The organism is Glycomyces tritici, assembly GCF_030403505.1.
Map to the genome: position 1 here is coordinate 1 of NZ_JAUEMJ010000012.1, position 115,343 is coordinate 115,343.

Annotated in this window: 88 protein-coding genes, 6 tRNA genes, 1 other RNA gene, 1 pseudogene and 1 riboswitch (1 of these 97 running past the window's edge); of the genes and pseudogenes, 37 read left to right on the forward strand and 59 right to left on the reverse strand. The window is 70.0% G+C overall.

Features of this window, described 5'->3' with window-relative positions:
• Nucleotides 1-92: 92 nt before the first annotated feature.
• Complete coding sequence (locus QWI33_RS25975; protein WP_289958085.1) at nucleotides 93-2,105, reverse strand: DNA polymerase III subunit gamma and tau; 2,013 nt, start codon at nucleotides 2,103-2,105, stop codon at nucleotides 93-95.
• A 236-nt stretch (nucleotides 2,106-2,341) separates the two neighbouring features.
• Here QWI33_RS25975 and QWI33_RS25980 point away from each other — a divergent pair, with 236 nt between their 5' ends.
• On the forward strand, nucleotides 2,342-3,814 hold the full coding sequence (locus tag QWI33_RS25980; RefSeq protein ID WP_289958086.1) for an RICIN domain-containing protein: 1,473 nt from the start codon (nucleotides 2,342-2,344) through the stop codon (nucleotides 3,812-3,814).
• A gap of 77 nt (nucleotides 3,815-3,891) precedes the next feature.
• Here the strand turns inward: QWI33_RS25980 and QWI33_RS25985 are convergent, their stop codons facing one another.
• From QWI33_RS25985 to QWI33_RS26000, 4 genes are all read right to left on the reverse strand, one after another.
• A complete protein-coding gene (locus QWI33_RS25985) occupies nucleotides 3,892-5,064 on the reverse strand; it encodes an ABC transporter permease (RefSeq protein ID WP_289958087.1) in 1,173 nt (390 codons plus the stop codon).
• Nucleotides 5,065-5,670: 606 nt separating this feature from the next.
• A complete protein-coding gene (locus tag QWI33_RS25990; protein ID WP_289958088.1) occupies nucleotides 5,671-6,378 on the reverse strand; it encodes an ABC transporter ATP-binding protein in 708 nt (235 codons plus the stop codon).
• A complete protein-coding gene (locus QWI33_RS25995) occupies nucleotides 6,375-7,463 on the reverse strand; it encodes a peptidoglycan-binding protein (protein ID WP_289958089.1) in 1,089 nt (362 codons plus the stop codon). The genes QWI33_RS25990 and QWI33_RS25995 overlap by 4 nt, the downstream gene beginning before the upstream one ends.
• Nucleotides 7,463-8,014 carry a hypothetical protein gene (locus QWI33_RS26000; RefSeq protein WP_289958090.1) on the reverse strand — a complete coding sequence of 184 codons (552 nt, stop codon included), beginning with the start codon at nucleotides 8,012-8,014 and terminating at the stop codon, nucleotides 7,463-7,465. Before QWI33_RS26000 ends, QWI33_RS25995 begins: the two co-directional genes overlap by 1 nt.
• A 125-nt stretch (nucleotides 8,015-8,139) precedes the next feature.
• Here QWI33_RS26000 and QWI33_RS26005 point away from each other — a divergent pair, with 125 nt between their 5' ends.
• Both QWI33_RS26005 and QWI33_RS26010 read left to right on the forward strand, forming a co-directional pair.
• Nucleotides 8,140-8,796: a response regulator transcription factor gene (locus tag QWI33_RS26005; RefSeq protein ID WP_289958091.1), complete on the forward strand. Its 657-nt coding sequence runs from the start codon at nucleotides 8,140-8,142 to the stop codon at nucleotides 8,794-8,796.
• Nucleotides 8,793-9,962 (forward strand): sensor histidine kinase, encoded by a 1,170-nt coding sequence (locus tag QWI33_RS26010; protein WP_289958092.1) that lies wholly within the window; start codon nucleotides 8,793-8,795, stop codon nucleotides 9,960-9,962. Before QWI33_RS26005 ends, QWI33_RS26010 begins: the two co-directional genes overlap by 4 nt.
• 44 nt (nucleotides 9,963-10,006) lie before the next feature.
• Here QWI33_RS26010 and QWI33_RS26015 read toward each other — a convergent pair.
• Together QWI33_RS26015 and ffs are read right to left on the reverse strand one after the other, a co-directional pair.
• Nucleotides 10,007-10,082: transfer RNA gene (locus tag QWI33_RS26015), tRNA-Thr, on the reverse strand.
• Nucleotides 10,080-10,173, reverse strand: an RNA gene (gene ffs, locus QWI33_RS26020) — signal recognition particle sRNA small type. Before ffs ends, QWI33_RS26015 begins: the two co-directional genes overlap by 3 nt.
• Nucleotides 10,174-10,298: 125 nt before the next feature.
• Between ffs and QWI33_RS26025 the strand changes: the two genes are divergently transcribed.
• A tRNA-Ser gene (locus QWI33_RS26025) sits at nucleotides 10,299-10,386 on the forward strand.
• 326 nt (nucleotides 10,387-10,712) lie between these two features.
• Here QWI33_RS26025 and QWI33_RS26030 read toward each other — a convergent pair.
• From QWI33_RS26030 to QWI33_RS26060, 7 genes and pseudogenes are all read right to left on the reverse strand, one after another.
• Nucleotides 10,713-13,223 (reverse strand): annotated as a pseudogene (locus tag QWI33_RS26030) (ATP-dependent Clp protease ATP-binding subunit); the annotation flags it as partial.
• A gap of 394 nt (nucleotides 13,224-13,617) precedes the next feature.
• A complete protein-coding gene (locus QWI33_RS26035; protein ID WP_208498769.1) occupies nucleotides 13,618-13,974 on the reverse strand; it encodes a histone-like nucleoid-structuring protein Lsr2 in 357 nt (118 codons plus the stop codon).
• A 248-nt stretch (nucleotides 13,975-14,222) separates the two neighbouring features.
• A complete protein-coding gene (gene lysS, locus QWI33_RS26040) occupies nucleotides 14,223-15,677 on the reverse strand; it encodes a lysine--tRNA ligase (RefSeq protein ID WP_353895492.1) in 1,455 nt (484 codons plus the stop codon).
• Between the two features lie 464 nt (nucleotides 15,678-16,141).
• Nucleotides 16,142-16,948 (reverse strand): AmmeMemoRadiSam system protein B, encoded by an 807-nt coding sequence (gene amrB / locus QWI33_RS26045; RefSeq protein WP_289958095.1) that lies wholly within the window; start codon nucleotides 16,946-16,948, stop codon nucleotides 16,142-16,144.
• 23 nt (nucleotides 16,949-16,971) lie between these two features.
• Nucleotides 16,972-18,156, reverse strand: a complete 1,185-nt coding sequence (gene amrS / locus QWI33_RS26050; RefSeq protein WP_289958096.1) for an AmmeMemoRadiSam system radical SAM enzyme — start codon at nucleotides 18,154-18,156, stop codon at nucleotides 16,972-16,974.
• A gap of 148 nt (nucleotides 18,157-18,304) precedes the next feature.
• Entirely contained in the window at nucleotides 18,305-19,399 is a 1,095-nt protein-coding gene (locus QWI33_RS26055; protein WP_289958097.1) for an ABC transporter ATP-binding protein, read from the reverse strand.
• A 226-nt stretch (nucleotides 19,400-19,625) separates the two neighbouring features.
• A complete protein-coding gene (locus tag QWI33_RS26060) occupies nucleotides 19,626-20,372 on the reverse strand; it encodes a hypothetical protein (protein ID WP_289958098.1) in 747 nt (248 codons plus the stop codon).
• A 47-nt stretch (nucleotides 20,373-20,419) separates the two neighbouring features.
• Here QWI33_RS26060 and QWI33_RS26065 point away from each other — a divergent pair, with 47 nt between their 5' ends.
• Nucleotides 20,420-21,475, forward strand: coding sequence for a UDP-N-acetylmuramate dehydrogenase (locus QWI33_RS26065; RefSeq protein WP_289958099.1), 1,056 nt, complete (start codon nucleotides 20,420-20,422; stop codon nucleotides 21,473-21,475).
• On the opposite strand, the gene QWI33_RS26070 is transcribed toward QWI33_RS26065, so the two are convergent.
• Complete coding sequence (locus tag QWI33_RS26070) at nucleotides 21,472-23,613, reverse strand: MMPL family transporter (RefSeq protein ID WP_289958100.1); 2,142 nt, start codon at nucleotides 23,611-23,613, stop codon at nucleotides 21,472-21,474. The two genes, QWI33_RS26065 and QWI33_RS26070, sit on opposite strands and share 4 nt — an antisense overlap.
• A 93-nt stretch (nucleotides 23,614-23,706) precedes the next feature.
• Here QWI33_RS26070 and QWI33_RS26075 point away from each other — a divergent pair, with 93 nt between their 5' ends.
• Nucleotides 23,707-24,588, forward strand: coding sequence for a TetR/AcrR family transcriptional regulator (locus QWI33_RS26075; RefSeq protein ID WP_289958101.1), 882 nt, complete (start codon nucleotides 23,707-23,709; stop codon nucleotides 24,586-24,588).
• On the opposite strand, the gene QWI33_RS26080 is transcribed toward QWI33_RS26075, so the two are convergent.
• From QWI33_RS26080 to QWI33_RS26115, 8 genes are all read right to left on the reverse strand, one after another.
• Entirely contained in the window at nucleotides 24,569-24,982 is a 414-nt protein-coding gene (locus QWI33_RS26080) for a type II toxin-antitoxin system VapC family toxin (RefSeq protein WP_289958102.1), read from the reverse strand. The genes QWI33_RS26075 and QWI33_RS26080 overlap by 20 nt on opposite strands.
• A complete protein-coding gene (locus QWI33_RS26085) occupies nucleotides 24,979-25,233 on the reverse strand; it encodes a hypothetical protein (protein WP_289958103.1) in 255 nt (84 codons plus the stop codon). The genes QWI33_RS26080 and QWI33_RS26085 overlap by 4 nt, the downstream gene beginning before the upstream one ends.
• A gap of 40 nt (nucleotides 25,234-25,273) precedes the next feature.
• Complete coding sequence (gene hemB / locus QWI33_RS26090; protein WP_289958104.1) at nucleotides 25,274-26,260, reverse strand: porphobilinogen synthase; 987 nt, start codon at nucleotides 26,258-26,260, stop codon at nucleotides 25,274-25,276.
• Between the two features lie 22 nt (nucleotides 26,261-26,282).
• A complete protein-coding gene (locus QWI33_RS26095) occupies nucleotides 26,283-27,863 on the reverse strand; it encodes a bifunctional uroporphyrinogen-III C-methyltransferase/uroporphyrinogen-III synthase (protein ID WP_289958105.1) in 1,581 nt (526 codons plus the stop codon).
• Entirely contained in the window at nucleotides 27,860-28,840 is a 981-nt protein-coding gene (gene hemC, locus QWI33_RS26100) for a hydroxymethylbilane synthase (RefSeq protein WP_289958106.1), read from the reverse strand. Before hemC ends, QWI33_RS26095 begins: the two co-directional genes overlap by 4 nt.
• 47 nt (nucleotides 28,841-28,887) lie before the next feature.
• Nucleotides 28,888-30,261 (reverse strand): glutamyl-tRNA reductase, encoded by a 1,374-nt coding sequence (locus QWI33_RS26105; protein ID WP_289958107.1) that lies wholly within the window; start codon nucleotides 30,259-30,261, stop codon nucleotides 28,888-28,890.
• Nucleotides 30,262-30,323: 62 nt separating this feature from the next.
• Nucleotides 30,324-31,061: a redox-sensing transcriptional repressor Rex gene (locus QWI33_RS26110; RefSeq protein WP_289958108.1), complete on the reverse strand. Its 738-nt coding sequence runs from the start codon at nucleotides 31,059-31,061 to the stop codon at nucleotides 30,324-30,326.
• Nucleotides 31,062-31,340: 279 nt separating this feature from the next.
• Nucleotides 31,341-31,589 (reverse strand): glutaredoxin family protein, encoded by a 249-nt coding sequence (locus QWI33_RS26115; protein ID WP_289958109.1) that lies wholly within the window; start codon nucleotides 31,587-31,589, stop codon nucleotides 31,341-31,343.
• Nucleotides 31,590-31,935: 346 nt separating this feature from the next.
• Between QWI33_RS26115 and QWI33_RS26120 the strand changes: the two genes are divergently transcribed.
• From QWI33_RS26120 to QWI33_RS26150, 7 genes are all read left to right on the forward strand, one after another.
• Entirely contained in the window at nucleotides 31,936-32,760 is an 825-nt protein-coding gene (locus QWI33_RS26120; protein WP_289958110.1) for an ECF subfamily RNA polymerase sigma factor, BldN family, read from the forward strand.
• Between the two features lie 433 nt (nucleotides 32,761-33,193).
• Nucleotides 33,194-34,270 carry a DUF5667 domain-containing protein gene (locus QWI33_RS26125; RefSeq protein WP_289958111.1) on the forward strand — a complete coding sequence of 359 codons (1,077 nt, stop codon included), beginning with the start codon at nucleotides 33,194-33,196 and terminating at the stop codon, nucleotides 34,268-34,270.
• Between the two features lie 330 nt (nucleotides 34,271-34,600).
• Entirely contained in the window at nucleotides 34,601-35,491 is an 891-nt protein-coding gene (locus QWI33_RS26130) for an HAD family hydrolase (RefSeq protein ID WP_289958112.1), read from the forward strand.
• A gap of 38 nt (nucleotides 35,492-35,529) precedes the next feature.
• A complete protein-coding gene (locus QWI33_RS26135) occupies nucleotides 35,530-36,639 on the forward strand; it encodes a hypothetical protein (protein ID WP_289958113.1) in 1,110 nt (369 codons plus the stop codon).
• Between the two features lie 101 nt (nucleotides 36,640-36,740).
• Nucleotides 36,741-37,538 (forward strand): dihydropteroate synthase, encoded by a 798-nt coding sequence (folP, locus tag QWI33_RS26140; RefSeq protein WP_353895493.1) that lies wholly within the window; start codon nucleotides 36,741-36,743, stop codon nucleotides 37,536-37,538.
• Nucleotides 37,539-37,703: 165 nt separating this feature from the next.
• Nucleotides 37,704-37,821: riboswitch (SAM riboswitch) on the forward strand.
• 14 nt (nucleotides 37,822-37,835) lie between these two features.
• Nucleotides 37,836-39,098, forward strand: a complete 1,263-nt coding sequence (gene thrC, locus QWI33_RS26145; RefSeq protein WP_289958115.1) for a threonine synthase — start codon at nucleotides 37,836-37,838, stop codon at nucleotides 39,096-39,098.
• 381 nt (nucleotides 39,099-39,479) lie between these two features.
• Entirely contained in the window at nucleotides 39,480-40,502 is a 1,023-nt protein-coding gene (locus tag QWI33_RS26150; protein ID WP_289958116.1) for a GNAT family N-acetyltransferase, read from the forward strand.
• Between the two features lie 127 nt (nucleotides 40,503-40,629).
• On the opposite strand, the gene QWI33_RS26155 is transcribed toward QWI33_RS26150, so the two are convergent.
• From QWI33_RS26155 to QWI33_RS26185, 7 genes are all read right to left on the reverse strand, one after another.
• A complete protein-coding gene (locus QWI33_RS26155) occupies nucleotides 40,630-41,685 on the reverse strand; it encodes a glycosyltransferase (protein WP_289958117.1) in 1,056 nt (351 codons plus the stop codon).
• Nucleotides 41,686-41,819: 134 nt separating this feature from the next.
• Nucleotides 41,820-42,665: a potassium channel family protein gene (locus tag QWI33_RS26160; RefSeq protein WP_289958118.1), complete on the reverse strand. Its 846-nt coding sequence runs from the start codon at nucleotides 42,663-42,665 to the stop codon at nucleotides 41,820-41,822.
• Nucleotides 42,666-42,715: 50 nt separating this feature from the next.
• Nucleotides 42,716-45,010 carry an AAA family ATPase gene (locus tag QWI33_RS26165; RefSeq protein WP_289958119.1) on the reverse strand — a complete coding sequence of 765 codons (2,295 nt, stop codon included), beginning with the start codon at nucleotides 45,008-45,010 and terminating at the stop codon, nucleotides 42,716-42,718.
• A 102-nt stretch (nucleotides 45,011-45,112) separates the two neighbouring features.
• Entirely contained in the window at nucleotides 45,113-45,313 is a 201-nt protein-coding gene (locus QWI33_RS26170) for a hypothetical protein (RefSeq protein ID WP_289958120.1), read from the reverse strand.
• Between the two features lie 334 nt (nucleotides 45,314-45,647).
• Nucleotides 45,648-47,555 carry a right-handed parallel beta-helix repeat-containing protein gene (locus tag QWI33_RS26175; RefSeq protein ID WP_289958121.1) on the reverse strand — a complete coding sequence of 636 codons (1,908 nt, stop codon included), beginning with the start codon at nucleotides 47,553-47,555 and terminating at the stop codon, nucleotides 45,648-45,650.
• Nucleotides 47,556-47,933: 378 nt separating this feature from the next.
• Nucleotides 47,934-49,559 (reverse strand): chaperonin GroEL, encoded by a 1,626-nt coding sequence (groL, locus tag QWI33_RS26180; protein ID WP_289958122.1) that lies wholly within the window; start codon nucleotides 49,557-49,559, stop codon nucleotides 47,934-47,936.
• 270 nt (nucleotides 49,560-49,829) lie between these two features.
• Entirely contained in the window at nucleotides 49,830-50,780 is a 951-nt protein-coding gene (locus QWI33_RS26185) for a hypothetical protein (RefSeq protein WP_289958123.1), read from the reverse strand.
• Nucleotides 50,781-50,956: 176 nt separating this feature from the next.
• Here QWI33_RS26185 and QWI33_RS26190 point away from each other — a divergent pair, with 176 nt between their 5' ends.
• Complete coding sequence (locus tag QWI33_RS26190) at nucleotides 50,957-52,519, forward strand: peptide MFS transporter (protein WP_289958124.1); 1,563 nt, start codon at nucleotides 50,957-50,959, stop codon at nucleotides 52,517-52,519.
• On the opposite strand, the gene QWI33_RS26195 is transcribed toward QWI33_RS26190, so the two are convergent.
• Complete coding sequence (locus QWI33_RS26195) at nucleotides 52,516-54,195, reverse strand: metallophosphoesterase (RefSeq protein ID WP_289958125.1); 1,680 nt, start codon at nucleotides 54,193-54,195, stop codon at nucleotides 52,516-52,518. The genes QWI33_RS26190 and QWI33_RS26195 overlap by 4 nt on opposite strands.
• Nucleotides 54,196-54,280: 85 nt before the next feature.
• Here QWI33_RS26195 and QWI33_RS26200 point away from each other — a divergent pair, with 85 nt between their 5' ends.
• Nucleotides 54,281-54,754, forward strand: coding sequence for a GNAT family N-acetyltransferase (locus QWI33_RS26200; protein ID WP_289958126.1), 474 nt, complete (start codon nucleotides 54,281-54,283; stop codon nucleotides 54,752-54,754).
• Between the two features lie 69 nt (nucleotides 54,755-54,823).
• Here QWI33_RS26200 and QWI33_RS26205 read toward each other — a convergent pair whose 3' ends face one another.
• Complete coding sequence (locus QWI33_RS26205; RefSeq protein WP_289958127.1) at nucleotides 54,824-55,318, reverse strand: low temperature requirement protein A; 495 nt, start codon at nucleotides 55,316-55,318, stop codon at nucleotides 54,824-54,826.
• 487 nt (nucleotides 55,319-55,805) lie between these two features.
• On the opposite strand from QWI33_RS26205, the gene QWI33_RS26210 reads away from it, so the two are divergent.
• On the forward strand, nucleotides 55,806-56,297 hold the full coding sequence (locus QWI33_RS26210) for a nucleotidyltransferase domain-containing protein (RefSeq protein WP_435367589.1): 492 nt from the start codon (nucleotides 55,806-55,808) through the stop codon (nucleotides 56,295-56,297).
• 61 nt (nucleotides 56,298-56,358) lie between these two features.
• Here QWI33_RS26210 and QWI33_RS26215 read toward each other — a convergent pair whose 3' ends face one another.
• The gene (locus QWI33_RS26215; RefSeq protein ID WP_289958129.1) at nucleotides 56,359-60,636 is read right to left on the reverse strand and encodes a discoidin domain-containing protein; all 4,278 of its coding nucleotides are present in this window, start codon (nucleotides 60,634-60,636) and stop codon (nucleotides 56,359-56,361) included.
• Nucleotides 60,637-61,072: 436 nt separating this feature from the next.
• Between QWI33_RS26215 and QWI33_RS26220 the strand changes: the two genes are divergently transcribed.
• From QWI33_RS26220 to QWI33_RS26240, 5 genes are all read left to right on the forward strand, one after another.
• Nucleotides 61,073-62,050: a hydroxyacid dehydrogenase gene (locus tag QWI33_RS26220; protein ID WP_353895494.1), complete on the forward strand. Its 978-nt coding sequence runs from the start codon at nucleotides 61,073-61,075 to the stop codon at nucleotides 62,048-62,050.
• A gap of 306 nt (nucleotides 62,051-62,356) precedes the next feature.
• A complete protein-coding gene (locus QWI33_RS26225) occupies nucleotides 62,357-64,024 on the forward strand; it encodes an extracellular solute-binding protein (RefSeq protein ID WP_289958131.1) in 1,668 nt (555 codons plus the stop codon).
• Complete coding sequence (locus QWI33_RS26230) at nucleotides 64,021-65,007, forward strand: ABC transporter permease (protein ID WP_289958132.1); 987 nt, start codon at nucleotides 64,021-64,023, stop codon at nucleotides 65,005-65,007. The genes QWI33_RS26225 and QWI33_RS26230 overlap by 4 nt, the downstream gene beginning before the upstream one ends.
• Nucleotides 65,007-65,900 carry a carbohydrate ABC transporter permease gene (locus tag QWI33_RS26235; protein ID WP_289958133.1) on the forward strand — a complete coding sequence of 298 codons (894 nt, stop codon included), beginning with the start codon at nucleotides 65,007-65,009 and terminating at the stop codon, nucleotides 65,898-65,900. Before QWI33_RS26230 ends, QWI33_RS26235 begins: the two co-directional genes overlap by 1 nt.
• Before the next feature lie 304 nt (nucleotides 65,901-66,204).
• Nucleotides 66,205-66,579, forward strand: coding sequence for an Rv3235 family protein (locus QWI33_RS26240; RefSeq protein ID WP_289958134.1), 375 nt, complete (start codon nucleotides 66,205-66,207; stop codon nucleotides 66,577-66,579).
• A gap of 56 nt (nucleotides 66,580-66,635) precedes the next feature.
• Here QWI33_RS26240 and QWI33_RS26245 read toward each other — a convergent pair whose 3' ends face one another.
• The 3 genes from QWI33_RS26245 to QWI33_RS26255 form a co-directional block, all read right to left on the reverse strand.
• The gene (locus QWI33_RS26245) at nucleotides 66,636-67,877 is read right to left on the reverse strand and encodes a DUF2786 domain-containing protein (protein WP_289958135.1); all 1,242 of its coding nucleotides are present in this window, start codon (nucleotides 67,875-67,877) and stop codon (nucleotides 66,636-66,638) included.
• 151 nt (nucleotides 67,878-68,028) lie between these two features.
• Nucleotides 68,029-69,579, reverse strand: a complete 1,551-nt coding sequence (locus QWI33_RS26250) for a pectate lyase family protein (protein ID WP_289958136.1) — start codon at nucleotides 69,577-69,579, stop codon at nucleotides 68,029-68,031.
• A 251-nt stretch (nucleotides 69,580-69,830) separates the two neighbouring features.
• A complete protein-coding gene (locus QWI33_RS26255; protein ID WP_289958137.1) occupies nucleotides 69,831-71,870 on the reverse strand; it encodes a glycoside hydrolase family 30 protein in 2,040 nt (679 codons plus the stop codon).
• Nucleotides 71,871-72,036: 166 nt separating this feature from the next.
• Here QWI33_RS26255 and QWI33_RS26260 point away from each other — a divergent pair, with 166 nt between their 5' ends.
• Complete coding sequence (locus tag QWI33_RS26260) at nucleotides 72,037-72,375, forward strand: cupin domain-containing protein (protein WP_289958138.1); 339 nt, start codon at nucleotides 72,037-72,039, stop codon at nucleotides 72,373-72,375.
• Between the two features lie 24 nt (nucleotides 72,376-72,399).
• On the opposite strand, the gene QWI33_RS26265 is transcribed toward QWI33_RS26260, so the two are convergent.
• Complete coding sequence (locus QWI33_RS26265) at nucleotides 72,400-73,200, reverse strand: phosphotransferase (protein ID WP_289958139.1); 801 nt, start codon at nucleotides 73,198-73,200, stop codon at nucleotides 72,400-72,402.
• A 228-nt stretch (nucleotides 73,201-73,428) separates the two neighbouring features.
• Here QWI33_RS26265 and QWI33_RS26270 point away from each other — a divergent pair, with 228 nt between their 5' ends.
• From QWI33_RS26270 to QWI33_RS26280, 3 genes are all read left to right on the forward strand, one after another.
• Nucleotides 73,429-74,913: an alkaline phosphatase D family protein gene (locus QWI33_RS26270; RefSeq protein WP_353895495.1), complete on the forward strand. Its 1,485-nt coding sequence runs from the start codon at nucleotides 73,429-73,431 to the stop codon at nucleotides 74,911-74,913.
• Nucleotides 74,914-75,209: 296 nt separating this feature from the next.
• Nucleotides 75,210-76,289 carry a polysaccharide deacetylase family protein gene (locus tag QWI33_RS26275; protein ID WP_289958141.1) on the forward strand — a complete coding sequence of 360 codons (1,080 nt, stop codon included), beginning with the start codon at nucleotides 75,210-75,212 and terminating at the stop codon, nucleotides 76,287-76,289.
• A gap of 134 nt (nucleotides 76,290-76,423) precedes the next feature.
• On the forward strand, nucleotides 76,424-77,746 hold the full coding sequence (locus QWI33_RS26280; protein ID WP_289958142.1) for an extracellular catalytic domain type 1 short-chain-length polyhydroxyalkanoate depolymerase: 1,323 nt from the start codon (nucleotides 76,424-76,426) through the stop codon (nucleotides 77,744-77,746).
• A 131-nt stretch (nucleotides 77,747-77,877) separates the two neighbouring features.
• Here the strand turns inward: QWI33_RS26280 and QWI33_RS26285 are convergent, their stop codons facing one another.
• Nucleotides 77,878-78,576, reverse strand: a complete 699-nt coding sequence (locus QWI33_RS26285; RefSeq protein WP_289958143.1) for a 2,3-bisphosphoglycerate-dependent phosphoglycerate mutase — start codon at nucleotides 78,574-78,576, stop codon at nucleotides 77,878-77,880.
• Between the two features lie 406 nt (nucleotides 78,577-78,982).
• Between QWI33_RS26285 and QWI33_RS26290 the strand changes: the two genes are divergently transcribed.
• Complete coding sequence (locus QWI33_RS26290) at nucleotides 78,983-79,321, forward strand: cupin domain-containing protein (protein ID WP_289958144.1); 339 nt, start codon at nucleotides 78,983-78,985, stop codon at nucleotides 79,319-79,321.
• Nucleotides 79,322-79,533: 212 nt separating this feature from the next.
• On the opposite strand, the gene QWI33_RS26295 is transcribed toward QWI33_RS26290, so the two are convergent.
• From QWI33_RS26295 to QWI33_RS26325, 7 genes are all read right to left on the reverse strand, one after another.
• The gene (locus QWI33_RS26295) at nucleotides 79,534-79,914 is read right to left on the reverse strand and encodes a VOC family protein (protein ID WP_289958145.1); all 381 of its coding nucleotides are present in this window, start codon (nucleotides 79,912-79,914) and stop codon (nucleotides 79,534-79,536) included.
• On the reverse strand, nucleotides 79,911-80,258 hold the full coding sequence (locus tag QWI33_RS26300) for an ArsR/SmtB family transcription factor (RefSeq protein ID WP_289958146.1): 348 nt from the start codon (nucleotides 80,256-80,258) through the stop codon (nucleotides 79,911-79,913). Before QWI33_RS26300 ends, QWI33_RS26295 begins: the two co-directional genes overlap by 4 nt.
• The gene (locus QWI33_RS26305) at nucleotides 80,248-80,679 is read right to left on the reverse strand and encodes an SRPBCC domain-containing protein (RefSeq protein ID WP_289958147.1); all 432 of its coding nucleotides are present in this window, start codon (nucleotides 80,677-80,679) and stop codon (nucleotides 80,248-80,250) included. Before QWI33_RS26305 ends, QWI33_RS26300 begins: the two co-directional genes overlap by 11 nt.
• 303 nt (nucleotides 80,680-80,982) lie before the next feature.
• Nucleotides 80,983-81,750, reverse strand: a complete 768-nt coding sequence (locus QWI33_RS26310) for a hypothetical protein (RefSeq protein ID WP_289958148.1) — start codon at nucleotides 81,748-81,750, stop codon at nucleotides 80,983-80,985.
• 635 nt (nucleotides 81,751-82,385) lie between these two features.
• Nucleotides 82,386-83,657 (reverse strand): PP2C family protein-serine/threonine phosphatase, encoded by a 1,272-nt coding sequence (locus QWI33_RS26315; RefSeq protein WP_353895476.1) that lies wholly within the window; start codon nucleotides 83,655-83,657, stop codon nucleotides 82,386-82,388.
• 298 nt (nucleotides 83,658-83,955) lie between these two features.
• Nucleotides 83,956-84,046, reverse strand: a tRNA-Ser gene (locus tag QWI33_RS26320).
• Between the two features lie 75 nt (nucleotides 84,047-84,121).
• Nucleotides 84,122-84,916 carry a CPBP family intramembrane glutamic endopeptidase gene (locus QWI33_RS26325; RefSeq protein WP_289958149.1) on the reverse strand — a complete coding sequence of 265 codons (795 nt, stop codon included), beginning with the start codon at nucleotides 84,914-84,916 and terminating at the stop codon, nucleotides 84,122-84,124.
• Between the two features lie 288 nt (nucleotides 84,917-85,204).
• Between QWI33_RS26325 and QWI33_RS26330 the strand changes: the two genes are divergently transcribed.
• The 3 genes from QWI33_RS26330 (at nucleotide 85,205) to mshD (ending at nucleotide 87,513) form a co-directional block, all read left to right on the forward strand.
• Complete coding sequence (locus QWI33_RS26330) at nucleotides 85,205-86,086, forward strand: IucA/IucC family C-terminal-domain containing protein (RefSeq protein ID WP_289958150.1); 882 nt, start codon at nucleotides 85,205-85,207, stop codon at nucleotides 86,084-86,086.
• Nucleotides 86,087-86,125: 39 nt separating this feature from the next.
• Nucleotides 86,126-86,214 (forward strand) — tRNA-Ser (locus QWI33_RS26335).
• Between the two features lie 363 nt (nucleotides 86,215-86,577).
• Nucleotides 86,578-87,513 (forward strand): mycothiol synthase, encoded by a 936-nt coding sequence (gene mshD / locus QWI33_RS26340; protein ID WP_289958151.1) that lies wholly within the window; start codon nucleotides 86,578-86,580, stop codon nucleotides 87,511-87,513.
• A 120-nt stretch (nucleotides 87,514-87,633) separates the two neighbouring features.
• Here mshD and QWI33_RS26345 read toward each other — a convergent pair whose 3' ends face one another.
• The 5 genes from QWI33_RS26345 to QWI33_RS26365 all read right to left on the reverse strand — a co-directional run bounded on the left by QWI33_RS26345 (nucleotide 87,634) and on the right by QWI33_RS26365 (nucleotide 93,865).
• The gene (locus tag QWI33_RS26345; protein WP_289958152.1) at nucleotides 87,634-88,386 is read right to left on the reverse strand and encodes an NUDIX hydrolase; all 753 of its coding nucleotides are present in this window, start codon (nucleotides 88,384-88,386) and stop codon (nucleotides 87,634-87,636) included.
• Nucleotides 88,387-88,479: 93 nt separating this feature from the next.
• Nucleotides 88,480-89,481 (reverse strand): inorganic phosphate transporter, encoded by a 1,002-nt coding sequence (locus QWI33_RS26350; protein ID WP_289958153.1) that lies wholly within the window; start codon nucleotides 89,479-89,481, stop codon nucleotides 88,480-88,482.
• A gap of 2 nt (nucleotides 89,482-89,483) precedes the next feature.
• Entirely contained in the window at nucleotides 89,484-90,113 is a 630-nt protein-coding gene (locus QWI33_RS26355) for a DUF47 domain-containing protein (protein WP_289958154.1), read from the reverse strand.
• Between the two features lie 285 nt (nucleotides 90,114-90,398).
• The gene (locus QWI33_RS26360; protein ID WP_289958155.1) at nucleotides 90,399-92,411 is read right to left on the reverse strand and encodes an ATP-dependent DNA helicase; all 2,013 of its coding nucleotides are present in this window, start codon (nucleotides 92,409-92,411) and stop codon (nucleotides 90,399-90,401) included.
• Nucleotides 92,408-93,865, reverse strand: a complete 1,458-nt coding sequence (locus QWI33_RS26365; protein WP_289958156.1) for an AI-2E family transporter — start codon at nucleotides 93,863-93,865, stop codon at nucleotides 92,408-92,410. Before QWI33_RS26365 ends, QWI33_RS26360 begins: the two co-directional genes overlap by 4 nt.
• 446 nt (nucleotides 93,866-94,311) lie before the next feature.
• On the opposite strand from QWI33_RS26365, the gene QWI33_RS26370 reads away from it, so the two are divergent.
• Genes QWI33_RS26370 through QWI33_RS26380 form a run of 3 tightly spaced genes read left to right on the forward strand, consistent with a single transcriptional unit; the run spans nucleotide 94,312 to nucleotide 97,279 of the window.
• Nucleotides 94,312-94,650: a GroES family chaperonin gene (locus QWI33_RS26370; protein ID WP_289958157.1), complete on the forward strand. Its 339-nt coding sequence runs from the start codon at nucleotides 94,312-94,314 to the stop codon at nucleotides 94,648-94,650.
• Complete coding sequence (locus QWI33_RS26375) at nucleotides 94,650-95,585, forward strand: prephenate dehydrogenase (RefSeq protein ID WP_289958158.1); 936 nt, start codon at nucleotides 94,650-94,652, stop codon at nucleotides 95,583-95,585. Before QWI33_RS26370 ends, QWI33_RS26375 begins: the two co-directional genes overlap by 1 nt.
• Nucleotides 95,582-97,279: a DUF885 domain-containing protein gene (locus tag QWI33_RS26380; RefSeq protein WP_289958159.1), complete on the forward strand. Its 1,698-nt coding sequence runs from the start codon at nucleotides 95,582-95,584 to the stop codon at nucleotides 97,277-97,279. The genes QWI33_RS26375 and QWI33_RS26380 overlap by 4 nt, the downstream gene beginning before the upstream one ends.
• Before the next feature lie 223 nt (nucleotides 97,280-97,502).
• Here the strand turns inward: QWI33_RS26380 and QWI33_RS26385 are convergent, their stop codons facing one another.
• The gene (locus QWI33_RS26385; RefSeq protein WP_289958160.1) at nucleotides 97,503-98,645 is read right to left on the reverse strand and encodes a winged helix DNA-binding domain-containing protein; all 1,143 of its coding nucleotides are present in this window, start codon (nucleotides 98,643-98,645) and stop codon (nucleotides 97,503-97,505) included.
• Between the two features lie 143 nt (nucleotides 98,646-98,788).
• Between QWI33_RS26385 and QWI33_RS26390 the strand changes: the two genes are divergently transcribed.
• From QWI33_RS26390 to QWI33_RS26405, 4 genes are all read left to right on the forward strand, one after another.
• The gene (locus tag QWI33_RS26390; protein WP_289958161.1) at nucleotides 98,789-99,478 is read left to right on the forward strand and encodes a hypothetical protein; all 690 of its coding nucleotides are present in this window, start codon (nucleotides 98,789-98,791) and stop codon (nucleotides 99,476-99,478) included.
• Nucleotides 99,473-99,536: transfer RNA gene (locus QWI33_RS26395), tRNA-Arg, on the forward strand. The genes QWI33_RS26390 and QWI33_RS26395 overlap by 6 nt, the downstream gene beginning before the upstream one ends.
• Nucleotides 99,537-99,649: 113 nt before the next feature.
• Nucleotides 99,650-99,725, forward strand: a tRNA-Arg gene (locus QWI33_RS26400).
• Between the two features lie 292 nt (nucleotides 99,726-100,017).
• A complete protein-coding gene (locus QWI33_RS26405) occupies nucleotides 100,018-100,845 on the forward strand; it encodes a DUF6528 family protein (RefSeq protein WP_289958162.1) in 828 nt (275 codons plus the stop codon).
• A 69-nt stretch (nucleotides 100,846-100,914) separates the two neighbouring features.
• Here QWI33_RS26405 and QWI33_RS26410 read toward each other — a convergent pair whose 3' ends face one another.
• The 5 genes from QWI33_RS26410 to QWI33_RS26430 form a co-directional block, all read right to left on the reverse strand.
• Entirely contained in the window at nucleotides 100,915-101,748 is an 834-nt protein-coding gene (locus tag QWI33_RS26410; RefSeq protein ID WP_289958163.1) for an MOSC domain-containing protein, read from the reverse strand.
• Between the two features lie 23 nt (nucleotides 101,749-101,771).
• Nucleotides 101,772-102,821 carry a hypothetical protein gene (locus QWI33_RS26415; RefSeq protein WP_289958164.1) on the reverse strand — a complete coding sequence of 350 codons (1,050 nt, stop codon included), beginning with the start codon at nucleotides 102,819-102,821 and terminating at the stop codon, nucleotides 101,772-101,774.
• 34 nt (nucleotides 102,822-102,855) lie between these two features.
• Nucleotides 102,856-103,659, reverse strand: a complete 804-nt coding sequence (locus tag QWI33_RS26420) for a hypothetical protein (RefSeq protein WP_289958165.1) — start codon at nucleotides 103,657-103,659, stop codon at nucleotides 102,856-102,858.
• 30 nt (nucleotides 103,660-103,689) lie between these two features.
• Nucleotides 103,690-104,649, reverse strand: a complete 960-nt coding sequence (locus QWI33_RS26425; RefSeq protein WP_289958166.1) for a hypothetical protein — start codon at nucleotides 104,647-104,649, stop codon at nucleotides 103,690-103,692.
• A gap of 91 nt (nucleotides 104,650-104,740) precedes the next feature.
• Complete coding sequence (locus QWI33_RS26430; protein WP_289958167.1) at nucleotides 104,741-106,072, reverse strand: ArsB/NhaD family transporter; 1,332 nt, start codon at nucleotides 106,070-106,072, stop codon at nucleotides 104,741-104,743.
• A 227-nt stretch (nucleotides 106,073-106,299) separates the two neighbouring features.
• Between QWI33_RS26430 and QWI33_RS26435 the strand changes: the two genes are divergently transcribed.
• A complete protein-coding gene (locus tag QWI33_RS26435) occupies nucleotides 106,300-107,547 on the forward strand; it encodes an ATP-binding protein (RefSeq protein ID WP_289958168.1) in 1,248 nt (415 codons plus the stop codon).
• A 120-nt stretch (nucleotides 107,548-107,667) separates the two neighbouring features.
• On the opposite strand, the gene clpB is transcribed toward QWI33_RS26435, so the two are convergent.
• From clpB to QWI33_RS26450, 3 genes are all read right to left on the reverse strand, one after another.
• Entirely contained in the window at nucleotides 107,668-110,271 is a 2,604-nt protein-coding gene (clpB, locus tag QWI33_RS26440) for an ATP-dependent chaperone ClpB (protein WP_289958169.1), read from the reverse strand.
• 298 nt (nucleotides 110,272-110,569) lie between these two features.
• Nucleotides 110,570-111,271 (reverse strand): hypothetical protein, encoded by a 702-nt coding sequence (locus QWI33_RS26445; protein WP_289958170.1) that lies wholly within the window; start codon nucleotides 111,269-111,271, stop codon nucleotides 110,570-110,572.
• Between the two features lie 114 nt (nucleotides 111,272-111,385).
• A protein-coding gene (locus QWI33_RS26450) for a DNA repair ATPase (RefSeq protein ID WP_289958171.1) crosses the window boundary here: on the reverse strand, nucleotides 111,386-115,343 show its 3' portion. It continues 953 nt past the right edge of the window; the window shows 3,958 of its 4,911 coding nt (coding positions 954-4,911); the start codon falls outside the window, past its right edge — the gene reads right to left on this strand; the stop codon is at nucleotides 111,386-111,388.

A 115,343-nucleotide genomic window follows, 5' to 3' on the forward strand; every position in this document is an offset into this window, starting at 1 on the left:
CGGAGTGGCAACAGAAGTTTTCCGCCTGTGGATAACCCACCGCAAAATCAGTGTTATTGCAGGTAGGAAGCCTGTGGATAACTTTGGGGAATTCAGGCGATCTGCTTGGCGCTGAAGGCGGTCGTCAGGAGCTTCACGGCCTGCTCCTCGCTCGTGCCGAAGCCGCCCGGGGCGACGGGGTCGTCAGGGCTCGGCTCGTCGAAGTCGTCCGCAGGAGGCTCCTCGAAGGACTCCGCGGCCGGCGGCGGGGCCTGGCGGGACGGGGCGCCCTGCTGCCGAGCGCTCTGCGCCTGGCCGTTCGACGAGCCCGCAGGCGCGGGGCGGCTCGGCGCCGGGCTAGGCGCCGGTCCCGTTCCCGCTTTTGGGAGGCTCCCGGCCTCCCCCACTTCGCACCGGATCTTCCAGTTGCCGCCGAGGACGTCGTTGAGAACCCCCACGACGATCCCGTACGCGGGCTCCTTCTGCAGGTTCTCCGCATGGAAGGAGTGCTTGAAGGCGAGCACCACTTCGTTGTCCGTGGCGTCGGCGATCGTCGCATCCTGCAGCAGCGCCGCAGTGGTGCGCTTCTTGTCCTTGACCGCCATCATGATCCGGTCCCACTGGCGCCGGATCGAAGCGGCTGAGGCCCCACCGGACTCGGCGACCGGCGCGTACGCCGGAGCCGCCGGCTCGGCGGCCGGGACGGGCTCGGCGTCGGCCCAGTCGTCAGCGGGCGCCGCGGGCTCGGGCACCGGCGGGCTCGCCTGCGGGGCTTCGTCTTCCCAGGGCGGCACGGCGACCGGAGCGGCCGGCACTGCGGCCGTCTCCTCTGCGGGCGGCGGCGGGACCGGTGCCGGAGTCGCGGCAGGGACGGGAGCAGCGGGCTCGGCGGTCTTCGCCAGCGCGGCGCGTGCCGCGGCGGCGCCGCCGGTCGGGATTTCGCGCGCCGGCGCCGCGAAGGCGGCTCCGGCGGCGCGCTGCTCGAGGGTTTCGAGGCGCTGGGTGAGTCCGGCCATGGATTCGTCGGAGCCGGGCAGGATGGCGCGGACGCAGGCGAGTTCGAGGAGGAGGCGGGGGGCGGTGGCGCCGCGCATGCTGGCGAGTCCGGCGGCGATGACCTCGGCCATGCGGGTGATGGTGGAGGTGCCCATGCGGGTGGCCTGGCTGGTCATCTTGGCGAGCTGGTCGGCGGGGGCGTCGACGAGGCCGGAGGAGCCCGCGTCGGGGACCTGGTGGAGGACGATGAGGTCGCGGAGGCGTTCGAGGAGGTCGCCGGCGAAGCGGCGGGGGTCGTGGCCGCCTTCGACGACGCGTTCGACGACTTCCATGACGGCGCGGCCGTCGGCGGCGGCGAAGGCTTCGCACATTTCGTCGAGGAGTCCGGCGTCGGTGACGCCGAGGAGTCCGGCGGCGCGTTCGTAGGTGACGCCTTCGGGTCCGGCGCCGGCGATGAGCTGGTCGAGGACGGAGAGGGTGTCGCGGGCGGAGCCGCCGCCGGAGCGGACGACGAGGGGGAGGACGTCGTCGGCGACGACGGCGCCTTCTTCGTCGCAGAGCCTGCGGCAGAGTTCGCGCATCGCGGGCGGGGCGATGAGGCGGAAGGGGTAGTGGTGGGTGCGGGAGCGGATGGTGGGGAGGACCTTGTCCGGCTCGGTGGTGGCGAAGATGAAGAGGACGTATTCGGGGGGTTCTTCGACGAGTTTGAGGAGGGCGTTGAAGCCTGCGGCGGTGACCATGTGGGCTTCGTCGATGATGTAGATCTTGAAGCGGGAGTCGACGGGGGCGAAGACGGCGCGTTCGCGCAGTTCGCGGGCGTCGTCGACGCCGCCGTGGCTGGCGGCGTCGATCTCGATGACGTCGACGGAGCCGTGGCCGTCTGCGGCGAGGGCGCGGCAGGAGCGGCATTCGCCGCAGGGTTCGGGGGTGGGGCCCTGGGCGCAGTTGAGGGAGCGGGCGAGGATGCGGGCGGAGGAGGTCTTGCCGCAGCCGCGGGGGCCTGAGAAGAGGTAGGCGTGGTTGAGGCGCCCGGCGCGGATGGCGTTGATGAGCGGTTCGGTGACGTGCTCTTGGCCGACGACCTCTGCGAAGGTCTGCGGCCGGTATTTGCGGTACAGCGCGAGTGCCACGTCTTCCTCCTGCTGGCCGGGGCTCTTCCGTTCCTGCCAGGGTACGGCCTGGCTCTGACATATGGCGGCGCGACCGGTGGAGTTGGTGCGGGCGGCACAGCAGGGGCCGCGGCGTGTCGGGTGGTGTCGGTATCTCGTTGTTTTCGGGCGTTCTCGGGGGTGGCTTCGCTCACGTGTAAGCGGTATCCTCTAACGATACCGACGCATTTAAACGTTTCAATGTAAGGAGTTCCCCCTTGCGCACTCCCGCTCCATCCCGCGCCAGACTGGCGCGCTGGTTCGCCGCGGTGACCGTCGCCGTCTGCACGGCCGCGGGCCTCACCGCCCTCACGGCCGCTCCGGCGTCCGCCGTCGAGACCAACGTCTGGTACCGGATCGTCAACGACCAGACCGGCCTCGCCGTCAGCATCGAAGGCGGCTCCACCACCGCGGGCGCGAAAGCCGTCCTCGCCACCACGTCGAACGCGACCAGCCAGCAGTTCCGCTTCGTCGACTCCGGCAGCGGCTACTACCGGATCCAGGCCCGGCACTCGAATCAGGTACTCGACGTCTACGCCAAGTCCACCGCCAACGGCGCCGACATCGTCCAGTGGGCCGACAACAACGGCACCAACCAGCAGTGGCAGGTCAACAACCAGTCCGACGGCAGCGTCGAACTCGTGAACCGCAACTCGGGCAAGGCCCTCGACAACTGGGAGGGGGCGACCACCGCGGGCAGCCGCGTCTCGCAGTACACCCGCAACAACCTCGAGACGCAGCACTGGAAGCTCGTGCCGGTCGAGACGGGCGGCACCTCCGGGAACGGCTCCCTCACCGACCCGAACGTCCAGTTCTACGGGCGCTGGGACAAGGACAACGCCACCTGGTACCAGATGGGCTGGGCCGGCGGGTACGTCGAGACCGCCTTCACCGGCTCCTCGATCGGCGTGAAGCTGCGCAACACCATCGACATGTGGTACTCGATCGACGGCGGCAACGAGACCTGGATGCGGAACGTCTCCGGGAACGTGACCGTCAGGAGCGGCCTCAGCGGCACCCACACGATCCGCATCGGCTTCCGCGAGCGGGCCGGCTCCTACACCGGCGACCCGTCCTTCGGCGGGTTCATCCTCGGCTCGGGCGGCGCGACCAGCGCGACCGTGCGGCCCGACAAGCACATCGAGTTCATCGGCGACTCCATCACCGTCGGCTCGCCGAACGCGAACCGTCCCTTCTCGACCTACGCGTGGAACTCGGCCGAAGCGGTCGGCGCCTCCCACATGCAGGTCGCCGAAGGCGGCGCGTGCGTCTCGACCACCGACTGCCGCGGCATGGTCGACTGGTTCCTGCGCACCACCAACCAGGACGCGAACGACATGTGGGAGTTCAACACCTACGAGACCGACGTGGTCGTCATCAACCTGGGCACCAACAACAAGGTGTCCGCGGCGCAGTTCCAGGCCGACTACATCCTGCTGCTGCAGCGGGTCCGTCAGTCGTACCCGAACGCGGAGATCCTCGCGATGGGCGTCTTCCGCGAACGCCTGCTCACGGAGGTGCAGAACGCCGTCGCCAACCGCAACAACGCCGGTGACTCGAAGGTCCACTACGTCGACACCCGCGGCTGGGTGAATGCGTCCACCGACACCAGCGACAACGTGCATCCGCACGACGCCGGCCACGCGAAGATCGCCGGCCTGCTGACGCCGATCCTGCGCCAGTACCTGTAAGCGCAACGCGGCGGCCGCCCCTGGTATCGGCGGCCGCCGCACCCAGAGGCGGTGCCCCCACCGGCCCCCGCCTCTCCCTATTGGGTCGAGAGGGCCTCCGTCGGCGAGAGCCGGGACGCCCGGATCGCCGGGTAGAGCCCCGCGACCGCGCCGATGAAGAGCGTCGCGCCGACACCGCCCGCACTCGCCCAGTACGGCACCACCGCAGGCCAGCCCTGCGAGGACGCGTACCCGACCGTCACCACGGTCCCGATGAGCACCCCGCCCAGGCCGCCCAGGGCACTGAGCAGCAGCGACTCCGCGAGGAACTGCACCCGCACCTGGCCGCGCGTCGCCCCCAGCGACCTGCGCAGCCCGATCTCACTGCGCCGCTCCAGCACCGAGATCACCATCGTGTTCGCGACCCCGACCCCGCCGACGAGCAGCGCCACCGCGCCGAGCCCCAGCAGCATCCCGGTGAACGCCGAGTCCACCGCCTGCTGCGCCTCGAGCGCGTCAGAGGGCCGCGACACCGACATCTCATCGGGCGCCGACGGATCGGCCGTCGCCGCGAGCACGTTCGCCACATCGAGCACATAAGCGTCCTCAGCGCGGGTGTACACCGTGGTCGCGTGCCCGTCGAACGCGAGGTACGCCGCAGCGGACTCCCAGCCGATGAGCGCCGTCAGGTTCAGCTCCGGCGCGAGCGCCACCGGCTCCAGCACGCCCACCACCGAGAACCACTGCCCGCCGATGTAGACGTCCACGCCGGCGCCGGTGACCCCCAGCTGCTCGGCGGCGCTCGAGCCGAGCACCACCGCCGGGTACTGCGCCGTGGCCTCGTTGAGCCACACGCCGTCCGCGAGCGCCGCACCCACCGTGTCGAGCAGGTTGAGCTCGGCCGCCTGCACGGTCATGCCGCCGCTCTGCGACTCCGGAATCCGGTCCGACCGGTACACGTTCACGTCCGGCACCACCCCGGTCGCCGCGACCTGCGTGACCGGCGTGATCCGGCCGATCATCGACACCGCCTCGTACGGCAGCACCCCGACCTCGCCGCTCATCATCGACGTGCCCGGCGAGACCGTGAGCAGGTTCGTGCCGAGCGCCGCGAGCTGCCGGTCGAGCTCGGCCCGGCTCGACGACGAGATCCCGACGACCGCGATCATCGCCGCGATCCCGATCGCGATGCCCAACGCGGACAACCACGCCCGCAGCGGCCGCGTGCGCAGGCCGGTGGCCCCCACCCGCAGCACGTCCCCCGGGTGCATCCGAGCCGACCGCAGCGACTTCGCGGAAGGCTCCGCCGGACCGGACGACCGCAGCGACCGCATCCGGCGAGCGCCCTTCGGCCGCCTCCCCGGCGGTGGCGGCCCGGCGTCCGGCACCGGGGCCGTGCCCGAACCGGGCGGCGACGCCGAAGCGGCGGCCTGCGGGGGTTCGAGCGGGCCTCCTTGCGCGGTTCCCGGCTGCGGTCGCGAAGGCGCACTTGCCGGTCGCGTCGGCGTCGATGCCTGCTCGACGCCCGGCGCCGGTTCGAGCGGACCGCCTTGCGGCGCGCTGCTCGGCTGCGGACGCGAGGACCCGCTGGCCGAACGCCACGAGGCCGCCTCGTCCGCGTCCGGTGCCGGCGGTTCGTTCCCCGAAGGCCCGGTAGGCGTTCGCGGTCCGAGTCGGCCTCCCGCCGCATTGGTTCCGTCGACGTTCGGTGCCGGCGGTTCGTTCCCCGAAGGCCCGGTAGGCGTTCGCGGTCCGAGTCGGCCTCCCGCCGCATCGGCCCCGTCGGCGTTCGGTGTCGGCGGCGCGGGGATCGGCGGCGGCCAGCCGCCCGGGAGCGGCTCCTCGCCGCGGCCCGGACCGGTTGAGGGCGTTGGCATTCAGACCACCTCTCCGTCGCGCATCGCGACCTGCCGCGGCAGCGACCGCGCGATGTCCTGGTCGTGCGTGATGACCACGACGGTGGTCCCGGCCGCGTGCAGCTCGTGCAGCAGCGCCATCACCCCGGCCCCGGACACCGAGTCGAGGTTGCCCGTCGGCTCGTCCGCGAGCAGCACCGCCGGCTCCCCGACGATCGCCCGCGCCACCGCCACCCGCTGCCGCTCGCCACCGGACAGCTCGTTCGGCAAGTGGTCCAAGCGGTGCGCGAGCCCGACCTTCTCCAAGGCCGCGGCGGCACGCGCCCGCCGGTCCGGACCGCGCCGCCCCGAATAGAGCAGCCCGTCCGCGACGTTGTCGAGCACCTGCTGGCCCACCGCAAGGTGGAACTGCTGGAACACGAACCCGATCCTGGTGGCACGCAGCGCGGACAGCTGCTTGTCGCGCAGCCGCGCCACATCGAACCCGTCGATGCGGACCGTGCCCTCGCTGGGCCGGTCGAGCGTGCCGATGAGATGCAGCATCGTCGACTTGCCCGAACCCGAGGGGCCGACGATCGCGCACATCTCCCCCGCCTCGATCCGCAGGGAGACGCCGCGCAGCGCCCGCACCCCGCCCGGATACGTCTTGGAGACCCCGTCGAGCTCCACCACCGGCCGCGGCCCCGCCGGCGTCTCGGCCTCCGCAGGGGCCTGCGCGAGGGTGCTCATGAGGGCACCACCACGGCCATGCCCGCTTCGAGGCCCTCGCCGCTCACTTCCACCGACCCGTCGGCGAACAGGCCCGTGTCGACCGCGATCACCTCAGTGGTGTCGCCGTGGGCGATCTCCAGGCCGTACCCGCCGGCGCCGAGGCCCAGCAGGGCCTCCACCGGAACGGTGAGCACGTCCTCGGCCGTGTCCCCGGCGAACCCGATGTCGACCGCGGCCTGGTCGAGCCCGTCGAACACCGCCGGGTCGTCCGCGGCCACCGTCACCTCCAGGTACGTGGTGCTCTCGGTGCCGCTCTGCGTGTCCTCCTCGCTCACCAGCGACTCGGAGTCGGCGATCGTCCCGGTCGCCTCGGTGCCGTCAGGGAGGGTGATCGCGACGGCCTCGCCGACCGTGACCAGCTCCTGGTCCTCCAGGTCGACCTCCACCGTCACGACCTTGTCGAGGCCCGTGTAGTCGAGCACCGGCGCGCCCGGCTGGGCCGGGTCGCCCAGCTCGACGCCGACCGTATCCACCCGCACCTCCCCAGGGGCGTAAGCGATCTGACCCAGATCGACGACACCGGTCTCCGGCAGGCCCAGGTCATCCTGCCACTCCTCCACCGCCTCCGCGGTCGCGTCCGTGTACTCGTCGTCCACGGTGAACCCGTCATAGCCGAGCTTCGACAGGTTCTCCTCGAACTGCTGCACGTCGGCGCCCTCGGCGCCCGGCGTCAGCGACCGGTACGCCGGGAGCGACCCGTACAGGAGGGTCACCGGCTGGTCGTCCACCGCGTACAGCTCACCGCCGCGCTCGATCACGTCGCCCGCCTTCGGCAGCGCCGTGAACGTGCCGCCCCGCAGGCAGTCGAGACCGATCACGTCCCCGAAGCCGAGATCGCCGGAGGCCGTCACGGTCTCGGTGAGCGTCTGCTGCACGACCTCGGCGGTCGCCGGGGTCTCCTGCGACGCTCCGGCCTCGGCCTCCTCGAAGAACACCCGAGGATCGAAGCCGAGAGCGGCCGCGGCGGCCCCGGCGGCGGCCACCGCCACGGCGGTCACGGCGACCGCCTTCCCGACGGCGCCCCTGCGGCGCTCGCGGGTCATCACTCGTCCTCGCTAGGACGCTCGGGGCGCAGGTCCGCGCACGCCTCGTCGGCCGCCTGGAACTCCTCGCTCTGCGGGTCGAAGCCCTGTTCGCCGTTCATCATGATGCCGCCGTTCGGCTGCGGGTCCGGGAACTCGGTGATGCCGTTCTCACGCATGCACTCCGAGTAGTCCAGCAGTGCCTCGTAGATCTCCGGGTCGAGCGTCTCGCCCTCACCCGGGCCGGGCATCAGGTCCTCGCAGGCCTCCTCGGCGGCCTTGAAGTCCTCGTCCTGCGGGTCCATGCCCTCGGGCAGGGACAGGCCCACGCCGTTCTCGCCGTTGCGCTCCGGGTCCGGGAACTCCGTGATCCCGTTCTCGCGCATGCACTCCGAATAGGCCAGCGCCTGCTCGAAGCCGTCCAGCTCCTCGCCGCCGCCGGCGTCCTCGCTCGCGGACTCGGAAGCGGTGGTGTCGACGCTGGCCACGCCCCCGTCGCCGTCGTCGTCGCTGCAGGCCGCGACCGTCAGGGCCGTCAGGCCCAAGAGGAGTGCGATCGTGTATCGCCGCATGAAAGCTCGTCCTTTCTCCGCCAGGGAGGTCCCGGCGCAGCACCAGTACAGTCGCGGCGGCGTTGCCCGGCCGTAAGCCGAAACGGCAATGCCGCGGCAACGCGGGGCGGGCCATGATGGAGGGCATGAGAATCCTGGTGGTGGAGGACGAGCCGCTGCTCGCCGATGCCGTGGCCGAGTGGCTGCGCGGAGAGTCGCATGCGGTGGACATCGCGTTCGACGGTGCGGCGGCGCTCGAGCGGTTCGGCGTCAACGACTACGACGTGGTCGTCCTCGACCGGGACCTGCCGGGGGTGCACGGCGACCAGGTGTGCCGGGCGATCGCCGCCGAGCACGGGGACACGCGGGTGCTGATGCTCACGGCCGCGTCCGACATCGACGACCGGGTCACCGGGCTCTCGCTCGGCGCGGACGACTACTTGCCGAAGCCGTTCGCGTTCCGGGAGCTGGCGGCGCGTGTGGCGGCGCTGGGGCGGCGGGCCCGGCCGGCGGCGCCGCCGGTGCTCGAGCGGGCCGGGATCACCCTCGACACGCATCTGCACCAGGTGTTCCGTGACGGCCGGTACGTGCCGTTGTCGCGCAAGGAGTTCGCGGTCCTCACCGAGCTGCTGCGGGCGGGCGGCGCGCCCGTCTCGGCCGAGCAGCTGCTCGAGAAGGCCTGGGACGAGCACACCGACCCGTTCACGCAGGCGGTGCGGATGACCATCCTCAAGCTCAGGCGCAAGCTCGGCGACCCGCCGGTGGTCCTGACCGAACCCGGAGTGGGGTACTACCTGCAATGAAGCGCCGCATCCGACTCACGCTCCGGGCCCGCCTGACCCTCGTCTACGGCGGGCTGTTCCTCGCCGGCGGGGCGCTGCTCCTGGTCCTCACCTACAGCCTCGTCGAGCAGGGCATCCCCGATGAGGGGGCGATCATCCGCAGCTTCAACTCCTCCGGGGAGGAGGTCGCGCCGCCCGAGACCGAGGTGCTGACGGAGGACCAGCACCTGCGGCTCATCGCCACGAACGAGGTGTGGGCCGAGGCGCTGGACGCGATCCGCAACCAAGGGCCGCTGGCGCTGCTGCTGGTAGGGCTCGGGACGATCGCGATCGGCTGGCTCGTGGCGGGGCGGATGCTGCGGCCCCTGCAGCGGGTGACCGACACGGCGGCGCAGATCGCGGAGGCCCCGGCTGCGGACCGGGGCCTGCACCAGCGGATCAAGGTGAGCGGTCCGCGCGATGAGCTGCGGGAGCTCTCGGAGACGTTCAACCGGATGCTGGAGCGGCTCGACCAGTCCTTCGACGGGCAGCGTGCGTTCATCTCCAACGCCTCCCATGAGCTGCGGACGCCGCTGACGGTGACGCGGGCGCTGCTGGAGGTGGCGGTGCACCGGCAGGACGCGTCCGCGGAGGTGCGGCTGCTGGGCGAGACCCTGCTGGAGGTGAACGCGCGGCACGAGCGGCTCATCGAGGGCCTGCTGCTGCTCATGCGCTCGGACCGCGAGCTGGCCGAGCGGTCGTACGTGGACCTGTCGGACGTGGCCGAGTACGTGGTGGCGCAGACCCCGGCGGGCGGGGTCGCGGTGGCGACCCGCTGCGAGGAGGCGCCGACCATGGGCGAGCCGGTGCTGCTGGAGCGCCTGGCGCAGAACCTCGTGGAGAACGCGATCCGGTACAACGCGCCGGAGGGCGGATGGATGCGCGTGGCGACCCGCCGCGAGGGCGCCTTCGCGGTCCTGGAGGTCGTCAACGCGGGCCCGGTGGTGCCCGTGTTCGAGGTGGAGGGCCTGTTCGAGCCGTTCCGGCGCCTGGGCACCGAGCGGCTCGCCACGGCCTCCAAGGGGGCCGGGCTCGGCCTGTCCATCGTCAGGGCGGTCGCGAAGGCCCACGGCGGCGAGGTCACCGCGGCGGCCCGCGCCGAGGGGGGCTTGGCGGTCACGGTGCGGCTGCCTGCCGCGGGCGACTGACCGGGGAAACGAGAAAAGACCCCGGGAAACCGGGGTCTTTCTGCTGGAGCCGCCTAACGGAATCGAACCGTTGACCTATTCATTACGAGTGAATCGCTCTACCGACTGAGCTAAGGCGGCGGGGTCCCTCACGCACCCGACAGAGCCCGCTTATCCTTGCTGCCTTCCGGCCCTGGGGAGGTTCACAAGATGACGCCGCATGAGGGACGGGCGAAAGTCTACCCCACGCCTCCGCCGCCACCGAACCGGGAGCGCCCCGACGGGGCCCGATGCAGCGCAGGTCACCTCGTTCAACCCGGTTGGAAGTCGCCGGAGGCATCCGGTAAGGTCTTCCGCGGAGGATTCGCATAGTGGCCTAGTGCGCACGCTTGGAAAGCGTGTTGGGTTAACGCCCTCAGGGGTTCGAATCCCCTATCCTCCGCCAGTGGCGAGAAGAGAGAAGCCGGAGCAGCCGCTCCGGCTTTTTTCATGCCCTCCGCGCGCCCGGGCCACGGGTGCTCCGGACGCCGTCGGGCACCGAACCGGCTCGACCCGGACGCGGCGCCGAGTACGCCTGCCCGGCCGCCGCCGGCTCGCGGCGGCACGGCACGACGAAGGGGCGGGACCTCGCGGTCCCGCCCCTGTTCGCTCGATCGGCCTCCGCGGTTAAGCGGCGCCGCCCTGGCCCACCTGGCCGCCGCGCGGCCCGGCTCCCGGGCTCTTCGGCGGCATCGTGCCGGTACCGGCTCCCGGGCTCTTGGGAGCCCGCTCGCCGGCCAGCTCGGCCGGAGGCGTGTCCGGGACGCTCGCGGGCTTGTCGGCGCCCCTGAACGTCAGGTTCGTCTTCTCGACGTCCTTCGGGTCGCCGTCGACGTCCACGATCACGATCTGACCGGGGGTGAACTCGTTGAAGAGGATCTTCTCCGAGAGCGTGTCCTCGATCTCGCGCTGGATCGTGCGGCGCAGCGGCCGCGCACCCATGACCGGGTCGTAGCCCTTGTGCCCCAGGTACAGCTTCGCGGCGTCCGTCAGCTCCAGGGCCATGTCGCGGTTCGCGAGCTGGTCCTCGATGCGCTTGACCATGAGGTCGACGATCGCGACGATCGCGTCCTGCGAGTGCTTCGGGAACACGATCGTGTCGTCGATGCGGTTCAGGAACTCGGGGCGGAAGTGGTTCTTCAGCTCCTCCGAGACCTTCTCCTTCATCCGGTCGTAGTCGCCGCCCTCGGACGCGTCCGACTGGAAGCCCAGCGAGACGGCCTTGCCGACGTCCTTCGTGCCGAGGTTGGTGGTCAGGATGATCACCGTGTTCTTGAAGTCCACGATGCGGCCCTGGCCGTCGGTCAGGCGACCGTCCTCCAGGATCTGCAGGAGCGTGTTGAACACGTCCGGGTGGGCCTTCTCGATCTCGTCGAACAGGACCACCGAGAACGGCTTGCGGCGCACCTTCTCGGTGAGCTGCCCGCCCTCGTCGTACCCGACGTACCCGGGAGGCGCACCGACCAGGCGCGACACCGTGTACCGGTCGTGGAACTCGGACATGTCGAGCTGGATCAGCGAGTCCTCGGAGCCGAACAGGAACTCCGCGAGCGCCTTCGCCAGCTCGGTCTTACCCACACCGGACGGGCCGGCGAAGATGAACGAACCGGACGGGCGCTTGGGGTCCTTGAGCCCGGCGCGGGTACGGCGGATCGCCTTCGAGACGGCCTTGACGGCGTCCTCCTGGCCGATGATCCGCTTGTGGATCTCCTCCTCCATCTTCAGCAGACGGGAGGTCTCCTCCTCGGTGAGCTTGTAGACCGGGATGCCGGTCCAGTTCGCGAGGACCTCGGAGATCATCTCCTCGTCGACCTCGGTGACCTGGTCGAGGTCGCCGGCCTTCCACTCCTGCTCGCGCTTGGCGCGCTTCTCGTGGAGGCGCTTCTCGGTGTCGCGCAGGCGCGCGGCGGCCTCGAAGTCCTGGGCGTCGATCGCCGACTCCTTCTGGCGGCGCGTCTCCGCGATCTCCTCGTCGATCTCGCGGAGGTCCGGCGGTGCGGTCATCCGGCGGATGCGCATTCTCGCGCCCGCCTCGTCGATGAGGTCGATGGCCTTGTCGGGCAGGAACCGGTCCGAGATGTACCGGTCCGCGAGCGTCGCGGCCTGCACCAGGGCGCCGTCCGTGATGGACACGCGGTGGTGGGCCTCGTAGCGGTCCCGCAGGCCCTTGAGGATCTCGATGGTGTGCGCCAACGACGGCTCGGCCACCTGGATCGGCTGGAAGCGTCGTTCCAGGGCGGCGTCCTTCTCGAGGTACTTGCGGTACTCGTCGAGCGTGGTCGCGCCGATGGTCTGCAGCTCGCCGCGGGCCAGCATGGGCTTGAGGATCGAGGCCGCGTCGATCGCGCCCTCGGCGGCCCCCGCACCGACGAGCGTGTGGATCTCGTCGATGAACAGGATGATGTCGCCGCGGGTCTTGATCTCCTTGAGGACCTTCTTCAGCCGCTCTTCGAAGTCGCCGCGGTAGCGCGAACCGGCCACCAGGGCGCCCAGGTCGAGCGTGTACAGCTGCTTGTCCTTGAGGGTCTCGGGGACCTCGCCCTTGGTGATCGCCTGCGCGAGGCCCTCGACGGCGGCGGTCTTGCCGACGCCGGGCTCGCCGATGAGCACCGGGTTGTTCTTGGTGCGGCGGGAGAGGACCTGCATGACGCGCTCGATCTCGCGCTGGCGCCCGATCACGGGGTCGAGCTTGCCGTCGCGGGCGGCCTGCGTGAGGTTGCGGCCGAACTGGTCGAGCACGAGCGAACCGGACTGCTGCGCCTCCTGGGAGGTGCCGCCGGCCGTGGCGCCCGCGGGCTCCTTGCCCTGGTAGCCGGACAGGAGCTGGAGCACCTGCTGGCGGACGCGGTTGAGGTCCGCGCCGAGCTTGATGAGGACCTGGGCGGCGACGCCCTCGCCCTCGCGGATCAGGCCGAGCAGGATGTGCTCGGTCCCGATGTAGTTGTGGCCCAGCTGCAGCGCTTCGCGCAGGCTCAGCTCGAGCACCTTCTTCGCCCGCGGGGTGAAGGGGATGTGCCCGGACGGGGCCTGCTGGCCCTGGCCGATGATCTCCTCGACCTGCTGGCGGACGCCTTCCAAGGAAATGCCCAGGCTCTCCAGGGCCTTCGCCGCCACGCCCTCGCCCTCGTGGATGAGGCCGAGCAGGATGTGTTCCGTGCCGATGTAGTTGTGGTTGAGCATCCTGGCTTCTTCTTGAGCCAAGACGACCACGCGTCGGGCACGGTCCGTAAACCGTTCAAACATGCGCTTCTGCTCCTCGCGTCCGCCGCTACTTGTCGTCGTTACTGGTCGTGGCTTGCAAAACCCTGTGGGTACACCTTATCTCCCGGGTCCGCGGACGACGGGTGCCACGTGGGTGACAACAAGCGTGCCTCTTCGACCATTCCCGGTGATAACAGGTTCGCTGTGAGCGCAATACCCGTCCCGCGTCGCGGCAATCCAATGGTGCCCGACGGGTGTGACAGCCCGGCCGACTCCGCCGTCCCGAAGAACGGAACGGCACGGCCGTTCTCGGCCTCTGTTCGCAGCGTGCCCGCTATGGCGATGACGGCCCGCATCCTCATTTTGTTCGCTGCGCGCGAAAATACCCGCTCCCCGGGAGAGAGCGGGCATGGAAGTCGGTTCGCCGGGTGCCTGACTAGTTGTGCGCGGCGTTGTATTCCTCGACGATGGCCTGCGGGATGCGCCCGCGGGGAGAGACGCGCTTGCCGCTGCGCTCGGCCCACTCGCGGATGGCCTTGTTCTGCTCGCGGTCCACAGTCTGGCGACGCGGGGCGACGGCGCCGCGGACCGGGCCGCGGGGGGCGCCCAGGCTGTAACGGCCGAGTCGGGTGCCGGCCTCCTGGAACTTCTCCAAGGCATCGCGCAGTTCCTTGGCATGTCCCGCCGAGAGGTCGATCTCGTAGGCCTGCCCGTCGATAGCGAATTTGACGGTCTCCTCAGCCTTGCTGCCGTCGATATCGTCGATCAGGATGACCTGTGTCTTCTTCGCCATGGCAAATTCCTCTCGAACTGTAGCGACTACCGCTGCCGGGACAACCGTCTTGCTAGTGCCAGAGCATATACGAGTCCATTAGCGAAGGGAAAGAGGGTGGCCGCATCTATTTGTGAATGCGCCGCTACCGTCCAGGCCACGAGGCGACTTGAATGCGTCCAAGTCTCCCGGGTCCGGGCGAAAAGGGACCGCGCCCGAAGATCGCCCCTTGAATAAGGCGGCCTTCCGGCGCGGTTCCTTTGGCTTTGCTATTCGGGTTTCACCAGCGGGAAGAGGATGGTCTCTCGGATACCGAGTCCGGTGAGCGCCATAAGCAACCGGTCGATTCCCATGCCCATCCCGCACAGCGGCGGGAGGCCGTACTCCATCGCGCGCAGGAAGTCCTCGTCGACGCCCATCGCCTCGTCGTCGCCCTTCGCGGCCAGTCTGGCCTGCGCCTCCAGGCGCTCGCGCTGGATCACCGGGTCGATGAGCTCCGAATAGCCGGTGGCGAGTTCGAAGCCCCGGACGTACAGGTCCCATTTCTCGGTGAGCCCGGGAGTGGTGCGGTGACCGCGCGTGAGCGGCGAGGTCTCCTCGGGGTAGTCGAAGACGAAGGTCGGTGCCGTGATGTGGTCGGAGACCAGCAGCTCGAACAATTCCTCCGCGAGTTTCCCGGCTCCCCACTTGGGGTCGACCGCGAGTTCGACTTTCTCCGCGTAAACGCGCAGCGTCTCCAGCGGCGTGTCGACGGTCACGGTTTCTCCGAGTGCTTCGGAAAGGGACCCGAAGAGGGTGATCTCGGCCCACTCGCCGCCGAGATCGAACTCGGAGCCGTCCGCGAGAGCCACCGTCTCGGAGCCGAACACCGAGCGCGCCGCGCCTTGAATGAGCGACTTGGTGAGCCCGGCGATCGTGCGGTAGTCGCCGTAGGCCTGATAGGCCTCCAGCATCGCGAACTCCGGCGAATGCGACGAGTCGGCGCCCTCGTTGCGGAAGTTCCGGTTGATCTCGAATACGCGGTCGATACCGCCGACGACGCACCTTTTCAGATAGAGCTCGGGGGCGATGCGCATGTACAGGTCCATGTCGTACGCGTTCATGTGCGTCACGAACGGCCGCGCGGTCGCCCCGCCCGGCTGCACCTGCATCATCGGCGTCTCGACCTCGACGAAGTCGCGGTCGTCGAGCTGCGAACGCAGCGAGCGCACGACCTTCGCCCGGTTGCGGGCGTTCGCGCGGGCCTCGGGCCGGACGATGAGGTCGACGTACCGCTGGCGCACGCGGGTCTCTTCGGCGAGCGGCTTGTGGGCCACCGGCAGCGGGCGCAGGGCCTTGCCGGTGATCTCGAAGGAGTCGGCCATGACCGACAGCTCGCCGCGCTTGGAGGTGACGACCTCGCCGGTGACGCCGATGTGGTCGCCGATGTCGGCCAGGCGCTTCCAGTCGGCGAGGCGCTCCTCGCCGATCTTGCCCTGGGAGAGCATCACCTGGAACTCGGTGCCGTCGCCGTCGCGCAGGCGCGCGAAGCAGAGCTTCCCGGCCGTGCGGACGAAGATCACCCGTCCGGTGGTGCCCACGGTGACGCCCGAGGACTCGCCGTCGGCGAGGCCCGCGAACTGCTCGCGCAGCTCGGCCAGCGTGTGGGTGCGCGGGTAGCCGAGCGCGTAGGGCTCCTTGCCTTCCGCGAGGAGGGCGGCGCGCTTGTCGCGCCGGATCTGCATCTGCTCGGGAAGGTCGTCGCCGCTGTCGGTGTTCTGCTCGTGCTCGGTCACGTCTTACAGGGTAAATGCCGCTCCTGCGCGGCGGCATGCGAGTTTCCCCCCGTCGCGCCGTGTCACACCGCCTCCGCGTCGCGGAGCGGGGCGGAACGGGGTGATGCGGCTATAGGGCAAGCCCCTTCCCACCCGCATCCACCTCCGACCAACCGAAGAAATGCGACGACTCTCCCACACGGGTCCGACATGCCCCCGAACGCGAACTTCGTTCGCGCCCCTTCGCGACCGGTGGGCGCCCGCTGGTCTGCCGCGATCGCCGCTCCGTCGCGCGGTCCGCCCGGGACCGGCCGCTCGGGTGAGTCGCCCAGTCGCCCAGGGCCCGGCGCTCAGGCGTGCCGACTAGTCGGCCAGGGACCCGCCGCTCAGCCGTGTCACCAGATCGGCCATGACGCGCCGCTCAGGCGTGTCGCCTAGTCGGCCAGGATCGGCCGTTCGATCGCGAACGCCGGGTAGCCGACGACGCGGTCGGGCCGGCCCACCGTGTCCGCCGACGTGGCGAGCGCGAGCTGGCGCGGGCGGCGGCCGGTGGCGTCGGCCCACGCGAGCGTGGCGCGCAGCGCGAAGACGCCGCACGCGTGGTGCGGGGCGATCTCGCGCGGGCGCAGGCTCCGGATGGCCTCGGCGGTCGCGGCGTCGATCCGCTCGGCGGTCGCCTGGTCGTGGAAGTGCGACAGGTCCGTGGAGCAGATGATGACCGAGTCCTCCCCGGCCTCCTCGCGGAGCGCACTGATGAGCCGCGCGCCGTCCGGGGACTGGCCCATGCCGAAGGCGACGGGCGTGATCTCGATGTCGGGCCCCAACGCCACCTGCAGGAACGGCAGCTGGACCTCCAGCGAGTGCTCGGCCTCGTGCGGGAGGCGCGAGGAGCCGACGACGCCCGTGGCGGCCACGTTGACCTCCCCGAGCGGGGTCTCCCAGCGCGCGTAGGGCGCGGCGGCGTGCCCGCGGAGCGGGTAGTGGTGGGAGGGGCCGACGAGGACCACGCGCTTGACGCGGCCGCGGTGGGCGGCGAGTCGGGCGTAGACCTCGGCGGCGACGGGCCCGGAGTAGCGGTGGCCGGCGTGCGGGGCGATGTAGGCGGCGGCGAGCGGTTCGCTCACCGGTCCGGCGGCGTCGATGAGCCGCTCGATGTCGGCGCGGAGCAGCCCGGGGTCGGCCGGGTAGAAGCGTCCGGCGACGGCAGCGGGCCGTACGGTGTCTGATTTGATCGAAGGCATCGCAGGTCTTCCGGTGGTGGTTCCTATGGTCGGTGTGAAGGCTCTGGTCGGTGAGCCGGAATGTGGTCTTGCGCCGGTGCTCGCCTGGTTGACGGCGGGGCGATGCGGATCGGTTGCCGCTTGGGACCCCAGTCTCCCGCCGGTCCGTCGAAAACTCCGGGAACGTTCGCGCCGCAACCGCCGCACTGTCCGCTATCCGACACTGCATACCGGTCAATTCGGTACCAATCACGCACGATGAGGGCTTGGCCACAACTGGAGCAGCTCGTGGTCTGGCCTTCGGGGTCGTGCACGTTGCCGGTGTAGACGTGCCGCAGGCCCGCTTCACGGGCGATCCGCCTGGCCCGGCGGAGTGTCGCGACCGGGGTCGGCGGCACGTCCCGCATCTTGAAGTCCGGGTGGAACGCGGTGAAGTGGAGCGGCACATCAGGTCCGAGGTGGTCGTGGATCCACGCGCATTCGGCGGCGATCTCCGCGTCGGAGTCGTTGTGCCCGGGAATGAGCAGTGTGGTGATCTCGGTCCACACGTCGGTCTCGTGCACCAGGTATTCGAGTGTGTCGAGGACGGTCCTCAGTGAAGCGAATGCGATCTTGCGGTAGAACTCCTCGGTGAACGCCTTGAGGTCGATGTTCGCGGCGTCCATGTGCGCGTAGAGCTCTCGCCGCGCTTCCGGTCTGATGTACCCCGCCGACACCGCCACCGCTTTGAGCCCGGCCTCGCGGGCCGCGTCCGCGCAATCCGCAGCGTATTCGAGGAACACCGTAGGGTCATTGTAGGTGAACGCGATCGACCTGCAGCCCAGGCGCTTCGCAGTGGTGGCGAGGGTCTCGGGCTCGGCCTCCGAAGTGAGCGTGTCGATCTCGCGGGACTTGGAGATGTCCCAGTTCTGGCAGAACCGGCAGGCCAGGTTGCATCCGGCGGTGCCGAAGGAGAGCACGGGCGTGCCGGGCAGGAAGTGGTTGAGGGGCTTCTTCTCGATCGGATCGATGCAGAACCCGGAGGAGCGCCCGTACGAGGTCAGCACGATCTGGTCGCCGCGGCGGGCCCGCACGAAGCACAGGCCGCGCTGGCCCTCGCGCAGGCGGCAGGCGCGGGGGCAGACGGTGCACTCGAGGCGCCCGTCGTCCAGGACGCGATGGAAACCGGTGCCGACGGTGAACTCGTCGGCCCCTTCGGTCCGTGGCCTACGGGGAGTGAGGGTGGCCATACTCACTACGGTAGCGCCCGCTCCGTTGCCGTTGCGTTTCGGCATGGACGCGAGCGGTTTGCAAGCGAAAGGGGCCGCCCCGAGCACTGGATGCTCGGCGCGACCCCTACCGGTCTCGACCATTCGGGCCGCACGCGGCCCGGAGGTACTAGTTCAGGCGCTCGCCGGTCTTGGCGTGGAAGACGTGCTCGTGGCCCGGCTCGGGCACGACGTACACGGTCTCGGCCAGGCGCGGCACGTTCGCCGACTCGGTCCGGACGACGAAGCGCTCGGCTTCGCTGCTGTACGCGGCGTGGCCGTACACGTAGGCCTCCGAGCCCAGCTCCTCGACGAGGTCGACCTCGATCGGGATGCCGCCGGAGCCCTCGGTGCCGAGCTTGCAGTGCTCGGGGCGGATGCCGATGGTGACCTGCTGGTCGCCGCCGTCCTGGGTGGCGGCGTCGCGGACCTCGCGCGAGAGCGGGAGGGTCACGTCGCCGAACAGGCCGCCGGCCTCGGTGAGGCTCACGGTCTTCAGGTTCATGGCCGGGGAGCCGATGAAGCCGGCGACGAAGGTGTTCTTCGGCGCGTCGTACAGGGTGCGCGGGGTGTCGCACTGCTGCAGCAGGCCGTCCTTCATGACCGCGATGCGGTGGCCCATCGTCAGCGCCTCGACCTGGTCGTGGGTGACGTAGACGGTGGTGATGCCCAGGCGCTTCTGGAGCGAGGCGATCTGCGAACGGGTCTGGACGCGGAGCTTGGCGTCGAGGTTCGACAGCGGCTCGTCCATGAGGAACACCTGCGGCTCGCGCACGATGGCGCGGCCCATGGCGACGCGCTGGCGCTGGCCGCCGGAGAGGGCCTTCGGCTTGCGGCCGAGGTAGTCCTGGAGGTCGAGGAGCTTGGCGGCGTCCTCCACGCGCTGCTTGATCTCGGCCTTCGGCATGCGGCGCAGCTTGAGGGCGAACGCCATGTTGTCGAAGACGGACATGTGCGGGTAGAGCGCGTAGTTCTGGAAGACCATCGCGATGTCGCGGGACTTCGGGGGGAGGTTCGACACGTCGGTGTCGTTGATGAAGATCGAGCCTTCGTCGACCTCTTCGAGGCCGGCGAGCATCCGGAGGGAGGTGGACTTTCCACAACCGGAGGGGCCGACGAGGACGAGGAATTCGCCGTCCTGGATCTCGATGTCGAGCTTGTCGACGGCGGGCTTCTCGGTGCCCGGGTAGATGCGCGTGGCACCGGCGTACGTCACTGTGGCCATGATTATGGTCCCTTTCACTGGCAGGCACGTGCCAGACGATCCGTAGTAAAAGGCGGCTTTTCATCACAGACGGGACCTCGCCGGAGCGGCGCGACCCTGCGCTGCGATCACGACCGCGTGATGCGCAGCACCGTGCGGTCGTGAGCTGAGCCTAGCCGCGGGGGAATGCCTTTGCCAAGTCGGTGCCGAACGTTTGTCCGGTTTACCGTGAAGGTTTACCGAAACGTTATTCCACCCGCATGGCCTGCAGGAGCCGCTCGTCACCGGCCACGTCGCAGATCCCGAACGGCAGCCGGCCCCACAGCGCGAGGGCGATGTCCGAGGCCGAGCCCGCCGCGCGGGCCTGCAGTTCCGTGCGCGAATCGGGCTGCTCGAGCAGTGCGACCCGGCCGTCGCGCAGGCGCACGAACCAGGTCGCGTCCGCGTCCTGCGCGAACAGCTGCACCAGGCCCGCGGCCTCGGGGTGGGCCCCGCGGCGGGCGCCCACCGGGAGAAACGCTTCGAACACCTCGCTGATCGCCTCGGCCGCGAGCGCCACCGGGACGGGCGCGGTCGCCCCCACGGCCATCTGCACGTCCCAGCGGGCCAGGCCCGTGGCGACGGCGACGCGCCGGTGCCAGAACTCGGCCCGCCACTCCACCGGCGCCCACGTCCACGCCGGCGAGTCGGCGCCGCGCGCCTCGATCGCGTCGAGCACGGCCGCCAGCGCCTGGTCGTAGACGTCGAGCACGGCGGTGCCCTGCGCGGTCACGGGTGGGGGCTGCGGGAGGTCCTGGTCGGCCGTGGGGCGGGTGCAGAGGGCCTCGACGGCCCAGCGGTACTCGCGGGCGAGTTCGAGGAGGATGCCCGCGACGGTGGAGTCGGGGCGGGAGGGGGCGACGCGGTCGAGGGCCTCGGGCCCGCACGCCGAGCGCAGGCCTGCGGCCTCGGTCTTCAACTCGGTGAGGTAGTCGGTGATGCGCAGCTTAGCCATGGTGACCGCCGTTCCTCGTAGCCTGCGTAAAGCTTAGGCTTTCCGGTGTGACACACGCCAGCCCAACGTCGAGCGAGCAGGCTCCGAACGGCCCGGTCCCGGGCAGGTCCCTCAGCGAGTACACGACGCTGAGGATAGGAGGTCCGGCCCGCGAAGTGATCGAGACGCGCCACTGGTCGGAGGCGGTCGCGGCGATCCGCGGGGCGTCCGGTCGGACGCTGGTGCTCGGGGGCGGCTCGAACGTCGTCGTCGGGGACGGGGGGTTCGACGGGACGGTGGTGCTGCTGCGCGGCGAGGGCATCGAGGAGGTCGGGCCCGAGCGGTTCCGGGTCCAGGCCGGTCATGTGTGGGACGAGTTCGTCGCCTGGACGGTGCGCAACGGCTCCTCCGGTGTCGAGTGCCTGAGCGGCATCCCCGGTTCGACCGGGGCGACGCCGATCCAGAACGTGGGCGCGTACGGCCAGGAGGTCGCGCAGACCATTGCGGCGGTGAAGGTGTGGGACCGGGAGGCGGACGAGGTCCGCGACTGGTCGCCGGCCGAGTGCGGGTTCGCGTACCGCCGCAGCGTGTTCAAGCACTCGGACCGGTACCTGGTGCTGAGTGTGGACTTCCAGCTCACCGGGGGCGGCGAGTCGGAGCCGGTCGCGTACGCGGAGCTGGCGAAGCGGCTCGAGGTCGAGGTGGGCGACCGGGCGCCGGTGCATTCCGTGCGGGAGGCGGTCCTGGAGCTGCGCCGGGGCAAGGGCATGGTCCTCGACGAGGCCGATCATGACACGTGGAGTGCGGGTTCGTTCTTCACGAACCCGGTCGTCGGCGCGGCGGACCTGCACCAGGTGGCCGAGCGGGCGGGGGGCGAGCCGCCGCACTGGCCTGCGGGCGAAGGGGCCGTGAAGGTCTCGGCCGCGTGGCTCATCGGGGCGGCGGGGTTCGCGAAGGGCTACCGGCGGGGGAACGTGAGCCTCTCGACGAAGCACACGCTGGCGTTGACGAACCGGGGCGGCGCCACTGCGGCCGAGCTGCTCGCGCTCGCGGACGAGGTGGCGGACAAGGTGGAAGCGGACTTCGGCGTCCGCCTCCACCCCGAGCCGGTGATGGTGCTTTAGCCCTCGCGCAGTCCGATGCGGTCGTGGAGGCGGCGCAGCGGCGCCGGGGCCCACCAGTTCCATCTTCCGGTGAGCCGCATGAGGGCGGGCAGGAGCACGCCGCGGATCACGGTGGCGTCCACGATGACCGCCAGGGCCATGCCGAGGCCGAGCATCTGCAGGAAGACGACGTCGCCGGTCGCGTAGACCGCGAAGGAGAACGCCAGGACGGCCGCGGCGGCGGTGACGAGCGGCGCGGACCGCTGCAGGCCGGCGGCGATCGAGCCGGTCCGGTCCCCGGTGCGGTCGTGCTCCTCTTTGATGCGCGCGAGCATGAACACCTCGTAGTCCATGGAGAGTCCGTAGGCGATGCAGAACATGAGGATCGGGATGCTCGGCTCGAACGAGCCCTGCGGTGTGAAACCGATGAGGCCCGAGAGATGCCCGTCCTGGAAGACCCACACGAGGGCCCCGAACATGACCGCGAGTGAGAGTCCGTTGAGGAGTGTGGCCTTGAGCGGGGCGATCACGCTGCCGGTCATGAGGAACAGGATCACGACGGTGATGAGGACGATGAGGCCGAGCACGAGCGGGAGCCGGTCGAGCAGGGCGTCGCGGAAGTCCGCGAGGTCGGCCGGGTAGCCGGACACGGCAACCGTGAACCCGGGCTCGACGGCGCGGACGTCGCCGACGAGGGCGTAGGGGTCGGCGCGCATCGCGTCCGCCGCGGGGACCGCCGAAAGCCATGTGGCGCCGCCCGAGTGCGCGAACCGCTCGGTGTCGCCGGGGGCGACCGCGACGCCGTCCACGTACCGTCCGGCGCTCGAGTCGACCTGGGCGATGCCCTCCACTGTCGACAGTTCGGCGGCGTAGGCGCCGAGCGCTTCCGGTTCGGCCCCTTCGATGAGGATCTGGAACGCGTCCGACTCCTCGGCGGCGAAGCCTGCGGTGATCTGGTCGGTGACCACGCGGCTCGCGGCGTCCTCCGGGAGCGCCCGCTCGTCGGGGACGCCGAAGCGCACCCCCAGGATCGGCGACGCCAGCGTCAGCACGAGGACCAGTGCCGCAGTGCCCCAGATGAACGGGCGGCGCGTGACCGCCGTCGCGAGCGTGAACCACCGGCCCTCCTCGACCGGCCGCACCGGGCGCGTGCGCGTCACCCGGGGGCCCCAGACCGCCAGGGCCGCAGGGAGGACGACGACGGCGCCGACGAGCGCGGCGAGCGGCACGATGATCCCCGCGTACCCGAAGGACCGCAGGAACGGGAACGGCATGAGCAGCAGCACGGAGAGGCTCGCGGCCACGGTGACGGCGCTGAACACGACGGTGCGGCCGGCGGTGGCGACCGTGCGGGCGACGGCCTCCGCGCGGTGGTGGAGCGCCGACTCCTCCCGGAAGCGGTTGACGATGAACAGGCAGTAGTCCACGGCCAGGCCCAGGCTCATGACCAGGATGAGGTTCGCGGCGAACGTCGAGACCTCGGTCATCGCCGCGACGGCGCGCATGGCGGCCAAGGAGAGTGCGAGCGCGAAGACGCCGGTCCCGAGGGTGAGGAGGGCCGCGACCGGACGCCGGTAGAGCACGATGAGCAGCACCAGCATCCCCGGGAGGACGATCATCTCGGCGAGCACGAAGTCCTCGCGGGCCAGCTGCGCGGCCTCGCGGAACAGCTCGTCGGAGCCGCCGACGGCCACCGTGAGCGCGCCGCCGTCCCGGGCGAACTCGGCCTTCAGGTCCGGCAGCAGCTCCTCGCGCACGAAGGTGACGTCGCCGGGGAGGTAGGCGGTGACGAGCGCCTGCGAGCCGTCCTCGGAGCGGAGCGCGGGTGAGCCGGCGTCCCAGTAGGAGTCGACGGCTCCGGTGCCCTCGGCGGCGGCCAGCTCGGCGGCGAGCGCGGTGCCCGCCGCTTTGCTTGCGGCGGAGTCCACGTCGCCGTCGGCGGCCGTGACGAGCAGCAGGAAGTTGGCGCTGCCGATGCCGAAGCGACGGTCGAGTTCGTCGCCGGTGACGATCGATTCGGAGCCGGGCGCCTCGAAGCGGGAGAGGACGAGCGCGTTCATGGTGCCGGAGCCGATGAAGGCGCTGGCGAGGAAGGCGAGGAGGGCGGCGAGGAGCAGGATGCGTCTGCGGCGCACGGTGAATCGACCAAGGCGGTGCATGGGGTCTCCGACTGGCTAGACTTGAGAATGCGAGTGAGCGCTCGCAATAAAAATACGAGCGATCGCTCGCAATTACAAGCCCGAGGGGGACGCGTGCCCGACGACACAGCCAAGCCGGAGCGGAAACGCCAGGCCAGAGGCGAGAAGCGCATCGAGGAACTGCTCGACGCCGCCGCCGCGGTCTTCGCCGAGCGCGGCTACAAAGCGGCCGGCACCAACGAGATCGCCCGGCGCGCGGGCGCCTCCCCCGGCACGCTGTACCAGTTCTTCGAGAACAAGGAGGCCATCGCCGAGGCCCTCATGGCGCGGTACGTGGCGCGCCTGCGGGCGGCCCACGGCGAGGCCTTCGACCCGGCCGTGGCCGAACTGCCCCTGCCGGAGATGCTCGACCGCATCATCGACCCGGTGGTGGCCTTCGACCGCGCCAACCCGGGCTTCTACGCCCTGCTGGCGGACCCCCACCTCTCCCCGGAACTGGCGAGCGCGAAGAAGCCCGCCCAGAAGATCATGTTCCAGCGCCTCGACCAGATCCTGGAGCGGCGGGCCCCCGGCCTCCCGGCAGAGCAGCGAACCCGCACAGCGGAAGTCGCGGTCCACCTCTTCAGAGGTCTGCTCCCCCTCATCATGAGCGCGGCAGAGGAGGACCTGCCCACCCTCGTCGCCGATACCAAGGGCGTACTCCGCGATTACCTGTCATCCCGCATCGGGACCTACCCGCGACGAACGACTCGCACACCGGCCGAGGAGGAACGAGCGCGGGCCGCGCGGGCGAACCTCCGCCGCACGGCGGATGAAGGCCTGTTCGATTTCGACCGAGCGGTCGACCTCGACAAGTCGGTCGACGACGGACTACTGCGCTACGCGATGGAGGTCCTGGACGTCGACTCCCGGACCGACGCGATCACCCGATCGCTTCACGAGGCCGTCGAGGCGCGCGAAGCCGAGCCGTACCGCGTCACGGACAAGGAGGAGTGAGGAACTTGCAGCGGGGTCCGTTGCTGCGTGTCAACTTGAGGTCAGTGGTCAGCAGCGGAGCCCGTCGCCATTCGGCGACAGCGATATAAGAGGCGTCGTATGCGGTCACGCTGCCGCGCAGTTCCCAGATTCGACTCGCCAGAACCGCGAACGGTTCGCAGTGCACCGGCAGGGCCTGCAGGTCGCGGTAGGCGAGAGCGGCCGCCGTCTCATCGATGGTTCCCTTGCGCGCTTCGCGCCGGAGGATGTCCGCCGTCTCGTAGTGCAGCATTTCCGGCGCGAAGAGCCGCTTGCCCCGCATGTGGCCGACCGCCCATTCACTGATCGGCCCAGGCTCGATGAGCACCGCGGCGACCGCTGACGCGTCGACGACCAGCCCGTCTCCATCGGTCATCGGCGATCTGCGTCCCGCGATTCGAGGATGTCTTCGATGGTGACGGTCGAACCCGAAGCGTGTACCCGCGCGCGTGCACGTTCGAGAACCACATCAAGGGGCGGATGCGACACCGTGGACTCGATCAAGGTGAGCATGTACTCCTGCAACGACTGCCGCTGGCGGGCCGCCCGAGCAGCCAGTTCGTCCCGCCATTCGACCGGCACATGCCGGATCGTCACGCTGGTTTCGATCGCATCCGCTTTAGCCATGCTTGCATTATAGCTGCACTGGATGCGAAATGACTTCATCCTAACGGAGCAAGGCCGCCGCTTCCATTGCCGCGTAGGTCGCGATGACGCCGGCGCCCGCGCGCTTGATGCTCGTCAAGGACTCCAGGATCGCCGCGTCGCGGTCGATCCAGCCGCGCTCGGACGCCGCCACGATCTGGGCGTACTCACCGCTGATGTGGTAGGCCGCAACGGGAACCGGGCTCCGCTCGGCCGCGGCCTTCACGATGTCGAGGTACGGCAGCGCCGGCTTGACCATCACGATGTCCGCGCCCTGCTGGATGTCGAGATCGATCTCGTGCAGCGCCTCGGTCACGTTCGCGTTGTCCTGCTGGTACGTGCGGCGGTCCCCCTGCAGCTGCGACTCGACCGCGTCCCGGAACGGGCCGTAGAACGCGCTCGCGTACTTCGCCGCGTAGGCCAGCAAGCCCGTGTCGGTGTGGCCCGCTTCGTCAAGGGCCGCACGGACGTAGCCGATCTGGCCGTCCATCATCCCCGAGGCGCCGAGCAGGTCCGCGCCCGCTTCGGCCAGGGACACGCCCATCTCGGCGTACCGCACCAGCGAAGCGTCGTTGTCCACAGTGCCGTCCGGGCGGAGCACGCCGCAGTGGCCGTGGTCGGTGAACTCGTCCAGGCACAGGTCCGGGATGACCACGAGGTCGTCGCCGACCTCCTCGCGGATCGCCCGCGTCACGACGTTCAGGATCCCGTTCGGATCGGTTGCGGCCGAACCGATCGCGTCACGCACCGCCGGGATGCCGAAGGGCATGAGCCCGCCGAGCCCGGCCCGAGCGGCCTCGACCGCGAGCTTGCGCACCGAGTCCACCGAATGCTGGAACACCCCGGGCATCGACGCGATCTCGACGGGCTCGTTCAAGCCCTCCTTGACGAACACCGGCAGCACCAGGTCCGACGGATGCACGCGCGTCTCGGCCACGAGACGGCGAAGGGCCGCAGTGCGTCGCAGCCTCCGAGGGCGGATGACCGGGAACTCGGGACTGTTCGGCACTGCGACCACTTCCTTTGCGTTGCTAACGGAACCTCAGGGCCGTCGGCCCCTGGATCTTCTGGCCCCGACGGGTCTTGATCGGGCCCTCGGCCAGGCGCTGCTTCAGCTCCATGGCGTACTCCGCGAGGGCCTCGATGAGGTCCGGCACGGAGGCGTTCTCCGGCTTGGCGTCCACGCGCAGACCGAACTCGGTCGCCGTGTCGGCGGTCGCCGGGCCGATGCACGCCACCACGGTGCGCTGGTGCGGCTTGCCCGCGATGCCCACGAGGTTGCGCACAGTGGACGACGAGGTGAAGAGCACCGCGTCGAACCCGCCGGACTTGATGGCGTCGCGGATGTCAGCGGCCGGCGGCGAGGCGCGCACCGTGCGGTACGCGGTGACGTCGTCGACCTCCCAGCCGCGCTCGCTCAGGCCCGAGACCAGCGTCTCGGTCGCGATGTCGGCGCGCGGCAGGAGCACCCGGCCGACCATGTCGAGGATCGGGTCGTGCGGCGGGAAGACCTCGAGCAGGCCCTCCGAGGACTGCTGCCCGGTCGGGATCAGCTCGGGCTCGATGCCGAACTCCCGCACGGCGTTCGCGGTCGCCTCGCCGATGCAGGCGATGCGCAGCCCGCCGAACGCGCGCGCGTCCAGGCCGTGCTCCTTGAACTTCTCCCAGATCGCCTTCACCGAGTTCTGGCTGGTGAACACGATCCACGCGTACCGGCCGTCGACCAGGCCCTTGATGGCCCGCTCCATCTGGGCGGGCGTGCGCGGCGGCTCGACGGCGATCGTCGGGACCTCGCACGGGATGGCGCCGTAGGCGCGCAGGCGCTCCGACATGATGCCGGCCTGCTCCTTGGTGCGGGGGATGAGGACCTTCCAGCCGTAGAGCGGGCGACCCTCCCACCACGCGAGTTCGTGCCGGTCGTCCACGCCGGGGCCGATGGTGAGCACGACCTGCCCGGCGTAGCCGAGCGCCGCCTCCACGAACGTGTCCACAGAGGAGGTCGTGGTGTACTCGGTCTCGCCCGTCGCGTCACCGGTCACGGCGACCGCGGTCTCGCCGGAGACCCCGCCCGCGAGCAGGATGTCGCGCAAGGAGGACAGGTCCGAGACGTCGGCGGTGACGGTGAGGCTGCCGCGCTTGATCGCGTCCGCGATCATGAGCGGCTCGATGGAGGCGATGTCGTCGATGTCGATGACCGTGCGGATCTCCCCGGGAGGCATGCCCGCGTACACGGCGACGGCCTGCGCGTGGCTCATGCCCGGGATGACCTCGAAACGGGCCTGCTCGGCGCTGGCGGCCCTGATCTCGGCCTTCGCGAGCCGGTTCGGGTACGCGTCGCCGACGATGAGGCGGGCGATGTTCTCGCCCTCGCGCGCCGCGGCGGCCATGAGCTTGCCCTGGTCGCTCGGGGAGGACTCGATGAGCTTGATCTTCGAGTCGTCGCCGTTGAGCTCCTTGGCGGTCTCGATGAGCGACTGCGGGAGCGACCGGTCGTAGTAGACCCGGTCGGCCTCGCGAATCGCGTCGAGGGCGCGCTTGGTCAGCAGTCCCGGGTCGCCTGGGCCGGTCCCGACGAAACGCACGCGGCCCACCGGCTTACGGGCACTGGTCATGTTCTCTCCATCAACAGTCGTCTAAAGCTTGGGTCTAACTTCAATAGTTGCTCGGCACCGGCCTCGAGGAGGTCCTCGGCCAGCGCTCGCCCCACGGCGGCGGCACGGGCGGCCAGTTCGTCGGCGCCCGCATCGCCTGTGTCAGGGAGAGCGGCGGTGGTCGAGAGCCGCTCGATGACGGAACCGTCCTCGGCACCGACGGCCCCCCGCAGATACAGGTCGACCTCGTCTGGCGAAGCGCCTTCGGCGACATCGGCGAGTGCGGCGACGGGAGCGCTGCATCCGGCTTCGAGTCGTTGCAGAAGGGCGCGTTCGGCGGCGACGACGGCCTGTGCGTACCGGTCGTTGAGCTTACTTGAGATCCGCGCAGATGTCATGTCGGCTTTGCGGCATTCGACCGCCAATGCCCCTTGTGCTGGGGCGGGAAGCATCACTAGCGGGTCCAGGTACTCCGTGATCTCCGCCTGCCGCTCGATGCGCTTGAGGCCGGCTGCCGCGAGGATCACCCCATCGAGGTCGTCGCCGACGCGGCCGATGCGCGTGTCGATATTGCCGCGGATCGGCACGCACTCGAAGCCGCGCCCCAGGGCGTTCAGCTGCGCGATGCGCCGGGGCGAACCGGTCCCGATCCGCGCGCCCGGCCCCAGGTCGGAGAGGGTGCGGCCGTCCGAGGCGATGAGCACGTCGCGCGGATCGGCGCGCGGGGGCACACTGATGACGAGGTGCTCGGGCTGGGCCGTGGGCAGGTCCTTGTACGAGTGGACGGCGATGTCGATCTCCTCGCGCTCCAGCGCATCGCGCAGCTGGTTGACGAAGACGCCGACGCCGAGCTGGGCGACGGGCACCGTGGTGCCGTCTCCTGTGGTCTTGATCTCGACGAGCTCGACCTGCTCCCCCGTGAGGCGCGCGATCTCGTCCGCGATCATGCCGCTCTGCGCGAGCGCGAGCTTCGATCCCCTGGTCCCGACTCGGATCACAGGTGGTTTCCCTTCCTAAGGCCGGCGGCGCGAAGCGCTCCGGGCTGCTATGGGGCGGTGCCGAGGGTCTTGCCTGCTTCGGCCGCGAGGACCGGATTGACTTTGAGGGCTTCCGCGAGGTCGCCGCTCTGCGGTTCGGCGACGGCGGCCGCGTCGAGCGCGAACAGGTCGCGCAGGGCGCGCGCGTAGTCGGGCGCACCGGGCTGGCCGGCGAGCTCGCGGACGCGGACGGTGGGCTCGTGGAGGAGCCGCTGCACCACGCGGTGCACGGTGCGGGCGACCTCGGCGCGCTGGTCGTCGGTGAAGTCGCCGCGGCGGGCGACGCGGGAGAGCTCGGCCTCGACGATGTCGGCGGCGGCCGAGCGCAGGGCGGCCACGGTGGGGGTGACGGCGTCGGCGCGCAGGCTCTCGTTGTAGGCCGCGATCTCCTCGGCGAGGAGCGCCTCGACTTCGGCGAGGGTGTCGGCGGCGGCGCCGGCGGCGTCGGCGCGCTGGATCTCGGCGATGTCGATGACGTGCACGCCCTCGAGGCGCGACACCTCCTCGGCGACGTCCTTGGGGAGGGCGAGGTCGCAGACGACGAGCGGCGCGGTGCGGCCGGCGAGGTGGGCGGCGCGCAGGACCGGCTCGGGCGAGGAGGTCGCGCACACGAGCAGGTCCACTTGCGCGGCAAGGGAGGTGAGGTCGTCGTAGGCGGCGGTCTCGGCGTCCCAGACGGCGGCGAGCCGCTCGGCCTTCTCGCGGTCGCGGTTGGCGACCTTGAGGGACTTGACGCCCGAGCGCGCGAGGGTCGCGGTGGCGAGGCTGCCCATGGCGCCGGCGCCGACGACGGCGGCGCGGGCCTGGGAGAGGCCGTTGGCGAACCCGGTGCGGGCCAGTTCGCGCTCGGCGAGTTCGAGGGCGGCGGTGACGACGGAGGGCGCGGCGGCGTCCACGTCGGTCTCGGCGTGGATCCGCTTGCCCACGCGCAGGGCCTGCTGGAACAGCTCGTGGAGGTGGCGCCCGACCTGGTCGGCCTCGCGCGCGGTCTCGTAGGCGTCGCGCAGCTGGCCGAGGATCTGGGGCTCGCCCGCGACCATGGAGTCGAGGCCCGCGGCGACCCGGAAGGCGTGGGCGGCGGCGTCGGCGCCGTGGCGCACGTACCCGCAGGAGGCGAAGTCGAGCTCGGCTTCGGCGTCGCTCAGGCCCCACACGCGGTGGAGCTCGTCGACGATCGCGGAGAGGCCTCCGTGGAAGGTGGCGGCGGTGGCATACACCTCGACGCGGTTGCAGGTCGAGAGCACGACGGCTTCGCGGACCTCGCCGCCGCCGCTCAGGAGCGAGCGCGCGAGGTCGGCGGCGGCCTCGGGGCCCACCGCGAGCCGTTCCAGGGTCTCCACCGCGGCACTGCGGTGCGAGATGCCCACTACCAGGAGGTTCACTTCACCGTTCCCGTCTCTCGGCCGTGCTCTTCACGTCCCCGCAAGCGGTCGACGTGCCTCATCTACGTCTCCGCGAGCGGTCGACGCGACTGCTGCTTGACGTCTGTGTTCGTCCGGCCGATGGTCTTGTGGTGTTCGTGGAAGGAGAGGATCTGCAGCTCGACGGCCAGGTCGACCTTGCGGACCGCCACACCTTGCGGCACGGCGAGAACACATGGCGCGAAGTTGAGAATGCTTGTGACACCAGCATCTACGAGGAGGTCGGCCACGTGTTGGGCGGCCGCGCCGGGTGTGGCGATGACCCCTATGTTGATGCCTTCGTCACGTATCGCGCCTGCCAGCAGCGCCACATCGCGCACCAGGATCCCGTCCAGGTCCTTCCCTATGATGCCCGGGTCGGCGTCGAAGAGGCCAACGATGTCGAAGCCTCGTTCGGAGAATCCGGGGTACCTGGCCAGGGCTTGGCCCAAGTGACCCAGGCCGATGATGGCCACGCGGGAGTCTTTCGTGAGTCCGAGCACACCCGCGATGTAGGCGGCGAGCGCGGCCACGTTGTAGCCGACGCCGCGCATCCCGGAGGCCCCGAGCTGGGAGAGGTCCTTGCGGAGCATCGCCGAGTTCACGCCCGTGGCGGCGGCGAGGGTTTCGGAGGAGACGGTCTCGACGCCGGCTTCGCCCAGCGAGCTCAGCGCCCGCAGGTACTCGGGCAGGCGCCTGACCGTCGCGGCCGGGAGGTCGGCGGCCGTTGCGGAAGGGCCGCTGGGGGCCCGGTGGTCAGTGCCTTCGCCGGTGGTCGTCAATGGTGGAACTCCAGGTCCGCTAGTCCCGCGCCGCCGTTCACCGGCGCGCAACCCAGCTTAGGAGGTGGACCGTGCGCGAGCTCGCACAGGCGGCGCTAACCTGCGCCGGACGCGACTCGGCGGCTCGCGGGACCGGTGCGGTACACCCCCGTAACACTGGGCGAAGCCCAGCTGTACCGATAGCCGGTTGTTCCCGGCGAGCCGCCGTCTGGATTGATTTTGCCCTAAAAGACCGCTGATGCCCGTAAATCAATATTTTTCGGCGCGTCGTCCTCGGGATCACGAATTCGAGGAAGCCTCGAGATCGCGCGTGAGGCGCGGCACGTCGACGTCCCAGTAGCTGTGCTCGCGGCCGTCGAGCAGCACCACGGGGAGCCGATCGCCGTATTCGCGCGCCAACGCAGCGTCATCGGCGACGTCCACCTCGGTGAAGCCGAGGCCCGCCGCGCGCGCCACCCGGTCGAGATCGGCGCGCGCCGCCCCGCACAGATGGCAATCCCTTGTAGTCAGCAGCGTCAGCCTGTTCACCCTGCTCCCTCCCTGGATCAGAAGATCGCACAATCTGTGCGACACCCTCCGTCATTCCTCGATCACTATTGAGCCAGAACCGGTCCGCGAACGCGGACCTCCAAACATTTGGGGAGGTAATGGTGGGATTCCGCCCCCGCGAAGAAGGGTACGTCGGTGCGCCGGGCGAGCGCCGACATCACCCGCAGTCAAGCCGTCACCGAACGCGACACGCCGAACGCAAATCCGCGTCGGCGGCCTTCCTGATTTCTAGACTCAGGCGGGTCAGTCCCTGCGGGACCCGATCGCATGACTCGGCCCGACCCCTCACACGAGGAGGCCACTAGTGCCCGGTATTGCACCAGCAATGGTGACGAACTACGCGAACCGCCACACCGCAACGCTCACAGCAGAATTCGCCCCTTACCTGAACGCCACCGCCATCGCCGACGCCCTGACCCGGCTGCCCGCCCCGACCTTCGAGCGGCTCCGGCAGGCCGTCTGGACGGTCCTGAGCCTCGACACCGGCACCGCCGAGCAGCACCACGTGCGCTCCGGCGCCGGCGCCGCGGGCGGGGCCACCGAGGCCGCCGGCCCCGACCAGCACGACCCGAGCACCGACCAGGTCGACGGCGACGAAGTGGCCGACCTGGTGGCGCGCGCCCAGGACGGCGACCCGGGCGCCTTCGGCGAGATCTACGACCGCTACAGCGAGACGGTCTACCGCTACATCTACTTCCGCGTGAACAACGCCCAACTGGCCGAGGACCTCGCCTCCGAGACCTTCCTGCGGGCGCTGCGCCGCATCTCCAGCTTCAGCTGGCAGGGCCGGGCCTTCGGGGCCTGGCTGGTGACGATCGCGCGGAACCTGGTCGTCGACCACTTCAAGTCGGGCCGCTACCGGCTCGAGATCGTCAAGCCCGACGTCCTGGGGACCGACTCCCCCGAGACGGACCCGACCACCTCCCCCGAGACCGCCGCGCTGGAGAAGCTCACCAACGCCACCCTCCTGACCGCGGTCAAGAAGCTCAACCCCGACCAGCAGGAGTGCATCGTCCTGCGGTTCCTCCAGGGGTTCACCGTCGCCGAGACCGCCCGCACCATGGGCAAGAACGAAGGCGCGGTCAAGGCCCTGCAGTACCGGGCCGTGCGCACCCTCGCCCGGCTGCTGCCGGACGGCTTCCGAGGTTGAGGTAGGCGTTTCCGATCCCTTTTCCTTCTCCTCTCCTTCCTTCTCCGACGGCTCAGGCTGCTGTCGGAAACTCGACAAAAACCCGTCTCCGCGGGCACCGACCCGCGAACCCGTCATCAGCGATCCGCCGGGCCCTACCCGGCCGGACCGACACTGCCAGGTCAGGGCCGTTCACCGGTCCTCTACCGCCGTGGAATCGAGCCGCGAGGCGGACAAAGTGGTCCGCGTCGCAAGGTTCTCGGCGAACCGTAACCTCAGGGGCTACTCGTGCGTTGTTCTCAGTACAGGAGCAGGATCCATGCAGTGAGAGGGGGTGTGCCCGGTGACTTTGAACCCTATGGAGCGCCGCCGCGCGGAGGAATTCGCACGGCTGCTTGACTCCGAGGAACCCTCCCTCCCTCACCAGCACAGGGCTGACACATCGGCCGCGACAGTGCACATCGACACCGCGGAAGCGTTCGCCGAACTCGTCGGCGTCACCGAACGGCTCGGCGGTCTCGGCGAGCAGCTCATGGCCGCGAGCCGGCCGTCGCAGCACTGGCAGGACGCCACCAGGCGGCGGCTCATGGCCGTCGCCGCGGAAGAGGGCATCGGCGTCACCGCCCGGGCCCGCGCCAGCGCCGTCGTGCCCGACACCAAACGGGCCCCGGTGCTGGACGACATGTTCCCGCGCCGCCCCCGCGGCGGGCGCCGCCTCGCGATCGTGGCGGCCCTGCTCACCGGCACCGTGGCCGTCTCCGGGGTCTCAGCGGCCTCGGGGGACGCGCTGCCGGGCGAGACGCTCTACGGCGTCAAGCGCTCCACCGAGAAGGCGCAGCTCGCACTGGCGGGCAACGACCTCGGGCGGGCGCAGCTGTACCTGGAGTTCGCGCGCACGCGCATCCAGGAGGCCTCCGAGGTCGTCGGCGACGACGCGGCGGTCGCCACCGCTTTGAGCGACGCCACGGGCGAACTGCGCAGCGGCACCGCGCTGCTGGGCGCGATCGCAGTGGAGAGTGGCGATCCGGCACCCCTCGACTACATCGACCTGTTCACCAACGAGCACCGCTGGGTGCTCGAGGACCTGGTGGCCGAGCTCGACGGCGAGGCCCTGACGGCCGGCGAGGAGCTGGTCGCGGTGCTCGAGGGCGCGGCGGTCCGCTCGGTGGAGCTGCGCGGCGCGCTCGACTGCACCGAGGCCGGCGGCGAGACCGACGCGCTGGGCCCGATCCCGGGCTCGTGCGCGAAGGACTCCATGGACGCGACGACCCCGGTCGAGCCGAGCGGTGCCGAAGGCGCCGAGAGCGGTGCGGTCGAGACCGACGGGGGCGATGCGGCGACCGGCGGGACCGACGGCGAGTCGGAGCCCGCTGCGGGCGGGGAGCCCGCCGGGAGCGCCGAGGAGCCGCGGACGGACCCGACCACGGGCGGCGCGAGCGACCCGGCGACCACCGGTGAGCCGAGCAGCGAGCCCGAGGGCGAGGACGTCCTGGGCGAATTGACCGGGATCCTCTCGGATTTGTTCGAGTAACTTGGCGCCCTTCGGGGTACGCCGTATCGGGCCGATGTCGGCCCGGCAGTGATGCAAGGTGTGGAGTAACGGGCCGGGACGTCGAGAGGCGTCCCGGCCCGCCGCCTTGTGTGCTGCGGGCCGTATACCGTCCCTGACCCCCACCCGCCCTGGGGACCGTCGTCACCACGACGGCGCGGGGGTACGACACGACGAGGGGGTCGCGGAGCACATGTCGCCCGAAAGGGAACGCACGCAGCGTTGGCCGTATAACCAGGGCCACACTGGAAATTCATCGAGCTCGCGTCCTGGCGTTACAGGGCGTCTGCCTGAGGCTTGTAGGCTTTTAGAGTGTCTGAGATCGAGGCTTCCTCCACCGCCTCCGCCGCGCCCCTTCCGAGAACCGCGCAGGCCGGCGGCTCCGCGCTGACCCATTCCGTCGTCGTCGAGCCCGCCGCACCGGGCGACGACGAGCTCGCCCACCGCCCCACCGCCGCCTTCTTCGACGTCGACAACACCCTCATGCACGGAGCCTCCACGTACTGGCTCGCGCGCGCCCTCTCCAAGCACGGGGTGCTCTCGGGCCGCGACATCCTCAGCTTCGCCTGGAAGCAGGCCCGCTTCAAGTTCGGCGCCGAGAACCACGGGCACATCTCCTCCGTCAAGTCCTCCGCGCTCGAGCTCGTCGCCGGGTTCCCGGTCTCGGAGATGAAGGCCGTCTGCGAAGAGGTCGTCGACCGCGACATCTCCCCGCGCATCCTCGCTCCGGTGCGGCGGATCGCCGAACGCCACCTCGAGGCCGACCAGGAGGTGTGGCTCGTGACGGCCAGCCCGGTCGAGCTCGCCGGGGTCCTCGCCTCGCGGCTGGGCCTGACCGGGGCGCTCGGCACGATCGCCGAGGTCGAGGAGGGCTGCTACACCGGCCGCCTCGTCGGCGACCTCATGCACGGCCCCGCGAAGGCGGACGGCATCGCCGAGCTCGCCGCCGAGCGCGGCTTCGACCTCGAGCGGTGCACCGCCTACTCGGACTCGGCGAACGACCTGCCGATGCTGCGCAAGGTGGGGCGCGCCATCGCCGTCAACCCGGACACGCGCCTCGCCCGCCAGGCCCGCCACTACGGCTGGCCCGTCCTCGACTTCCGGCGCGGGCGCCGCGCCGCGAAGCTCGCACTGCCGACCGCGGCCGCCGCCGGGGTGGGCGCCGGCCTGCTGTACCTGTACAAGTCCCGCGAGCGGGACTAGGCGCACCCGGCCGCGGCCGGCGGAACACGAAGAGGCGAATGGCAGGGCACATCGACGCGGCGCAGCGGCTCACCCTCGCGGGGACCGCCGTGCTCGCCCTCGCCTGGCTCGCCTGGCCCTCCCCCGACCGTCCCGAGGCCGCCGCGGTGCCCGATGCGGTGCCGACCGTGTGGGAGACCTGGGACGCCGAGCCCACCGACCTGCCCGGCGTCATCGACGGTCGGGCCTGGACCCCGCTCACCGTCCTCGACGACCCAGCCCCCGATGTCGACGCGTTCCTCGGCACCGACGAGGCCGGGTCGCTGCTCTATGTGGAGCTGCCCGCCGAAGGAGCGGCGACCTCGAGCGTGGTCGCCGAGCCCGGCGGCGTGCCCGGCGTGGTGGCCGCGGCGGCCACCGATGCGCGCCTCGCGTGGCTCCAGACGGTGCCCGACGCGCAGGGCCGGGTCGTCTCCGAACTGTGGACCGCCGAGCGCGGTGCGGACGGCCGGCCCGGCGAGGCCGCCCTGCTGACGGCCGACACCGGGGACGTGATCACCGCCGGCAGCGCGTACGACCTCCAGTTCGCGGCCGAAGGGCTGCACTGGCTCTCGACCGCGCGCGGCGGCACGCTCGTCACCGAGCACCGCTCGATCCCCGTCGCAGGCGGCGAGGTGGCGGTCGTGGGCCACCGCGGGGCGTGGCAGTCCGCCGCCTGGCCGTGGCTCGCCAGCGCCGGGTCCGACTCGCTGGGCGGGGCGCAGTTGGTGCGCACCGACACGGGTGCGGGCGTGAAGGTGTTCTCCGGGTCGGACGAGCTGACGCTGTGCTCGGCCACGTGGTGCCGGTTGATCGTGACCGCCGACGACGGGGCGCGGGTGGACCTCGTCCGTCCAGACGGGAGCGACCGGGTCACCGTGGCGGAGGGCTTCAAGTCGGCGGTGTCGCCGGACGTGGGGCTCATCGACCGGTTCGAGCCGCTCGCGGAGGCCAAGGCCGCCACGGGGGACGCGACGACGGTGACGCTCTTCGACCTCGAGGCGGACGCCGAGTACCTGGTGGCCTCCCGTGCGGGCGAGACGGGCGCGGACGCGCAGTGCCTGTGGTGGTCGACCGGGACGGGCGAGCTGCTGGAGTGGCACGTGCTGGACCTCACGGACCTCGCTTGATGCGAGGCGTTCGCGGACCCGGCCCGGGTAACGTCGATGCCGTGACCACACCTGGAGCGTTGCACACACCGGAGGAGCCGGGCCCGGCCCGGCCCCAGATCATGGGTGTCCTCAATGTCACCCCCGACTCGTTCTCCGACGGTGGGCGCTACCTCGACTTCGGCGACGCCGTGGCGCACGGCGAGCAGATGGGCGCCGAGGGCGCCGACCTGATCGACGTGGGCGGCGAGTCGACGCGCCCGGGTGCGGACCGGGTGGACCCGGCGACCGAGATCGCGCGCGTGGTGGACGTGGTGGCGGCCTTGTGCGAACGGGGCCTTGCCGTCTCGATCGACACGACCCGGGCGGCGGTGGCCGCGGCGGCGATCGGGGCCGGTGCGAGCGTGGTGAACGACGTGTCGGGCGGTTTGGCCGATCCGGACATGGCGCGGGTCGTGGCGGACACGGGCGTGCGGTGGGTGCTCATGCACTGGCGCGGCCATTCGGCGGACATGCAGCGCCTCCAGCACTACGAGAACGTCGTCGCCGATGTGAAGGCCGAGCTGGAGGACCGGGTGGAGGCGGCCCTGGACTCCGGTGTGGACCGCTCGAGGCTGATCCTGGACCCGGGTCTGGGGTTCGCGAAGTCGGCCGAGCACAACTGGCGGCTCTCGGCGCACCTCGACGAGTTCACGGCGCTGGGGTTCCCGGTGCTGTTCGGCTCCTCCCGCAAGTCGTACCTGGGGAAGCTCCTGGAGGACGAGAGCGGGAAGCCGCGCCCGGTGGGGCAGCGGGAGGCGGCGACGCTGGCGACCTCGCTGCTGGCGTTCGAGGCGGGCGTGTGGGGCGTGCGGGTGCACGACGTGGCCGGGACGGCGGACGCGCGGGCCGTGTGGATGGCGACGCGCCGGGCCCGGTAGGCCCTGACGGATCCCTGACAGCGCGCCGTCGGCGCGCTGCGCTGCCGTGCGCTGTGACCTGGGCGTGTGCAGCTCACCGATCGGACCGGTGGGATTGCGAGGCCATCTCGGAACTTGGAACAACGGTTGCGGTTTCGCCCGTCTCACCCGTAGCATTCGGCTCGTACTTCATCCAGAGCAGCTGAGGGGTCCGGCCCTGCGAAGCTGCGGCAACCACCGACCCGCTTTTTCAGGGGCAGGCGGCAGGTGCCAATTCCGGCCCGCTGCGCGGGGAAGATGAGGGAGGAGCCTTCTCGTATGTCCAATACCCTGTTCGAAGACAGCCCGGCCAAGGGCCTGGTCTGCCGCAACTGCAACGCCACCTATGAGCTCGTGGCCCAGCACGCCTGTTGGCAGTGTTTCGGCCCGCTCGAAGTCGATTACGACCAGGCGGAGCTGGCGAAGGTCACGCGGGAGCAGATCGAGGCCGGCCCGCAGAACATCTGGCGGTACGCGCCGCTGCTGCCCGTCGGCGTCCACCCCGAGGACCGGGTGAGCCTGAACCCGGGCCTGACCCCGCTCATCGACGCGAAGAACCTCGCGAAGGCCCTGGGCATGCGCAAGCTCTGGGTGAAGGACGACTCGGCGAACCCCACCCACTCGTTCAAGGACCGCGTGGTGTCGACCGCGGTCTCGGCCGCGATCAAGCTCGGTTTCGACCGGTTCGCGTGCGCTTCGACGGGCAACCTGGCGAACTCGGTGGCCGCGCACGCCGCCCGCGCGGGCGTGCCGTCGATCGTGTTCATCCCGCACGACCTGGAGCCGGGGAAGATCGTCCAGTCGGCGATCTACGGCGGCAAGCTGGTCGCGGTGCAGGGCTCGTACGACGATGTGAACCGGCTGTGCTCGGAGCTGACGGAGACGGACGACTTCGAGACGACCGCGTTCGTGAACGTCAACATCCGCCCCTACTACGCCGAGGGCTCCAAGACGCTCGGGTACGAGGTGGCCGAGCAGCTCGGGTGGCGGCTGCCGGAGCAGGTCGTGGTGCCGATGGCCTCGGGCGAGCTCCTGACCAAGATCCACAAGGCGTTCGAGGAGTCGGCCGAGATCGGGCTGGTCGAGCCGGGCAAGGTGCGGGTCTTCGGCGCGCAGTCGGCCGGGTGCAGCCCGATCGCGGACGCGTACGCCGAGGGCACCGACGTGATCACGCCGGTGAAGCCGACGGGCATCGCGAAGAGCCTCAACATCGGCGACCCGGCGGCCGGGCCCTACGCGATCGAGGCGTGCCGCAGCACGGGCGGCGGCATGGCGAAGGTGAACGACGACGAGATCCGCGAGGGCGTGCGGCTGCTCGCGGCGACCACCGGTGTCTTCGCGGAAACGGCCGGCGGCGTGGTCGTCGCTACGCTCCGTAAGCTCCTGGAGTCGGGTCAGTTGGATCCGGAGGCCGAGACCGTCATCTACAACACCGGCGAGGGCCTCAAGACGCTCGATGCAGTGTCCTCGCTGGTCGGACCGACGCACACGGTGAAGCCTTCTTTGAAGGCGGCGAAGGAAGCGGGACTTCTGGAGTCCTGAGTAGAGCGGGAGTTTGGGAAGCATTTCCAGTCAAACGCTTTCCGAACTCCCGAATTTATCACTGTGAGTGACCAATGTGAATGGTTGTGTCGGATACCCGACAGAAATCAATCGCTCGGCGGGTCTTGACCCTATTCAGTGAATAAGCAAGAATTCTTCTTGCGGGAGGCCGCAGACGTCCTGTCGCCACTCACCCGGTTGACTGCGAGTCCTGGGGCTAGAACGTGTCGAGCAGCGCCAGCCGGTGTCAGGAACTGCGGTCTCCCGACCAATCCCTTAACGGTGGATTGCCCGCATCCTCACGCTCCCAAACCTTCTTCCAGCCCATTGCCGCCAGGTAATGGGCTTGCCGGTGTCGGTGCCTCCCGACACAATCGGCCCATGACCTATTTCGACATCGTTCGGGTCGACCCGAACGACCATGCGCTGGTGCAGTCCTGGTTCGCGGCCCGCGAGGCCGTCGCCACCCGCGACTGGCCCGGGACCAGGCCCTTGAACCCCGTCTACACCTGGGCCGCACTAGTTCTGGCCAGCAGCGACGTCCGCCGCGAGCGGTGGGCGGCGGTCCGCGACGGGCGCGTTCTCGGCCACCTCGACCTCTCGCTGCCGTTCCTCGACAACACCCACCTGATGAACCTCGAACTGGGCGTCCATCCCGACGAGCGCCGCCGCGGGGTCGGCTCGGCCCTGCTTCGGCACGCGGAGCAGCGCGCCGCGGAGGAGGGGCGGACCAGCGTCTCCTCATGGGTGCCCGTGCCCATCGAGGGCGGCGCGCCGATCAGCCCCGACGGCTCGCACTTCGCGGTCCACCACGGCTACCGGACCTCGCTCGAAGGCGCCACCCGAGTCTGCGACCTCGACGCGGTCGACGACACCGAGCTCGAACGGCTCTGGGACGCCGCCTGGGAGCGGGCCGAGGGGTTCGAGCTGATCACGTTCACCGGCGCACCGCCCCCCGAGCTCCTCGACGGGGTCGCGCACCTGCACGCCCGCATGTACACCGACATGCCGCTCGGCGACTGGGACCTCCAGGAGGCCGCGGTCGACGGCGAGCGGATCCTCAAAGAGGCGCGGGTGCGCCGCCTGCGAGGCGAGCTGCACCTCCAGGCCGTGGTGCGGCACAAGGAGAGCGGCGCGATCGCAGGTCTCACCGAGGTCATCGTGGAGGCCGGCGGCGAGGAGCACTGCATCCAGGGCGACACGATCGTCGACCCGCGCTTCCGGGGCCACCGGCTCGGCACGATCCTCAAGATCGCGAACCAGCGCGCGATCCGCCAGTGGCGGCCGAAGATGCGCTACGTGTGGACCGGCAACGCCACCAGCAACAGCCACATGATCGCCATCAACGAGGCGGTCGGCTACCGCCTGGTCCACCACGAGAACGTCTACCAGAAGAAGCGCTAAGGGGTGTTCGAGCGGTCCCGGCGAGTCGGTATCCGAGTCTTCGCTCGCAAGACGTGGGGGGTATGCGAAGGCCCGGCAACGCGGCGAATGGGCCGGACAGCGGCCGGCGGGGCCGCTCAACACTAGGTCAGCGGATGAGCTTCTCGTGCATGCGGCGGCGCTCGGCGTGGAGCCTCGCGATCTTCGCGTGCAGTGCCGCGTCGCCGTCGCCGCTGCGGGACATGGCCTCCCGCAGGTCGTGGATCTCCTGCTCGACGTCGAGGCCGCGCCGGTTGAGCAGGTGCAGGGTCTCGTGCGGTTCGGGTTCGGGCGTGCGCCGCAGCAGGCGCAGGCCCTCGGCGGTGATGCCGAACTGGGCGAGGGCGGCCGCGTCGAACACGACCGCGTTCGGGTGGTCGGCCACTTTGGACATCCGTTCGGAGCCTTCGCGCTGCTGGTCGGAGAGGCCGGTGTGGGCGTAGAGCCACCACATGGTCTCGCCGTCGATGTGCCGGACGCTCACCCCGCCGGGGACGAGCTTCTGCGCGAGCGTGGAGTGGTTGCGGCGATAGACGCTCAGGGCGCGCGACGCCGGCTCCAGCAGGCTCAGGCCGATCGAGGGGCTGTGGTGGTAGGTGCGGTGGCCGGCGGCCTCCGACGGCACCCAGTTGCAGCCCAGCGTGGGCGAGAGGATGGCGGGGGCGGCGCTGCCTTCGGCCAGGTACGCGGCGGCGGTCTCGTGGAGGCGGCCGACGAGGTCGCGGTGGACCGCGTCGTCGTCGTCCAGGCGCGTGGTGAGGGCCCAGCCCCTGCCGCGAGTGCGAGCCTCCTCGCGGGTCCAGGCCACGAGGTCGGGGACGAAGTCGCGCTTGAGCTCGGTCTCGGCCAGGTGGATCCAGGGCCTGTCGGCGGCGAGCGCTTCGAGGCGCCGCCGGGCGACCGGGGGCATCTCGCGGTCGATCGCGATGTACCACACGAAGTCGCGGTGGGTCTGCGCGTCGAGCGAGGCGAGCGTCAGGTGCTCCAGGAGGAGTTGGCGGTAGGCGAACCACTGCTCGTCGAACACGCCGATGCCGTGGCGGGTGGCGATGACGTGCAGGAGTTCCGAGGAGGCCGGGAGCGGTCCGGCACTGGCCGGTGCGGCGTTGCGGATCGTGCGCAGCCTGCGGCGCAGCCGCGCGGGCAGCAGTCGCGTCAGTCGCATGGAGTTCCCTCCCGGAAGGGTGCGGCGGCGGCCGCGGCGGCGCGCCACCGCGCAGGCTAGTGCCCGAGGGTGAAGGGCGGGCCAACTCCGGGACAACGGCGCGGGAACGCTCAATCCCCTGTGGAGTCGTATGCTCAGTTCGCGGAGGCGTTGCCGGGCAAGGGATCGGCGCGCGGGGCAGGCACTTCCGCGGGATCGTCGCCCGCGGGCTCCGGCACCAGCACCGCGTGGATCTCCGCGAGCTGCAGCTCCAGCCGCTGCAGCCGCGAGCGCAGCTCGACGAACTCGGCGCGCTCGGCGGTCTCCTCGGCGGCCGAGACGCGGTCGACGAACCAGGACGCGAGCGAGCCGCTCACCAGGCCGACCAGGCCGATGGCCGCGAACATCAGGAACGCCGCGATGGCCTTGCCCTCGACGGTCTGGGGCACCATGTCCCCGTAACCCACCGTGGTGGCGGTGACGATCGACCACCACAGGGCGTCGCCGAAGTCGGCGACCTGGGTGTCGGGGGCGTGCCGTTCGGCGTCGAGGATGGCCAGGCTGGAGATCAGCAGGATCATCCCGGTCACGGTGACCACGTAGAAGACGGCCTGGAAGCGCTTCGAGGCCTGCGCGTGGCGGCGGAACACCTCGGCCAGCAGCACGACGATCCGCAGCACCCGCAGCGGGCGCAGCATGGGGAGCAGGACCATGACGAGGTCGAGCGGATGCGAGTAGACGAATCGCCACCGGTTCCCGCGGCCCGCCATCGCGAACCGGACCGCGAAGTCGACCCCGTACACCGCCCACACCAGGGCGTAGACCGCGGTGGCGGCGGAGCCGACCCACGCCGGGAGCCCCGGGTAGAGGATCGGGACCGCGTAGGCGGCCAGGAACAGCAGGGCGAGGGCGAACAGCGGCAGGTTGGTCGCGCGCTCCCAGGCGGTCAACTGGGGAGGCCAGTGCGAGGGGTCGGCGGGGTGCGTCGAGGAATCGGACATCGCCCCAGGTTATCCAGCGGAGCGTGCGCGCGCGGTCCTCCGGCGGGCGGTCAGCCTTCCCGGTTGTGGGCGTAGTTCTCCAGGTACTCCAGCTGCTCGGGGTCGAGACTGGGGCGCACGCGCTCCATCGCCTGGGCCACATGGGAGGCGGTGACGATGCTGGCGTCCAGGGACTCGCGCATCGCGGTGAGCGCGGCCTCGCGCACGAGCGCGGCGCAGTCCGCGGCCGAGTAGAGCCACAGCTCGTCGGCGACCTCGTCGAGGTTCACGTCATCGGCGAACGGCACGTTCTTCGCGTTGGCGCGCAGGATGTCCGCGCGGCCGACCGCGTCCGGCGGGGGCACGTACACGAGGCGTTCGAGGCGGCCGGGCCGCAGCAGCGCCGGGTCGATCATGTCCGGCCGGTTCGTCGCGCCCACGACCACCACGTCCCGCAGGGACTCGGCGCCGTCGAGCTCGGTGAGCAGCGCGGCGACCACGCGGTCGGCGGTGCCGCCGTCGGTCCCGCCGCCGCGGACCGGCGCGAGGGCGTCGAGCTCGTCGAAGAACATCAGGGTCGGGCTGGCCTGGCGGGCGCGGCGGAACAGCTCCCGCACGTTCTTCTCCGACTCCCCCACCCACTTGTTCAGCAGCTCGGAGCCCTTGACGCTGAGCACGTTCGCGTGGCCCTCACCGGCGACGGCGCGCACGATGTAGGTCTTGCCGCACCCCGGCGGTCCATAGAGGAGGATGCCGCGGGGGGCCTCGATGCCCAGGCGCGTGAACGCGTCCGGGTAGGTCAGCGGCCAGAGCACGGTCTCGGTGAGGGTCTGCTTGAGGCCCTCCATGCCGCCCACGTCGGCGAGGGTGAGCCCGCCGAGCTCGACCGAGTCGCCGGACATGCTCGTGGGCCGCACCGATTCGAGCGCGCCGTCGAAGTCGGTGCCCTGCAGGGCGGTCGCGCCGCCGGCCTTGGCGCGCATGGCGGCCCGCACACCCGCCTCGCGGACCATGACGGCGAGGTCGGAGGCCACGTAGCCGGGGGCGCGGTGCGCCACGTGCTCCAGCTTCACGTCCTCGGCCACCTTCATGCCGCGCGTGAAGTACACGAGGAGGTCGCGGCGGGCGTCGGCGTCCGGCATCGGGACGACGACCTCGTGCTCCAGGCGCGAGCGCAGTGCGGCGTCGACGTCCTCGACGCGCGCGGTCGTGCACACCACGGCGTGCTCGCCGGCTTCGGCGAGGACCTCGTCGCAGAGCTGGGTGAACATGGTGCCCAACGGGGTCCGCTTCCCGGCCGGGGCGATCGCCTCGACCCCGCGCACCAGGAGCACGCCCGGGACGGTGAGCGCGGCGACGGCGGCGCGGAGCCGGTCGGCCGCCGCGTTCGCCTCGAGCGCGGCCAGGTCGTGCCCGGAGACCTCGCTGACGCGGGCGCCGACGGCGGCCGCGACCGAGCGGGCCACGGTGGCCTTCCCGGCGCCCGAGGGCCCCGAGACGAGCACGCCGAGCGCCATGTCCGTCCCCACCACCTTCAGGACCTCGCGGTGGTTGAAGCCGAGGTCGAGCAGTTCGCGCAGCTCCTCAGCGGGGATCTTGGCGCCGGCCAGCTCCTCGTAGGGGATCGGCGCGATGCCCGGCTGGGCCTCAGGGGTCGCGGCGACGCGGCCCTGCGGCTCGGTGCGCGGGCGGGTCGCGGCGGCCTCGCCGCCGGAGTAGGCGGCGGGCATCGCGGCGCGGGCGCGGCCGAGGTTCGCGACGCGGCCGGACTCCAGCGGCAGGTCGATGGAGGCCGGGGCGTCGTGCTCCCACTCCACGCGCGTGTCCGAGGTGATCATGGCGCCGCTGGCGGGGCTGGCCTCGACCACGTTGAGCACCATGGTGGTCCAGCCGATGCCGAGGGTGTTGTTGAGCGTGCGGCGGGTGGCGGCGACGATGTCGCGCTGCGCGTCCCCCAGCTCGATCGGCAGGAGCGACACGTCGTCGCCCTCGCCCACGACCTTCGACAGGAGCGCCAGGCGCAGCGTGTCGGGGTCGACCACGGCCACCGCCGAAGCCGGGCCGGAGAGGACCACGCGGTCGGCGGCGGCGAGGTCGACGGGCGAGAGGCGCACCGGGTCGCCGTCGCGCGCACCGATGTTCCCCAAGGTCAGGTCGTCGGCGTAGAGGGCGCGCCGGGACGCGTACCGGTCGGCGGCCAGCGCGATCGCGGCCGTCGTGCGCCGCCCCGTGAGCTCGACCGCGTCGCCGGCGCGGAGGCCGAGGGCGGTGAGGGCTTCGGGGTGGAGGCGCACGATGCCGCGGCGGGCGTCGAGCCCGGCCTTGGCGCGGGTCGCTGTCAAAGTGAGGGAACCAGAGTCGGTCACGTCGCACAGCCTATTACGGCCCGGCCGCAGTCGGCGACGCTCACAGTGCGCCGGTCTTGCCACACCGGCAACTCGCGCGCGGTGCGCGGCTTTCGCGGGCGGCTACTCCTCGGCAGGGGAGAGTTCCATGCGGTAGACCTGGCGGCCGTCCTCGAGGAGGATCGCGGCGGCGGCGCCCTGGTCGGCGAACTCGCGCCACCGTTCGCCGAGCCACGACTCCGCGTCGCCCTGGCTGCCCAGGTCGCTGTCCGGAGTTTCGATCGCGTTGCCGTCGGCGTCTTCGAGATTCCAGGTCCAAGTCATGGCACCACAGTACGTGATCGGGCCCTGTCGCGGCTGCCGAGTGCGTCGGCCTCCGCACGCCGCATCGCCCTTGTGCGGCAGGGGCATGGGCGCACCCGCGGCAGCGACGCGCTCGTCGCCGGCCACCTTGCGGGTTTCCTGGACCGCCTGTTCCGGAGCTGGAGGGTGAGGGTGGCGAGGACGAGGACCCCTCCGGTGATCCAGATCCGTAGGCGAGCGCGGCCGCGCCGCCCAGCGACCAGGGGATCAGGCGCCAGGCGGCGGGGTTGCGGTCGAGCGGTCGTCGGGTGCCGGCACGGTTTCCGGTCAGCGTGCGAGCGCCCAGGGGCCGCGCTCACCAGTCGAAGCGGTCGTGGGCCGGGGCGGTCACCGGGGTGCGCTCGACCGGCTCCGGTTCTTCCTCGCGGCGGCGGCGGGGGCCGAACGCGAGGCCCAGTGCGACGAGTGTCCACAAGGGTAGGAGCGCGACCCAGAGCCAGGCGGGGGCGACCGGGACGTACGGGAGGGTCATGACCGCGCGGTCGACCGCGTCGAGCACCGCGATCGCGCCGATGAGGCCGGTGAACAGCCCGAAGAACGTCATCCCGCACTGCCGCCAGGAGCGCCCGGCGAGCAGCCAGCCGACGCCCCACAGGCCGATCGCCAGCGCCTCGTAATCGGCCCGGCCCGACCAGATCGCGAGGACGAGGAGCAGGCCGCCCGCGCCGGTCGCCATGGCGGAGAACGTCATGCGGCCCGCGCGCGGGGGCTCGTCGGTGCGGGCGGCGGCGAGCCAGCCGGCACCGGTGAGGAACAGCAGCGAGGCGGCGAAGACCACGGCCGCCTGGAACTCGAGGCGGTCGGTGAAGCGCGCGCCGAACCAGTCGCAGCCGTCGGGGAGGTCCTCGGTCCCGGCGACACCGCAGACCGCGGTCTTGAGCGCCTTCAACGGATCACCGGCGATGCGCGAGGGCTGCAGGCTCGCATCGCAGTCGGGGAGGACTGCGGGGGAGGACCGGAAGACGCCGGGCTCGTCGAAGCAGAGGCCGGTTCCGGTCCCGTCCCACCACAGGTCGACCTGGTTGCGTTGGCGCTGGCCGTCCTCGCGGATGCCGAAGGTGTTGCCGGAGAAGGTGTTCTGGTCGCCCGCCGCCTGGTAGTCGGTGCCGGTCTCGCCCCAGGCGGCGATCGCGGCGGTCTGCTGGTCCCAGATGCGGTTGCCGGTCGCGGTCAGCTTGTCGGATTCGGCGACGAGGAGGCCGACGCCCGCGGGCAGGGCGAAGTCGGGGCAGCGGACGTCGTCCCAGGCGCGCTCGCCGAGGGGTGCTCGGCAGGCGGCCGTGCCGAGCTGGTCGTAGTGGCCGGTGTTGTTGCCGTACAGGAGGTTGTCGGTGACGTCCACTCCGGGGATGTCGGGTCGTGCGCCGGTGTGGTCGACGGCGATGCCGGTCGTGTTGCCGTGCAGGCGGTTTCCGGCGATGCTGCCGGTCGCGTCCATGCCCCGGTACCAGACGCCGACCGTGTTCCCGGTGGCCTCGCAGCCGTTGACGTCGGCGTCGGACTGCTCGATGAGGATGCCCGCGGTGTCGTTGGACTCGGCTCGGCAGTCGGTGAGCGCCACCGCGCGCGACCCGGTGACGTGGATGCCGGCGCCGCCGCTCTGGACCGCGGCGACGGCTTCGACGGTCGCGCCCTGGGAGCGGAGGTCCAGGGCTTGCTCGCGGGCCTGTGCGAGGGTGAACCCCTTGAGGTACAGGCCGGGTGCGCCGTCGACTTCCATGACCGTGTCGAGTGCGAAGCGGCCGGAGAGGAGGACGTCTTCGGGGCTGTCGCCGCGGCCCTCGATCTGGAGGTTCTGGAGGTCTTCGGGGATGCGCGCGGGTTCGTCGAGCGTGTAGTCGCCGGGCAGGATGAGCACGCGCATCCCGGGTTCGGACTGTGCGAGCGCGGCGGGGAGCGAAGCGAAGCCGGTGTCCTGGCAGTCCTCGTAGAGGCGTTCGTTCTCGAGGCGGCGCAGGTACTCCACTCCCTCGTTCCGTGCCGCGAACGTCTCGGGGTCGGCGGGGCAGACGAGGAGGTAGGAGCCGTCCTCGCGGTACGCGGGCGGTTCGATGGTGCGCTCGTAGACGGGGATGTCGGGGTAGGGAGGCTCGTCGGGGCGGTCTTGGGCGGCGAGGAGTCCGCTCAGCCCTATGGCCGCGAAGGCGATCAGGATGAAGACGGCCATCGCGAGGCGGTGCTGGGGGCGGGGCGCGGGGGGCACGGGCTCAGGGTAACGCGAGGCGCACTCGATGTGAAGGGGCGGAATGCGATGGGGCGCAGTCGGTTCGGTCCCCTCGGCGATCCCCGGGCAGTCCCCCGCCCTCCCAGGGGGGCGACCCCGGTTCAAGTGTGCCGCCGGGGTCCGACAGAAAACCGCCGTTCTTACCGTCGTAAGGAAATCTGTCACCCGAAAGAGTGCCTGCGGCGGCGGTAACGCGGCATACCGTCCTTGGAGGGGGCGGTATGCCGCGCTTGCGCAGCGGACTACGCCGTCTGCACTGGCAGCCAGTACAGAGAAAGGGAGAACCACTCACAATACAGTGAGCGGTTCTCCCCCGCAGTACTCAGTCGGCCTGAGCAGCCGGTCCCGAAGGACTGGCTACATCATGCCGCCCATGCCGCCCATGTCGGGCGCGCCGCCGGCGGATTCCTTCTCCGGGGCGTCGGCGACGACGGCCTCGGTGGTGAGGAACAGCGCGGCGATCGACGCGGCGTTCTGCAGCGCCGAGCGGGTGACCTTGGTCGGGTCGGGGATGCCCGCGGCGAGCATGTCCACGTACTCGCCGGTCGCGGCGTTCAGGCCGTGGCCGGTGGGCAGGTTGCGGACCTTCTCCACCACGACGCCGCCTTCGAGGCCGGCGTTCTCGGCGATGGCGCGCAGCGGCGCACCGAGCGAGCGGCGCACGATCTCGACACCGGTCGCCTCGTCGCCGTCGGCCTCGATCTTGTCGAAGGCGATCGCGCCGGCCTGGGCCAGCGCGGTGCCGCCGCCGGCGAGGATGCCCTCTTCGACGGCAGCCTTGGCGTTGCGCACGGCGTCTTCGACGCGGTGCTTGCGCTCCTTGAGCTCGACCTCGGTGGCCGCGCCGACCTTGATGACGGCCACGCCGCCGGCGAGGCGCGCCAGGCGCTCCTGCAGCTTCTCGCGGTCGTAGTCGGAGTCGGAGTTGTCGATCTCGGCGCGGATCTGGTTGATCCGGCCCTGGATCGCCTCTTCCTCGCCACCGCCGTCGACGATGATGGTGTCGTCCTTGGTGATGACGACCTTGCGGGCCTGGCCCAGGAGGGACAGGTCGGTGTTCTCGAGCTTGAGGCCGATCTCCTCGGAGATGACCTGGCCGCCGGTGAGGATGGCGATGTCGCCGAGCATGGCCTTGCGGCGGTCGCCGAAGCCGGGGGCCTTGACGGCGGCCGACTTGAAGATGCCGCGGATCTTGTTCACGACGAGGGTCGGGAGGGCTTCGCCGTCCACGTCCTCGGCGATGATCAGGAGCGGCTTGCCGGTCTGGGTGACCTTCTCCAGGGTCGGGAGCAGGTCCTTGACCGCGGAGATCTTCTGGTTGGCGACGAGGATGTACGGGTCCTCGAGCACGGCCTCCATGCGGTCCTGGTCGGTCACGAAGTAACCGGACAGGTAGCCCTTGTCGAAGCGCATGCCCTCGGTGAGCTCGAGGTCGAGGCCGAAGGTGTTCGACTCCTCGACGGTGATGACGCCTTCCTTGCCGACCTTCTCCATCGCCTCGGCGATGATGGCGCCGACGGTGACGTCGCCCGCAGAGATCGAAGCGGTGGAAGCGATCTGCTCCTCGGTCTCGACCTCGGTGGAGGTGGACTGGAGGTGCTCCACAACGGCGGCGACGGCCTTCTCGATGCCCTTCTTGATGGCGATCGGGTTGGCGCCGGCGGCGACCGCGCGGAGGCCTTCCTTGACGAGGGCCTGGGCCAGCACGGTGGCGGTGGTGGTGCCGTCGCCCGCGACGTCGTCGGTCTTCTTGGCGACTTCCTTGACCAGTTCGGCGCCGATGCGCTCGTACGGGTCTTCGAGCTCGATCTCCTTGGCGACGGACACACCGTCGTTGGTGATCGTCGGGGCGCCCCACTTCTTGTCGAGCACCACGTTGCGGCCCTTCGGGCCGAGGGTCACCTTGACGGCTTCAGCGAGGGTGTTCATGCCCCGCTCGAGCCCGCGGCGAGCCTCCTCGTCGAATGCGATCATCTTCGCCATGGTCGATGGCTTCCTTTCGGATAACGTTCGTGGTCGACGGTGAGGCGGCATCCCCGCGACGGTGAGCCTGTGCAGGCTCGACCACCTCATCGCGTTCTTAGCGTTCTTAGCACTCGCCAGCTGCGAGTGCCAGCTCCAGGTATAGCACTCTCGCCTTGAGAGTGCCAATCCGGGGCGCGAAACAAGTGGTAAAAAGCGGCCTCGGCGACGCTTGCGGGCCGTAAACGAGCAAGGAGGCCCGGGCTGGCGCCCGGGCCTCGCTGGTGCGGTCTACGGATTCGGTGGCGGCGGCGGGGCCGGGTGGCCCGGTTCGCCGGGCTCGGCCGGGTCGACGGCGACGCCCGCGGCCTCCGCGGAGAGCGAGGTGGCCGAGACGGATTCGGCGCGCCCGCGCAGCCACGCGTACGTGCACAGGGACGCGGCGAGGATCCAGATCATGGGCACGAGCAGGAGCAGCGCCATGACCGCCTCGGTGAGGACGGTGAGCACGGTGGCGAGCCAGGACGCGAAGACCGCGTGCCAGACACCGGCCAGGAGCAGGCCGACGAGGGAGATGATGAGGTTCGCGGCGATGGCGACGAGGACGACGATGACGATGCGGCCCAGGGCGGGCCAGAACGCCGAGTGCGTCAGCTGGATGGAGCGGGCGTAGGGACTGCGGCGGGCCTCGAAGACGGCGGCGGGCGCCATGAGGCTGAGCGCGAAGATCGCCCACAGGCCGGGCAGGACGCAGAGCACGAGGCCGACGGCGATGGTGACCCAGGCGAGCAGGAGCCACAGGAAGAACCGGCCGCCGCGCTTGAAGCCGAAGGAGAAGGCCTCGCCGAGGGCGAGGAAGCCGCCGGCCGCTTCGGCGGCGGCGGTGCGCACGGCGGCGAGCGCGGCCGAGCCGGAGACGTAGAGGACGGCCAGGGAGAGGATCGCGCCGATGACGCCCACGGCGACGCCGGGGCTGTACTCGCGGACGATCGTGCCCCAGTCGGTCTGGTCCACGTCGATGTGGGGGGTGCGCACGGTGTTGTTGAACGCGCCGAGGACCCAGCGCGGCAGGACGACCCCGATGAGGAGGATGAGGCCGACCGTGCGCCAGGAGCGCTGCACGACGTCCATCGACGCGTGCCACCAGCCCTCGAACGTGTCGGTCACCAGGGGGTCGCCGCCGGAGAAGCGGCCCGAGGGCTCGCCGCCCTGCCCCGCGTTCCAGTATGGATCGTCGCTCATACGCGGGATCTTAAGGCAATGAACGGTGCATATCAGACAAACAGCTGCAACGCATCCGTTCGGGGATGACACGTTCGCGCATTCCCCTGCCCGGCCGCCCCCGAGCCACTACCGTACGCAGGTATCGGTGCACGTCGCGCCGGTAGAAGAGACCGCCGAGCACACCGGGAGCGCCGATGTCCCACCGCGAACCGCGACCGGTCGGCCGCGAGAAGACCTTCTTCGGGCATCCCCGCGGCCTCGCCGTCCTCTTCGGCACCGAGATGTGGGAGCGGTTCAGCTTCTACGGCCTGCAGGGCATCCTCCTCACGTTCCTCGTCGCCGACACCGCGCAGAACGGCCTCGGCCTCGCCGACACCGTCGCCGTCCCGATCGCCTCGCTCTACTCCGGGCTCGTCTACCTGACGGCGCTGCCCGGCGGCTGGCTGGCCGACCGCATCCTCGGGCCCCGCCGCGCCGTCCTCATCGGCGGCATCATCATCATGGCCGGCCACATCTCCATGGCCATCCCCCTCGACAACCCGGCGATGGTCTTCTTCGGCCTCTTCCTCGTCGTCGCCGGCTCGGGCCTGCTGAAGCCGAACATCTCCGTGATGGTCGGCAAGCTCTACGACGGCGACACCGACGCCCGCCGCGACGCCGGGTTCTCCGTGTTCTACATGGGCATCAACCTCGGCGCGTTCCTCGGCATCCTCATCACCCCCTACCTCGCCGGGGACGACCGGTGGCACCTCGGCTTCGGCGCCGCCGCGGTCGGCATGGCCCTCGGCCTCCTCTGGTACGTGCGCGGCTGGCCGCGCCTGTCGAACGCCGGCATCGGCCCGGCCCGCCCGCTCAGCGAAGCCGAGAAGAAGCAGTCCGCCAAGATCATCGTCATCGCGCTGGCCATCGCGGCCGTCGCGATCGCGATCTGGGCCTGGACCGGGACGCTCACCCTCTCCACCGTGCCCACGGTCGTCACGGGCCTCTCGATCGCCGCCGCCGTCTGGTACTTCGTCTACATCTTCGGCGAGGCCAAGGACATCACGCCCGCCGAGAAGGCCGGGCTGCGCGCCTACGTGGGCCTGTTCATCGCCTCGGTCGTGTTCTGGATGCTGTACCTCCAGATGGGCTCCGTGCTCACCGCGTTCGCCGCGAACTCCGTCGACCTCGACTCGTGGGGCTTCCACCTGCCCGCCGGCGGGGTCCAGAACTTCAACTCGATCTTCATCCTGATCTTCTCCCCGATCTTCGGCGTCATCTGGCTGAAGGCCGGCACCCGCTTCGGGACCGCGTACAAGTTCGCGGTCGGCGTGTTCCTCGTCGGCTTCGCGTACGTGTTCCTCGGCTGGCTCCAGACCCGCGCCGACGACGGCGTGCTCGTCGGCCTCGCCTGGATGGCCTGGGTGTACCTGCTGCTCACCTTCGGCGAGCTGTGCGTCTCCCCCGTCGGCCTGAGCGTCACCACGCAGCTCGCCCCGCCGAACCTCAAGGGGCAGATGATGGGCGTGTGGTTCCTCGGCCCCGCGGTGGGCACACCGCTCGGCGGGCAGGCGTTCGCGTTCCTCGTGCCGAGGGTCGGCGAGGCCGCGTTCTTCTACATCCTCGCCGGCATCGCGATCCTCACCGCCGTCGTCCTCGCGATCTTCAGCCCCGCCATCCACCGGCTCATGGGCCGCGGCGGGCACGGGCCGAACGCGACGCTCGAGACGCCGCCCGAACCCGAGTTCGGCAGGGGCTCGGACGGCCGCGTCGACTAACCCGACTTGAACCACTCGCCGGCCTGGGCCATCAGGCGGCGCACGGGATGCTGCGGGGGCAACTCGGCACTGCGCGGCCCCGGGTGGAGGGCCGAGAAGCCCGGCTCGATGAGCCGCGGCTTGAGCGGATCGACCGGCTTGATGAACGAATCCGTCGGCGCCCCGTCGGGATCGGCGACCCAGCGGCGCGACACGCGGTCCAACCCGATCGGGTACACCGTGACCCCGTCCGACGCGACCTTGATCCGCAGGAAGCACTTCTGATCGATCACCGACATGCCCGCGAACAGCTCGTTCGCGTTGACGCCCAACCGGTTCGCCACCACCAGGTACAGGCCCACGACCCACGTGCCCGCCAGCCCCGCCAGCGGCAGGTACGCCAGGTACGTCCACAGGCTCACGTCGTCGAACATCTTGATCGCCTGGGCCCCGCCCCACGACAAGGCCACCTGCGCCAGGCCGTGCAGGCCCCCGAGCGTGTAATGGCGCGACGTGCGGCTGCCCTGACCCGGGTGCGCGAAACCGACCCCGGCCCCCAGGAGCACCGCCGTCACCGCCACGAACGTGCCCGTGCCCTCCAGAATGGACACCGTCGCGATGAGCCCCACCACCGCCATCAGCGCCACGAAGCCCTTGTTGAACCACGGCAGCCGCGCGAAGATCCCGAACGCGTACCCCATCGACTTCGCCTTCGACGGATACGCCTGCGTCAACCGGTAGTCCCGCTCGCGCGCATCGGGTTCGGACACCGACTTCCGCGGCGCCGTCAACTCCTCCGGCAGTGTGTGCGTCGGCGACAGGTACGCGCCCCCGCCGCCGGCCGTGACCAGGTGGCGTGAGCCGTCGATCTCCTCGTAGTGCGCGTAATGGTGGCGGTCGCCGGTGACCACGAGCGGCACCCGCGCGCCGCGCGCCGCCACCACGTCCCGGATGAAATGGTCGATCCGGTCGAACGAGCGCGGATCGTCCTCCGTCCACAGCCAGGAGGGCTGCGGCACGCACAGGATCACCTGGTCGCCCTGGCGCATCCGCTGCGCCGCATGCCGGAAGTACTCGATCTGCGTCTGATCCAGATGCGTGTCGAACTGGGCGTCCACCGCGAACAACCACCAGCGGTGCGGCAGCTCCAACGCGAAATACGACCGCTTCTGATACGTCCGGTACCCGCCCACCTTCCGGCCCTCGGTGAACTGCCGCGCGAACGCCGTCAACCCGTCGAACCAGTCGTGGTTCCCAGGGATCGCATACAGCGACACCGGACTGCCCGGGTTCGCCGCCTCGTACGGGCCCTTCATCCGCTGCTCGTACTCGAGCCAGTCCCCCGCCGGGTACACCTCGTCGCCGCCCATGATGAGCACCGACCCGCGCGGCAGCCGCTCCCCGGCCACCTCGAGGTGCTCCTGCGCCATCAGGTACGCGACCGAGTACGTCGCATTGAAACCGTCCCCCACGTCCGCCACGTAATCGAGCCACAGCTCATCGGCGTCCGCATGGTTGAACACCCCCTGCGGGCGGCCCCCGATGATCTCGCGCTTGTCCACATAGCCGCCGAAGACCCGCGCCAGCCCGAACCGCATGCTCGTATCGAGCAGCGTGCGCGGCGACAACCAGCGCACCGGCCCCTGCGGCCGGAAACGGAGCTGCTCAGGACTGAGGTCCTTGGGGCGGTGGGACATAGACCACATCATGGCACGTTCTGCGCGCCAAGGGAACCCGAGAAACCGCCTAGGCGAACGCCCGATCCGCCCGTAAGCTCCCGGCATGACGAACGCACGCCACGCCGAACTCGGCGACATCGACGAGATCATCCGGCTCCGCGAGGTCATGCTCGCGCCCTGGTTCGACATGAGCGACACCGGCTGGAAGCCCGAGACCGCCGCGATCCTCCAGCGCCGCCTCGACGAGCCGAAACCGACGATGGCCGTCACCGTCGTCGAGGCCCCGGACGGCTCGGGCGCGCTGGCGTCCTGCGCGACCGGGGTGATCAGCGAGCGGCTGCCGAACCCGTTCAACCCTTCGGGGCGGTACGGCTGGATCTTCAACGTGGTCACCGATCCGCAGTGGCGGGGCCGCGGGTACAGCCGGGCCTGCACGAAGGCGCTGCTCGACTGGTTCGAGGACCAGAGCGTGCACGTCATGGAGCTGCTCGCTTCGCAGGAGGGCGAAGGGCTGTACCGGGAACTCGGGTTCACGGTCTCCGAGGAGCCGGCGATGCGGCTGAACCGCAACCGCTGAACGGCCGCCGCACTCGTAGGAGCCGGCTCCGCTCTCACCCGCCTGGGCCGGCTCCGCCGACCGCTCGCCTCACTCGTCGACGTCCATGGACGGCAGGCGGAACCAGCCGGAGGCCGCGAGCGAAAGCAGCAGTACGACGGCGAGCGCGAGGGCCGCGAGGACGAGGGCGGGCAGCGCGAACGCGATGAGCGCGAGCACGGCGAGGCAGCAGAGGGCGGCGATCCGCGAGGCGGCGATGCGGCCGCTGTCTGCGCGGGTGAGGACGAGTTCGCCGACGAGGTAGACCGCGGGACCACCGAGGACGGTGGCGATCGCGGTGGTGTCCGCGGTGCCCCAGGGATCGGCGAGTACGAGCAGCGCGCCGACGCCGATGAGGACGGCAGCGCCGACCATGAGGGCGTGCGCGAAAGCGGAGGCGCGACGAAAGTCCTCAGGCGCGGCAGCGCGCTCGTCATCGCCGGGGCGAGCGCCGAGATAGAGGCGCCAGACGACGACGAGGGTAGCCAGCCCCAGGACCACCGCGGCCACGCCACCCGCACCGAACTCCACGCCGCCGAGGATCACGACCGCCTCCCGAAGGGCCGCAACGCAGACGAGCGGACGCGAGCGGCACCGGAGCCCCCGACCCCGCGAGAGCACTTCCAGCGAACCCGGCCGCCGGAGGCCTCCACACCCCCGAAGTTATCCACAGGCAGTTGACCTGCAGTAACACTGATTTTGCGGTGAGTTATCCACAGGCGGAAAACTTCTGTTGCCACTCCACTACCCATCGTGTTGTAGTAGATGGCAAAAACGCCATCGGGCATCAGCGGGATGGCGGCGACAGAAGGGGATTCGCGAACGTCGCCATACCGAGGTCGCGCGCGGCAATCCGGCCGCGCGCGGTCCCCGCCAGATGCCCTACCGCCCCTCGCTCCCGCGGGAGCACACGCGGGCGGCCGAGACACCACCTCGGCCGCCCGCACACCCGACACGCTCATCGGCTGATCGTAACCACGGACGCCCGGTTTGTACGGCTCGCCGGGAACCCGCGACTACGATCGGCGCGATGATGCAGTCGGAACAGGCCATAGCGGTGCTCGGCGAGATCGAGCGAGCAGGATTGTCAGTGTGGGTCGGCGGCGGCTGGGGGATCGACGCGTTGCTCGGGAAGCAGACGCGTCCGCACCGCGACCTCGACCTCCTGCATGTGGCCGGCGAGGAATCCCGGCTCATGGCACTGCTCGCAGGGCTCGGGTTCGCCGAGACCGTCGACTGGCGGCCGGTGCGGTTCGTGATGGCGCACCCGGACGGCCGGGAGATCGACCTGCACCCGCTGGTGTTCGCCGCGGACGGGTCGGCCGAGCAGGCCTCGCTCGAGCCCGGGAAGCCGTTCCTCTACCCGGCTTCGGCCTTCGCCGAGGGCGGCATCGACGGCATCGCGGTGCCGTGCCTTTCGGCTGAGCAGCAGGTGCACTTCCACCAGGGCTATGAGCCCGCGGACCGGGACCTTCACGACATGGCGCGCCTGCGCGAGGCGTTCGGCATCGCCACTCACTTCTAGAACGCGAAAAGGCAAGGGCCCCAAGCGCTTCCGCGCTTGGGGCCCTTTTCGTCGAGCTGCGTCAGGCCTTGGTCAGACCGTCGATCGCTGCGGCAAGGGCTTCGGTGGCGGTGTCCACCTCTTCCTGTGTGGCGCCCTTGTCGTCGTTGGCGGTGGTCGCCGCGTCGCGGGCGGCGACCAGGGCCGCCCAGGTGTCGGCGGTCCAGTCGGTCTCGGTGAGTGCGGCCGCGTCGTCGAGGTGGACGGCGAGGCCGGACTTGTCGATGACTTCGACGATGAACTGGAGTTCAGCGACGTTGCAGTAGCCGTTGCCGCCGCTGAGGCGCAGGGCCCCGTAGTGGACGGGCTCGGCGAGGGCGACCGTGTTCCAGCCGCGGACCGGGGTCCCCGTGCTCGCGAACTTGGTCCAGGTCGCGCCGCCGTCGTTCGATCCCTGGATTTCCAGGCCGGTCGCCCGCAGATGCGCGTTGTCCCGCGGGAAGTACTTCACGCCGACGATCGTGTATGCGGTGCCGTCGGCGGGGAGCACGGTGTTGGTGCAGGACTTCGTGGTCGTGTCCGTCCACGTGCCGGTGTTGCCGTCGAACATCCGCCAGCCGTTGGCGGCCGCGCTGGTCGCGCCGTCGGCGGTCGCGGTGCTGGCCGCGACCCAGGACTGGTCGAATCCGGCGGGCGCTTCGGCCGCCGCGGGGTCCAACAGGTCCCAGGCGTTCACGAGTCGCTGGGCGAGGTCCTGCTCGTCGGCGTCCGGTTCGGCCAGGGCCGCGCGGACCGCAGCGACCTCGCGTGGGAAGAGGATCTGCGAGCCTCGGGTGTAGCCGCTCAGGTCCACGGCGTCGGCGCGCTCCAGGAGCGGGTCGATGTCGTAGACGGGCTCGCCGAAGAGCCGCAGCTCCGCGATGTAGATCGGCGCGCTGTTCGTGACCCTCAGGTAGCGGTAGCCGTCCGTGTGCTCCGCCGGGAGGTTCTGCCACGTGAGGGTCTTGTACGACGCGTCGGCGACCGTGGTCCAGGTCGTGAGGTCGTTCGAGCCCTGGATCACCTGGTCGTCCATGCGGCGCACGCCTTCGCTGTCCTGGCGCGCAAGGTAGTCGATGCGGTCCACGCTCACCTGCGTGCCCGCGCCGAAGTCCCAGACGAGGTAGGTCTGGCCGTCGACGGCGGGCACGTCGCTGAACGTGTTCGCCTTGCCGTCGAGCATGTTCGCCGCGTGGACGGCCTTGGACTGGTCGGCCGTACCGTCCGCCTTGACCACTTCGGCGTCGGCGAGGTCGATCAGGTTGCTCTCGTCCGAGCCGTACAGGGCGGTGCCGTCGGTGGCGCCGTGGATCGTCGCTGCCGTTTCACCGTCCTCTGTGGTGTGGTCGACCACGAGGTCGAGGCGGCCGCCGCCGGTGAGGTCGCCGAGCGTGCCCGTGGCCGTCCACGACAGCGAATCCTCGCTGGTGGCCGTGAGTGCTTGCCCTCCGACGCTGACCGCGACGTCGCTGACGGGCTTCGCGCTGGTGAAGGTCACGTTGACGTCGGCGCCGGCGGTCACCCTGCCCGCCAGGGCGCCCGGTGAGGCCACCGAGACGTCGGCGATGTCGCCGGTGACTTCAGAGCGGTCGCCGAAGACGTGGAACTCGCCGAGGGACCAGATGCCCGGGTAGGCGGGGTCGATCGGCGGGGCCGGATCGTCGATCTGGAGCTTCAGGTAGCGGTACTCCTTGCCGCGGTGCTCGGCGACGACGGGGATGGTCTCCATGTCGTTGGTGTCGCCGGTGGGCCGCTCGGTGAGGAGGTCCCAGGTGATGCCGTCGTTGGAGCCGTACACGTTGGTGCCCTGCGAGCGCATCGGGAACGAGAAGCGGGCCTGGAGGCCGAACTCCTCGACCGAGACGCGGTACCGGGTGCCGTAGTCGAACGTGACGAACCCGACCCGCAGGTCGCCGAAGTGGCTGTGGGTGTTGCCGTCGGCGAGGGCGCGGGCCTGGTCCGCGGTCATGTTGGCAGGTGTGACCGCATTGCGGTAGTCCAGCGATCCGTCCGCCAGGCGCGGGTTGAGCAGTTCGAGCCCCTCGATGGCGTCGAGCAGGGCCTGGAACGCGGTGCGGAACTCCTCGTCGGTGCCGTTCTCGGACGCGTCGCGCGCGGCGGCGAGGGCGGCCCGGTAGGGCTCGTCGGAGACCGTGGTGTAGACCGCGCCCTCTTCGGTGCCGTCGGCGACGGCGGCGTCGATCATCTTGGGCCGGTTCTTGGCCACGACGATCTCGAAGGTCCGCGTGGAGAGGGCGTCGCCATCGTCGGCGATGATCTGGACGTTGTGGGTGCCGCGGTCGTGCGGGGTCGGCTTCCAGGTCAGCGTGCCGGTCTCGGCGTCGAGTCCGGCGCCTTCGGGCAGGCCGGCGGCGGTGTACGCCGGAGCGCTGCCCGTGTCGGTCGCGCCGAGTTCGAACGTCGAGGTCGCGTCCGGCCACAGGTAGTACCTGCCGCGCGCCTGCTCGAAGACGGGTGGGCTGAGTTGGGTCTGGGCGTTGAACATGAGGCTGTCCATGTCCACAGTGGTGCCGTCGCCGGTGATCCGGTAGTACTGGGTGTGGGGTCCGGCGGCGGGGTAGGTGATGTACCGCCATTCGCCTTGGGTGTCAGGCAGTTCGATCCGGGCCATGACGCCCGGCTCGGGTTCGGCCTCGTTGCGGGGGTCGCGCTCCTCCTTGTCGAGCACTTCGAGGACGGCGGGGCCGTCGGTGCGCACGCGCACGCCCAGCTTGCTGGAGCCGGGGTACATCACGCGGCTGACGACGCTGACGGTGCCGTCCGCGTCAGCGGTGGCGCGGGCGAAGGTCAGCTCGTCCTCGGTGACGATCTCGGTGCCGTCGTCGAGCGGGAGGCCGTAGTTGCCGAAGGTGAGGGCGGTGTCCTCGACCGGGGCCGGCTCGGTGCCGGCGATCTCGGGCGGGAACGCCACCCAGTACTCGACGCTCTTGTCGCCGGCGCTCCAGAAGTTGTTGACGCCGGTCCCGTAGCTGTAGAGGGGGCCGTCCATGCGCTCGTTGAGGAGTGCGACGTTCGGTGCCTCGGTCTCGACGTCGACGCCTTCGACGTACTTGTACTGGTAGTACAACTCGTTGAGCGCGTTGAACATCCGGCCGCGGTAGGCCGGTGAGACGGTCCCGCCGGTGCCGCGGTCGTCGATGTACTTGGTGGGCAGGCCCATCATGTAGCCGTCGAAGGCGTTCGCGCCGGCGAGGAGCCGGTTGCCGAGGAAGCCGTAGGCGCTCACGGCGTCGTCGGCGGTGGAGACGGTCCCGTCCTCGGGGTCCACTTCGGTGCCCTGGACGTGGAGGAAGCGCGCCAGTGCGGCGAAGTTGTCGATGTTGCACTCGGCGTGGGCCTGGTCGCGGCCCATTTCGCGGAGTTGCACGAAGTCTTCGCCGTAGGGGTTGGCGGGGTCGTCGGCTTCGATGAGCGGGATCTGCTGCGCGAGTCCGCCGCTGGTGTAGTTCACGAATTCGGAGTTGACGGTGAACCACTCGACGCCTTTGGCGTAGGCGGCGGTGTCGTCGGCGTAGATCGCGGTGGCGATGCGGCCGTAGAGCCCGAAGTTGTGCTGGTTCATCCACTTCTCGGGCGAGTAGAGGAACGTCTCGACGAGTGGCTGGGCGAAGTTGCCGAGCAGGTTCGCGTCGTCGTCGGCGGTCCATTCGACGCTGTAGCCGTCGTGGGTGCCGGGGGTGTCGTCGGCGACCGGTTCGGTGGCGCGGATGATCTCGGCGGCCATGAGGAACTGGGAGAGCGGTTTGCCGGTGTGGATGTGGGCGTCGGGGAAGTACTTGAATCCGTCGGGGTTCATGCTGGCCCAGGTGCGCAGGGCCTGGATGGCGTTCTTGCGGTAGACCTCGTTGCCGGTCATGACCCACATGAGGGATTGGCTGAGGGCGCCGAAGGAGTCGGCGGTCTCGCGGCCGCGGAGGCCTCCGTGGTTGAAGTTCGGGTCGAGCGCGACGTCGGGTTGGGCGGCGGATTTGGAGTTGGTCGCGCGGTAGGTCTTGGAGGTGGCGCCGGTCTTGGTCATGGCGTCGAAGTAGGAGGCCCAGGGTTCTTGGCCGGTGCGGACCATGTCTTGGGCGTTGCGCAGGTCGTCGGCGGAGAGGCCGACGCCGGGGTGGACGAATCCGGCGTCGCTCACGGTTTCGTTGACCTGTACGACGTGGTCGGTGAGGAGTCCGGCGTAGGGCGGTGGGTCCTGCTCCTGCGCGTGTGCGGGGGGCGGTGCGGCGACTACCGCGATGCCCGCCGCGAGGGCGGCGGCGAGCGCGATGAGGCGCGGCCGCTTTCGTCGGTCGACTTGCGTCATTGCACGTCCTTTCGGGTTGGGGCCCGTGGGGGTGGGCCTCGCATGAGGGGGTGGAGGCGTGGTGCCTCGGGTTTGCGGGCGGCGGGTGCCGGCGTGGCCCGGTCGGGTGCGTTGGCGGGGGGATATCGGGATTCGTCTATGCGGACGATAGCGGTTGCGGTGGCGAGAATCAAGGCTTGAGCAGATAACGTTCTCTGCTCAGTGAGGTGGTGTTCTGAGGCCGTGAAGGCCGGTTACCGAATCGTTATCTTTTATGAATCTTGTTGTCTAGCTGCATGATCGACTGGTGCGACGGGTGATCTGGCACAAGTTCGGTGACATTGGTCGATCTGCGGGTCTCGACAAGCCGGGGTTTCAGATCTAACTTAGAAACCGATATCTATCCGGCGACCCTGAAGGACCCCGAGTGGCAGACCGACCCAGAGCGCTCTTGGCCATGAGCCCTGAGTTCCTCCATCAGCTCTTCCCCGAGCCGCTCATGCGGCGTCTCGCCGCCGTGCTCGACTTCGACCCCGGTCTCGTCGTCCAGGACTTCGCCGAGCCCGCCGCGAAGGCGGCGCTCGCGGAGGCGGAGGTCGTCGTCTCCAGTTGGGGTGTGCCGAGGCTGAACGACGACGTGCTGGCCGGGGCGCCGAACCTCAAGGCCGTGCTGCACGCGGCCGGGACGGTGAAATGGCTTCTCGGCGAGGCCGGCTGGGCGCGGGGCGTGGTCGTCTCGAGTTCGTCGGGGGCGAACGCGCTGCCGGTCGCGGAGTACACGCTCGCGTCGATCCTCCTGGCGGGCAAGGGCATCTTCCAGCTCCGCGAGGACTTCCGCAAGGAGCGGAGCTTCACGCTCGGCTACATCCACCCGGATGTGGGCAACTTCGGCCGCACCATCGGCATCGTGAGCGCTTCGAAGATCGGGCGGCGCGTGCTGGAGCTCTTGCGGCCCTTCGATTTCACGGTGCTGCTGTACGACCCGTTCGTGGACGCGGCGGAGGCGGCGGAGCTGGGCGCGGTGTCGGTCGGGCTCGATGAGCTGGTGGCCCGGGCGGACGTGGTCAGCGTCCACGCCCCCGACCTGCCCGAGACCGAGCACCTCATCAACGCGGAGCGGTTGGCGCTCATGCGGGAGGGCACGGTGGTGGTCAACACGTCGCGCGGGCGCCTGGTCGACACGGAGGCGCTCACCGTGGAGCTGCTCAACGGGCGGCTCTCGGCGGTCATCGACGTGACGCATCCGGAGCCGCTGCCGGCGCATTCGCCGCTCTACGATCTTCCGAACGTCTTCCTGACGCCGCATGTGGCGGGTTCGCACGGCAACGAGCTGTCCCGCATGGGCCTGTTCATGGTCGAGGACGCCGAGCGGTACGCGGCGGGCGAGCCGCTGCTGCACCGCGTGGATGCCGAGACGTTGTGGAGGCAGGCGTGATGCGGCGAAGATAGAAACCGATATCTAATCGTTTTCCGGTCGAACCGACGACAGGAAAGCGCCTGCGGCTTTGGCAACGAATTGGCATCATGCTGGGAATACGTTGCGCCGCAATCGAAAACCACTCGCCGGGAGCCGAGAATCCGCAACGCGAATCATTGACTGATTTCCATCTCTGGTGATAGCGTTATCTCCCCGGCGACCTGGTGCGGCACCCGGCAGGACTCCCGCACCGACTGCCGAATTAACCTTCACGGCAGCCTCATCCCTCACCCCTGTATCAACGTTGATCTAAGGAGGCCCCTCATGGCCGAACTCTCTCGCCGCAAGCTCCTCGGCGCGGCCGGCGCCGCCGCCGCAGCCACCGCGCTCGGCTCGACCGCCGCCTGCTCCGGCAGCGCCGGAGGCGGCGCCACGGGCGGCGACTACGACATGCCGACGTTCCAGCCGGCCCCGGACCTGGACGTCCAGCCGTACTACTCGACCGAGACGCCCGGCATGGAGAACGTCTACACCGAGTACCCGAAGACCTACTTCAAGTCGGTCGAGCGCGAACCCGGCTCCGGCGGCACGGTCACCAGCTTCCAGCTCACCTGGGGCGACCCCTCCAAGCCCCTGGACGAGAACCCGTACTGGCAGGAGCTCAACGAGCGCCTCGGCGTCAGCTTCGAGCCGCAGTTCGTCCCCCAGCCGGTGTTCGACCAGAAGTTCGCGACCATGCTCGCCTCCGGCGACGTCCCCGACCTGGTCTTCGTCAACGACCAGTCCGCGGTGAACCTGCAGGGCATCCGCGACGGCGCGTTCGCCGACCTCTCCGAGGCCCTCTCGGGCGACAACATCCTCAAGTGGCCCAACCTGGCCGCCCGCAAAGAGGAGATCTGGCAGGCCAGCCTGAAGGACGGCCGCATCTACCAGATCCCCTCGATCGTCTGGAACCTCACGAACCTCCCGACGATGCGCACCGACCTGGTCGACCAGACCTCGATCGGCCGCGCCCCCAAGGACGCCGACGAGCTGTTCACCATGCTCAAGGAGGTCTCGGCGCTCGGATCGGGCCCCGGCGGCCAGAAGGTCTACGGGCTCAACAAGTTCGACGCCCACCCCGGGACCGTCTCGATGTTCCAGCGCCTGTTCAAGACCGGCCCCGAATGGCAGCTGAACGGCGACGGCGACCTGGTCCACATGGTCCAGACCGAGAACTACAAGATGATGCTCGAGTGGCTCGCCCGCGCCTGGGCCGAGGGCATCTTCGACCCGGTCTCCATGTCCCCCACGCCGACCGACATCGTCTCCGGCGCGGCCCTGCGCTACGACCCGGTCGGCGGGGCCATCGGCGCGACCGGCCTGTCCCAGTGGGAGGCCGACCTCCCGGGCGCGACGTACGACTTCTTCGACATGCCCGGCTTCGACGGCTCCGCGCAGCTCGTCGTCCGCAACATCCCCTACGGCAAGTCGACCTGCGTGTCCGCCAAGGCCGCCGAGGACGAGGACCGGCTCACCGAGATCCTCAACGTCCTCGACTACTTCTCGGCCCCGTTCGGCTCCGAAGAGGCCCTGTTCGTCGCCTCCGGCCAGCCCGGGCGCCACTACGAGTTCGACGAGTTCGGCATGCCCGTCACGAACATGGACAACATCACCGAGCTCGGCGTGCAGTACGTCGGCCTCACCTCCGGCGACAACTCGTACCGCCTCCACCCGAAGGCGGCCCCGTGGGCCGACTCGTTCGTCGCGGTCATGGAGGCCCTGGCCCAGAACTCGATCGCGCGCCCCCTCGAAGGGCTCGAATCCGCCTCGCAGACCTTCGTCACCAAAGGCGCGCAGCTCAAGCAGTTGTGGACCGACTTCGAGACCGGCGTCATCACCGGCCGCGAGAGCGTCGACGACCTCGAGTCCTTCGTCTCCAACTACATGGCCCAAGGGGGCACGCAGGTCAAGGACGAGTACACCCAGGCGCTCAAGGACGCGGGCAAGTGAGCGTGAACACCACGGACGCCGGCCCCGGGACCCGCACTGAGCGGGCCCCGGGGCCGTCCGCGCCCGCCGCCGCACCGCGCACCCTCACACTGCGCCAGCGGATCTGGCGTGAACGCTGGTCGTACACGTTCATCATCCCCGGCGCCGCGTTCTTCCTGGTCTTCATGTACGTGCCCATGGCGGGCAACGTCGTCGCGTTCCAGGACTACTCGCCGTTCCGCGGCATCGAGGGCTCGCCCTGGGTCGGCCTCGCGAACTTCACCGCGATCTGGACCGACCCCGAGATCCTCACCGCCCTGCAGAACACGCTCATCATCGCGTTCCTGCAGCTGGCCTTCGCGTTCCCGGCCCCGATCGCCCTCGCGCTCCTGCTGCAATCGCTCCTGTCGGAGAAGGTCAAACGGCTGGTGCAGACCATCGTCTACCTGCCGAACTTCCTCTCCTGGGTCATCGTCATCTCGGTGTGGCAGCAGGTCGTCGGCGGCGGCGGACTCGTCGCCGGCATCCTCGACGGGTTCGGCATGCCCGGCTTCGACATGATGACCGACGCCGACAACTTCAAGTTCCTCGTCGTCGCCCAGAACATCTGGAAGGACGCCGGCTGGGGCACCATCATCTTCTTCGCCGCCATCGCCGGCATCCCCTCCGAGCGGTACGAGGCGGCGGCCATCGACGGCGCCTCCGGCTGGCAGCGCACCTGGCACATCACCCTGCCCGCGCTCGTCCCGGTCGCCACCCTCCTGCTCATCCTCAACATCGGCTCGATCCTCACCGTCGGCTTCGAGCAGCTCCTGCTCCAGCAGCCCATGGTCGGCGCCGAAGCCGCGCAAGTGCTCGACACCTTCGTCTACTTCCGGGGCGTGCTCGGCGGCCAATGGGGCATCGCCACCGCCGCGGGCCTGCTCAAGGGCATCATCGGCACCGTCCTGGTCCTGTCGGCCAACAAGCTCGCCAAGAAGATGGGCGGAGAGGGGATCTTCTGATGGGTACCGCAACCGCCAGCCGTCCACCATGGATGAACCCGCCCTCGGTGGGGGTCAGGGCGATCAAGGCGATCGTCATCGTCTGCATCGTCATCACCATGATCTACCCGCTGCTCTACGTCATCGCGATGAGCTTCGCCGCCCCCGAGCAGGCGCGGGCGGGCGTGGTCTTCCCGACCGAGTACTCGCTCGACGCCTACCGGGCGATCTTCAACGGCGGCACCGTCACCCGGGGCCTGTCCAACTCGCTGTTCATCACCGTGGTCGGCACGATCCTGTCGCTCGCGGCGACCTCGATGCTCGCCTGGGGCCTGGCCCGCACCCGCCAAGTGCCCGGCGCGAAAGCCGTGCTCATCGGCATCCTCGCGACCATGTTCTTCAGCGCCGGCATCATCCCCAACTTCATGCTCATCAAGTACCTCGGGCTCCTCGACTCCACCTGGTCCCTGATCATCCCCGGCCTCATCTCGGCCTTCAACATGATCGTCATCAGGAACTTCTTCCAAGGACTCCCCGAGGAACTCATCGAAGCGGCCCGCATCGACGGCGCCGGCGAATGGCGGATCTTCCTCCAGATCGTCCTGCCCCTGTCGAAGCCCGTGCTCGCCGTGATGGGCCTGTTCTACGCCGTCGGCTACTGGAACACCTACTTCAACGCGCTGCTGTACATCAACGACTCCGAGAAGTGGCCCATCCAGGTCGTGCTCCAGCAGTACGTCCTCGCCGGCGTCGCCATCCCCGGAGCGACCGTCACCCCCGACGCCCCGCCCCCGCCCGGCGTCACCCTCCAGATGGCCGTCATCGTCCTCGCCACCGTGCCGATCCTCATCGTCTACCCGTTCCTCCAGCGCTACTTCACCTCCGGCGTCCTCACCGGCGCCATCAAAGGCTGAATCCGAGGGTCAAGACACAACTGAATACCGGGCCGGTCACCGCATTCGCGGCGACCGGCCCGGCCCCTTCACGCGACACGCCACGGCGGACTGTCTGGTTTTTGTAGGATTCCGCAGACCGCCCGCTGCAACGTCGCGCTCCTGTCGCTTACGAAGCAGCCGTGGCCAAGTGACCTCGTGCAGATCCCACAACCGCCACGCGCCCAACGCCGGATGGTCACTGCAGGTGCGCTTGACTTCACCCAAAGTGATGAATAGATTCTCCTTCGAAACCGAGACCCGCCATCGATTTCCTGGAGAGACCATGAAGTGCCGCAATGACTTCAGCGACCTGCCGAACCGATTCCCGCCCCGCCAGGCCGTCTCGTACTCGACCTTCTTCCTGAACGTCCTCACCGGACGCAAATCCGCCGCCGAAGCCCGCCTCTTCGCCACCGACGCCGGATGGCAGGCCTTCACCAGAGTCAGGCGCCGCGTCCCCACCAGGTTCCGCCGGGTCCGGGTCGTCCGCGCCGACTTCCCCACCCGGGAATCGGCCGAGATCGTCGCCATGGTCGAGAACGGCCCCGCCCACCAGGCCATGACCCTCACCTTCCGGGCGACCCGGCACGGCTGGCGGCTCGACCACTGCGACCTCATCCACGCCAACGGCCGCCCCCGCCGCACGCACCAGCGCTGAGAACCGGCGGCGAGGCCCCCGGCGCCGCGCGCCGGGGGCCTCGTCGCGGTGTCCGTTCAGCGGCGGGTGATCGGTTCCGGGGCGGTCAGGCGGGCGGCGTCGGCCGCGGCCAGGCCCGCGAGGTGCCCCTCGTAGTTCGTGATCCGGGTGGAGCGCCCGAACTTCAAGCGGGGGAAGAGCTCCTCCGTGCGGGAGTCCACGCGCTGGTCGCGTTGGCGCATCACGGGAACGAGGTCGGTGCCGGTCTCCTCCGCGTACTCGCGCTCGGTGTCGGCGGCCGACTCGCGGAGGCGCTCGCCGATGCGCATGGCGAAGGACGCCAGGAACGACTGGCGGAACGAGCGGGTCTGGGACTTCCCGCGCTTGGCCGATACGGAGCCGACCCGGGTCATCGCCGAAGTCGCCTGCACCAGCAGGGAGTTGAAGAGCAGCTCGACTGAGCGCAGGTCCGCGCGGTCGCCGATGAGCGTGGTGAAACCCCCGTCGGGCCAGTACACCGAACGGCAGTGGTTGGCGTCGGCGATCTGCGCCAGCAGCTCCGACTTGGGCTGCTCGTACGGGCGCTCGATGATCACGCGCAGCGCCTCGGGGTCCCGCTTCCCGTGCCCCGCTTCGGCAAGGAGCGCCTCGTTGATGCTGTGGCGGGCGATGAGCTGCTGCGCCTTGGCCGTGAACGCCTCGGCCTCCGCGTCGGAGTCCGTCGACTCCGCCTTCGCCAGCAGCGCCCGGATCTTCTCGTAGATGCGCGAGGACTCCGCCACGCCCAGGCCGTGCGTGATGAGCAGGTCGCCCGGCAGCGGCTCGACCTTCGGGATCTTCGGGAGTCCACTGAGGAAGTCGAGCGCCTCCAGGACCGCGCCCCACAGGACGATCCGGTCCCACCGGCCCAGGCCCGCACTCGCCTTGGCGACACCCGCGAACGGGGCGATCGCGGCGAGCTCCTCCCGCTGCACGTTCCAGCGGTCGCTCAACTGCAGGTCCCGGTACCGCGCCAGCTGGCCGCGCATCATCACCGCGCCCGCCTGCACCGCCTCAGGACTCAGGGACTTCCGCAAGGCGCTCAAGGCCTCCCGCGGCATCCAGCCCCACTCCCACGCGCGCAGGGCCGCATCGGAGCCGAGTTCGTCGAAGACCCCGGCGAGCGCCCCCGGCCAGCCCGCCGCATCCGAGCCGCCCTCCAGGTCGGAGGCGGCGTCGACCCAGTCGAGGCGCAGACTCCGGGCCCGCTGGAGGACGCCGAGCACCGCATAGCGGGCGCGTCCCTCGAGCGGCAGCCCGTCGAGCTCGTCCTGTTGCACCGTTCCCCCGATCCCGCGGACGCGGCAGCCCCGCGAACACTCCTGCGACTGTATCAACGTCGCAGGTCACGGGGCCAGTACTGCGGTTCGGGTCGGGCGTGACAGGGAAGACACCCCGCGCGGGGCGAAGCCGCGCGGGGTGTGCCGGGGGTCAGGCGTAGGCCTCGAATTCGGCGACGCGGGGCGTGCCGCTCGCACTGGTGATGACGAAGTTGATCTTGGTCGTGGAGACGGCGGTGAAGGTGATCACGCCCGCCCCGGTGCCGGAGGCGAGGACGGCGCCGGTCGCGTTGTTCACGACCTGCCAGTTGTCGATGTTGCCTTCGCTGCCTGCGGCTTCGCGGATGTTGACCGTGTCGATGGTCTGCGCGGAGCCCCATTTGACGGAGACGCGGCCGGTGGTGCCGGAGGGCGACCAGTAGGTGCTCATGCTGCCGTCGACGACGTTGCCGAAGCTCGTGCCGCTGGCCTTGCTGGAGCCGTCGGCGCCGGCGCCGATGGCGAGGTTGGCGCCGCCGGGCGGGTTGGTCGTGCCGGGGTCGGTCGGGCCGGTGGTCGGGCTGGTGGTGGGGGTCGTCGGGTTCTGGGACGGGGTCTGCGCGTTGCAGCTGCCGTCGGAGACCTGGTTGCCCTTGTTCGCGCCGGCGGTCTTGGCCACGATCTGCGGGACGCAGGAGGCGTTGTCGAGCGCGTAGCCGTAGGGGATGCTCACCGTGGTGGTGGAGGCCATGGCGGGGCCGGCGGGGTAGTTCTCGCTGCCCTGGCTGGACCAGGTCACGTTGTCGAGGATGTTGCCGCTGGTCTGCCAGGTGCCGCGCTCGTCGGTGTAGAAGGTGCCGAGCACGTCCTTCGAGTCCTCGAAGTAGTTGTTGTCCACTTTGGCCTTGCCGCCGGCGCGGGAGTTGATGCCCGACTCGACGATGCCGACGTAGTGGTTGTTGTAGACGTGGGCGGTGCCGCCGCGCAGCAGGGGCACGCGCGAGTTGAGGTTCTGGTAGAGGTTGTGGTGGTAGGAGATGAAGCTGTTCGACGTGTCGGTCTCGCTGGAGCCGATCAGGCCGCCGCGCTCGGAGTTGCGCAGAATGCTGTAGGAGAGCGTGACGTACTTGGTGTCGTCCTTCATGTCGAAGAGGCCGTCGTAGCCTTCGGCCTCACCGCCTGAGGCCTCGAGGGTGAGGTGGTCGGCCCAGACGTTGCGCACGCCGGACTCCATGCCGATGGCGTCGCCGCCGTTGGAGGTGGGCGAGCCGGACTTCTTGACGTTCTTGATCGTCAGGTTCTGCAGGATGATGTTGCTGGATGACCGGATGTGGATGCCGATCTGGTCGAACACGGCGCCGGAGCCGACGCCGACGATGGTGACGTTGCTGACCTCCTTGAGGTCGATGAGGGTGGCGCCGACGTCGCAGCTGCTGCCGGAGACGTCACTGGTGTTGCCGTGGTTGATGGTGCCCTCGACCTGGATGGTGATCGGGGTGCTGGCGCTGGCCCGGTTGCACAGGGCCTGGTTGATCTGCGTGCCGGTGGTGGCCTTGACCGTGGCGCCGCCGGCGCCGCCGGTGGTGCCGCCGTTCTGGGTGGCGTAGCCGGTTACGCCGCCGGTTGCCGCCGAGGCGTGGGTGATCGACAGGGCGACGCCTGCGGCGACCACGGCCGCGGTGGCGATCACCGCGGCGATACTTCGGGTGACGGTTCTTCTCATCTGGTGGTTGCTCCTTCGCGAAGGATAGATCGATAGATGTCAATGAGTGTAGGGAAAGGGCTTTCCCAGGGTCAAGACCTACCGTGCAACCGATTGCAGAAACTTTCTCCATCAGTGATGAACCCGTCTCCGACGCGCGGCGGCCCCGGCTCCTGGGGAGCCGGGGCCGCGCTTCGCGAGTGGAGTGCCGCTGCCGGACCGTTCCACGCCGGTGTCGTTGCCGGCGCAGTCGACCGGGCTCGTGGACGCCGCTAGTAGAGGGGCTGCGCCGCGTCGGTGAAGGGCTCGGGGTCGTCCGCGCCGATGTCCTTGACGACCAGGTCCGCGAAACTCGCGGTGCTGTAAGCGGACCCGGCGCGCGCGAGCAGGCCCGCCATGCCGTGCGCGTGGGTGGCGTCCTCGGCGGTCAGGACCGGTTCGCCGTCCACGAGGCCGGTGATGCGGGTGCCTTCGAAGCGCAGGGCCAACCGGTGCCAGCGCGGGCCGGGCGCGTCGAGCGCGGCCGAGGCGAGGGTGCGTTCGCCGCCGGGGTCGCGGTCGTTCGCGGCGGCGATGATGGCCTGCTGCTCGGCGTCGCCGACGAGCTCGGCCTTGTCCTCCTTGCCGTTCACGAGCGCGAGCCGGCAGGTCCCGTCGGCGGACAGCTCGAGCAGGTAGCACTTGGGAACGAACCCGTAGCCGGTGCCGACGTGGTTGACCCGGCCCATGACGGCCGCGGTCTCGCCCGCTTCGAGCCGCACGCGGACGCCGACCTCGTAGTCGTCCCAGTGCTCGTCGCCGATGATGGTGTACGGCAGCCAGTCCGGCGACCACGAGTGCGGCGCGTGCGGTACGGCCTGGCGCACGAGCGTGCCGCGGCCGTCGGGGTCGGGCGCGAGTTCGAAGGCGCCTGCGATGTCGGCGGTGTAGCGCGGCAGGAGCCCGCGCGCGGCGGGGTCGGCGTAGCCGTCGAAGGTGTCCCGGTAGGGGAAGGGGAACGGCCGGCTCGCCGGCACGTCCTCGAAGCCGCCCTTGCGCTGGCCGGTGGTGGTCGACAGGGAGTAGACGGCGTCGGGCGCCAGTTCGACGTCGAACGCGCCGTCCACGGGAGTGATGTCTCCGATGTGGATGAACTGTTCCTCGGCGGTGCTGCGCCACACGGTGACCGGTGTGTCGGCGAGGCCGTCGCCGATGCGCAGGTGCAGCCGCTGCGGGCCCTCGGCGTCCTTGGTCTCGGCGATGAGGCTGTAGTCGCCCGTCTCGGAGCGGAGGGCGACGACGCTGCCGCCGCCGTCCAGGAGTGTCGAGGCGTCGTGCAGGTAGGTCCAGCCGAGCTCAGTGAACTGTCCGTAATGGGCGTATCCCCAGAGTGCTTCGCGCACGGTGTAGTGGCCGCTCCACGGTTCGCGGGCGACGACCATCGCCGGCTCCTCCGGGTAGGGCTCGACCGGGTAGACCCCCGCGATGTCGTACCAGAGCACCACTTTCGTGGCTCCGTGGAGCAGGTAGTTCTCGTTGAAGCACTCGACGATGCCGATGAGGCAGTCGAAGCCGGGCCGGTAGACGTGGTCCTCGGTGTTCCAGATCGGCTTGCCGGTGGCCTCGGACCACGCGCGCACTTCGGGGGACGAGCCGGAGCCCTCGCCGCCGTACATGACGTGGCCGCCGAGCACGTCGATCGCTCGGGCCGCTTCGGGGTCGCGCTGCAGGTCCTCGATGAAGTCGAACTTGTCGCTCGTCCAGTTGTCGAAGGCGTGCAACGCGACCGACCCGAACCCGGCCTTGTCGAGGGAGGCCTTGAGCTGCTTGGCGAACGGGATGCTCACGCCCTTCTCGTTGCGGCAGCCGATGGCGTCGAGTTCGAGGCCGTGCGCGTCGCGCAGGATCTGCACCCAGGAGACGTAGTAGTCGGCCATGTCCTGCGACCAGTACTCGCCGTCGCCGATCCAGCCGGGCGCGCTCCAGGCGACGGCGTCCAGGCTGAGGTTCAGGTTGCGGCGCTTGGCCTCCCGCATCACCCACCAGGTGTAGCCGCGGTGGGTGCCGAGGTCGTCAGGCGTGTGCATGTGGCTGGGCATGGAGCCCTGCGTCGAGTTGCCGTCGCCGGGGACCTCGACGAGCATGGCGCTGACCGACGCGCCGAATCGCGGCGCGAACACCAGGTCCAGGATCTGGCTGCGCTGCGGCTCCGGGTAGTCCTTGAACAGCGCCGAGGTCGCGCCGCCGCCGTTGACCGCCCCGATGCCGTCGAACCGCCGGTCTTGCGGCCCGGACCGCAGCTCGATCAGTCGGGGTGTGGCTTCGCTGCTCATCGCTGCTCCTCAGTTCGTGTTGCACCTGCGCGGGAGGGGATTTCCGGTGCCCGCGAAGAATGATACGAACGCGCATGCGAGCCGTCGAGGGCCGGCGGCGATGCCGAGGTTCCAACGATTTGCGCGTACGGCAACGTGAACTGTGCTAGCGCCTTAGCATCGGCCTATGCAGATCAGCGCAGAAGGAACCGTTGTAGAGGAACTGGTGCGGGCCGCCGCGGGCTCGCCCTCCGGCAGGGCGGGGAAGACGGTGTACGGCGGCAGCGGGCGGCTCCTGGGCCAGACCCTCGTCGCCCTCAACCGCGGCGCGGTCCTGGACGACAACCCCAACCCGGGCGAGACCACTTTCCTGGTCATCCGCGGTCGCGTCCGCCTGACCGCGAACGGCGAGTCCACCACGGGCGTCCCCTTCGACCTCATCCCCGTCCCCGACGTCGACGAGTACGACCTGGACGTGCTCGAGGACGCGGTCTTCCTCATCACGGTGGCCCGCCCGTCAGAGTGAGTCGGGGCCGGTTCCCCGGGTGCACTAGCCCAGCAGGGCATCGCGGTGCGCCGCCAGTTTCGCGGCGGCCGTTATGAAGCCCCGATCGTGCCGTTCGCGGCGCTGCGCCTCGAAGTGCGGGTCGCCGGCCTTGATGCGATGCCGCAGGAACACGCCGGTCGAGTGCAGCCGCAGGATCGCGTCGTCCACGACGTCCTCCGGGTCGAGCCCGCCGTAGGCCTCGCACAGGAGCGCGAGCCGGGCCCGCCGGTCCGGCGGGCGGTCCCATCCCCAGTTCGAGATGTCCCCGCCCGAGTGGAACGGCACGAACTGGTGCGCGAGGTAGGCCATGTCCCAGGACCGGGTCATCGGCCCGGCCGCGTCCCAGTCGATGATGCCTTTGACCTCGGTGCCCTCGAACACGATGTTCCACGGGGCCAGGTCGCCGTGCCCGATGATCGACGCGTCCCGGACGGGCCGGCAGGTCTCGAGCGGATGCCATGCGAAGTCCCCGCGCCCGGCAAAGGACGCCGAGAGGTCGTGGACCGTGCGGACGGCCTGCGCCACCGACACGAGCGCCTCCTCGGACCGCAGGGCCTCGGTCAGCGGCGGATAGCCGGTGTTGCCCGGAATGTAGGAGAGCCGCTCGTGCCGCTCGGACGCCTCGAGCACCCTCGGGGTGAGTGCGCAGCCCTGGCCCTCGAAATGCCGCAGCAGCGCAAGGGAACCCGAGTTGCCCACGGTCGGGTGCCGCACCACGGTGTCGCCCTCGCGGCGCACGTTCGCGAACCGGCCCCGCGCCATCGCGTCCTCGATCGGATCGTCGGGCGGGTCCTCTTGGTCCATCGTCGGTCCGATCTCGATGCGGTTCAGGGGTGGGGCCGATCGTATCGACCGATCGGCGCCGAAGAGACCGCCGCTGCCCGGGACCGCCGGCGTTCGGGCGCGCTGTCCGATCGGACCTGATCGGTGCAACCTTTCTCCGAACCGGTTGCGTCTGTACTGCTATGCGTCGCCGCCGCGGCGCGGACTCCACGTGAAAGGGGCACTGCTGTGCGTTTGAACCGACGTCGAATGCTGGCCGCAGGGGCCGGGAGCGCGATCGCGCTCGGTACGCCAGGGATCTCGTTCGCGGCCTCCCGGCCGCAGTTGACGCACGGCGTCCAGTCCGGGGACGTCGGCGACCGCGGCGCGGTCGTGTGGACGCGGGCGGACCGGAGCTCGCAGATGCGGGTCGAGCTCGCGAAGCGCCCGGACTTCAAGCACGCCAGGACGATCACCGGCCCGGTCCTCACGGAGGCGACCGACTTCACCGGGAAGCTCCGCCTGAACGGGCTGCAGCCGGGCCGCACCTACCACTACCGGATCACCGCCGCGGCCGACCACTGCTCGGCGCCGCTCGAGGGCTCGTTCACGACCGCCTCGGACGAGCCGGCCGACATCCGCTTCCAGTGGTCGGGCGACCTCGCCGGCCAGGGCTGGGGCATCAACCCCGATCTGGGCGGCTACCGGATCTTCGACACCATGGCGGCGTCCGAACCCGACTTCTTCCTGTGCTCGGGCGACTTCATCTACGCGGACAACCCGATCAAGGCCGAGGTCGTGCAGCCGGACGGCACGGTCTGGCGCAACGTCACCACCGAGGGCAAGTCCAAAGTGGCCGAGACCCTCCAGGAGTTCCGGGCCCAGTTCCAGTACAACCTCATCGACGAGAACCTCCGCGACTACCTCGCGAAGGTCCCGATGGTGAACCAGTGGGACGACCACGAAGTGGTCAACAACTGGTACCCCGGCGAGATCCTGGACCTGCCCGAGTACACCGAGAAGCGGGTCGACGTGCTGGCCTCCCGCGCGCGCCAGGCGTTCGCCGAGTACACGCCGGGCGCGGTCGGGCTCAACCCGGACGGGCGGATCTACCGCAAGATCGCCTACGGGCCGCTGATGGACCTGTTCGTGCTCGACATGCGCACCTACAAGGACGCCAACGGCGCCAACAACGCCCCCGAGGGCGGTCGGCTCCTCGGCGACGAGCAGCGCGAATGGCTCAAGACCGAACTCGCCGCCTCGACCGCCACGTGGAAGATCATCGCCGCCGACCTGCCGATCGGCCTGATCATCGGCGACGGCACCAACATCTACGAGGGCATCGCCCAGCGGAACAACGGCGCCCCGCTCGGACGCGAGACCGACATCGCCGACGTCCTCGCCCACTGCCACCGCGGCGGCATCCGCAACCTGGTGTGGCTGACCGCCGACGTCCACTACACCGCCGCCCACCACTACAGCCCCGACCGCGCCGCGTTCCAGGACTTCGACCCGTTCTGGGAGTTCGTCTCCGGGCCGCTGAACGCGGGCTCGTTCGGGCCCGGCCGCCTCGACGCGACCTTCGGTCCGCAGGTGGTCTTCCAGAAGCCGCCGCCGGCCGCCAACACCAACCCGGCCGTGGGGTACCAGTTCTTCGGCGAGGTGTTCATCGACGCCGAGACCGAGGTGTGCGAGGTGACCCTGAAGGACCTGGACGGCAACGACCTCTTCACCCAGGCGATAACACCGTCCTGATAGCACTATTCGCCGAACGCCGACGGCCCCGCCGGTCCTGCAGACCGGCGGGGCTTCGCTATAGAGGACGAGGCGGGGGCGACCGCGGTCGGCCCGTCCCTCCGATCGACGTGCCGCCGCTCGCCTCCCACTCGCCGCCCGTTCCCCGACCGGCCGCATATGAATTTATGTATATCGATGTTTTGGCGGCTGGAACCCTTGTCCTCCAGCGGATCGGGACCGGATAATTGCAGGCCCGGGACGCCGCCGGCACCCGCCGCCCGGCGCCTCCTGGCGACACCCCAAGGAGGCCGATCATGCGAAGTCGCATGAGCACGCTCATCGCCGCCCTGTCCGCCCTCGTCATCGCCATCGGCACCGCCGCCGTCATGCTCGTCGCCGCCGCCCCGGCACAGGCGCAGACCTGCAACGGCTACGTCGCGCTGACCTTCGACGACGGACCCCGCTCGAGCACCACCACCAGGCTGCTCAACACCCTGACGGCCAACGGCCTCCGGGCGACCATGTTCAACGTCGGGCGCGAGGTCGCCGCCAACCCCGCGCTCGCCCGCGCACAAGTCAACGCGGGCATGTGGATCGCCAACCACACGCAGACCCACACCGACCTCACCAAGCTGAACACCACCCAGATCGCCCAGGAGATCTCCAGCGCCCAGCAGGCGATACGGCAGGCCACCGGCATCACCCCGACCCTGTTCCGGCCGCCGTACGGCGCCACCAACGCCACGGTCAAGTCCATCGCGAACCAGCAAGGGCTCACCGAGATCCTCTGGACCGTCGACTCGTTCGACTGGAACTCCGCCACCACCAGCGCGCAGATCGTGCAGAACGTCCGCAGCGTCCAGAACGGCGGCGTCGTCCTCATGCACGACCTGTACCAGAGCACGCTCGACGCGATCCCGCAGATCGCCGCCGACCTGCGCGCACGCGGGCTGTGCACGGGGATGATCTCCCCGGCCACCGGCAAGGCCGTCGCCCCCGACGGCTCCGGCAACGGCACCTGGACCGACATGCTGCGCAGCAACTCGGCCGGGAAGTGCATCGACGTGCCCGGCGGCAACGCCGCCAACGGCGCGAAGGTCCAGCTCTACACCTGCCACGAAGGCTCGAACCAGCAGTTCACCTACACTGCGGCGCAAGAACTGCGGGTCCTCGGCAAGTGCCTCGAGACGACCTCGGGGAGCAACGGCACGCAGGTGCAGATCAACGCGTGCGCCAACACTTCGGGCCAGAAGTGGACGTTCGGCTCCGACGGGACGATCCGCAGCGCCGGGTACGCGAACGCGTGCCTGGACGTCTACAGCTCCTCCGACGGCGCCCCGGTCCAGCTCTACAGCTGCTGGGGCGGCGACAACCAGAAGTGGACCCGCGTCTGACCGGCGGCGCCGAGCACCGGCCGGGCCGCCGAACCCGCGGCCGGGCGGCGCACTCGCGCCATCCACTTCCGACACCGACACGCACGGCGCAGGCCGCCCGGCCTGCACCGCCACCTCGAGACAAGGAAGCCTTCATGGCAGCTGCCCTCCGATGGCGCCGCACGACGGCGACGGCACTGGCCCTGATCATCGCGATCACGGCCGCGCTCCTCGCACTGTCCGGCCCCAGACCCGCCTACGCCGCGCAGCTGACCCAGATCAGCGGCTTCGGCAGCAACCCCGGCAACCTCGGCATGTACCTGTACGTGCCCGACAACGTCACCGCGAACCCCGCGATCGTGGTCGGCAACCACTGGTGCGGCGGCTCCGGCCCCGACTTCTACAACGGCTCGCAATTCGACGAGCAGGCGAACCAGTACGGCTTCATCGTCATCTACCCCTCGGTGACCCGCGCCAGCAAGTGCTTCGACGTCGCGTCCCAGGCCTCGCTCTCGGGCACCGGCGGCGACTCCGTCAGCATCAAGTCGATGGTCGACCATGTCATCGCCAACTACGGGGCCGACCGGAACCGCGTCTTCGCCGCCGGCGTCTCCTCCGGCGCGATGATGACCAACGTCCTGCTCGGGGTCTACCCCGAGGTCTTCAAGGCCGGCGCGGCGTTCGCCGGGGTGCCCTACACCTGCTTCGCGACCGGCAACGGCTCGGAATGGAACTCCGAGTGCTCGGAGGGCCGGATCAACCGCACGCCGCAGCAGTGGGGCGACGCGGTCCGCAACGCCAATCCCGGTTACACCGGGCCGTGGCCGCGGATGCAGTTGTGGCACGGCGTCAACGACGACGTGCTGCGCTACCCGAACTTCCAAGAGCAGATCGACCAGTGGACCAACGTGAACGGCACCGACCAGGTCGCCGACTACACCGACGCCCCGCAGGCGAACTGGACCCGCACGCGCTACGGCGGCACCGGCGGCCAGGCGCTCGTCGAGGCGATCAGCATGGGCGACCAGGCCCACAACATCCCCCACCCGATCACCGAGACCCTCCGCTTCTTCGGCCTCACCGGTCAGCAGGCGGGCACCACCGCGATCGTCGGCGCCGCCTCCAACCGCTGCGCCGACCTCCCCGGCGCCGCCACCGCGAACGGCACCCAGGCGCAGCTGTGGGACTGCAACCAGCGCGCCAACCAGGCGTTCACCCGCACCGCCGCAGGCGAACTGAGGGTCGGCGGCAAATGCCTCGACGCCTCGGGCTGGGGCACGACCAACGGCACCAAGGCCGTGGTCTGGGACTGCTCGGGCGGCGCCAACCAGCGCTGGAACGTGAACGCGAACGGCACCATCACCAACGTCCACAACGGACTCTGCTTGGACGCCAGCGGCGCGGCCACCGCCAACGGCACTCCGCTCGTCCTCTGGACCTGCAACGGCGGCGCCAACCAGCGCTGGACCCTCAGATGAAGCCCGGGCGGCCGCGGCCCACAGTCGCGGCCGCCCCTGAAACGCACGTCTGCCGGCACTGTGTCTGGCTCTCATAGCGATCCGGGCAGCCGCCGGCTCCTCGTCGGCTCCGCCCTCGTCACGGTCGAACGTCAGCGTTCCGCCGGATCAATCGGGGCTGCCGCCACGGGCAGCAGCCGGTGCTCGGACATCTGGTACATCGCGATACCGCCATTGGGCGGCTGCATCCGGTGCACGTCCTTCGGTGCAACGCCCTCGACCAGCGCCCGGATGGCACGGAACGTCGTGCCGTGGGTGAAGGCCACGACGTTGGCCGACGCCGCAACGGCTTCCCGTGCTTCGGCGAGCCACGGCCGCACCCGCGCCATGACATCGGCGAGCGACTCACCGCGGGGAATCGACATGCCGAGCTCGGGGTGGCGCGACCGGTGCACGGCCTGGCGCGGGTCGTCGACGTCCATGAGCGGCGGGCGGTGGTCGAAGCCCCACCGCCACTGCGCCACCCGGTCCGCGCCGTGCACTGCAGCCAGATCGACACGCCGCGCGCCCTCCAGGTCGCCGACATGCCGTTCGTTGATGCGCCAGTCGACGAAGTGCGTCGCCGGGCGGTGCCCGAACTGGGCCACCGCCACGGCCGCGGTCTCCGCCGACCGGCGCAGCGTGGAAACGTAGACGGTGTCCCACTGGACGCCGGTCTCGGCCAGAGCGATCCCGGCGGCCCTGCTGTCGCGGTGCCCCTGCTCGGTGAGCCCTTCATCGGCCCAACCGGTGAAGACCCCGATGCGGTTCCATTCGGTCTGACCGTGCCGCACGATGGCCAGGTACGTCACCTGCCGACCTCCTCGATGATGCGAACGACTGCGCCGCAACGCCGCACGCCGGCGATCGGCAACACGGTCACGGATGTTCCCAGAGCCGTCGTGACCTCGATGCAGACGGCGGCCCGCAGGTCCACATCGCGTGGTGCCGGCACCACGGTCGCTGTCCGTCGGCCTCGAACCCCATGGCTGCGCCCTTCCCGTCCTCCTGATATCGCCGTTCAATCATCTTCTGTTCCGCTCGCGACCGCCATGGCCGATTGCCGGTCCCTGGTTTCCAGACGCTGCCTGCAGCACAGTAGGTTCCGGCCGCTGGGCGGGAGGCCGAAACCCCTGCCGGACCTGGCCCCGCCTCCTCGACCTAGCCGGCCCGCAAGGCACCCTGAACCGACCGACACGATCTGAGAGGTGATCGACCATGGCCGATGGACTCGTTCGCATTTTCGACACGGAGGAGAACGACCGAACACTGCGCTTCGGCGACCGCCGGATCTCCATCACCCCTGCGGTGGAGCAGGCCGAAGGAGGCCCGCTGAGCGCGTACTCGGCCCGCTTCGGCCGCGGCGAGCGCGCCGATCTCCCCGCCCCCTATGAGGAGATGTGGGTGGTCGTGCACGGCCGGCTGCTGATTCGCAGCGGCGAGACCGCGGTGCGGGTCGGCCCCGGCGAATTCCTCCATGTCCCGGAGAGGACACCGGGCGAGGTCGAGGCGCTTGAGGACACCACGCTCGTCTGCGTCTCGGTTCCCGCGCATTGACCCCGCGGACCGGCATCGGCGTCCTCGAATGCTCGGGGCCGGGGTCGGCCAGGTCGGGGTCGGGGTAGCTGATGCAGCAGTCGCCGTTGCGCGTCGTGCGTCGGCACACCCCTGCTGCATCGTCAAGACGGTGTCTGCGCCACCGGTTCACCGACACCGAGGCCGCCCGGGCGCATCAGCCTGCGTGCGCTGCGCGGCCCTGTCGCGTCCCTTCAGTCGGCGCGCCGTACGAGGTGCGGGATGCCGACCGGGTTGGTGATCCAGTGGGCCTTCAGTCCGGTCGGCAGTGGCTCCAGCTCGTCCTGAGGCTCCACACCGTGCTCGGCCAGATGGCCGGTGGCCTGTTCCACGTCGTCCGTGAACAGCTCCAGCCAGAGTTCGGCGCTCGCGTAGTTGTCGACCCGGTCGAGCCAGAGTTTCACCGGCCCGAACTGGACGGACGCGCACTGCTGCACGCCGGATGCGATGCCGGCCGCGCTCTCGTCGACCACCTCCATCCCCAGTGTGTCCCGGTAGAAGGCGACGGTCTCCTCGAACTTCGCTTTCGGAAGCTTCATGGCGATGTTCTGGCCTCCGCGGAACTGAGGGTTCATGACGGGTCCTCCGGTGTTCGGTCCAGATGGTCTTGCAGGGCGTCCAGGCGCGTGTCCCAGTCCCGGGCCATCGCGGCCAAGAACTGCTGCGCGACTTTCATCGGCGCGGAATGCAACCGGTACCGCACGCGGCGGCCCTCCCTCGGTTCCGGCGTCACCAGACCCGTCTCGGCGAGCAGTGCCAGGTGCTTGGCGATCGCCTGGCGCGTGATCGGCAACCGCTCGGCGAGTTCGGTGACGGTGGCCGGACCGCCGGACGCCAGCTCGGTCAGCACGGCCCGCCGGGTCGGGTCGGCGAGCGCGATGAAGACCTGCTCGGCGGTCGCCTCGGCGTCAGGAGGCATCGAGGTATGCGACGAGTTCATCGAGCTCGATCGCCCATCCTTCGACGTTGCCTTCGAACGCCTCGCGGTGCGCACTCTCGGGGAGCTGCGCGAATCCGGTCTCGACCACGCGAAGCAGCGTGCCCGCGGCGATCGGCTCGAGGGTGAACTCGACATAGGTGCGGCGCGGGTCGTCCTCGGGCAGTCCGGTGATCGGCCAGGTGAAGCCGAAGACCTTCGCCTTCTCTGCCCGCTCCACGCGGAGGTCGGCGGTCTCGCCCCCGGGCCAACGCATCCACCCCGACCCGCCCGGGCGCGGATCGATCCGCGCTTCGGACCCGAACCAGCCGCTCAGGCCCTCGGCGGTCGTCAGCGCGGCCCATACCCGGTCCGGCGGATGAGCGAGCTCCACGGTGCGTTCGATGCTGTCCGGAAATCCCATCGCCTGCCTCCAATGATCGCAACCTCAGGGTTGCGATGCTATCGCAACCATTGAGTTGCGTCAACTCGACGGGGCCGGCAACTGTGGCATTGGATCGGCCTGCCGACCCGAACGCTGGTCGTTTCCGGTACGCCGTTGACGCGGAGCGCGCGCCCGCTACGCCGTAGCGAACGTGGGGCGGGTCGAGGCATCAGCCTGTTCGCGAGTCGCCGACAGACGGCCGGGAAAGCAGGGGCACCCAGGTGCAGGCGGCAGAAGAAGGGGCCCTCGGTTCGCATCAGTCTCGGCAATGCGCGCGAGACGTCAGCTGGCGTTGTATGAGGCGATGATGTCCCAGGCCAGGTCTTCCCACTGGGCATAGGCGTCCGGGAACGCCGAGACCTGGACGGTCTGAGCCGCCGTTGTGACGGGCATGTCCCTCCAGTCGTCGACCCGCTTGAGCGAGTCGTAGAACTTGGAAGCCGAGGTCTTCGGGTCCATGAGCTCTTTGACGCTGCCCCAGCCCGAAGAGGGCCGCTGCTGAAAGAGTCCTACCGAGTCGTGGTCAGAGCCTTCGGCCTGGTACTCGTAGTTGTAGGACTCCGCGACGTTGACATTCGCGTAGTTCTTGAACTTGGACTCCTGCATGGCGGTCGCCAACGCGATCGCCCAGGCTTTCTGGTCGAGTCCTTCGTCCTTGCCGGCCTCGATGATGGCGACGGCGTTGGCCATCTGGAGCTCGCTGAGCCCACCGACAGGCTCGGGCTCGGCTGCTTCTTGAGCTGCGGCCGCCGCCGCACGCTGGTCGTTCGCGATCGATTCGGCGGCCGCCGCTGCGGACTCCTCGGAGAGTGCGGTCTCGGCGGCCACGACGTCGACATGCGGCTGCACGGCAGGTTGGGTGCCCAGGCCGCTGATGGCCATCGCGGCGCTGCCGGTGGAACCGATGAATATCGCGGTGGCCGCGCCCATGACGGTCACCCGCATGCCGAATCGATCGACAACCTTGGCGAGCAGCCGCCTTCCCAGGTCGGCGGCCTCTGCGACCACCGGTCCCGCCGACTCGGCGACGACGACGGCGACGTACTTCAAACGGGCGGTCCAGGGCTGGAGTCGCCGGGACGACCAAGCGATCAAGCATTCGACTCGCTCAATGGCGGGTGCCGCGGTCTCACGGAGCCGTCCAGCGAGTGTCGCCGCAGGAGTCATGGCATCCCCGAGGAACCAGGCGACGCTTGCTACGACCGCTCCTAGCCGGGCAGACCAGATGCTGGACCGCCGACGCGACCCACTGGCCCGCGAACTGGCCCGCGTTCGGATGGAGGGGACGGCGCCCTGGGCGAGGCCGAGTGCGCCTTCATTCATCTGCCGGTTCTGCACCGGCCAAACGTAGAATCGGAGGTACGAGCGGAGATGTTGGCCATTTCCAAGCCACTCCAGATCGGCGAGCACTACAAGACGAACCGATCGCCTTGCGGCCTTCGCCAGGAAGTTGCGGTAGAGCGCTCACCATCTACTTGCTCGGTGTCTTACCTGATTTGTCCCCTCCGGTGGGCATACGGAGGTACGGGTTTCACCTCGTCTTTTCGGGCAGGGCCAGATCGCCGCAAAGATAATGTGACCGTGCACACCGTCGCTGCCGACGATCCGGACAGACGGAACAAACGCTCCGCCTGAGCCAGTCGGTCCAAAGGAAGAGCTCGGCAAGCATCAGCGCCGATCGGCGGTCACAGCCCGACGACGATCAAGGCGATGTCGTCGCGTGCGAGGCCGCTGCCCACACCGAGGTCGGACATCAGCGCGTCGGCCAGTACTTCCGGATCGTGGTTGCTGTGGCGTCCCAACGTCGTGATGAGGCGGTCGAGCCCCACGTCGATGTCCTCCCCGCGGCGCTCGATCAACCCGTCGGTATAGAGCACGAGGGTATCGCCGGGGATGTAGGAACGCCCGGCCTGCGAGCAGGGCACGTGCTGGGGGCGAGCGCCCAGCGGCGGATCGAGGGCCTGGTTCAGCAGCTCGCACTCGCCGTTCGAGTGCAGCAGAACAGGGGGCGGGTGCCCCGCGTTGGTGTAGGTGATCAACCGGCTGGCGGGGTCCACCAGCGCGTTGATCGATGTGGTGTTCATGGCCCCCTCAATCGAGCGGGCGAACAGGCCCAGGACCTCCAAGGCTTGAGCGGGCCGCTCCAAGGTGCGGGCGGCGGCGTTGACCACACTTCGCAGCATGCCCATGACCGCGGCGGCCTCCAGGCCGTGCCCGACGACGTCGCCTATCGTCAGCGCAAAGCGGCCGTCTTGCAGGTCGATCAAGTCGTACCAGTCCCCCGACACGGCCAGCGAGTCATCGGCGGGCAGGTAACGCACCGCGACGTCGTCGTGGTGCTCGAAGTCCGGCGTCATCAGCATGGTCCGCTGCAGGGTGACCGTCATTTCATGCTCGCGCATGTGGGCCAGCCGCAGTTCCTGGTTGAGGTGGTTCAGCTCGAGAGCCCGCGCGTACAGCTCGGTCTCCTCTGCCGCCCTCTCGATCGACGGCTCGTCACCGGGGGCGATGGCCTTGATGAGCGGGGTCACGTCGTCCATCCGAAGGACGATCCACTTGACTGCGCGGTCCGGGCCCAGGATCGGCGTGTTGACCGGCAACCACCAGCGCTTCTGGGCCACTTCGGGCCGACCCATTGGGATTTCACAATGCTGCAGCGCCATCGTGTCCGGCTCCCGCGACTGAAGGACCTTGTCAAGTGAAGCTCTCAGGTTCTCCATCCCGTTCGTCTTGGGATCGGCCCGGTTCTCCGGGAATGAGTCGAAGAGGTATCGCCCGAGCAGGTCCTCGCGCGTGCGGCCGGCGGCTTTGAGATAGGCCCGGTTGACCTCGACGAGCACCAGATCGGGACCGAGCACCGCGCACGGGCTCGGTGTCGCCTCGAAGAGCGCGGCGTAATCCAGGTCCGTTGTTGCCGACCGGCTCTGCGCCTCATGCGTCCTATCCACGAGCTTCAACCCCCAGGGTTACGCTACCTCCACTCACCTGCGGATATGCGCTTGATCGCACTTGAAACGCGGTGCCGACGGCAATCCGACCTGGCCTGAAGGCGAGGTTCGGGGAGGGCTGGGGCGGCGCCGGCGAGACGGACGAGTCGACGCACGGTCAATGCCTCATGCTCGTCCTAAGTAGGCTGTGACTCTCGCGCACCCTTAGCGAAGGACGACAGCGGTCACCACCGGGCCGGCACAGCAAGAAGCCGACCGGCTCATAAGAACCGGTCGGCTACTGTTTTCGCAGGTCAACCTGCATATGTGGCGGAGGATATGGGATTTGAACCCATGATCGGGTATCACCCGAAACCCGCTTAGCAGGCGGGCGCACTAGGCCACTATGCGAATCCTCCAGGACGCGCCGGAGCACGTACCAAGCACAGAGCATACCGGTCCGGTCCCGGAACGCCCAAGCGGGTTCGGGTCGGTCAGAGCCAGCTCACGTGGGGCGCGACCAGGAGGTATCCGACGAAGGCGGCGATGTCGAGGAGGGTGTGGGCCCAGATCAGAGGGCCGGTGCGCTTCCAGCGGAGATAGAACACCGCGAAGACGGCGCCCATGACCATGTTGCCGACGAACCCGCCGAAGCCCTGGTAGAGGTGGTAGGTGCCGCGGAGGACGGCATGGGTGACGATGATCGCGAGCGGGCTCCAAGCGAGCTGGCGCAGGCGCGTGACGAGGTAGCCGAGGCCGACGACCTCCTCGATGACCGCGTTCTTGAGCGCGGCCAGGACGAGGATCGGGACGGCCCACCACACGTCGTTGAGGTTCGCCGCGGCGATCTCGGCGTTCAATCCGAGGGCGCGGGCGGTGAGGTAGAGGCCGAGGCCGGGGATGCCGATGCACGCGGCCAGGCCGGCCCCGCTGAGGAGGTCGAAGGCGGGGCGGCGGGTGTCGAGGCCGATGGCGCGGAAGGGGTTCCCGCGGTCGAGGCTCAGCAGGTGCAGGGCGAGCGCGACGGGCGCCATCGCGAGGACGAGGCTGACGAGCTGCCGCGAGAGGTCGTACCAGGGGCGTTCGGCCTCGGCCTTCGCCGAGTTCATGGACTGCACGCTGTCGGCGAGGCCGCCCGGTTCGGTGAGGGTGCCGATGATGCCGACGATCGACCAGATCGCGGACGCGCCCAGGGACAGGGCGAGGACGATCCAGATCTCGCGCCTGATGACGCGGGGCGCGAGCAGTGCCGGTGCTTCGGCGAGCGCGGTCTCGGGGCGGTTCGACATGCGTTCCAGCCTGCCAGAACGGCGGAACACGCGTGCCGACCGGTCGACACGCCCGGGCTGTGCCGACTATCGGCCGTCGCACTTGGTGTGCGACGCGTCGACCCGGGGGTTCGAGATGATCATGGAACGAGGCGAGGTGCTGTGAGTCTCATCCCACTCGGCGACGCTCACCATTCACGGCACCTCGCTTTCCTACACCCCGTCGCGGCCCGGTGTCTGTCGGTTTCTTGACATTCGTCGTTGCAAATCAGGTAAGGTTAGCCAGTCCTTACCTGAGAGGGGTACGCTATGCGGCTCGCGATTGCGGAGGCTCATGTCCTGAGCACCACCGCACTCGAACGCCGCCCCCTGGCGCCCCTCCCGGTGGAGCGCCCGAACCGCCTCCCGGCTCCGCTTCCCCACCCGATCGAAGCGCTCCGCACCGTCGCCGACCGGGTCGACCGCGACGTCAGCGTCCACCCGCTCGCGGGCGTACGCGCCTGGCTCGACGGTGAGGCGCCCCGAGACGGGATCGAGTTCCCCGCCGCCGAGCTGGCCGCCGGCGAGCGAGTCGAGGAGCTCATGGGCACGGCGGGCGCACTGTGGGGCGGCTCCGCCCACGCGAACGCGGCCCTCGCCTGGAAGACCTACTGCTACTGGACGCTCGCGCCGGTCGTGCTCGGCTATGTCGCCGCCCGACGCGTCCCGGTCATGGACGCCTCGAACGCGGTCTTCCGCGTCGCCGAGGACGCCCCGATGTTCTCGGTACGCCAGCTGCAGCCGCGGTTCCTGGTCCTGCCGCACGACCCGAGTGCGGCGCACCCCGAGGCAGAAGTGGTCGCGAACGAGGCGGTCCTGCTGGACCGCTTGCGCGCCACCGTGTTCGAGGACCACCTGGGCCCGGTGCTGGAAGCGTTCCTCGCCAAGGCGCGGGTCGGGCGCCGCACCCTCATGGGCTCGGTCGCTTCGGGGATCGCCTACGCGGTCGCGTCGATCGCGCAGGTCGTGCCGGACCCCGACGACGTGCTCGCCAAGACGCTGCTGGAGACGCTGGACGTCGCCGACCTGGTCGACATCACCACGGACGAAGTGGGCCGGCTGGTCTACCAGCGGCGCACCTGCTGCCTCGCGCTCACCATCGACGGCAACCGCACCTGCTCGACCTGCTGCGTGCGCCAGGAGCGGCCCTGACGGCCGTTTGGTAGATTGGCGCTTGCCCCAAAGGGCCCTGGAGGGGTCGCATAGTGGACTAGTGCAGCGGTCTTGAAAACCGCCGTGGGTGTCAAAGCTCACCGTGGGTTCGAATCCCACCCTCTCCGCAACCATCAGCGAGTTCGGCTCTTGACCAGGGAATTCCTCGGCCAAGGGCCGTTTGGCGTGCTATGGGTGCGGTCCGGCCGAACCGACCGGTCAGGCCGGGCGTCCGGTCGGATTCCGGTAGGCGACACCGAGACCGAACCGGCCGAGGAACGTCTGACGAAGCATGGGAATCCTGCGAGGTCCCTCTCCGCCACCTGCCGCCGATCGTTCGCGGCAATTCCGGCGAACGGTGCATTCGCGCCAGCAATCGATCGCACAGACCCCCGGCCACTGCTGTGCGCGTGGGGGTCTTGTCGTGCTCAGGGCATGAAAAAGGACTCAGCACCCCGGCACGGTGCTGAGTCCACGATTAGGGTAACCCCATGGCGCAACATGCTTCACTTCCGGGTCGGGATATTCACAGAATCGTTACGATGGCGCACCGCAGCGAGGAGGCGGACGGCATCGCCCCGTTCAACGAGCAGACGACGCTCGCACTGTCCCGCCACCCCGAACGCCATCGGCGGCATTTCGTTGTGCGCCTAGGCGAAACGGTCATCGCCTACGCGGGGGTGGAGAAGATCGGCGACGTCGCCGAGGCAGAGATGGCCGTCGATCCGTCGCATCGCGGCAAGGGTGTCGGGCACCGGTTGCTCCTCAACGTCCTGGATTGGATTGAGGCGGACATCACGGTATTGCGAATGTGGGCGCACGGCGATCTGCCCGTTTCGCAGCGGTTCGCAGCGAAGCACGGCTTCACGCGGGACCGCGTGCTGTTCCAGTTCTCGCGCGACCTCGACGGTTTCGCTTGGCCCGCGGCGTGGCCGGAGGGCATCGGCCGGAACTGGCCGGTCGGCGACGGCCCGGCCGCAACCCTGCCTGAAGGGGTGCGGTTGCGGCCCTTCAGGGTCGGCCGCGACGAGGCCGAGTGGCTGCGGGTGAACGCGGCGGCGTTCGCCGCCCATCCCGAGCAGGGCCGCTGGACCGCAGCGGATCTCGCCGCGCGCGAGCAGGAGACCTGGTTCGACCCCGACGGTCTGCTGGTGGCAGAGGATGAACAGGGACTGCTCGGCTTCCACTGGACCAAAGTGGAGGACGGCATCGGCGAGGTCTACGTCCTCGGCGTCGACCCCCGCGCGCAGGGCACCGGCCTTGGCCGGACCCTCACCCTCGCCGGGCTCGCCCACCTTGCGGCGCATGGGATCAAGCAGGTCGAACTCTACGCCGACGAGTCGAACACCAAGGCGGTCAAGCTGTACCGCTCGCAGGGGTTCGACGTCGTGCGCACCGACGTGCAGTGGGCGAAGCGCCTGCGCTGAGCGGAAGCGAGCGAGGCTCGCGTGAATGATCGACTACGCAGTGTCCGACCGCGCGGGTACGTTGGTTTGCAAGGGGGCCTTCGACAAGGACATTTCCGTAATGACGGACATGCGCCCTTGTCAAGCCGAAGCGAGCGCGTCCGCCGGGTAGCCCTCTTCGCCCGGCAGCACCAGGCGGGCGTCCTCGCCGTCGACCGCGACCCGCGGCAGGATCGGCGACATGTCGCGCTGCTCGGCGGCGGCGAACACCTCACCCACCGTGGAGTACCGCGCGAGCTCGGCCAGCGTGGTCGCCTCCGGGATCGACATCTGGCCACCGTACTGGCACACCGCCTGCTCCGGCCCGATCCACGTCGCGTACTCCGGCTCGCGCACCCGGATGCGCGGCTGGAAGCCCTCGGCGAGCGTCGCCACATATATCCACGAGTCGAACCGCACCGGCTCGTACTCAGGGGTCACCCAGCGCGCCCAGGCGCGCTGCAGGGCGACCATCGCGCCGGTCTCCTCCTCCACGGACCGCAGGCCCGTCATGGCCACGTCAGGGTCGTCGGGCTTGTGCCGGCCCCCCGGGAAGCCGTACTGGGCGCCTCGGGGCCCGTTCATGGCGTTCTCGTAGTGGTCGACGTCGAGGTGCGACCACCGCTCGCGCACCTGGAGCGTCTCGGCGGGGCCGATCGTCGGGAGCCCGAACGGCTCCTTCGCCGCGTGCCGCAGCAGGAACACCCGCAGCGGGGCCTCGCGGAGGAGGACGACGGCGGCGGCGCGCTCGGGCTCGGCGGGGGCGCCCTGCTTGCGGAGGCGGGCGAGAGCGCGAGCGGCCGACGCCGAGTCGACCGCTCTGAAGTCCCATTTCCCGAAGCGCTGGATGGACATGCCCTCACGCTAACCCAAGACGGTGCGATTCCAGCGCGCAACGGCCGAAACGACGCCGGCCCGGCCGAAGCCGGGCCGGTCGAGGTCGAAGACCTAGCCGATGAACTGGATCGGCAGGTAGAACAGGGCGCCCACGAGCGCCGCGATCGGGAACGTGATGATCCACGCGATCACGATCGAGCGGGCCACGCCCCACCGGACGGCGCGCTTGCCGCCGGTCGAGCCGACGCCCATGATCGCCGAGGTGATCGTGTGGGTGGTCGAGATGGGCGCGCCCAGCAGGAACGTGTTCGCGTAGAGCACGGCGCTGGCGACGGTCTCGGCCGCGAAGCCCTGGGGCGGGCCGAGGTCGATGATCTTGCGGCCCATGGTCTTGATGATGCGCCAGCCGCCCGCGTAGGTGCCGGCGGCCATGACGGCGGCGCTGGCGAGGTAGACCCATTCGGGGATGGGCGCGCCGTCGGTGTAGTACCCGCCGACCGACAGGGCCAGGATGATGATGCCCATGACCTTGGCGGCGTCCTGCATGCCGTGGCCGATGGCCATCGCGGCCGCGGAGGCGGTCTGCGCGTGGCGGAAGCCGCGGTTGAGCTTGTCGGGGCGACCGCGCCGGAAGATCCAGTACACGGCGATCATGACGAGGAAGCCGAGGGTGAAGCCGACGAGCGGGGAGACGATCGTGGGGAGCACGATCTTGTCGAGGATGCCGCCCCACAGCACGACCGCGCCGCCGGCCATGGTCGCGCCGACCATGCCGCCGAACAGCGAGTGGGAGGACGAGGTCGGCAGGCCGAAGTACCAGGTGATGAAGTTCCAGGTGATCGCGCCGAGGAGGCCGGCGATGACGATCAGGATGCCGTCGATGCCGTCGGGGAGCTCGACGAGGCCGCTGGCCACGGTGGCCGCGACCTTCCCGCCGAGGTGCGCGCCGACGAAGTTGCCGATCGCCGCCATGCCGAGCGCGACCCGGGGCTTGAGCGCCCGGGTCGAGATCGAGGTGGCGATGGCGTTCGCGGAGTCGTGGAACCCGTTGGTGTAGCCGAAGAGGAGGGCCGCGCCGATACAGACGACGACCGCGATGAACACACTGTCCACGTTCAGGATTCCTTGACGTAGACCGACTCGACGACGTTGGAGACCGACTCGAACGAGTCGCAGGCGGCTTCGAGCTCGTCGGCGACCTCTTTGAGCTTCATGACGGTGAGCGCCGGATACTCGCCGGAGTACAGGCGGACCAGCAGCATGCGGTAGGCGCGGTCGCCGTCGTTCTCGAGGCGGTTGCACTCGACCCAGAAGTCGGCCATGGTCGAGTTGAGGCCCTTGAGCTTCGGCATGTACTCGGCGAGGAGGTCGGCCTGGGCGCCGAGGACGGTGACCTGCTCGATCATCTCGCGCGGGAGGTCGGGGAGCTCGGAGAGGCCGTAGAGGTAGACCAGGTTCGCGGCGGCCTCGATGTGGTCGAGGATGTCGTCGAGCTTGCCGGCCAGGTGGTACATGTCCGTGCGGTCCATCGGGGTGACGAACGTCGAGTTGATCTTGTTGAACAGCCGGTGGGTCAGCTGGTCGTTGTCGTGCTCGACGTCGACGAGACGCTCGGAGATCTTCTGGTAGTCAGCCGACTCGTCCCCCAGTTCGGCCAGGATCGCCACGCCGCGGCGGATGTTGTCGGCCGCGTCATTGAAGAAGGCGTAGAACGTGTCGTCCTGAGGCTTCAGCGAGAACCGCACTGGGCACCCCTGCTTTCGGTCGTTTTGACTGTCCTCACTGTACCGATCGGCTCAGTGGACGGGTGGAAATCGTCACCGCGAAGTTAACATCCAGGTGAACGCGACACAAGCTCGTGAAGTCTGCTGTGTGAGAATCCACGAAACCGCTCTAAGCTGGGGTTATGCAAAGGTTTCACTTGAATTCACCTTGCGTTCACCTTTGACTTATGGAACACCTGGAGCGCACCGCGAAGTGACCCGCTTGCCATGGCGACAAGACGGGTTCCCCGATCGGGCCGCGCCTAATCAGTCGTTCGCGGTCTCGGCGAGCCGGCTCAGCGCGCCCGCCACCGAATCGGACTTCGTCGTGTACCAGAACGGCGGCAGCGAGTCCCGCAGGAACTTCCCGTACGAGCGGCTCGTCTCCAGCCGCGAGTCGAGGATCGCGACCACCCCGCGGTCCGTGGTGCGGCGGATGAGCCTGCCCGCGCCCTGCGCGAGCCGGATCGCCGCCGCCGGGACCGACACCTCGGTGAACCCCGAGCGGCCCGCCGCGTCCGCCGCCTCCGAACGCGCCGCCGTCAGCGGCTCGGTCGGGCGCGGGAACGGGATCCGGTCCACCACCACGAGGCGGCAGGTCATGCCCGGCACGTCAACGCCCTGCCAGAGGCTCATGACCCCCAGCAGGCAGGTCGACTCCTCCTCCTTGAACCGCTTCACCAGACTCCCGAGCGTCTCCTCGCCCTGCAGCAGGATGTCGTAGTCGGTCTGGGCGCGAAGGAGCTCGGCCGCCGCCTCGGCGGCCTTCTTCGACGAGAACAGGCCCAGGGTCGCCCCGCGGCTCGCCTCGACCAGGCGCAGCAGCTCCTTGCCGGACTCGTCCGACAGGCCCGACGCGGTCGGACGCGGCAGCGACGCCGCCACATAGAGGATGCCCTGCTTGCGGTAGTCGAACGGGGAGCCGACGTCCAGCGAGGTCCAGCCGTGCCCGTCCGCGGGCAGGCCGAGGTTCCGCGCCACGATGTCGAACCGGCCGCCGAGCGTCAGCGTCGCCGACGCCGCGATCACCGTGCGGTCCTCGTACAGCATCGCCGAGAGCAGGCCGCCCACCGAGAGCGGCGCGGCCACCAGCTGCGGGCCGTTCGGCTCCGCCCAGATCACGTCGTCCCCCGCCGGCCCGATGCACCGCCCGGCCGTCTCGATCGTCTCCACGAGCCCGGCCTTGAGCTGCTGGGCGCTCAGCTGCTTCTTCGTCTCCGCATCGAGCGTGGACAGGTGGGTGGCGGCCTTGACGCACGCGCCGTTGATCAGGTTGAGCGCCTCGACGAGCGGCGCGGGCAGTTCACCGGAGAACCGGCGCTCGCCGGCCGCGGTGAGCGCGCCCTCCAGCGCGTCCGCGGCCTCCCGGACCTGGTCGGCCACATCGGGGTCGATGAGGCGGCGCCCGCGCTGCGCGAGCCAGCGCAGCCGGGCAGGGTGCAGCTCGGCGCGGGCGGCCGAGGTGACGCGGTCGACCAGCTCGTGCGCCTCGTCCACGATGAGCACGGCGTGCTCGGGCAGGACGCTGCGCTCGTTCATCATGTCGATCGAGAGCAGGGCGTGGTTGGTGACCACGATGTCGGCCTCGTGCGCCTTCGCGCGGGCCCACTCGGCGAAGCAGTCGGGCCCCTGCGCGCAGTCCTTCGCGCCGGGGCACTCGGTCGAGGACGTGGACGCCTGCTTCCAGGCGCGGTCGGAGACGCCCGGGTCGAGGTCGTCGCGGTCGCCGGTGTCGGTGTCGCCCGCCCAGTCGAAGAGGCGCTGCACCTGCTTGGCGAAGGACGCCTGCTGGCCGGCCCATTTCAGGGTCTCGGTGCCCTCGATCGCGCCGTCGTCCTCGTCCTCTTCGCCGGCGATCTTGCGCTTGCAGATGTAGTTGTGGCGGCCCTTGAGGAGCGCGAAGGTCGGCTTGCGGCCCAGGACGGGCGCGACCGCCTCGACCAGGCGCGGCAGGTCGACGGCGACGAGCTGGTGCTGGAGGGCGAGCGTGGCGGTCGAGACGACCACGGGCTTGCCCGCGGCGAGCGCGGCGCACAGGTAGGCGAGGGACTTGCCGGTGCCGGTGCCGGCCTGGACGAGCAGGTGCTCGCCCGAGTCGACGGCGTTGGCGACGGCCGCGCACATCTCGCGCTGGCCTTCGCGTGCCTGGCCGTGCGGGGTGGCGGCTACGGCGGCGTCGAGGATGGCGAGGGCGTCGCGTTCGGCTTTGGTGGCGCCTTTGACGGCCGCTTTCGCGGCGGGCTCGGCGGGGGCTTCGGAGACGGTGACGTTGGTGCTCATGCCTCCTGCGCCGCCTGCTCGCCGGAGTCGGTGCCGTCTTGTGGGCTGCTGTCCTTGGATCCGGTGCCGTCTTTGGCGCCGTTGCCGTTCTTGGCGCCGTTCTTGGTTCCGGCGGCGCGGCGGGCGCGTTCGGCGGCGGCGCTGACTCTGACCGCTTCGGCGGTGGCGTCCTCGCCTTCGAGGCCGCGGGCCTGGGCCTCGCGGCGGGCCTCGCGGTAGCGGTTGAGGGCGCGCACGGTGCCGTTGACGATCGCGAGGATGGGGACGGCCACGAGGGCGCCGATGATGCCCCACACGAAGCCGCCCGCGGTGACGGCGAGGACGATCGCGAGCGGATGGAGTTTGACCGCGCGGCTCATGAGGAAGGGCTGCAGCAGGTTCGACTCGAGCTGCTGCACGGCGAGGACGATGCCGAGGACGATGAGCGCGGTGACGAGGCCGTTCGGGGTGCCGACGAGGGCCACGACGACGGCGACGATGCCCGAGATCGTGGCACCGATGATCGGGATGAACGCGCCGAGGAAGATCAGCGTGGTCAGCGGCAGCCACAGCGGGACTTCGAGGAGGTACAGGCCGAGCCCGATGAAGATCGCGTCCACGGCGGCGACGACCACGATGGTGCGCATGTACTGCACGAGAGTCGACCAGCCGGCGCCGCCGGCGTAGCGCAGCGGCTCGGAGGCGGTGCGCGGGAGCATCCCGGTGAGGAAGGTCCAGATCTTGCGGCCGTCGCGGATGAAGAAGTAGGTCGTGAACAGGACCAGGAACAGGCCGGTCGCGAAGTTGCCGAGGCCGGAGGCGGTCGAGGTGGCGACGTCGACGCCGGTCTGGACGATGGCCTGCTGGTTCTCGTCGTACCAGTTGGTGATGTTGTCCTGGATGTTCGCGACGATCTCGGCGACCTGCGCGCCGTTGAGGCCGTAGGGGCCCGATTCGAGCCAGGCCTGGGCGTCCTTGAGGCCGGTGACGATCGAGTCGTAGAAGTCGGGGATGCCGGCGATGAACTGCTGGACGACGAACGTGAGGATCGCGCTGACGGCCGCGAGGCCGGCGACGAGCATGAAGATCGAGGCGAGGGACTTGTTCCAGCCCTTGCGGATCAGCCAGGCCGCGGGCGGCTGCAGCATCGCGGCGAGGAGGAAGGAGATCGCGACGGGGATGACGACCGTGGTGACGTAGCTGAGGAGGTACAGGAAGATGGCGACCGCCGCGCCGACGATGAGGAGCCGCCAGGACCAGGCCGCGCCGACCGCGAGGCCGATCGGGACGAAGTCGCGCTCGGGGCGTTCGCCGTCGCCCGACCCGTCGAGTTCCGGCGGTATGCCCGCGGGGATCTCGGGTTCGTCTTCGACCGGTTCGTCCCGCCGGGCCATGGCCCGTTCGGCGACCGGGTTGAGGCGCATGCCGATCCACAGTTGACGTGCCCGGGCGGTGGTGCGGCGGAATCGGCTCACGGTCTCTCCAAGGACGGTTCCTCCGGAAGGAGGCGGGTGCAACGTCAACACGTACCGTACCGGGCGGGTGCGACTCTTCCGATACAGCAGCCTGTACCGAGTGCCCGTGGGCACCCCGTGGAAGGGCGGGTCCGCGGCGGGCGGCGGCGACTGTCGTACCCGCGGTGCACCCTGGTATTCGGGGGGCGCGCGGTCTCGCCGCACCCGAGCGCGGGGGCCGGTCGGACCGAAGGTGTCGTACCCGCGGCGGACCCCTGGCGCTCCGGCGTCCCCCGCGAGGGCCGGGTGCGCGATTCGTTGGCGCCCAATGTTCCCCCACACGCTTGGGTCGCCGGCGCGGCGGCCGGGCCGAGCGTCGGTCCGGCGCACCCGACCCCGGGGTGCGGACGTGAGACTCCCCGCTCGCATTTCATGCGGCGCCGCCGCTGCCGGTAAGCTGGCGCGCTGTGACCGATACACCGTTGGACTCCACGACCGGCCTGCCGGTCCGGCTCCTGCACGACCGCCTCCTCGTGCGCGAGGATGCGGACTCCGAGCGCCGCTCCGCCGCCGGGATCGTCATCCCCGCCACCGCCGCCATGGGCCGGCGCCTGCACTGGGCCGAGGCCGTCGGCGTCGGGCCGCTCGTGCGCTCGGTCGTCAAGGGCGACCGCGTCCTGTTCGACCCCGAGGACAAGGCCGAGGTCGAGATGCAGGGCCGCACCTTCCTCCTCCTGCGCGAGCGCGACATCCACGCGGTCGCCGCCAAGCGCGTCGACAACGACGGCACGGGGCTCTACCTCTGATGCGCGTCGCGGTCATCGGGCTCGGCCTCATCGGCGGCTCCGCCGCGCTCGCCCTCACCGAAGCCGGGCACGACGTGCTCGGCCTCGACCCCGACCCGGCCACCCGCGAAGCCGCCGCCGCGCATTTCCCCGTCACCGCCGACCCGGCCGATCTTTCGGGCACCGACCTCGCGGTCGTGGCCGCGCCGTACCGCCACCTCGCCGCCGTCGCGGTCGAGATGCTGGACGGCTACACGGGCCTGGTCACGGACGTCTCCTCGGTGAAGGCCGAGCCCGCGCGGGTGTTCGCGCGCCACCGGTTCGTGGGCGGGCATCCCATGGCGGGCAAGGAGACCAACGGTTTCACCGCCGCCGAGTCGGGCCTGTTCCAGGGCCGCAAGTGGGTGCTGTGCCTCGAGGAGGGCACCGACCTCGCCGACTGGACTGCCCTCGCCGCGCTGTGGACGTCGATCGGCGCGCAGGTCGTGCCCGCCACCGCCGCCGACCACGACCGGGCCGCCGCCCGCATCTCGCACCTGGAGCACCTGGTCGCCGCCGCGCTCGTGCACGTCGCCGACGAGCCGCTGGCCCGCACCCTCGCGGCCGGCTCGTACCGCGACGGCACCCGTGTCGCGGCCAGCCCGACCGCCCTCTTCACCGGCATGGTCGAAGGCAACCGGGAGCAGCTCATGGCGGCCGCGGAGGACCTCGCCGCCGAGCTGGATGCCGCGGCGGCCGACCTGGACGCCTACACCGATCGGCCAAACTCAATCAGTGAATGGTTCGACCGGGCCCGCGCCCTCCGCGCCGACTGGCCCGTCGAACCTGATGCAGCGCAACGCATCCCGATCACGAAAGCGTCGCTCATGGAGCTTTGCGCGGCCGGCGGCTGGCTCGAAGCGGTCGAAAGCGAGGTCGCGCTCGCCCGGCGCCCTCGCGTAAAGTCCACTCCATGAGAAGCATCGATCGCATCGCCGACCAGTACGTAGAGGACGTCATCGCCCTGAGCCCCCTCACGGCCACGAGCATGGGCGTCCCCGGACACGACCACGAGATCGACGACCTCTCGCCCGCCGGGCTCGAGGCCGAGGCCGCCCTGACCCGCAAGGCGATCGCCGACCTGGAAGCCGCCGAACCGGTCGACGAGCGCGAGCGCGTCGCCAAGGACGCCATCCTCGAGCGCCTGCACCTCCAGATGGAGCGCCACGAAGCGGGCGACACCTACTTGAGCCTCAACGTCCTGGCCTCCCCCGTGCACAGCGTGCGGCAGATCTTCGACCTCATGCCCAAGGACGGCCGGGAGGCCGCCGAGAACATCGCGGCCCGCCTCGAGGCCGTCCCGAACGCGTTCGAGCAGTACACCGAGACGCTGCGCGCCGAGGCCGCCGCGGGCCGCGTCGCCGCCGAGCGGCAGGTCCTCGAAGTCGCCACGCACTGCGACAACTGGAACGGCGCCAAGGGCATCGAGACCGACTTCTGGGCGAACCTGGTCAACGGGGTCACCGTCGACGGCGAGCCGATCAAGACCGGCCCGCTGCGCATCGCCCTGAGCGACGGCGCCACCCGCGCCCGGTACGCCGCCACGAAGTTCGCGCTGTTCCTGCGCGAGGAGCTGGCCCCGCAGGCGCCGAAGAACGACGCGGTCGGCCGCGACCGGTACTCGCGCGCCTCCCGCTACTTCATCGGCTCCGCGATCGACCTCGAGGAGACGTACGCGTGGGGCTGGCAGGAGCTGGCCCGCATCGAGGACGACATGCGCGCGACCTGCGAGCGCATCAAGCCGGGCGCGTCGATCGAGGAGGTCGTGGCGTTCCTGGACCAGGACCCCAACGAGAACATGACCGACAAGGACGTGTTCCGCGACTGGATGCAGGACCTCGCCGACTCCACCATCGCCGACCTCGCGGACAAGCACTTCGACATCCCCGAGCAGATCCGCGCCATCGACTGCAAGATCGCGCCGACCGAGGACGGGGCGATCTACTACACCGGGCCGAGCGAGGACTTCTCCCGTCCCGGCGCCATGTGGTGGTCGGTGCCGGAGGGCCAGAAGCTGTTCGGCAAGTGGCGTGAGAAGTCCACTGTGTACCACGAGGGCGTGCCGGGCCACCACCTCCAGGTCGGCCAGACCATGGCCCGCATCGAGCTGCTCAACCGCTTCCAGCGCCAGATGATGTGGTGCTCGGGCCACGGCGAGGGCTGGGCGCTCTACTCCGAGCGGCTCATGGACGAGCTCGGCTACTACGACGATGACCCGGCCGGGCGCCTCGGCATGCTCGACGCGCAGGCCTTCCGCGCCGCCCGCGTCATCGTCGACATCGGCCTCCACTGCGAGTTCGCCATCCCCGAGGACAACCCGTTCGGCTGGCGCGGCGGCGAGACCTGGGACGGCGAGAAGATGTTCGAGTTCATGCGGGCCCACACCCGCACGATCGAGGACGACATGCTCCACTTCGAGGTCAACCGCTACCTCGGCTGGGCCGGCCAGGCCCCGTCGTACAAGGTCGGCGAGCGCCTCTGGATGCAGGCCCGCGAGGACTACAAGGCCCGCAAGGGCACTGAGTTCAGCCTCAAGCAGTTCCACTCGGACGCGCTGAACCTCGGCTCGATGGGCCTCGCCCCGTTCGCCGAAGCCCTCGGCCGCCTCTAGCACCGAAGGAACGGCCTCGCTCGCAGTGCGAGCGAGGCCGTTTCGCGTTCACGCGGGTTGTCGTACCTCCGAGGTACAGGTTGTTGAACGGGGGTGCTACGTACGGAACATATCCGTCATTCCGGATTTGCCCCTCACGCAGCACCCCCGTTCAACCACAGTAATTCACACCTGTGACACCGGCGGCACGTGAGCGATCATCACAAGCGCGCCTTCGCGGCTATCAGTCCTCATGCTCGAGGACGAGCTCCATCTCCGGCTTCCCGTACCAGGTCCGCAGCTTGTCCGCACCGCGGCGCAGCGCCGCGATCTCGGCGGCCGTGAACCCCCGCACCCGCCACGTCTCGAGCAGCACGCTCTCGCGCTTCAGCGTCGCCTTCCAACTGCCGATAACCTGGCCGTCGAGCAGGATCACCGAAGTGAACCGCGCCCGGCCCGGGAACCGCGTCGGCGGCACCGAATGGTGCGTCACGAACTCCTTCGTGTCCGTGTACGAGCACATCATCTCGTCGAAGCCCTGCACGAAGTCCACCACCGGAACCGCATCGCGCTCCGCCGGCGGCTCCTGCACGTAGTAGAGCACCCGCTCGCCGACCTTGAGCGACTCCAGACCGAGCCCGTCGATCGCCGCCTTCGCGTCGGCCACCTTCAACGTCGCCCAGCGCGTGAAGTCCTTCACGGTCGCGGGCCCGCGCGAGGAGAAGAACCGCAGCGCCAGCGCGCGGACCGCCTCGTCCTGCTCCACGGCGCCGGCCGGGACGCGCTCGTCGAAGTTCGCGTAGGTCTGCTTGCCGCCCTTCGGCGTCCCCGAGCAGATCGCCGACACCAGCTCGGCGTGGAACAGCAGGTGGATCAGGCGCAGCCCGGTCGGGTCGGCGATCCCGGCGGCCGCCAGCGCCTCGGAGGCCTCCTCGCGCAGCAGGTGCCGCCCGCCGGCTGTGGCCGCCGCGAGCACGTCGTCCCCGAGCAGCAGCTCGGCCTCGCTGAGCCCGAGGCTGCGGAACTGCGTGCCGGCCACTTGCAGGACCCGGTGGGCGGTGGCCGCGAGCATCATCCGCAGGTCCTCGACTGGGACGGTGTGCCAGGTCGGGCGCAGCACGTGGGTGCGGATCACGGCGCCCTTCTCGATGAGGACGTCGACCGCGTCGACGCCCGCGAACGGGAGACCTTCCGCGTCGGGCCGAGTGCGCATCGCGGGGGTGAGCTTCGAGGGCTGGAACTCCTGGGACTGGACCGCGCCCAGGTGCTTGAACGCGTCCAAGGGTGTGGCGAAGGGCTCGCCCCACAGGCGCTGAGAGTGGGCCCGCCAGGCTGCGACCGCGCCCGGCTCGAGATCCGTGCCGACACGGGCGGTGGGTGATGCCATGTGGACATGCTAACCGTCCCTTGCGACATGAGCCCTCCGCCGATCAGCGTGTCCCGCCGCGCCCGGCCGCATGGCCGGAATCACCGCGTGGGCGCACGAACGCGCGGGTGGACGCGGTTGCGAACAACGGCCACAATTGCGGCATGTCCCTTCCCAACGCGGTCCTGAGGCTCTCCACCGACGTCCTCGCCGAGATCAACGACGACGAGCGCCTCGCGTTCGCCTACGCCCACGGCCCCGCCCTGTCCGGATTCGGGGAGGAGGCCGAACTGGTCTGCGTGTGGGAGACCGACACCGTCCCCGCCGACGCCAGCGACGAGGCCGTGCACCTCACCGTCGCGCGCTTCCAGGCCCACATGGAGGCCCTCGACCGCGGCGAGGGCTGGCGGCACCCCGGCGACGAGGCCCTGCACGTCATCGCCCGCTTCGCCGAGGGCACGCTCCTCGCGGACGACTCCGAACTGGGCTCGCAGGCCCGCGCCGAGGTCACCGAGTTCCCGCAGGCACTCGCCATCGCCTCCCGCGAAGCCGTGGCCGGAGAGGTCGAGACCCTGGCGAAGCGCCTGGGCGACGCGTCCGACCCCTGGGAGCTGGCCGAGACCCTCACCGAGGGCCTGCACCACGCCTACGTCGCGCTCTTCGCGGCTGGCGGCTACTTCTTCCCCGGCCACGAGAACCGCGCCGCGTTCGTCGAGCGCTACCTGCTCGGCGACGAGGTCCCCGAGGCCGAAGCCGCAGTCTGGACCGCGGCGAGCGCCCCTCTCCCCGAACGGGCCGAAGCCCTCCCGGCCGCCTGGCGCGCCCTGGCCCGGACGGTCCTGGACAACTGCTGAGGGGTCGCCCATCTGACTACGGATCAGAAGGTTGGGGGTTCGAATCCCCCGCTGGCAGAGGCCGCACACCGTGCCGGATGACCCAGGGCACATCCGCATACCCGGTTGCAGATCCGTTTTCGCCCCAGGTAAGGTTATGCCCGGTCCTGATCGCAACGATCAAGCCGACCTGCGCCGCTAGCTCAACGGATAGAGCATCTGACTACGGATCAGAAGGTTGGGGGTTCGAATCCCTCGCGGCGCACCAACGAAAGCCAGGTCTCCGGACCTGGCTTTTCTGGTTTCCCGGGTCATTGGGACGGCCGGCGCGGCGGTCCGATCGGGTGCTTGATGCGTGACTTGCCGCTATTGGATCCCGTGTCGCACACTGTTGGGTGGTTCGTGGCCTGGGCTGGTTGCGGACGCTTCCTACCCCCATGAGGAGCGGCATGAGACGGCGGAACTTTTTGCGGGCGGCGGCTGTTGGGGCGCCATTGGCGGCGGCCGGGGTGATCGGGGCCGGGGTCGCTACGGCGGACACGGCGAACTTCAGGATCATGGTGACCGAGCAGGTTTCCAACAAGGTGATGGTGTTCGACAAGAACGCGGCGTTCAGCGATGCCAACCGGTACAAGTCGTTCAGCCCGGGCACGGGTGGTTGGGCGAACCTGTCGGACTGCCGGATCCGGGATACGTCGCAGTTCGGGGCGATCGGGCTGGCCGCGGCGTCAGGTGGGCGGGTCGGGATCTGGAACATCACCGACGAGAAGGATCAAGAGCTCAACGACGTGCTGTGGAGCGCGACGCCGGGCGGGAACCCGCATGCGCTGGAGCGCATCCCGGACATCGGGGCGTTCGTCGCCGCGTCGTCCGACGGCTACCTCACGGTGTACGGGCCGACGGCGGTGTCGAAGCCGTCGACGCTCGCGCAGGTGCAGCGGGTGACGCTCGCTGGTGCGCACGGGGTGCTGTGGGACCCGAACAACAAGCTGCTGTGGGCCTGCGGGAACAAGGTCGTGCAGGCGTACACGGTGTCGGGCACGTACCGGAACGTGCGGATCAAGGCGTCCAGCAAGAAGGTGGCGCTCTCCGGGCTCGGGCACGACCTGCAGCCGGACTACTCGAACTCGGACCGGCTCCTGGTCTCGGACTCGTACGGGGTCTACTCGATCAGCAAGTCGACGCTGTCGAAGACGACGCTGCACACGACCACGCGCATCAAGGCTTACGTGAAGATGCGCTCGGGTGAGCACTTCTACGTACGCGGCGACAACGCCGGCTCGCGCGACTGGGGCAGCCCGACCGTGGTGTTCTCGCAGTCGGCCGACCGGACGCGCTCCGGCGCGGAGTTCTACAAGGCGCGGTACTACGCGACCGGTTTCAACTAGCCAAGCGGTATTGCAACTCGACCAGTAGTGAACGGCCCGTTCGGCACACAGTGCTGGACGGGCCGTTCACTACCCCGTGATCGTGACGCGGTCGCCGGTGGCGACCGGGCCGACGGCGAGGACGTTGGCGTAGATGCCGAAGCAGGTGGCGCGGCCGTAGTCGGCGACGTCGATGCGGTGGTGCGCAGCGAGGGTCTTGAGGAGTGCGCGGTCGGCGGGGGCGGCGCCGTGGGCGAGGGACGGGATGACGCAGCGCGGCGTCGGGATCGCCACTTCGAGGACAGCGTCGGGGCCGATCGCGATCCGTTGGCCCGGCATGGGGTCGGTGGGGAGGTCAAGGATCAGGTTGGGGCGGAAGCGGGCCGGGTCGACCTCGCTGCCGTGCTCGGTGCTGAGCCGCTCCAGGGCGCCCGTGGTGACGAGGTGGACGGGGCCGAAGTCGAAGAAGCGGCCGCCTTCGGCGTCGTGGCGGGCGGCGACGGTGTCGTCCTCGCCGGGCGTCGGGTCGGCGACCCAGTCGGGGATCATGCCGGGCTCGTCGGGCCACCAGTGGTGGCGTTTGAGCTGCTGGGGTGCGCTGCGGGTGAGGCGGACCGGGCGGCCGAGCCAGGCCGAGACGGCCGCGTCGGCCTCCGGCGTGCCTGCCTGCGCGGGGGCGGTTCCGGGGGCCTCGATGTGGACGGTGCTGTGCGTGTCGCCCTGGGCCGGTCGGTAAGTGGCGGCGACGCCGAGGAGGGCTCCCCACAGGCGCGGCTGCTTGGCGCTGCCGATGGTGCCGTCGGCGTCGAGGCAGGTCCAGGTGCGGTCGCCGTCGAGGCCGTGCTTGCCGACAAAGGCCTCGGTCACGTGCTCTGCGGCTGCTGATTTGAGCGGGTGGCGGCGGATGCCGATGACGCTGTTCACGCCTGCGATCCTATGCCGACCGTTCAGGACCCGCCCGGGACGAAGTACAGGACCGGCGACTCGGCGATCGGGCCCGGGAGCTCGATGGTCCAGCGGTGCTCGCCGTCGTAGCCGATGAAGTCGACCGTGGCGTCGGTGCGGGAGACGAACCCGTCCTCGTGAAGGGTGGTGCAGCCGGACTCGTCGGGGCCGACCGCCTCGCCGGAGGCGAGGTCGACCACGCGGGTGCCGGATTCGGCGCGGATGGTGAAGCCGCCTTTGACGGCGCCGTCGGGACCGTAGTCCTCGACGACGCAGGCGTAGCGGCCGGCTGGGTCGACGTTGACGAGGCCGATGGTGAGCGGTTCGGCCCCTTCGAGGTTCGAGACCGGGATCGTCTCCAGCACGTGGCCGTTCGTGTCGATGCGGTACAGCTCGGAGAGTTCGAGGTCGTGGTAGAGCGCCTGGGCCGAGCCGTCTTCGGCGGTGTACCAGCGCAGCCGGCAGCCGTGCGGCGTGAGTTCGACGGTGGTGGGGAGCCGCCCGGCATCGGGCGAGTGCCATTCGGTGGCGCCCCAGGTCGTGACGGGGAACGGGATCTCGTCGCCCGCAGCGGTCGCGGTGCCCCAGACGGGGGCGCGGTGGGCGAGGACCGCGGAGCCGTCGGGGAGCCAGACCGGGTCGATGCAGGCGTGGTCGACCGGGTACTCGATCGCGGTGGCGACCTCGCCGGTGTCGAGGTCGCCGAACATGAGCGACGCATGAGGGCTCGCCCCGGCGACCCAGGCGGCGTGCCGCCCGGTCGGGTCGACGCTGAGGGACGCGCGCAGGACGGTGCCGACGTCGCCTTCGGCGTCCCAGACCCCGGAGAGGTCGAGCACGGGTTCGACGTCCGCGGCGTCGCCGTCGCCTGAGTCGGCGCCCGGGTCCCAGCGGTAGAGCCGGTGGTCGTCGCCGAGGGCGTAGAACACGCCGCCGTCAGCGCCGTTGCCGGACATGGCATCGAGGTCGCAGGCGGCGAGAGCGCCCGCGAGGGCGAGCACGGCGGCGATGGTGAGGTGCTTGCGGCTGCTGCTCCGGTGCGGGTCGTCCAAGGCTTGCTCCTTACTGGTGCGGGCCGGTCGGGTTTCAGTCGCTCGCGGCGGCGGTCATGGCGGCGGCGCTGAAGGTGCCCGCGGGCTTGTCGGCGATGCCGTGGCGGCCGATGAGGTCGAGCCAGACCCGGAAGTTGTCGCCCGAGGCGGTGGGGTCGATGCCGCCCGTCCCGAACTGCTCGCGCAGGACCTCGTAGCCGCGCTTGGTCTTGGGGCCGAAGTCGCCGTCGATGGGCATGTCCTTCACGCCCGCGAGGTCCCTTGCGGCCCATTGGATGATCGTGGTGTCGGTCTGGTAGCCCCAGTTGGCGGCGACGGCCTGGCGGCCGCGGTCGGTGTGGATGTGGTTCCAGTGCGAGCCGTCGGGGTCGTTGTTGCAGTGCAGGACCGTGCCGAAGTGCTTGCGGCAGGTCGCGATCACGGCGAGGTAGCGGCGGCGCAGGTAGAGGCGGCCGTCCTTGCCGTGGAGGGCGGTGTCGACGTAGTTCCCCGAGCCCCAGTCGAAGCGGGTGAAGTCGATGGCGGCGCCGTAGCGGTGGTAGCCCGGCTTGCAGACCTTGGCGCCCGCGAGGCCGGTCCACCGGTAGGTCCAGGGGCCTTCGCTGCGGGCGTACTGCGCGCCGAGGTTGTGGAGGTCGCGGATCACGCGGCCGGCCTGGATGTGGGTCTCCTCGTGCATGGTGAACGAGGTGGTGGAGGGGTGGACGCCGTTGCCGTCCTCGTCGAAGGCGGTGCGGTAGCGGGTCTTGAGCGCGCTCTGGTGGAGCCAGTCGCGCGTGATGTCGGGATAGTCGCAGGTCGATCGCGCGAATGCGGTGCTGCTGCTGGGGAATGCCATGGGTCCTCCTTCGCCGTGCGGTGCCTGCTGTCAGCTCGTGCCTCTGATGTGGATGGTCTGGCCGTCGGTCTCGAGCCAGGTGCCGGGGCGGCCCGGTACGGCGTGGATCTCGCCCTGGCAGGCGCACGCGGGGGCGGCTTCGAGCGGTGCGCCCGCGGCGGTGAAGCGGGCTTCGGTGACGGTGCCGTGGTGGTCGGAGAAGACGCTGACGTGGCCTGCTGCGGCGACGGCGGCCATGGGCCGGCCGGCGTCGCTGATCGTCACGGCCCGGGTCAGGGCGGACTGGGCGCCTGCGGTGTGGATGGTCTGAGCGCCTTCGCCGCTGCCGACCGCGACGAACAGGCCGCCCTCGTGCGAGGTGAGGACGGTGCCGTAGCCCTCGCCGAGGCCGGTGGCGAGCGGCCGCCGCGTCCAAGTGCGGCCCGCGTCGGCAGTGCGGAGGAGGTGGGATTCGGTGATGACGGCCAGGTGCCGGTCGGGGCAGCCCTCGATGGCGACGGCGAGCCCGCGCTCGCCGACCGGCGCGATGGCGGTCGCGATGCCGGAGCGGACCGTCTTCGGCACCGGCAGTGCGACGTACGCGGCCATCGACTCGTAGACGCGGACGAGTGCGGGCCGGGCCCGGTCGGGCGCGAGTTCGGTCGCGCCGGTGATCCAGAGGGCGTTGCCGAGCGCGGCCATCGAATGCGGGTGGAACCCGGAGGGCAGCGGCAGCGGCAGCGGCGGGCCCAGTTCGGCGCCGCTGTCCGGGTTCTCAGCCGCCTTGAGCAGGCGGAGCGCGTAGTCGGCTTCGGTCGCGGGGTCGGCGGTGAGGACGAGGAGTTCGCCGTCCCGTCCGATCCAGCCCGCGGCGGCGGCGCGGATCTGCGGCAGGTTCGCGGCGCGTGCGGGTCGCGCGGTGGTGAGACCCGCGGTTCCGGCGGCGAGGAGGGCGGCCGCACCGGTGAGGACGGTGCGGCGTTTCAGGCCCAGTGGTTCGGGAACGGCCATGTGTGCACTATGACCAACCGTGCCGGGTTATTCCGGCGAACCGCGGTTTTTCATTCCATAGTGCTCTTGCGCTTCTGGAGAAGTAGGGGAATCAGAGCCAGAGCAGCGCGGCCAGGCCGACGGATGTCCCGGTGGCGGCGAGGATCGCACCGGCGGTGATGAAGCGTCCGATGGGGACGCGGAGGCCGCGCTGCGCAAGGTCTTCGGGAACGTCGGCGTCGCCTTCGAGACCTGCGGGTGCTACCGCACCGGCCTGCGGCGCCGGGCGCCGGTCCGAGACCAGGTCGAACCACAGGAGGGTCGCCATCGACCCCCACGGGAGGATCAGCGGCCCGACGTTCGTGCCGATGAGCAGGCCCAGCAGCGTGGTCGCGTCGCCGGGCGGGACGACCGCTTCGACCGCGGTGTACGCGGGGAGGTTGTTGACGAGGTTCGCCAGGCCCGCGCCGGTGAACCCGGCCCGCAGCACCGCGCCGTCGCCCGCCCCGGTGCCGATGAGCGCGGCGACCGCGTCGGCGCCGCCGTGGCGCATGACCGCCGGGATGACGAGGAACAGCCCGGCGGTGAGCACGAGCAGCCGCCACGGGATGAGCTCCCAGGTCAAGAGGTCCCGGCGGCGGCGCACGCAGTGGACGAGGAGAAGGCCGGCCGCGCAGCTCGAGACGATCTGGATCGGGACGTCGGCGACGACCGCGACGACGAACCCGGCGGTGACGACCGCCGCCGTCCACAGCAGTCGCCGGTCGGCGACGAGAGGGAGTCTCGCGGGGACGAGGTAGCGGTCGCGTTCGCGGTGGCGCCGCCGCCAGAACCCGAACCACAGGCACAGGGCCGTGGCGGCGAGGACCGCAAGCTGCGGCGCCCACATGCGGGACGCGAACCCGAGCGGGTCGAGGCCGATCCGGTCGGCGGCGAGGAGGTTCGTCAGGTTCGACACGGGCAGGAGCAGGCTCGCCGTGTTCGCCAGCCACACGGTGGTCATCGCCAGCGCGAGCGCGGGCGCGCGGGTCGCCGCCGCGAGGGCGAGCATGACGGGCGTGAGCAGCACGATCGTCGTGTCGAGGTTGAGGAAGACGGTGGTCGCGGTGGCGAGCGCGAAGCAGCACGCGAACAGGGCGGCGTGGCTGCCGCGGCCGAGTCGCGCGAGTGCGGCGGCGGCGAGGTCGAACAGCTGCGAGGCCTGGACGATCGCGACCATGACCATGACGGTGCCGAGGAAGAGCACGAGCGGTGCGACCCGGGTGAGGTTGGCGAGCGCGTCGGCTGTGGGGAGGACGCCCGTGGCCCAGCAGAGCAGCCCGGCGGCGAGGATGCCGAGGCTGACGAGGTCGAGCGGGTCGAGCTTGCGGTTCTTCGGGACGTCCAGGGCGGCCGGGCCCGCCGGGGTCTCGGGGCTTGGTGGGCCTGCCGGGGTCGTGGTCACTGCGCCAATGCTAGGAACGGTCCGAGAGCGGCGGCTACGAAGCGCGACGAGATCACACAGCGGTGAGAGGTCTGCGGCCGAGAACAAAGGGCGATACCTGCAGACGAGAGGAGCTGGTGAGTCGGCGCAGTCTTCTGAGCAAACTTACTGATAGATTCTGAGCAATTTTACTGGTACGTTCCGAGTAAATCTACTGATAGGAAGTGTGCGGATTGACGGGTGGGAACATGGGACCGAGAAAACGCTGGCTTTCGGATCGCGTCGAGCGCGGGCTGGGCCTCGCCCGGGTCGTGGTGGTCACCGGGCCCCGCCAATCCGGCAAGACCACCCTCGTCCGCAGCCTGGTCGCGCCCGCGGGAACGTTCCGGAGGCTAGACGACGACGCCACCCTTCAAGCAGCTCAGGCAGACCCCATCGGCTTCGCCAGCTACGGCGCGGTCCCGCGAGCCATCGATGAGATCCAGCTCGGCGGCGATGCGCTCATTCGCGCCATCAAGACGGTGGTCGACGACGATCCGACGAAGGGTCAGTTCCTTCTCGACGGCTCGGCCGATTTCCTCACGGTTCCGGGCTTGTCCGAGTCGCTGGCAGGGAGAGCCGTCTTCTACGAACTCCTCCCGTTCAGCCAGGGCGAGATCGAAGGCGCACGGGACGACTTCGTCAGGCGCGCCTTCACCGAACCCGACTCGATGAGAGGGCTGCCGACCTCGAAGGCCACCCGCGCCGACTACCTGGACCGCATCGTGCGCGGCGGATTCCCTGAAGCATGCATGCTGCCGGCAGAGGACAGGGGCGACTGGTTCGACGGACTGATCCTCACCGTCACGCAGCGGGACATCACCGCACTGACCAATGCACGACGCTCGAACGAAATCCCCGCCTTGCTGCGCTTGCTGGCGGCACGAACTGCGAGTGAACTGGTGGTCTCCCAGATCCACGCCGATTCAGGGCTCGGACGGGACACCACGGCCGACTACATCGGCTTCCTTGAGATGACCTACATGGTCCACAAGGTGCCGGCTTGGTCCACCAACTTCACCAACCGGGCCCGTCGTACGCCGAAGACCTATGTGCTCGACTCCGGTCTCGCTGCACACCTTCTAGGGGCCGACGTCGACGGGCTCGCCGTACCCGAGGATCAACGGCGCGGTCCATTGACCGAGACCTTCGTCATCGGTGAGGTCAAGAAGCAACTCGCATGGTCGGGCACCCGCGCCAAGATGTTCCACTTCAGGGACCAGCACGGCGCAGAAGTGGATCTGATCTTGGAGCAGCCCGACGGCCGCATTGTGGCCATCGAGGTCAAGGCCGCTGCAACCACCCAGGCCAGAGACTTCAAACACCTTGCGGCACTTCGAGACAAACTCGGAACTCGATTCGTGCACGGCTTCGTCTTGAGCATGCATCCGACCCCCGTGTCCTTCGGCGACCGGCTCACCGGCCTCCCGCTCGCTGCGCTGTGGGCATCGGGCTGAGGCATCGGTGACGACCCCAGGGGTCAGGTCACGCGCATCAGTGCTCGCCGTTGAAGCGTCGTGATGCAACCGGAAGTGCGGGGCGGGGGGGGGGGGGGGGGCCCCCCCCCCCCGCCTCGATCAGCTCTTGGCGACGGTGAGCTTGTCGCCCTGTTCGCTCACGCCGACCTGGACCGTGTCGCCGTCGATGATCTTGCCTTCGAGGAGTTCGCGGGAGAGCGGGTCGCCGATGCTGGACTGGATGAGGCGGCGCAGTGGCCGGGCGCCGTAGACCGGGTCGAAGCCGCGGTCGGCGAGCCAGGACTTGGCGGCGTCGCTGACGGCGAGCTTGAGGCGGCGGGTCTCCATGCGGTGCTCGAGGTGGCGCAGCTGGACGTCGACGATCGACTTCAGGTGGTCGTGGGCGAGCGCGTGGAAGATGACGATGTCGTCCAGGCGGTTGAGGAACTCGGGTTTGAAGTGCGACCGGATGGCGGCCATGACCTGGTCGTGCTTCGCGGTGTCCTCCAGCAGCGGGTCGACCAGGGCCGAGGAGCCGAGGTTCGAGGTCATGATGAGGATGACGTTGCGGAAGTCGACGGTGCGGCCCTGGCCGTCCGTCAGGCGGCCGTCGTCCAGGACCTGGAGGAGCGTGTCGAAGACCCGCGGATGGGCCTTTTCGACCTCGTCCAGGAGGACCACCGAGTACGGGCGGCGGCGCACGGGCTCGGTGAGCTGGCCGCCTTCCTCGTAGCCGACGTATCCGGGCGGGGCGCCGATGAGGCGGGCCGTGGAGTGCTGCTCGGTGTACTCGCCCATGTCGATGCGGATCATCGCCCGGTCGTCGTCGAACATGAACTGCGCCAAGGCTTTCGCGAGTTCAGTCTTGCCGACGCCCGTGGGCCCGGCGAAGATGAACGAGCCGGTGGGCCGGTTCGGGTCCGACAGTCCCGCGCGGGCGCGGCGGAGGGCGTCGGAGACGACGGTGACCGCCTCGAGCTGGCCGACGACGCGTTCGCCCAGGACCTCCTCGGCGTGGAGGAGCTTGTGGGTCTCGCTCTCCTGGAGGCGGCCGGCGGGGATGCCGGTCCACGCTGAGACGACGTCGGCGATCTCGTCGGCGTCGATCTCCTCTTTGAGCATCGGCTGGGTGTTCGGGTCGGTGTCCGCACTGGCGAGTTCGGCTTCGGCCCCGGCGAGCTGCTGCTCGAGTTCGGGGATGCGGCCGTAGCGCAGCTGCGCGGCCTTCTCGAGGTCGTATTCGCGTTCGGCGCGTTCGGCCTGCGTGCGGAGGTCGTCGAGCTCCTCCTTCAGCTCGGAGACCTTGCCGATGCGGTGCTTCTCCGACTCCCACTGGCGGGAGAGGGCGGCGAGCTTCTCGCGTTCGTCGGCGAGTTCGCGCTGGAGGGACGCGAGGCGCTCGGCGGAGGCCGGGTCGTCCTTCTCGTTCTGGAGGGCGGTCTCCTCGATCTCGAGGCGGCGCACGGCGCGCTCGATGGTGTCGATCTCCTCGGGGCGGGAGTCGATCTCGATGCGCAGGCGGCTGGCGGCCTCGTCGATGAGGTCGATGGCCTTGTCGGGCAGCCTGCGGTCGGGGAGGTAGCGGGCGGAGAGCTGCGCGGCGGCGACGAGCGCGGAGTCGGTGATGCGCACGCCGTGGTGGACCTCGTAGCGCTCCTTGAGGCCGCGGAGGATCGCGACGGTGTCCTCGATGGTGGGTTCGCCGACGTACACCTGCTGGAAGCGGCGTTCGAGGGCGGCGTCCTTCTCGATGTGCTCGCGGTACTCGTTGAGGGTGGTCGCGCCGATCATGTGGAGTTCGCCGCGGGCGAGGGCGGGCTTGAGCATGTTGCCGGCGTCGAGGGAGCCTTCGGACTTGCCGGCCCCGACCATGGTGTGGAGCTCGTCGATGAACGGGATGATCTCGCCGTCAGAGGATTTGATCTCCTCCATGACGGACTTGAAGCGTTCTTCGAACTGGCCGCGGTACTGGGCGCCGGCGATCATGCTGGCGAGGTCGAGGAGCATGACGCGCCGGTTGCGCAGCGATTCGGGGACGTCACCGGCGACGATGCGCTGGGCGAGGCCTTCGACGATCGCGGTCTTGCCGACGCCGGGCTCGCCGATGAGCACCGGGTTGTTCTTGGTGCGGCGGGAGAGGACCTGGATGACGCGGCGGATCTCGGTGTCGCGGCCGATGACGGGGTCCACTTTGCCGGAGCGGGCGGTCTCGGTGAGGTCCACGGCGTACTTCTCGAGGGCCTTGTAGCCCTGCTCGGGGTCGGCGGTGGAGATCTTGCGGTCGCCGCCGCGGAGGGTCGGGAAGGCGCTGAGGAGCTTCTTGTCGGTGGCGCCCTGGGCGGCGAGGAACGTGCCCACCTCGCCGCCGGCCTGGGCGAGGCCGGTGATGAGGTGCTCGGTGGAGACGTACTCGTCGCCGTAGTCGGTGGCGAGCTTGTCTGCGGCGTTGATGGCGCGCAGGGATTCGCGGGCCATGGACGGCTCGGAGACGGAGGGCCCGGAGGCCGAGGGGAGCTCGTCGATGCGCCGCTCGGTCTCGGCGGAGACGGTGCCGGGGGTGACGCCGACGAGCTGGAGCAGGCCGGGCGCGGTGGAGCCGTCAACGGTGAGGAGCGCGTCGAGGAGGTGCCAGGGTTCGACGGCGGGGTTGCCGCCGGCGGCCGCGGTGCGCGCGGCCTGGGAGATCACTTCACGGCTCTTGGTGGTCAGACGGTTGACGTCCACGGTTCCCCTGCTCCTCTGCGATGTCCGACAGGAATGGTGTCCAAGGAATGCGGGCCTCGTGCTCCGAGGGCCGGCGCACCGGGGCGCGGCTGCCGAAGCGGCCCGAAGTTGAGTGTATCCGACTCAACTTCCCGGGACGGGTTCGATCCGTTTCGCCCGTAGCGTAAAGCCTCGAGGCCGCCGGTCCGGGGCGTATGCGTCAGCGTGGCGACGGCCGGATTCCACCTCGCGCGATTGCCAGGTCCGACGCCGAGGGCCCCGAGCCGTGCGGCTCGGGGCCCTCGTGGTCTTGCGGGACCTACTTCTTGGCGGTGCTGAGGCCGAAGATCGACTTGATCTTGTCGATGAAGGACGGCTTGGAGCCCTTCGCGTCGGTCTCGATGGCGGGGGCGTCCGCCTGGTGCGGGACCGACTTCTCGGGGTCGGCCGGGACTTCCTCGGGCTCGTCGATCGCCTCGGCGACCGGCTCCACCACGGCGTCCTTGCCGGCGTCCTTCTCGGACGCGGCGGCCTCGGGCTCGGCCTCCGCGGCGGGTCCGGGCTCGTCGGCGATGGCGGGGTCGGGGTCGGCGACCGGCTCGGGCTCCTCGAGCGGCTCGGCCTCGGGTTCGACCCCCACGGGACCGGGCTCGTCGACGGGTTCGGGCTCGGGTTCGGGTTCGGGCTCGGCGTCCACCACGGCCGCAGGGGTCTCGGCGGGGGTCTCTTCGAGCTCCGCCTCCACGACCTCTGCCTCTTCGACCTCGTCCTCCGCGCCGGCGACCAGCAGCGCCTTGAACTCGGCGAAGGAGAGGACCGGCACGCCGGCCTCCTCGGCCTTCTTCAAGCGGGCCTCGGTGGCCTTCACGGTGTCGTCGATGACCAGGTGGGTCACGGTCTTGGTGAACTGTTTGGCGAGGGCGACATCGGCGTCGGACTCGGCGATGAGGCGGGCAGTTTCGGCGTCGGGGCCGGTGCCCAGGACGATGATCCGGACCTTATCTCCCGTCTTCGTCGGCACGGGGGACCTCCCTTATTCGATGGTTAGCGGCTGCAGGGGCACTACGGGCTACGCGCCAAGCTTTTGTCAAGAGCGTACCGGGTGCCAGGGGAGGTCCGGGCCAGCGGAGAGGACTTACTCCAGTTCGGTGCCGCTCCTTTGCTGCAAAGCCGTTTCGATGCCCTTGACGCGGTCGGAGAGCAAGGTGATGGCGCCGACCGCTCGCGACATCGGATCGTCGCTCGAGCCGCCGAGGGTCTGCTCGCGGCGGTAGGCCTCTTTCACGGCCTCCCAACGCGAAGCGCGCTCGGGAGTGAGGCGGCCGCGGAGATCGGCGAGTTTGAGCAGGTTCGCCTCCGCGCCGGACGCGAGCGTCTGCGCCTCGCCCGCGTAGTGGTCGTCGATCACCGCTTCGAGCTCGTCGTCGTTCATCACCGGCACCACCCGCTCGGCGAGCCGGTTCATGTTCCGGTAGGAGCCCTGGAGGAGGAACGGCGGCTCGGTGCGGGCGCTGTCGTCCATCGCCGCGGACGCGATGTACGCGAGGTTGTTGCCGAGCACGGTCTTCTGGATCCGCACGAGCTTGCGCAGCACCGACAGAAGCTGGTCGAGCTCGCCCGCGCTGTAGGGGTGCTGCAGCGCTTCGGGCGCGGCGGTCGGGTCGCCGCTCGCGAGCCGGATGAGGATCGACGTGTCGGAGCGCTCGCGCCCGGCGAGCGGCGCGGTGACCTTGTTCGAGGTCAGCGCGTTCTCGATGTAGGACTGCGCGAACACCTGGTCGCGGCCGGAGAGGACGTCGCCGAGGTTCCACACGTCGGCGCGGTTGGCGAGCATGTCCGGGATGCGGAACTTCTGGCCGGCCTCGGTGTACGGGTTGCCGGCCATGCACACCGCGAACCGCTTGCCGCGCAGGTCGTACGTGCGGGTGCGCCCGTTCCAGACGCCCTCCATCTTCCGCTGCGCGTCGCACAGCGAGATGAACTTCTGCAGCAGCTCGGGGTTGGTGTGCTGGATGTCGTCGAGGTAGAGCAGCACGTTGTTGCCGCATTCGAGCGCGAAGTTGATCTTCTGGACCTCGGCGCGGGCGGTCGCGTTCGGCGCGTCGTCAGGGTCCACCGACACGGTCTCGTGCCCGAGCGCGGGCCCGTTGACCTTGACCAGGAGCATCCCGAGCCGGTCGGCCACGTACTCCATGAGCGTGGTCTTGCCGTAGCCGGGCGGGGAGATGAGCATGAGCATGCCCGACTGGTCGGTGCGGCGCCCCTCCCCCGAGCCGGCGCCGATCTGCTTGGCGAGGTTCGAGCCGATGAGCGGCAGGTACACGTCGTCGATGAGCTGGTTGCGCACGAACCCGGCCATCGTCTTGGGCTTGAACTCCTCGACGCGCAGCGTCCGGCGGTGGGTCTCGATGATCTCGGCGCGGCGGCGCTGGTAGGCCCGGTAGCCGGGGAGCACGGTGCGGCGGAACCGCCCGGTGCGGGCCAGGAACTCGTCCAGGCGCAGCGGCAGCACGCGGCCCTCGATGCGGGCGTGCGTGCCGAGCAGGCCGGTGACCTGGCTGGAGAGTTCGGCGGTGACGTCGTACGTGTCGACCTCGGCGAGGATCACCGCGAGCGCTTCGGGGAGGTCCGCCTCGTCGAAGCCATCGGGTTCGGCCTGGCGCAGGAACGACTCGAGCCAGACGGCGGCGAGCTCCCATTTGGAGGTCATGTCGCCTTCGAGGGCGCGCAGGTCGGATTCGAAGTCCGCCTTGGCACCCGGGCCGATCTGGCGTTCGAACGCGGCCAGGAGCGAGCGCGCCCGCTGCGAGACGGCGAACCCGCCGCTGGGGTCGGCGAGCTCCTCGACCAGGTACTCCCCCGCGAGGTCGGGGTCGACCTCGAGCGGCAGCAGCGTGCTGTTGAGGTAGTGGTTGACGGCTTCGCCGAGGTCCGCGCCGAGGTCGGCGAGGGCGTCGGCGCGGCCGAACACGGCGCGGGCGCGCGCGAGCGACCGGGCCTGGGTGCGGATCGCGATCCGCTCCTCCTTCGGGATGCCGTGCCCCCAGTAGAGCTGGGCGGCGGCCCGCTCGGCCGAGCGGTAGCGCAGGAGCCCGGACGCGGCGTAGAGACGCAGGGCCTCGGCGAGGATCGCGGCGGCGTCGGCGTCGTGGACGCCGCGCTCGTACCCCTCGTCGTAGCGTTCGGCGGCGGCCGTGGAGGTGAACGCCGGGAGGTCCTCGGCGAGGAGCTTCGCGGGGCCGTGCTCGGCCAGGAGCGCGGCGGCGAGGTGCTCGGCGCGGTAGACGTCGTTGTTCTCCGAGGGGAGGAACTGGTGCCAGTACGGCTTCGTGTCGCTGAAGCCGGCGTCGGTGACGACGTGCCGGTAGTCGGTGCCGGTGAGCGAGAACGCGAGCGCGTCCCCGGAGGGCACGAGGGTGAGGTCGAGCGGCTGCGTGTTGACGGGGATGCGGTGCTCGCCGAACTTGACGGCGTCGCCGTCGAAGAGGTCGAGGCGGTCGGAGAGCGCCCGCCCGGCCTCGGCGCGGGCGGCGCTGATGCGGCCCTCGATCTCCTCGGCGCGCACGGTGTCGTCGAGGCCGCGCAGCTCGGTGATGACCTTGCGGAGGCGCTCCACCATCGGGTCGGTGGCGAAGTACGTGTTCACTTCGTCCAGTGAGGACAGTGTGGCGGTGCGGCGGGCCACGGCCTCCAGGATGCGGTCGGCCGACTGCGCGAGCTGCTCGGCGCGGCGGGCGGCCTCGTCCAGGAGGTGCTGCTTGCGCCCGGAGAACGCCTCGTAGACGTCGGTGCGCTTGTCCGCCAACCGGGTCAGGAACTCGTCGAAGTCCGCGAAGCGGGTCTCGAGGTTCTCGACGGTGAGCAGGAGGCGGCCCAGCTGCTCGTCGCACGCGGCCGGCGTGTCGGCGGCGGCGATCGCGGCGGTCACGGACTGGCCGAGCAGCGCGAACTCGGCCGCGAACTCCGCCTTGCCTTCGCCCACGGCGAGTTCGCGGCGGCGCGCCGCGAGGGTGGCGCGGGCGCGGTTGACGGCGGCGAGCACCTCCGAGACGCGCCCGAGGATCGCGGTGCGCACGACGGCGTCGCCGATCTCCAGGGTCGCGACGACTTCGGTGAGGGTCTCCAGGCCCCGCTGGCGGTCGTCCAGGTCCTTGAGGAGCGGGTCGGACTCGGCGACGGAGCCGATCGCCTCGGCTTTGTGCTCGAGGTCGGCGACCTGCTCGAAGTACGCGGCGAACGCGTCCTCGCGCTCCAGGAACGCGACGGCGCGGCGTCCGGTGGAGTCGAGCGTCTCGGTGACCTCGGCGGCGAGGGCGTCGATCCCGGCGAGGTCGATGTAGCGGGTCTCGCGGAGGGTGACCAGGTGGCCGCCCGCGCCGCGGAGCTCGGCGAGGAGCTCGACCCACTGCTCGGCGGATTTGGGGGCCTCGCCGCGGGCGCGGCGCAGGAGCTTCACGGTGTCGGTCTGGGCGAGTTCGAGGGACTTCTTGGCCTCGGCGGTCAGCTCGGCCACGGTGGCGTACTCGTCGAGCACGGCTTCGGCGGTGTCGCGGACCTTGGCGAGGCTCTCGTCCAGGCCGTGGAGGCCGTCGTCGCCGAGCCACGGGTAGTCGTCGAGGCAGCGGGTGGCGGCCGCGATGAGGGCTTCGAAGACCGCTTGGGCGGGCTGCATCTCGCGGACCATGCGGGCCACGGAGAGCGCGTCCGAGACGGCGCGCACGGCCTCGGCGTTGCCGATGCGGTGCACCGGGGTGTCGCCGGTTTCCGCTGCGGCGGCGTGGGCTTCGGAGACGAAGGGCGTGGACCAGATCTGCATCGGGTGGACGCGGGTGGCCTGCTCGCCGGTGAAGCGGAAGGCCGCGAGGGTGCCGTCGTCGAAGACCGCGTAGCCGTGGACGCTCATCGGAGCGGCCACTTCCTTGCGGATGACGTTGTACGGCAGGAGGAGTGAGCGGCCCTCGACCTCGTGGTAGAAGACGAAGAGGACGTCTTCGCCGTTGGGCGAGCGGATCACGCGCTTGAAGCGGAGGTCCGTGACGTCGTGGTCGAAGGTCTTGAGCTTGCCCTCGTTGAGGTAGTAGCCGCCGGGGAAG

What these genes read in the sequence shown, in the direction of transcription:
- QWI33_RS25985 (WP_289958087.1), bottom strand. Translation starts at nt 5,064, where the DNA reads ATGCACCCGGGGGACGTGCTGCGGGTGGGGGCCACCGGCCTGCGCACG.
- QWI33_RS25990 (WP_289958088.1), bottom strand. Translation starts at nt 6,378, where the DNA reads ATGAGCACCCTCGCGCAGGCCCCTGCGGAGGCCGAGACGCCGGCGGGG.
- QWI33_RS25995 (WP_289958089.1), bottom strand. Translation starts at nt 7,463, where the DNA reads ATGACCCGCGAGCGCCGCAGGGGCGCCGTCGGGAAGGCGGTCGCCGTG.
- QWI33_RS26000 (WP_289958090.1), bottom strand. Translation starts at nt 8,014, where the DNA reads ATGCGGCGATACACGATCGCACTCCTCTTGGGCCTGACGGCCCTGACG.
- QWI33_RS26005 (WP_289958091.1), top strand. Translation starts at nt 8,140, where the DNA reads ATGAGAATCCTGGTGGTGGAGGACGAGCCGCTGCTCGCCGATGCCGTG.
- QWI33_RS26010 (WP_289958092.1), top strand. Translation starts at nt 8,793, where the DNA reads ATGAAGCGCCGCATCCGACTCACGCTCCGGGCCCGCCTGACCCTCGTC.
- QWI33_RS26035 (WP_208498769.1), bottom strand. Translation starts at nt 13,974, where the DNA reads ATGGCGAAGAAGACACAGGTCATCCTGATCGACGATATCGACGGCAGC.
- lysS (WP_353895492.1), bottom strand. Translation starts at nt 15,677, where the DNA reads ATGCAGATCCGGCGCGACAAGCGCGCCGCCCTCCTCGCGGAAGGCAAG.
- amrB (WP_289958095.1), bottom strand. Translation starts at nt 16,948, where the DNA reads ATGCCTTCGATCAAATCAGACACCGTACGGCCCGCTGCCGTCGCCGGA.
- amrS (WP_289958096.1), bottom strand. Translation starts at nt 18,156, where the DNA reads ATGGCCACCCTCACTCCCCGTAGGCCACGGACCGAAGGGGCCGACGAG.
- QWI33_RS26055 (WP_289958097.1), bottom strand. Translation starts at nt 19,399, where the DNA reads ATGGCCACAGTGACGTACGCCGGTGCCACGCGCATCTACCCGGGCACC.
- QWI33_RS26060 (WP_289958098.1), bottom strand. Translation starts at nt 20,372, where the DNA reads ATGGCTAAGCTGCGCATCACCGACTACCTCACCGAGTTGAAGACCGAG.
- QWI33_RS26070 (WP_289958100.1), bottom strand. Translation starts at nt 23,613, where the DNA reads ATGCACCGCCTTGGTCGATTCACCGTGCGCCGCAGACGCATCCTGCTC.
- QWI33_RS26080 (WP_289958102.1), bottom strand. Translation starts at nt 24,982, where the DNA reads ATGACCGATGGAGACGGGCTGGTCGTCGACGCGTCAGCGGTCGCCGCG.
- QWI33_RS26085 (WP_289958103.1), bottom strand. Translation starts at nt 25,233, where the DNA reads ATGGCTAAAGCGGATGCGATCGAAACCAGCGTGACGATCCGGCATGTG.
- QWI33_RS26095 (WP_289958105.1), bottom strand. Translation starts at nt 27,863, where the DNA reads ATGACCAGTGCCCGTAAGCCGGTGGGCCGCGTGCGTTTCGTCGGGACC.
- QWI33_RS26120 (WP_289958110.1), top strand. Translation starts at nt 31,936, where the DNA reads ATGGTGACGAACTACGCGAACCGCCACACCGCAACGCTCACAGCAGAA.
- QWI33_RS26135 (WP_289958113.1), top strand. Translation starts at nt 35,530, where the DNA reads ATGGCAGGGCACATCGACGCGGCGCAGCGGCTCACCCTCGCGGGGACC.
- folP (WP_353895493.1), top strand. Translation starts at nt 36,741, where the DNA reads ATGGGTGTCCTCAATGTCACCCCCGACTCGTTCTCCGACGGTGGGCGC.
- thrC (WP_289958115.1), top strand. Translation starts at nt 37,836, where the DNA reads ATGTCCAATACCCTGTTCGAAGACAGCCCGGCCAAGGGCCTGGTCTGC.
- QWI33_RS26150 (WP_289958116.1), top strand. Translation starts at nt 39,480, where the DNA reads ATGACCTATTTCGACATCGTTCGGGTCGACCCGAACGACCATGCGCTG.
- QWI33_RS26155 (WP_289958117.1), bottom strand. Translation starts at nt 41,685, where the DNA reads ATGCGACTGACGCGACTGCTGCCCGCGCGGCTGCGCCGCAGGCTGCGC.
- QWI33_RS26160 (WP_289958118.1), bottom strand. Translation starts at nt 42,665, where the DNA reads ATGTCCGATTCCTCGACGCACCCCGCCGACCCCTCGCACTGGCCTCCC.
- QWI33_RS26170 (WP_289958120.1), bottom strand. Translation starts at nt 45,313, where the DNA reads ATGACTTGGACCTGGAATCTCGAAGACGCCGACGGCAACGCGATCGAA.
- groL (WP_289958122.1), bottom strand. Translation starts at nt 49,559, where the DNA reads ATGGCGAAGATGATCGCATTCGACGAGGAGGCTCGCCGCGGGCTCGAG.
- QWI33_RS26185 (WP_289958123.1), bottom strand. Translation starts at nt 50,780, where the DNA reads ATGAGCGACGATCCATACTGGAACGCGGGGCAGGGCGGCGAGCCCTCG.
- QWI33_RS26190 (WP_289958124.1), top strand. Translation starts at nt 50,957, where the DNA reads ATGTCCCACCGCGAACCGCGACCGGTCGGCCGCGAGAAGACCTTCTTC.
- QWI33_RS26195 (WP_289958125.1), bottom strand. Translation starts at nt 54,195, where the DNA reads ATGTCCCACCGCCCCAAGGACCTCAGTCCTGAGCAGCTCCGTTTCCGG.
- QWI33_RS26200 (WP_289958126.1), top strand. Translation starts at nt 54,281, where the DNA reads ATGACGAACGCACGCCACGCCGAACTCGGCGACATCGACGAGATCATC.
- QWI33_RS26210 (WP_435367589.1), top strand. Translation starts at nt 55,806, where the DNA reads ATGCAGTCGGAACAGGCCATAGCGGTGCTCGGCGAGATCGAGCGAGCA.
- QWI33_RS26215 (WP_289958129.1), bottom strand. Translation starts at nt 60,636, where the DNA reads ATGACGCAAGTCGACCGACGAAAGCGGCCGCGCCTCATCGCGCTCGCC.
- QWI33_RS26220 (WP_353895494.1), top strand. Translation starts at nt 61,073, where the DNA reads ATGAGCCCTGAGTTCCTCCATCAGCTCTTCCCCGAGCCGCTCATGCGG.
- QWI33_RS26225 (WP_289958131.1), top strand. Translation starts at nt 62,357, where the DNA reads ATGGCCGAACTCTCTCGCCGCAAGCTCCTCGGCGCGGCCGGCGCCGCC.
- QWI33_RS26235 (WP_289958133.1), top strand. Translation starts at nt 65,007, where the DNA reads ATGGGTACCGCAACCGCCAGCCGTCCACCATGGATGAACCCGCCCTCG.
- QWI33_RS26240 (WP_289958134.1), top strand. Translation starts at nt 66,205, where the DNA reads ATGAAGTGCCGCAATGACTTCAGCGACCTGCCGAACCGATTCCCGCCC.
- QWI33_RS26250 (WP_289958136.1), bottom strand. Translation starts at nt 69,579, where the DNA reads ATGAGAAGAACCGTCACCCGAAGTATCGCCGCGGTGATCGCCACCGCG.
- QWI33_RS26255 (WP_289958137.1), bottom strand. Translation starts at nt 71,870, where the DNA reads ATGAGCAGCGAAGCCACACCCCGACTGATCGAGCTGCGGTCCGGGCCG.
- QWI33_RS26260 (WP_289958138.1), top strand. Translation starts at nt 72,037, where the DNA reads ATGCAGATCAGCGCAGAAGGAACCGTTGTAGAGGAACTGGTGCGGGCC.
- QWI33_RS26265 (WP_289958139.1), bottom strand. Translation starts at nt 73,200, where the DNA reads ATGGACCAAGAGGACCCGCCCGACGATCCGATCGAGGACGCGATGGCG.
- QWI33_RS26270 (WP_353895495.1), top strand. Translation starts at nt 73,429, where the DNA reads ATGCTGGCCGCAGGGGCCGGGAGCGCGATCGCGCTCGGTACGCCAGGG.
- QWI33_RS26275 (WP_289958141.1), top strand. Translation starts at nt 75,210, where the DNA reads ATGCGAAGTCGCATGAGCACGCTCATCGCCGCCCTGTCCGCCCTCGTC.
- QWI33_RS26280 (WP_289958142.1), top strand. Translation starts at nt 76,424, where the DNA reads ATGGCAGCTGCCCTCCGATGGCGCCGCACGACGGCGACGGCACTGGCC.
- QWI33_RS26290 (WP_289958144.1), top strand. Translation starts at nt 78,983, where the DNA reads ATGGCCGATGGACTCGTTCGCATTTTCGACACGGAGGAGAACGACCGA.
- QWI33_RS26295 (WP_289958145.1), bottom strand. Translation starts at nt 79,914, where the DNA reads ATGAACCCTCAGTTCCGCGGAGGCCAGAACATCGCCATGAAGCTTCCG.
- QWI33_RS26300 (WP_289958146.1), bottom strand. Translation starts at nt 80,258, where the DNA reads ATGCCTCCTGACGCCGAGGCGACCGCCGAGCAGGTCTTCATCGCGCTC.
- QWI33_RS26305 (WP_289958147.1), bottom strand. Translation starts at nt 80,679, where the DNA reads ATGGGATTTCCGGACAGCATCGAACGCACCGTGGAGCTCGCTCATCCG.
- QWI33_RS26325 (WP_289958149.1), bottom strand. Translation starts at nt 84,916, where the DNA reads ATGTCGAACCGCCCCGAGACCGCGCTCGCCGAAGCACCGGCACTGCTC.
- QWI33_RS26330 (WP_289958150.1), top strand. Translation starts at nt 85,205, where the DNA reads ATGCGGCTCGCGATTGCGGAGGCTCATGTCCTGAGCACCACCGCACTC.
- mshD (WP_289958151.1), top strand. Translation starts at nt 86,578, where the DNA reads ATGGCGCAACATGCTTCACTTCCGGGTCGGGATATTCACAGAATCGTT.
- QWI33_RS26345 (WP_289958152.1), bottom strand. Translation starts at nt 88,386, where the DNA reads ATGTCCATCCAGCGCTTCGGGAAATGGGACTTCAGAGCGGTCGACTCG.
- QWI33_RS26360 (WP_289958155.1), bottom strand. Translation starts at nt 92,411, where the DNA reads ATGAGCACCAACGTCACCGTCTCCGAAGCCCCCGCCGAGCCCGCCGCG.
- QWI33_RS26375 (WP_289958158.1), top strand. Translation starts at nt 94,650, where the DNA reads ATGCGCGTCGCGGTCATCGGGCTCGGCCTCATCGGCGGCTCCGCCGCG.
- QWI33_RS26380 (WP_289958159.1), top strand. Translation starts at nt 95,582, where the DNA reads ATGAGAAGCATCGATCGCATCGCCGACCAGTACGTAGAGGACGTCATC.
- QWI33_RS26385 (WP_289958160.1), bottom strand. Translation starts at nt 98,645, where the DNA reads ATGGCATCACCCACCGCCCGTGTCGGCACGGATCTCGAGCCGGGCGCG.
- QWI33_RS26390 (WP_289958161.1), top strand. Translation starts at nt 98,789, where the DNA reads ATGTCCCTTCCCAACGCGGTCCTGAGGCTCTCCACCGACGTCCTCGCC.
- QWI33_RS26420 (WP_289958165.1), bottom strand. Translation starts at nt 103,659, where the DNA reads ATGGCATTCCCCAGCAGCAGCACCGCATTCGCGCGATCGACCTGCGAC.
- QWI33_RS26425 (WP_289958166.1), bottom strand. Translation starts at nt 104,649, where the DNA reads ATGGCCGTTCCCGAACCACTGGGCCTGAAACGCCGCACCGTCCTCACC.
- QWI33_RS26435 (WP_289958168.1), top strand. Translation starts at nt 106,300, where the DNA reads ATGGGACCGAGAAAACGCTGGCTTTCGGATCGCGTCGAGCGCGGGCTG.